90 protein-coding genes and 1 tRNA gene are annotated in these 107,692 nt (G+C 42.1%); 53 read left to right on the top strand and 38 right to left on the bottom strand.

The genetic code is table 11. The features are described 5' to 3' along the window. Positions 1-804: 804 nt before the first annotated feature. From DI53_RS02715 to DI53_RS02705, 3 genes are all read right to left on the bottom strand, one after another. The gene (locus tag DI53_RS02715) at positions 805-1,287 is read right to left on the bottom strand and encodes a hypothetical protein (RefSeq protein ID WP_037495079.1); all 483 of its coding nucleotides are present in this window, start codon (positions 1,285-1,287) and stop codon (positions 805-807) included. A gap of 1 nt (position 1,288) precedes the next feature. Then, the gene (locus DI53_RS02710; RefSeq protein WP_037495077.1) at positions 1,289-2,647 is read right to left on the bottom strand and encodes an ABC transporter permease; all 1,359 of its coding nucleotides are present in this window, start codon (positions 2,645-2,647) and stop codon (positions 1,289-1,291) included. 89 nt (positions 2,648-2,736) lie between these two features. Then, positions 2,737-3,375 (bottom strand): ABC transporter ATP-binding protein, encoded by a 639-nt coding sequence (locus tag DI53_RS02705; protein ID WP_052071985.1) that lies wholly within the window; start codon positions 3,373-3,375, stop codon positions 2,737-2,739. 305 nt (positions 3,376-3,680) lie between these two features. On the opposite strand from DI53_RS02705, the gene DI53_RS02700 reads away from it, so the two are divergent. From DI53_RS02700 to DI53_RS02685, 4 genes are all read left to right on the top strand, one after another. After that, complete coding sequence (locus DI53_RS02700) at positions 3,681-6,401, top strand: TonB-dependent receptor (RefSeq protein ID WP_037495072.1); 2,721 nt, start codon at positions 3,681-3,683, stop codon at positions 6,399-6,401. Positions 6,402-6,471: 70 nt separating this feature from the next. Beyond that, positions 6,472-7,695: a hypothetical protein gene (locus DI53_RS02695; RefSeq protein ID WP_206537978.1), complete on the top strand. Its 1,224-nt coding sequence runs from the start codon at positions 6,472-6,474 to the stop codon at positions 7,693-7,695. A gap of 110 nt (positions 7,696-7,805) precedes the next feature. Next, on the top strand, positions 7,806-8,282 hold the full coding sequence (locus tag DI53_RS02690) for a DUF6438 domain-containing protein (RefSeq protein WP_131555156.1): 477 nt from the start codon (positions 7,806-7,808) through the stop codon (positions 8,280-8,282). A gap of 315 nt (positions 8,283-8,597) precedes the next feature. Next, entirely contained in the window at positions 8,598-9,653 is a 1,056-nt protein-coding gene (locus DI53_RS02685; RefSeq protein ID WP_037495066.1) for a DUF5074 domain-containing protein, read from the top strand. A 259-nt stretch (positions 9,654-9,912) separates the two neighbouring features. Here the strand turns inward: DI53_RS02685 and DI53_RS02680 are convergent, their stop codons facing one another. Beyond that, positions 9,913-10,746, bottom strand: a complete 834-nt coding sequence (locus DI53_RS02680) for an alpha/beta fold hydrolase (protein WP_037495062.1) — start codon at positions 10,744-10,746, stop codon at positions 9,913-9,915. 180 nt (positions 10,747-10,926) lie between these two features. On the opposite strand from DI53_RS02680, the gene DI53_RS02675 reads away from it, so the two are divergent. From DI53_RS02675 to DI53_RS02640, 8 genes are all read left to right on the top strand, one after another. Further along, positions 10,927-12,675 (top strand): IlvD/Edd family dehydratase, encoded by a 1,749-nt coding sequence (locus DI53_RS02675; RefSeq protein WP_241462357.1) that lies wholly within the window; start codon positions 10,927-10,929, stop codon positions 12,673-12,675. A gap of 105 nt (positions 12,676-12,780) precedes the next feature. Beyond that, on the top strand, positions 12,781-13,233 hold the full coding sequence (locus DI53_RS02670) for a ferritin-like domain-containing protein (protein WP_037495059.1): 453 nt from the start codon (positions 12,781-12,783) through the stop codon (positions 13,231-13,233). A gap of 210 nt (positions 13,234-13,443) precedes the next feature. Beyond that, complete coding sequence (locus DI53_RS02665) at positions 13,444-14,337, top strand: SDR family oxidoreductase (protein ID WP_037495056.1); 894 nt, start codon at positions 13,444-13,446, stop codon at positions 14,335-14,337. A gap of 398 nt (positions 14,338-14,735) precedes the next feature. Further along, a complete protein-coding gene (locus DI53_RS02660) occupies positions 14,736-16,553 on the top strand; it encodes a DNA polymerase III subunit gamma/tau (protein ID WP_037495097.1) in 1,818 nt (605 codons plus the stop codon). Positions 16,554-16,670: 117 nt separating this feature from the next. Further along, a complete protein-coding gene (gene rlmB / locus DI53_RS02655; protein ID WP_037495053.1) occupies positions 16,671-17,447 on the top strand; it encodes a 23S rRNA (guanosine(2251)-2'-O)-methyltransferase RlmB in 777 nt (258 codons plus the stop codon). 7 nt (positions 17,448-17,454) lie between these two features. Beyond that, complete coding sequence (locus DI53_RS02650) at positions 17,455-18,066, top strand: HPP family protein (RefSeq protein WP_037495050.1); 612 nt, start codon at positions 17,455-17,457, stop codon at positions 18,064-18,066. A gap of 116 nt (positions 18,067-18,182) precedes the next feature. Continuing rightward, a complete protein-coding gene (locus tag DI53_RS02645) occupies positions 18,183-20,009 on the top strand; it encodes a DEAD/DEAH box helicase (protein ID WP_037495047.1) in 1,827 nt (608 codons plus the stop codon). 180 nt (positions 20,010-20,189) lie between these two features. Beyond that, positions 20,190-21,956: an AMP-dependent synthetase/ligase gene (locus tag DI53_RS02640; RefSeq protein WP_037495044.1), complete on the top strand. Its 1,767-nt coding sequence runs from the start codon at positions 20,190-20,192 to the stop codon at positions 21,954-21,956. A gap of 580 nt (positions 21,957-22,536) precedes the next feature. On the opposite strand, the gene DI53_RS02635 is transcribed toward DI53_RS02640, so the two are convergent. The 3 genes from DI53_RS02635 to DI53_RS02625 form a co-directional block, all read right to left on the bottom strand. After that, positions 22,537-23,883, bottom strand: coding sequence for an OmpA family protein (locus tag DI53_RS02635; RefSeq protein WP_037495042.1), 1,347 nt, complete (start codon positions 23,881-23,883; stop codon positions 22,537-22,539). A 273-nt stretch (positions 23,884-24,156) separates the two neighbouring features. Next, positions 24,157-25,023: a universal stress protein gene (locus tag DI53_RS02630; protein ID WP_052071983.1), complete on the bottom strand. Its 867-nt coding sequence runs from the start codon at positions 25,021-25,023 to the stop codon at positions 24,157-24,159. Positions 25,024-25,032: 9 nt separating this feature from the next. Continuing rightward, complete coding sequence (locus DI53_RS02625) at positions 25,033-25,884, bottom strand: universal stress protein (RefSeq protein WP_037495037.1); 852 nt, start codon at positions 25,882-25,884, stop codon at positions 25,033-25,035. A 167-nt stretch (positions 25,885-26,051) separates the two neighbouring features. Between DI53_RS02625 and alaS the strand changes: the two genes are divergently transcribed. From alaS to DI53_RS02600, 5 genes are all read left to right on the top strand, one after another. Continuing rightward, positions 26,052-28,664 (top strand): alanine--tRNA ligase, encoded by a 2,613-nt coding sequence (gene alaS, locus DI53_RS02620; RefSeq protein ID WP_037495036.1) that lies wholly within the window; start codon positions 26,052-26,054, stop codon positions 28,662-28,664. A gap of 8 nt (positions 28,665-28,672) precedes the next feature. Continuing rightward, complete coding sequence (locus DI53_RS02615; RefSeq protein ID WP_037495034.1) at positions 28,673-29,767, top strand: TlpA family protein disulfide reductase; 1,095 nt, start codon at positions 28,673-28,675, stop codon at positions 29,765-29,767. A 95-nt stretch (positions 29,768-29,862) separates the two neighbouring features. After that, positions 29,863-30,552, top strand: coding sequence for a response regulator transcription factor (locus DI53_RS02610; protein WP_037495031.1), 690 nt, complete (start codon positions 29,863-29,865; stop codon positions 30,550-30,552). A gap of 216 nt (positions 30,553-30,768) precedes the next feature. Further along, positions 30,769-32,940 carry a TonB-dependent siderophore receptor gene (locus tag DI53_RS02605; RefSeq protein WP_052071981.1) on the top strand — a complete coding sequence of 724 codons (2,172 nt, stop codon included), beginning with the start codon at positions 30,769-30,771 and terminating at the stop codon, positions 32,938-32,940. Between the two features lie 11 nt (positions 32,941-32,951). Then, the gene (locus DI53_RS02600) at positions 32,952-33,980 is read left to right on the top strand and encodes an ABC transporter substrate-binding protein (protein WP_052071980.1); all 1,029 of its coding nucleotides are present in this window, start codon (positions 32,952-32,954) and stop codon (positions 33,978-33,980) included. Positions 33,981-34,116: 136 nt separating this feature from the next. On the opposite strand, the gene DI53_RS02595 is transcribed toward DI53_RS02600, so the two are convergent. Continuing rightward, a tRNA-Leu gene (locus DI53_RS02595) sits at positions 34,117-34,198 on the bottom strand. Positions 34,199-34,447: 249 nt separating this feature from the next. Here DI53_RS02595 and DI53_RS02590 point away from each other — a divergent pair. Continuing rightward, positions 34,448-34,924 (top strand): hypothetical protein, encoded by a 477-nt coding sequence (locus DI53_RS02590; protein ID WP_037495029.1) that lies wholly within the window; start codon positions 34,448-34,450, stop codon positions 34,922-34,924. Positions 34,925-34,984: 60 nt separating this feature from the next. Here DI53_RS02590 and DI53_RS02585 read toward each other — a convergent pair whose 3' ends face one another. Beyond that, positions 34,985-35,569, bottom strand: coding sequence for an NUDIX hydrolase (locus tag DI53_RS02585; RefSeq protein ID WP_241462356.1), 585 nt, complete (start codon positions 35,567-35,569; stop codon positions 34,985-34,987). A 22-nt stretch (positions 35,570-35,591) separates the two neighbouring features. On the opposite strand from DI53_RS02585, the gene pyrE reads away from it, so the two are divergent. The 4 genes from pyrE to trxB all read left to right on the top strand — a co-directional run bounded on the left by pyrE (position 35,592) and on the right by trxB (position 38,824). Next, positions 35,592-36,236, top strand: a complete 645-nt coding sequence (gene pyrE, locus DI53_RS02580) for an orotate phosphoribosyltransferase (protein WP_037495025.1) — start codon at positions 35,592-35,594, stop codon at positions 36,234-36,236. Between the two features lie 19 nt (positions 36,237-36,255). Next, complete coding sequence (locus tag DI53_RS02575; protein WP_037495023.1) at positions 36,256-36,654, top strand: SRPBCC family protein; 399 nt, start codon at positions 36,256-36,258, stop codon at positions 36,652-36,654. 248 nt (positions 36,655-36,902) lie between these two features. Continuing rightward, positions 36,903-37,850: a 3'-5' exonuclease gene (locus DI53_RS02570; protein ID WP_037495021.1), complete on the top strand. Its 948-nt coding sequence runs from the start codon at positions 36,903-36,905 to the stop codon at positions 37,848-37,850. Between the two features lie 11 nt (positions 37,851-37,861). Beyond that, on the top strand, positions 37,862-38,824 hold the full coding sequence (gene trxB, locus DI53_RS02565; protein ID WP_037495019.1) for a thioredoxin-disulfide reductase: 963 nt from the start codon (positions 37,862-37,864) through the stop codon (positions 38,822-38,824). A gap of 158 nt (positions 38,825-38,982) precedes the next feature. Here the strand turns inward: trxB and DI53_RS02560 are convergent, their stop codons facing one another. Then, positions 38,983-39,771: a Cof-type HAD-IIB family hydrolase gene (locus DI53_RS02560; protein ID WP_037495017.1), complete on the bottom strand. Its 789-nt coding sequence runs from the start codon at positions 39,769-39,771 to the stop codon at positions 38,983-38,985. Between the two features lie 140 nt (positions 39,772-39,911). Between DI53_RS02560 and DI53_RS02555 the strand changes: the two genes are divergently transcribed. Further along, entirely contained in the window at positions 39,912-41,093 is a 1,182-nt protein-coding gene (locus DI53_RS02555) for a class I SAM-dependent methyltransferase (RefSeq protein ID WP_037495014.1), read from the top strand. A gap of 27 nt (positions 41,094-41,120) precedes the next feature. On the opposite strand, the gene DI53_RS02550 is transcribed toward DI53_RS02555, so the two are convergent. The 4 genes from DI53_RS02550 to DI53_RS02535 all read right to left on the bottom strand — a co-directional run bounded on the left by DI53_RS02550 (position 41,121) and on the right by DI53_RS02535 (position 47,024). After that, positions 41,121-41,480: a DUF4180 domain-containing protein gene (locus DI53_RS02550; RefSeq protein ID WP_037495011.1), complete on the bottom strand. Its 360-nt coding sequence runs from the start codon at positions 41,478-41,480 to the stop codon at positions 41,121-41,123. Between the two features lie 22 nt (positions 41,481-41,502). Then, the gene (locus DI53_RS02545) at positions 41,503-43,581 is read right to left on the bottom strand and encodes a TonB-dependent receptor (protein WP_037495008.1); all 2,079 of its coding nucleotides are present in this window, start codon (positions 43,579-43,581) and stop codon (positions 41,503-41,505) included. A gap of 93 nt (positions 43,582-43,674) precedes the next feature. After that, positions 43,675-45,015: a BamA/TamA family outer membrane protein gene (locus tag DI53_RS02540; protein WP_241462355.1), complete on the bottom strand. Its 1,341-nt coding sequence runs from the start codon at positions 45,013-45,015 to the stop codon at positions 43,675-43,677. 233 nt (positions 45,016-45,248) lie between these two features. Beyond that, positions 45,249-47,024: an ABC transporter ATP-binding protein gene (locus tag DI53_RS02535; protein WP_037495002.1), complete on the bottom strand. Its 1,776-nt coding sequence runs from the start codon at positions 47,022-47,024 to the stop codon at positions 45,249-45,251. 163 nt (positions 47,025-47,187) lie between these two features. Here DI53_RS02535 and DI53_RS02530 point away from each other — a divergent pair, with 163 nt between their 5' ends. The 7 genes from DI53_RS02530 (at position 47,188) to DI53_RS02500 (ending at position 53,073) form a co-directional block, all read left to right on the top strand. Next, entirely contained in the window at positions 47,188-48,258 is a 1,071-nt protein-coding gene (locus tag DI53_RS02530; RefSeq protein WP_037494999.1) for a Leu/Phe/Val dehydrogenase, read from the top strand. An 89-nt stretch (positions 48,259-48,347) separates the two neighbouring features. Continuing rightward, positions 48,348-49,295 carry a transcription antitermination factor NusB gene (gene nusB, locus DI53_RS02525; protein ID WP_037494996.1) on the top strand — a complete coding sequence of 316 codons (948 nt, stop codon included), beginning with the start codon at positions 48,348-48,350 and terminating at the stop codon, positions 49,293-49,295. Between the two features lie 56 nt (positions 49,296-49,351). Continuing rightward, the gene (locus DI53_RS02520; RefSeq protein WP_241462354.1) at positions 49,352-49,786 is read left to right on the top strand and encodes a DUF1573 domain-containing protein; all 435 of its coding nucleotides are present in this window, start codon (positions 49,352-49,354) and stop codon (positions 49,784-49,786) included. A gap of 112 nt (positions 49,787-49,898) precedes the next feature. Further along, positions 49,899-50,219, top strand: coding sequence for a preprotein translocase subunit YajC (gene yajC / locus DI53_RS02515; protein ID WP_037494992.1), 321 nt, complete (start codon positions 49,899-49,901; stop codon positions 50,217-50,219). Between the two features lie 406 nt (positions 50,220-50,625). Beyond that, positions 50,626-51,513 carry a YbbR-like domain-containing protein gene (locus tag DI53_RS02510; protein ID WP_241462353.1) on the top strand — a complete coding sequence of 296 codons (888 nt, stop codon included), beginning with the start codon at positions 50,626-50,628 and terminating at the stop codon, positions 51,511-51,513. Between the two features lie 13 nt (positions 51,514-51,526). After that, on the top strand, positions 51,527-52,129 hold the full coding sequence (coaE, locus tag DI53_RS02505) for a dephospho-CoA kinase (RefSeq protein ID WP_037494988.1): 603 nt from the start codon (positions 51,527-51,529) through the stop codon (positions 52,127-52,129). Continuing rightward, entirely contained in the window at positions 52,126-53,073 is a 948-nt protein-coding gene (locus DI53_RS02500; RefSeq protein ID WP_037494987.1) for an MBL fold metallo-hydrolase RNA specificity domain-containing protein, read from the top strand. The genes coaE and DI53_RS02500 overlap by 4 nt, the downstream gene beginning before the upstream one ends. A gap of 269 nt (positions 53,074-53,342) precedes the next feature. On the opposite strand, the gene purH is transcribed toward DI53_RS02500, so the two are convergent. After that, a complete protein-coding gene (gene purH, locus DI53_RS02495; RefSeq protein WP_037494984.1) occupies positions 53,343-54,869 on the bottom strand; it encodes a bifunctional phosphoribosylaminoimidazolecarboxamide formyltransferase/IMP cyclohydrolase in 1,527 nt (508 codons plus the stop codon). 201 nt (positions 54,870-55,070) lie between these two features. On the opposite strand from purH, the gene DI53_RS02490 reads away from it, so the two are divergent. Next, positions 55,071-56,255: an esterase gene (locus DI53_RS02490; protein WP_081939371.1), complete on the top strand. Its 1,185-nt coding sequence runs from the start codon at positions 55,071-55,073 to the stop codon at positions 56,253-56,255. Between the two features lie 23 nt (positions 56,256-56,278). Here DI53_RS02490 and purN read toward each other — a convergent pair whose 3' ends face one another. Beyond that, positions 56,279-56,854, bottom strand: a complete 576-nt coding sequence (gene purN / locus DI53_RS02485; RefSeq protein WP_037495089.1) for a phosphoribosylglycinamide formyltransferase — start codon at positions 56,852-56,854, stop codon at positions 56,279-56,281. Between the two features lie 116 nt (positions 56,855-56,970). Between purN and DI53_RS02480 the strand changes: the two genes are divergently transcribed. Continuing rightward, positions 56,971-57,456: a peroxiredoxin family protein gene (locus DI53_RS02480; protein WP_037494981.1), complete on the top strand. Its 486-nt coding sequence runs from the start codon at positions 56,971-56,973 to the stop codon at positions 57,454-57,456. A 151-nt stretch (positions 57,457-57,607) separates the two neighbouring features. Then, a complete protein-coding gene (locus tag DI53_RS02475) occupies positions 57,608-58,453 on the top strand; it encodes a hypothetical protein (protein WP_131555154.1) in 846 nt (281 codons plus the stop codon). Between the two features lie 89 nt (positions 58,454-58,542). On the opposite strand, the gene DI53_RS02470 is transcribed toward DI53_RS02475, so the two are convergent. The 4 genes from DI53_RS02470 to DI53_RS02455 all read right to left on the bottom strand — a co-directional run bounded on the left by DI53_RS02470 (position 58,543) and on the right by DI53_RS02455 (position 62,786). Continuing rightward, a complete protein-coding gene (locus tag DI53_RS02470) occupies positions 58,543-59,988 on the bottom strand; it encodes a serine hydrolase domain-containing protein (protein ID WP_037494976.1) in 1,446 nt (481 codons plus the stop codon). Positions 59,989-60,111: 123 nt separating this feature from the next. Continuing rightward, positions 60,112-60,855 carry a LytR/AlgR family response regulator transcription factor gene (locus DI53_RS02465; protein WP_037494973.1) on the bottom strand — a complete coding sequence of 248 codons (744 nt, stop codon included), beginning with the start codon at positions 60,853-60,855 and terminating at the stop codon, positions 60,112-60,114. After that, complete coding sequence (locus DI53_RS02460; RefSeq protein ID WP_037494971.1) at positions 60,848-61,885, bottom strand: sensor histidine kinase; 1,038 nt, start codon at positions 61,883-61,885, stop codon at positions 60,848-60,850. The genes DI53_RS02465 and DI53_RS02460 overlap by 8 nt, the downstream gene beginning before the upstream one ends. 10 nt (positions 61,886-61,895) lie before the next feature. After that, positions 61,896-62,786, bottom strand: a complete 891-nt coding sequence (locus DI53_RS02455) for a LiaF transmembrane domain-containing protein (protein ID WP_052071977.1) — start codon at positions 62,784-62,786, stop codon at positions 61,896-61,898. A gap of 273 nt (positions 62,787-63,059) precedes the next feature. Between DI53_RS02455 and DI53_RS02450 the strand changes: the two genes are divergently transcribed. The 8 genes from DI53_RS02450 to eno all read left to right on the top strand — a co-directional run bounded on the left by DI53_RS02450 (position 63,060) and on the right by eno (position 72,801). Then, the gene (locus DI53_RS02450) at positions 63,060-63,395 is read left to right on the top strand and encodes a DUF3276 family protein (RefSeq protein ID WP_037494969.1); all 336 of its coding nucleotides are present in this window, start codon (positions 63,060-63,062) and stop codon (positions 63,393-63,395) included. 122 nt (positions 63,396-63,517) lie between these two features. Beyond that, on the top strand, positions 63,518-65,638 hold the full coding sequence (locus DI53_RS02445) for a S9 family peptidase (protein WP_037494966.1): 2,121 nt from the start codon (positions 63,518-63,520) through the stop codon (positions 65,636-65,638). Positions 65,639-65,700: 62 nt separating this feature from the next. Beyond that, positions 65,701-66,492, top strand: coding sequence for a hypothetical protein (locus DI53_RS02440; protein ID WP_037494963.1), 792 nt, complete (start codon positions 65,701-65,703; stop codon positions 66,490-66,492). Positions 66,493-66,505: 13 nt separating this feature from the next. Then, entirely contained in the window at positions 66,506-67,675 is a 1,170-nt protein-coding gene (locus tag DI53_RS02435; protein WP_037494961.1) for a 1-deoxy-D-xylulose-5-phosphate reductoisomerase, read from the top strand. Between the two features lie 129 nt (positions 67,676-67,804). Beyond that, the gene (gene rseP, locus DI53_RS02430) at positions 67,805-69,124 is read left to right on the top strand and encodes an RIP metalloprotease RseP (protein WP_037494959.1); all 1,320 of its coding nucleotides are present in this window, start codon (positions 67,805-67,807) and stop codon (positions 69,122-69,124) included. Between the two features lie 72 nt (positions 69,125-69,196). Continuing rightward, positions 69,197-69,400, top strand: a complete 204-nt coding sequence (locus tag DI53_RS02425; RefSeq protein WP_037494957.1) for a YwbE family protein — start codon at positions 69,197-69,199, stop codon at positions 69,398-69,400. Between the two features lie 775 nt (positions 69,401-70,175). Continuing rightward, positions 70,176-71,276, top strand: a complete 1,101-nt coding sequence (carA, locus tag DI53_RS02420) for a glutamine-hydrolyzing carbamoyl-phosphate synthase small subunit (protein ID WP_037494955.1) — start codon at positions 70,176-70,178, stop codon at positions 71,274-71,276. A 226-nt stretch (positions 71,277-71,502) separates the two neighbouring features. Next, entirely contained in the window at positions 71,503-72,801 is a 1,299-nt protein-coding gene (gene eno, locus DI53_RS02415; protein WP_037494953.1) for a phosphopyruvate hydratase, read from the top strand. Between the two features lie 98 nt (positions 72,802-72,899). Here eno and DI53_RS02410 read toward each other — a convergent pair whose 3' ends face one another. Beyond that, entirely contained in the window at positions 72,900-73,262 is a 363-nt protein-coding gene (locus DI53_RS02410) for a hypothetical protein (protein WP_037494951.1), read from the bottom strand. A 260-nt stretch (positions 73,263-73,522) separates the two neighbouring features. On the opposite strand from DI53_RS02410, the gene DI53_RS02405 reads away from it, so the two are divergent. Then, complete coding sequence (locus DI53_RS02405; RefSeq protein ID WP_037494949.1) at positions 73,523-73,825, top strand: FtsB family cell division protein; 303 nt, start codon at positions 73,523-73,525, stop codon at positions 73,823-73,825. Positions 73,826-73,863: 38 nt separating this feature from the next. Here the strand turns inward: DI53_RS02405 and DI53_RS02400 are convergent, their stop codons facing one another. The 6 genes from DI53_RS02400 to DI53_RS02375 form a co-directional block, all read right to left on the bottom strand. After that, positions 73,864-74,565 carry an FkbM family methyltransferase gene (locus DI53_RS02400; protein ID WP_037494947.1) on the bottom strand — a complete coding sequence of 234 codons (702 nt, stop codon included), beginning with the start codon at positions 74,563-74,565 and terminating at the stop codon, positions 73,864-73,866. Between the two features lie 54 nt (positions 74,566-74,619). Beyond that, positions 74,620-75,984, bottom strand: a complete 1,365-nt coding sequence (locus tag DI53_RS02395) for a pyridoxal-phosphate dependent enzyme (protein ID WP_037494945.1) — start codon at positions 75,982-75,984, stop codon at positions 74,620-74,622. A 39-nt stretch (positions 75,985-76,023) separates the two neighbouring features. Beyond that, entirely contained in the window at positions 76,024-76,839 is an 816-nt protein-coding gene (locus DI53_RS02390) for an AMP nucleosidase (protein WP_037494944.1), read from the bottom strand. A 93-nt stretch (positions 76,840-76,932) separates the two neighbouring features. Further along, positions 76,933-78,183, bottom strand: coding sequence for an ATP-dependent Clp protease ATP-binding subunit ClpX (gene clpX, locus DI53_RS02385; protein ID WP_037494942.1), 1,251 nt, complete (start codon positions 78,181-78,183; stop codon positions 76,933-76,935). An 11-nt stretch (positions 78,184-78,194) separates the two neighbouring features. Then, entirely contained in the window at positions 78,195-78,893 is a 699-nt protein-coding gene (gene clpP, locus DI53_RS02380) for an ATP-dependent Clp endopeptidase proteolytic subunit ClpP (RefSeq protein ID WP_037495085.1), read from the bottom strand. A 58-nt stretch (positions 78,894-78,951) separates the two neighbouring features. Further along, complete coding sequence (locus DI53_RS02375) at positions 78,952-79,419, bottom strand: type I restriction enzyme HsdR N-terminal domain-containing protein (protein WP_037494939.1); 468 nt, start codon at positions 79,417-79,419, stop codon at positions 78,952-78,954. Positions 79,420-79,500: 81 nt separating this feature from the next. Between DI53_RS02375 and holA the strand changes: the two genes are divergently transcribed. Further along, the gene (holA, locus tag DI53_RS02370) at positions 79,501-80,511 is read left to right on the top strand and encodes a DNA polymerase III subunit delta (protein WP_037494937.1); all 1,011 of its coding nucleotides are present in this window, start codon (positions 79,501-79,503) and stop codon (positions 80,509-80,511) included. Here holA and DI53_RS02365 read toward each other — a convergent pair. The 3 genes from DI53_RS02365 to DI53_RS02355 are packed head-to-tail and all read right to left on the bottom strand — an operon-like array spanning position 80,508 to position 83,755. Continuing rightward, positions 80,508-81,800, bottom strand: coding sequence for an AI-2E family transporter (locus tag DI53_RS02365; protein ID WP_081939372.1), 1,293 nt, complete (start codon positions 81,798-81,800; stop codon positions 80,508-80,510). The two genes, holA and DI53_RS02365, sit on opposite strands and share 4 nt — an antisense overlap. A gap of 24 nt (positions 81,801-81,824) precedes the next feature. After that, positions 81,825-82,949, bottom strand: a complete 1,125-nt coding sequence (locus DI53_RS02360; RefSeq protein WP_052071976.1) for an MFS transporter — start codon at positions 82,947-82,949, stop codon at positions 81,825-81,827. 50 nt (positions 82,950-82,999) lie between these two features. Then, positions 83,000-83,755 carry a TrmH family RNA methyltransferase gene (locus DI53_RS02355; protein WP_037494931.1) on the bottom strand — a complete coding sequence of 252 codons (756 nt, stop codon included), beginning with the start codon at positions 83,753-83,755 and terminating at the stop codon, positions 83,000-83,002. A 6-nt stretch (positions 83,756-83,761) separates the two neighbouring features. Here DI53_RS02355 and tamL point away from each other — a divergent pair, with 6 nt between their 5' ends. Next, positions 83,762-86,122, top strand: a complete 2,361-nt coding sequence (gene tamL / locus DI53_RS02350; protein WP_037494928.1) for a translocation and assembly module lipoprotein TamL — start codon at positions 83,762-83,764, stop codon at positions 86,120-86,122. On the opposite strand, the gene DI53_RS02345 is transcribed toward tamL, so the two are convergent. Continuing rightward, the gene (locus tag DI53_RS02345; RefSeq protein WP_241462352.1) at positions 86,119-86,610 is read right to left on the bottom strand and encodes a hypothetical protein; all 492 of its coding nucleotides are present in this window, start codon (positions 86,608-86,610) and stop codon (positions 86,119-86,121) included. The genes tamL and DI53_RS02345 overlap by 4 nt on opposite strands. Before the next feature lie 249 nt (positions 86,611-86,859). On the opposite strand from DI53_RS02345, the gene DI53_RS02340 reads away from it, so the two are divergent. Continuing rightward, on the top strand, positions 86,860-87,120 hold the full coding sequence (locus DI53_RS02340) for a hypothetical protein (RefSeq protein WP_037494923.1): 261 nt from the start codon (positions 86,860-86,862) through the stop codon (positions 87,118-87,120). 181 nt (positions 87,121-87,301) lie between these two features. On the opposite strand, the gene DI53_RS02335 is transcribed toward DI53_RS02340, so the two are convergent. From DI53_RS02335 to DI53_RS02325, 3 genes are all read right to left on the bottom strand, one after another. Next, a complete protein-coding gene (locus tag DI53_RS02335; RefSeq protein ID WP_037494920.1) occupies positions 87,302-87,721 on the bottom strand; it encodes a hypothetical protein in 420 nt (139 codons plus the stop codon). Positions 87,722-87,831: 110 nt separating this feature from the next. Further along, on the bottom strand, positions 87,832-89,490 hold the full coding sequence (locus DI53_RS02330; RefSeq protein WP_037494917.1) for a M28 family metallopeptidase: 1,659 nt from the start codon (positions 89,488-89,490) through the stop codon (positions 87,832-87,834). 52 nt (positions 89,491-89,542) lie between these two features. Beyond that, on the bottom strand, positions 89,543-90,268 hold the full coding sequence (locus DI53_RS02325) for a SprT-like domain-containing protein (protein ID WP_338056414.1): 726 nt from the start codon (positions 90,266-90,268) through the stop codon (positions 89,543-89,545). Between the two features lie 222 nt (positions 90,269-90,490). On the opposite strand from DI53_RS02325, the gene recN reads away from it, so the two are divergent. After that, the gene (recN, locus tag DI53_RS02320; protein WP_037494914.1) at positions 90,491-92,149 is read left to right on the top strand and encodes a DNA repair protein RecN; all 1,659 of its coding nucleotides are present in this window, start codon (positions 90,491-90,493) and stop codon (positions 92,147-92,149) included. A 167-nt stretch (positions 92,150-92,316) separates the two neighbouring features. On the opposite strand, the gene DI53_RS02315 is transcribed toward recN, so the two are convergent. From DI53_RS02315 to DI53_RS02305, 3 genes are all read right to left on the bottom strand, one after another. Continuing rightward, positions 92,317-93,933, bottom strand: coding sequence for a hypothetical protein (locus tag DI53_RS02315; protein ID WP_037494911.1), 1,617 nt, complete (start codon positions 93,931-93,933; stop codon positions 92,317-92,319). Between the two features lie 1,130 nt (positions 93,934-95,063). Beyond that, complete coding sequence (locus DI53_RS02310) at positions 95,064-95,471, bottom strand: hypothetical protein (protein ID WP_037494908.1); 408 nt, start codon at positions 95,469-95,471, stop codon at positions 95,064-95,066. A gap of 148 nt (positions 95,472-95,619) precedes the next feature. Continuing rightward, on the bottom strand, positions 95,620-98,190 hold the full coding sequence (locus tag DI53_RS02305) for an ATP-dependent Clp protease ATP-binding subunit (RefSeq protein ID WP_037494906.1): 2,571 nt from the start codon (positions 98,188-98,190) through the stop codon (positions 95,620-95,622). Positions 98,191-98,376: 186 nt separating this feature from the next. Between DI53_RS02305 and ettA the strand changes: the two genes are divergently transcribed. The 7 genes from ettA to ccoS all read left to right on the top strand — a co-directional run bounded on the left by ettA (position 98,377) and on the right by ccoS (position 106,949). Beyond that, the gene (gene ettA / locus DI53_RS02300; protein WP_037494904.1) at positions 98,377-100,059 is read left to right on the top strand and encodes an energy-dependent translational throttle protein EttA; all 1,683 of its coding nucleotides are present in this window, start codon (positions 98,377-98,379) and stop codon (positions 100,057-100,059) included. A 2-nt stretch (positions 100,060-100,061) separates the two neighbouring features. Continuing rightward, positions 100,062-101,249 (top strand): PAS domain-containing sensor histidine kinase, encoded by a 1,188-nt coding sequence (locus tag DI53_RS02295; protein WP_037494903.1) that lies wholly within the window; start codon positions 100,062-100,064, stop codon positions 101,247-101,249. Between the two features lie 10 nt (positions 101,250-101,259). Further along, positions 101,260-102,318, top strand: a complete 1,059-nt coding sequence (locus DI53_RS02290) for a response regulator (protein WP_037494901.1) — start codon at positions 101,260-101,262, stop codon at positions 102,316-102,318. A 185-nt stretch (positions 102,319-102,503) separates the two neighbouring features. Continuing rightward, a complete protein-coding gene (locus tag DI53_RS02285; protein ID WP_037494898.1) occupies positions 102,504-102,950 on the top strand; it encodes a Rossmann-fold NAD(P)-binding domain-containing protein in 447 nt (148 codons plus the stop codon). Continuing rightward, positions 102,931-104,289, top strand: a complete 1,359-nt coding sequence (hemN, locus tag DI53_RS02280) for an oxygen-independent coproporphyrinogen III oxidase (protein WP_037494895.1) — start codon at positions 102,931-102,933, stop codon at positions 104,287-104,289. The genes DI53_RS02285 and hemN overlap by 20 nt, the downstream gene beginning before the upstream one ends. Before the next feature lie 9 nt (positions 104,290-104,298). Then, the gene (locus DI53_RS02275; RefSeq protein WP_338056412.1) at positions 104,299-106,725 is read left to right on the top strand and encodes a heavy metal translocating P-type ATPase; all 2,427 of its coding nucleotides are present in this window, start codon (positions 104,299-104,301) and stop codon (positions 106,723-106,725) included. Between the two features lie 38 nt (positions 106,726-106,763). Further along, positions 106,764-106,949, top strand: coding sequence for a cbb3-type cytochrome oxidase assembly protein CcoS (gene ccoS, locus DI53_RS02270; protein WP_037494891.1), 186 nt, complete (start codon positions 106,764-106,766; stop codon positions 106,947-106,949). Between the two features lie 536 nt (positions 106,950-107,485). Here ccoS and DI53_RS20495 read toward each other — a convergent pair. Next, positions 107,486-107,692 (bottom strand): hypothetical protein (locus tag DI53_RS20495; RefSeq protein WP_037494889.1); only part of this gene is annotated, 207 nt, incomplete at its 5' end.

Here is a 107,692-nt window from a genome sequence, read left to right as displayed (position 1 = left end):
AGTTTAAGTTTCCCATACTTTATTGCTTCTTACCATTATTAAACGAAATGTCGCATTTGATGAAATATTGCGTAATGCGTATTGTGTATTGCGAGAAGTTTAGGTATGCTATATTTTATCGCTTCTTACCATTATTAAACGAAATGTCGCCTCAGTTTTGTTGCGTCTGTAGTCATTTGCCTTTGCACTATCTAATAAGGATGCAACAAAAATAAGCGACGGGGTTTTGAATACTTTTGCCCTTCAAAAGTATTTGCCTTGCCGCGGCATGCGGCGGAAGGGTTTGACCGAGGGACAAACTGTTTTATAAACAGAAGCTTGAACTTGCTGCGGCATGCGGCGGAAGGGGTGTGTGGGGGATTGGTATTGCGTATTGTGTATCGCGTAGTGCGAGAAGTTTAAGTTTCCCATACTTTATTGCTTCTTACCATTATTAAACGAAATGTCGCGTTTTTATAGATGATAGTATGTAGTACTTAGTATATAGAAAAGCTTTGGTAGATAAGTGATTGCAGGGATCATTATTAAACGAAATGTCGCCTCAGTTTTGTTGCGTCTGTAGTCATTTGCCTTCGCACTATCCAACAAGGATGCAACAAAAGTAAGCGACGGGGTTTTGAATACTTTTGCCCTACAAAAGTATTTGCCTTGCCGCGGCATGCGGCGGAAGGGATTAGCGTGGGACAATCTGTTTAAGAATCTCTACTACCTTACAAAAGTAATGCCATGTCCTGGCTAAGGACGGAAGGGATTAGCATAGGACAATCCGTTTAAGAAACCATACTGCTTTGCAACGTATTAACCTTATTTAATTACAACAGCATCAATTATCTGTATTTCAGAATTTCCTTTTAAAGGCTCGGGGTTAAATTTCATTTTCCCTTTAATCTTGATAGGTTCTTCCGTAAACAATACCGATCCGTCCTTTAAAAAGATCTCAACCATAGGTGGAATGCCGTTTGATCCGCAAAACATACACTGCATGACCGGCAATACAGAAAGCATAAATTTTTTGTGTGAGCGCCCGCTCGTAAGTGGTACCAAGTAACCAGGAAGTTCGACCGTTTTATTTTCCAACGCTTTTAACACGGGTGGGTACGTAGGGGTATAGACTTTTTTATTTCCTTCGTAAGTCACTTTGTACATCATTTTATCTATTGCCTCCCAGGTATTGTTCATCATGGGCGTATGATCTGGCACGTTCATTTCTGGGAACTGGCCAACTTGTGCACGAACGAAAGAAAGCGTGCAAAAACTTAAGAATACGAAAAGAACTATTTTTTTCATGTTATTTATCTGCTAAGATGGTTGCAATAGATGTTTTATAGGCACGTATTGCTGGAATAAGGGCAGCTAACATACCGATGATGCAGGCAGCCAAAATTAAGAATAATTCCTGGCTATTCACGCGGAATGCCTCGATGAAATCTGCACTTTCGCTTGCCTGCTGATTGATCAGGTACAAGCCAAAATGACCAAATAGTAAGCCAATGATTCCTCCAATGAACGTGATCACTAAACCTTCGACTAATACCAAAGAGAAAAGTTTAGTTTGTGAGGCACCCATAGAACGCATAATCGCTAAATCATATTTACGCTCTTTGAGAGCGTTGTACAAACTGATGAAGACACTCAGTCCGGCGATAAACATAATGACATACGCTAAAATCGCTAGCGAATCTAAGCCGACACCTAAGAGCGAAAACAAACGCGTGCTTTCGATCGCCGGCGATGCAGCTTGCATATCCGTGGATTGGTTTACAAGGCGTGGGACAATACCCATAGCAGCCGGGGAGGCGTATTTCACCAAAAGGGCGGTCACCTCGTCTCCGCGGTGCGCAAGCATGTCTTCTCCGATACTTTTTACAAATACATCGTTTGGTTTTTCCGATACAATCTCATCCTCGTGTGCGTGCCCCGCATGGTCATGGTCATGCTCATCATGGTTATGCGCTGTCGCGTGATCGTGGTCATCGTGGTTATGCTCGTGCTCGGTCGCATGATCATGCTCGCCGTTATGTTCACCGTGAGCGATGCCATGCACATCCCATACACTTTCCAAGTTACACAGGATCAGATTGTCAACAACAGAATTTGATCTATCTAAAATCCCAACAACATGAAATGGATGCTCATCATGCACATGTCCTTCTGCAGAGAGTCCATGTGCCGTATTAAATGTATCACCTATTTTCAAGCCTCGCTTTCGTGCCACATTACTTCCGATCACGGCTTCGAATGACTTACCCCATATTTTGCCTTCGCCAATTTTTAGGGCGTAGAGCTCGAGATAACTTGGCTCTGTGCCAATTAAGCGGTGGCCTTTAAAATTGTCCCCTAAAGATATAGGGACGGCCAATTCTATAAATGGATTGTTGCCCAGATTGCGTGCGTCCGCCAAAGCGATGTTTCCCGTAGGATTATCCACGTGGTAAAGCGAGCTCAAGATAAGTTGCAGCGGACTGCCTTTTGCACCCACCACAAGGTCTATATTCTTGGTGTTATTGCTGAGCTGCTTTTCGAAAGCATCACCAGTAATATAGATGACACAGAGAATGGCGACACCAAAGGCGGTAAGTAATACGCTTAAAAGGGTAGAACCTATTTGTTGCGTTATATTTTTCCAAACAAGTTGTAAGTTGTTCATGTGTTGTGTTGTTTTGGCAGCTCATGGACCCGCCATTATGCAATGTCTTTATTCTCTATTTATCGCCACAATATACCCTAGCCTGTCGACTAAAGCTGATAGGCGTGTACAAACTTATCTTTAATACGCTTATCATGCGTAGCAATCAGTAATGTAGCACCATGTTTTTCAGCGGTGTCAAACAGTAGCTTCAAAACCAATGCCGTGTTCGTATCATCAAGCGAGGCTGTCGGTTCATCAGCCAAGAGCAGCCCGGGGCGATTGATTAACGCACGAGCAATAGCGACGCGTTGTTTTTGTCCGCGACTCAATTGATGCGGCAGGGCATTTGCTTTGTCTGCTAGCTGAAGCTCACTCAGCATATGCATCACGGCATGCTCGTCCACAGGAACTTTAGCCAGGCTTTGCGCAAGCTTGATATTTTCAGCAACGCTTAAGTTCTTCAGTAAATGTGCCTCCTGAAATATGAATCCTAGGTTTTTTGCACGGTAGGAATCAAGCGAAGAACCGGATAGGCTATATAGATTTTTTCCCATAAGCTGCACCTCGCCTTGGGTCGGCTTGGAAAGTCCACTCAATAGGTGCAACAACGTAGTTTTTCCTTTTCCTGAATCTCCCAACAGCAAGCTGTGCTGGTTTTTCAGAATATGAATATCTGGGAAGTCGAGCTTTGCGCCTTGCGGATATTTATAGCTTAGATTAACAGAAGATAAGACGGTATCTGCCATACGTTTTTGTTTTATGTTGCAAATTACTAACTATTCTATAGAACAGCGAATGAAATAGGGTTGCATTTAGTCTCATTAACGAAAAAAATACAATCATTAATATTAACAGTGGTTTTAGCTGCCTTTTGCGGTTGGTGGTTGGTACATGCATATTGGTGTGTCGGTCAATTTACAGGAGGGTATGAGTAACAGAAATTTACTCTTCTATTAATATTCGCTTAACAAATACGTGATGTTTTGATAACTGCGTGATAACACTTAGCTAATATTTAGGTGATAATATTGCAACATAATTTTAACACGCTATGAACAAGTTCGCCTATCATGCTGCTTTAATCATTTCATTATTAACCATCCATGTTTCCATGGTTAGAGCACAGCAATTCGGGGTCAAAGGCAAGGTTCTTGACTTAGAAACCTACCAACCTATCCCGGGAGTAAGTATCAAGATTGCCAACACCAATCTCGCCACATCAACAGATGAAAGTGGTGAATTTTCTATTACGCTACCAAGTAAAGGAGGAGAATATACATTGGTCAGTACCTTTGTAGGATACAACGCCGATTCTACAAAATTTAATCTTCAAACAAATAGCTGGGAATTTATTCCCGTATCGCTTGTAAATGCAAGTTCTACACTGGATGAAGTTGTTATTACAAGACGTCGCGAGCGCGCAAGTGAGCTTGCCTTGCTTGAGGAAAGACGTAAATCAAGCTTAACTGTGGAGCGTATTGGTTCGCAAGAATTGGCTAGAAAAGGAGTAGGCGATGCTGCCGCAGCAGTCAGCAAGATCTCTGGCGTTTCACGTCAGGAGGGAAATAGTCAAGTGTATGTCCGTGGTTTAGGCGATAGATACATGTCAACAACACTAAACGGTCTTCCGGTTCCTGCTAGCGATGTCAATCTTAAAAATATAGCGTTGGATATATTTTCAACGGATGTCGTTGACTATATCAGTGTAGATAAGGTTAACAACGTTGCCTTAAGTGGGGATTTCGGTGGAGCTAGTGTAGATATCGCTTCGAAAAATTTTACAGGAGATAAATTGTTGGAATTTTCGGTTGGATCTACAGTCAATACAAATGCGCTAAGTGATGCCAGTAATTTCAATCTTCAAGATGGACCGAACTTCTTTGGGTATTCTGATTATAAAACACCATCTAATGTTAGAGAGAGCTACCATTTTCCGAATAGTTGGAATCCATCAAAGAAAAATATGGTACCTATCAACTTTGGATTAACAGGTGGTAAATCTTTTAGATTGGGGGATGAAGGAAGGTTGAAGTTGTTTGCTACAGCAAATTTTTCTAATGGATACACATCTAGAACCGGTATTAACGCAGATGTGAATGCACAAGGAGCACCTTTAAAAAGCTTTATGCAAACGCGTATGAGCTATAACACTCGGACAACAGGTATGTTCAATGCGAATTATCAAATCAATCCGAACCATCAAGTTTCTTATAATTTGTTGTATGTGAATTCCGGCGATCAATTCAGAGATATATTCTCAGGTTTTATTCGTGATGCTGCGGAGGCTAACAATGGTACATTAACGCGTAATACGTTTGCACAAACCCAATTGTTTATTAATCAATTGTTGGGTAAACATAAATTGAATGATAAGTTCGATTTCGATTGGGGTTTGGCTTACAACCATGTAAATGGGGATATGCCGGATCGTATGCAGAGCCAAGTCAGATCAGAAAATGATCAGTTTTATTTTATTCGGGTCAATGAAGCTGATAATCACCGCTATAGCCACTATCTTAAAGAGTATGAAGTCGCTGCAAATGCAAAGGTAGAATATAAGCTCGGCGAAGATAACAGAGGTAAAATATCCTTAGGTTACAACGGAAGAAAGAAGAAACGCACGTTTGATATGATACAAATCAACTTCGATATAGACAGTGAATTTAGGGATAGGACAGCTATTGATCCGAACGATATCGATCGTTATCTTGGTGCCGCCGGATTTGGCTCTATTTATTCATTGAAGGCTTTTGCCGGTGATAGTTTTCAATACTATAATGGAGATCAGGACATACATGCAGGTTTTGCCAGTGTTGATTATAAGCTGACGGATAAGTTCACAGCGGTGGTTGGTGCGCGTTATGAAAATATTAGCCAATTTGTAGACTACTACACAGCAGAGCTGCGTGGAGAAAATACAATCAAGAAAAATGCCTTTTTGCCAAGTTTAAATCTAAAATACGAATTGAATGAAAGGCAAAATTTACGTTTTGGTGCAAGTAAAACTTATACTCTGCCTCAATTTAAAGAACGTGCAAGATTTCCTTACGATGACGTAACCCAAGTTATATATGGTAACCCTTATTTGTATGCGTCTGATAACTACAATGCAGATTTAAAATGGGAATTTTTCCCGTCTGCTTCAGAGTTGATTGCTGTAACTGCTTTCGGAAAATATATTCAAAACCCGATCAACGAGATTTTGATTGTTTCTGCAACGAATGATTTAAGTTACGCCAATACAGGAGAATCCGGTTATGCATACGGTGTCGAACTTGAGTTGAAAAAAGATGTGTTGAAATTTAATGAGGACAGGCTTTCTGTTGGGTTCAACGCAGCTTTAATGAAAACTCATCAGGATTTTGATGGTGAAAAAGTAAACCGAGAGACGAGAGGGATGATCAACTTCGCGCCAACCAACTTAACGAGCAGTTTTGCGGGGGCGTCGGATGTCGTCGTAAACGCAGACTTGTCGTACTTCAAGAAGTTAAACAACAACCAAGATTTGACAGCGACCTTGTTATACAACTACTATTCAGATAAAATATACGCAATCGGAGCTAGCTTTTTAGGCAATAGAGTTGATAGAGGGTTAGGGACATTAGATTTCGTATTAAAGGCGAAATTAACTAAGAAAATCGGCCTTGATCTAACCGCACGTAATATTCTAAATCCTGAATTCCAAAGATGGCAAGAGAATGCGGAGCCCGTGAAGATCATTTCCTACAAAAAAGGGGCGTTCTTCAATTTGGGCCTAAAATATCAACTTTAGGTAGTTAATACAATTTTAATATAGAATTAACCGCTAAGATATACTAAATAAGTTCATTTGCATTGAATTAATGAAACGAATTAAAAGCAAAAAAATAATGAAAAAGTCAATTTCTACTCTATTATTACTGGCGGCGTTATCATCATCTGCTGTCGTGTTTACTACTTCATGTAGTAGTGATGACCCCACTACTGAAATTCCTTCGGTCGATGTGGATCGTAATAATCTTAAAGGCCAAATTAGATCGGGTGAGAATTTAGTGTTAGAGTCTGGTACGTACAAGCTAACAGGTAAGTTAGAAATTGAGTCTGGCGGTAAGCTGACTATTAAACCTGGAGTTATTGTAGAAGCTACAAAATTTGTTGATGGAGAAGAAATTCGTTACATCGCTGTAGCACAAGGTGGCCAAATCTTTGTTGAAGGAACAAAAGAAGCTCCAGTTGTTATGACAGCTGCTGATAAAGTGCAACAAGCATGGGGTGGTGTTGTTATTTGCGGACGGGCGCCAATTAATCCAGGTGCGACCGCCTCAGCTGAGGTTTCAGGTTTAACTTATGGTGGTACAGTTGCTAATGATAACTCTGGTTCTATCAAATACCTGAGAATCGAATATTCAGGATATGCTTATTCTTCTACAAAAGAGTTTAACGGCTTATCTATGTTTGGTGTTGGTAATGGTACTACGATTGAATATGTTCAAGTTCACGAGGGTTCTGACGACGGATTTGAGTGGTTTGGCGGCACTGTCAATACCAAATATTTAGTTGCAACAGCAAACGAAGATGATCAATTCGACTGGACAGAAGGATGGAACGGTACCAATGAATTTTGGTATGCGAAGGAAGCCGCTTCTAAAGGTAACAGAGGTATCGAAGCCGATAACAACTCAAATAATCACTTGGCAAATCCTATTTCGAATCCTACAATCAAAAATATGACCCTTATCGGAAGAGGTAATGTTGGTTCGGAAAGACAAGCTATTAAATTGAGAGTTGGTACAAAGGGAACTTTTGATAACCTAGTATTGAGCAATTGGGGCGTTGGATTTGATGTCGAACATAACGAAGGAATTGGTTATGTTGCTGATGGAACATTAAAAGCAACCAATGTAAAATTCGAAAATGTGTTGCTTAAATCAGTTGGTATTATGTCTGTGCCTGCAGGTTCTCCTCAGGGTACAATTGGTGCTAGTGCTGATGTAAGTAGAATTTTTACTGAAAATGCTAACGCTACCGGCGCAGGTGCTGGAACAGCAACTCCAGAGTGGGCAAAAGGATGGACAGTAGGTTTATAACAACCTTTTAAGCATTTAATAAAATTTTAAAAAGACGGTTCCGATAGGGCCGTCTTTTTTGCGTTGTGTACTTTGGCAATATTTTTGGACATACGGTAGCAAAAGCTTGTATGAAATATATCTATCCTTTGTTGATGATTTTAGCACTTGTTACTTCTTGCAAAAGTGCGAAACAAAATGGGGTTAATAAGCCAGCAAAAATAAATAGTATACTGCTAGAACGAACGCCTTGTTTCGGCTTTTGTCCCATGTATAAGGTACAGTTCACTGCGGATGGCACCGTAACTTTAGATGCCCGTGACCATCTTCCCAATAAGCTTAAAGGAAAATTTTCCGGAAAAGTAGGAAAGGAAAAGTGGAATGAACTGGTAAAGCTACTTCATAAGCTGGACTATCAAAATTTACAAGACATGTATGGAAACCGTAACGTATCTGATCTCCCATCAGTTAATTTGACTATCCGCTTTGGCAAAGAGGAGGAGAAAAAAGTCAATGACTATGGTGGACGGGGGACACCCGAATTAACGAAGTTTTATGAACATGTCGATAGGTTAGTGTATGAGATGAAATGGGATGTTGCAAAATAACTGATTTGTGCCCAGTTAACCTTTTTTTTAATATAAGCTCGTCATCAAAATGCTCCGATGACGAGCTTACTTAAGTCACTAATATATGAGATCATATGGCGTGACATCCAGTTCTGCTATCAGATGACTAGCTGTATTATGATTTTAGCGACAATAACTTGATTCAATATGATTTCTAGGAATAATATCAATAGATTTTCGCGCTATTTATTGTGTTAATAAATCCGGTATAGTGTTTATTTTTACTTTTTGTTCTAAAATATTTCATTTTATATAAGTTTAATTATCTTTGTGTGATAAATAGCAAATAAAGGTATGCAGATTCAAACCAAGTTTCAAGCATGGGCTTTCGTGCTAATGATTGTTATCGGTTCATGCAAGAAAGATCCAGAAATAGCAGAGGATAAACAAACTTTAGGACCGTATGAGCACGGAATATTCGTTATTAATGAAGGTACCTTTTCGGACTTTAGAGGAGGACTGGACTTTATTTCAAGCGATTTGAAAACGATCGACCTTGATATTTATGTGAAGACCAACGGGGAAGAAATGGGAAATGTGTTGCGTGGCGCAGCCATTAAAGATAGCTTACTTTATTGTGTCTTCAATGACTCCCAAAAATTAGTTGTTAGCAATCGGTACACAGCAAAAAAGATTGCGGAAACTTCCGTTGGCTTGGAAAGCCCTACCACTATTGTGTTAAACGACAAGTTCATCTATGTTAGTAATAGCGAAATGTTAAGCCCGGTTAGTGAACTTGCAATTCTAGAAAGGAATTCACTTGCACTGACTAGGAGAATATCGATGCCTGGCTATATCCCTTCAATGGTGATGCTTAATGGAATACTATTCGTGCCTAATGACCGTTCATCCAGTAATCAAATATCTTTGATCGACAGCGAGACCAACACGGTGAGAGGAACTAGCAATTTACCTAAAGGAAGGGTAGTTTCTATGATTGGGGATAACCAAAACGTTTATGCCCTTACCAGGGAATGGGATGAAAATAATGCTTACATATACACATTAGATTCAGGTGGAAAAATAATTCATCAAACCAAATTGAGCGGTATGGCCGACGCTTATGAACTCCAAGTAAATAAAGGTAAGTTATATTTCACGATAGGACTTGACGTATATGTTGTGGATGCGAAGGCTCAACAAGCTCCCGCAAAACCCTTATTCACCTGTTCGGATTTTCCTAAGACGCGTAAATACATCGACGATTTAACGATTATTGATGATCGGATTTTCCTTTCAGCTTATAGCCCTTATGAGGATGACAGTCAGATATTAATTTATGACCTAAACGGGAAGTTACTTCAGTCACATTCCTCGGGAAGAGGAACCGTAGGCTTCTTGAAAAATTAATAAACGATAGCGTGTGCTGATGGAGCAGTGCCCAAAAAATTACCCTACGAGCATGCAACTTTAAATGTATATACTGTAACAAACTCTTGCAGAGGCGTTACATGCTGAAAAATCCTTTGATATATAGGATGTGAGTTGTGCCTGTGACCTCAACGCACGTGCAAAAAAAAGCGTTTCCCATTAATACCATTCCGAAGAATGGTATAACAGAAAACACTTCCTAGATAATGGTGCCAGCGAATGCTGCTCCAAATTCTTCTTATTGGGTGCTTAAAAAGCCAATCAAATCACTGTTGAGGCGCTCGGCATGGGTTACATTTAACCCATGGGCCGCGTCATCATATGTTATTAGTAAGCTATTTTTAATTAATAAGCTTGCCTGCTGGCCGGCGCTTTCAAATGGCACCGTGGCATCTTTTTTACCATGGATGATCAACGTGGGTACGCTGATGTTGGCACACTCCGCCCGAAAATCTGTATTTGCCCAGGCATCTGCTGCTTTTACTGTGGCTTGCGGCGCTGCTTGCGACGCGATAATGAAGTCGTTATCCAGTTGACCCTTCGATACCGCAGATGGATCCTTATCTACGCCGTAGAATTGTTCGTGGAAGCCTTTCAAGAAACCTACGCGGTCATCTTTCAAAGCCTGCGCGATCTCCTCCAATTTTTCCGGAGGCACGCCATCAGGGTTATCCTCTTTTTGTTTTACCAACGGAATAATCGATGAGATTAAAACCACTTTGGCGATATTATCCTCTCCATATTTGCTGATGTAGCGAACCACTTCGCCACCACCCATAGAGAATCCAGCAAGGATCACGTTACTAAGTTGTAACTCGGTGATTACCTTATGTAGATCGCCAGCCAGTGTGTCGTAATCGTAGCCACTCCATGGTTTATCCGACTCCCCAAACCCACGTCTGTCATAAGCGATGACGCGGTAACCTGCATCAACGAGCGTAGGTATTTGCTGTTCCCAAGATTTGTGGCTAAGTGGCCAGCCATGAATTAAAATAACGGGTTGCCCCGATCCGTAATCTGCGACATGCAGTCCTACTTCTTCCGTATCTGTTTTGTTTATGATTGTTGCCATATAACGTACATTTTCTTTAAAAAAGAACTATCAAAAACCATTTATGTTTTAAGAAAGGAAAACTTTGTGACGCTCGTAGAATGAATCTGCCTAGCAAAGCTGCCAAACAAGCGTTCGGACTGAAAAGGCGTGACGAGGGATTAGAAAAAACGTTATGAGGAGCCATTTGTTCAATAAACGATGTCGGACACTACTGGTAAAGAATTACACATGGATGGAAAGAAAAAATTAAGAAGTGCGGAATGGTTTGGTCGCAAAGGCAAAGATGGTTTCATATACCGTGCTTGGATGCGGAACCAGGGGATTCCGGATCACGAGTTTTCGGGCAAACCGATAATTGGCATTTGCAATACATGGTCTGAATTGACACCGTGCAATGCCCACTTACGGGATTTAGCAGAATCTGTAAAACGCGGCGTGCTTGAAGCTGGTGGGTATCCTTTGGAGTTTCCCGTGATGTCTTTGGGCGAGACCTTAATGAAGCCTACCGCCATGTTGTTTCGAAACCTAGCAAGCATGGATGTCGAAGAATCCATTCGTGCCAATCCGCTTGACGGTGTGGTGCTGCTTTGCGGTTGTGACAAAACTACGCCAGCGCTATTGATGGGGGCTTGTAGTGTAGATATCCCGACAATTATGGTATCTGGTGGGCCTATGCTAACAGGCAGGTACTTAAATAAGAGCATTGCGACTTCCGACATTTGGCGATTCAGCGAAGAGAGTCGCGCGGGCTTGATGACCCAAGAGCAGATGTATATGGCCGAAGCGTCCATGTGCCGTAGTCCTGGACATTGTGCGGTTATGGGTACGGCCTCGACTATGGCAACAATGGTGGAGGCTATGGGGTTAACCTTGCCGCATAACGCCGCTATCCCCGCCGTCGATGCTCGAAGGAAGGTCTTAGCTCAACTTTCGGGTGCGCGTATCGTCGATATGGTGCGCGAAGATGTGAAGCTATCGCATCTTTTAACCCGTAAAGCGTTTGAAAATGCAATCATGACCAATGCTGCGGTAGGCGGATCTACAAATTTTATCATTCACCTCTTGGCTATTGCGGGCCGCATGGGCGTACCGCTGTCTATAGAAGATTTTGAAGGTATAGAAAAGAATATTCCGCTTTTGGTTAACCTGCAGCCTTCAGGCGAATTCTTTATGGAAGACTTCTACTACGCAGGCGGATTGCCCGCCGTGATGCGCAATTTGAAAGAACGTTTGCATGGGGATGCGATGACGGTTACCGGAAGAACAATGGGTGAAAATGTGTCGCATGCGGAAACACACAATGACAATATTATTGCGCCAATGGATTCACCAGTTAAGGTGGATTCGGGCATTTGGGTGCTGAAAGGAAATCTATGTGAAAATGGTGCCGTTTTAAAGCCTTCGGCTGCTTCTTCACAGCTAATGCGACATCGAGGGCCAGCTTTCGTTTTTGAAAACATCGAGGATTTTAAGGCGCGTATTGATGATCCTGATCTTGATGTAGATGAGCATACGATCCTCGTACTTAAAAATGTGGGGCCAAAAGGCTACCCGGGTATGCCGGAGGTGGGAAATATGGGTATTCCTAAGAAATTGCTCGATCGGGGGATAACGGATATGATTCGGATTTCTGATGGCCGGATGAGTGGTACAGCCTTTGGTACCGTGGTGTTGCATGTATCACCCGAGGCTGCTACAGGAAGCTTATTTGGGTTACTTGAAACGGGTGATATAATTGTCTTGGATGCGATAAGCAGAACATTGAATGTGGAGCTTTCCGACGAGGTTATTGAAGCGCGTAGGAAAAGGTGGAAACCCAACTATCCGGTGTCCGAGCGCGGATATGCAAAACTTTATCAAGACCACGTGCAGCAGGCGCATTTGGGTGCCGATTTTGACTTTCTGCGCGGCAGTTCTGGAGATGCCGTAACGCGTGATTCCCATTAGCTATTGCCAAGGAGATGTCATTACTACAGAAAGAACATGTAAGAAGTAATAAAATAGGTATAAACGTTCAGTTATAAAATTAGGTACATATTAAACACCGTTATTATGGGAAATTTAGCAGTTTTAAACGAATTAATTGAAATCAATAACGATAGAGTAGCAGGTTTTGAAAAAGCTATTGCGGATATTCAGGACGAAAACCTGGATTTAAAAGCCGTTTTTCAACGCTACAGCGAGCAAAGCCGAGCATTTAGCCAAGAGCTAAGTCTTGTCGTAGCGCGAGAAGGGGGCGATGCCGAAACGGGAACTAGCGTTACAGGGTCGCTGCATCGTGCCTGGATCGATGTCAAATCTTTATTTGGGGGTACGGATCGTTTAAGCATTCTGGAAGAGGCAGAACGTGGAGAAGATGCTATAAAAGCCGCTTATAAAGCTGCATTAGATCACGCAAGTTTGGCAGGAGATGCCTTATCGTTGGTGATGAAACAAGCACTGGGCGTAAAAGAAGGGCATGATGAGATTAAGCGCTTACGCGACGCAACAAAAGCAGCTCACTAAGCAACAAATCATGCTTCGTAAAAATGTCAGTGGCGGCACCATACCAGCAGAATGATAAGTTGATCTGAAAAGTCGAAAGGACGGCAGGCTGACCTATTATTACAGCAATTTTCCCGTGGCTGGGCTGTGCAGCTGATGAGGTCGATGTTGTTTCCTCAAAACCGAATGGACTAAACGCCGTTCGTAGGGAAAGATAAAAACACTTTTGCTATGAAAGACAATAAAATAATACGTGACAACCCTGTAAAGAAATATCCTCGGCCGCCATACCCCGCGCAGTCGCAGCCTTTCCCAGCATTGGCGAAAAAAATGGATCCGGTGCCCGATCATGGCGAATCTTCTTACCGCGGTTCGGGGCGGCTCGCTGGTAGACTAGCCCTTATCACCGGAGGTGACTCTGGAATAGGCCGGGCGGCAGCGATCGCATTTGCTCGGGAAGGAGCTGACGTTGTAATCAATTACCTACCTGCCGAAGAGGAGGATGCTGCAGATGTCCTTGCGCTCATTGAGGAAGCGGGTCAAAAAGGAATAGGCATACCAGGCGACATTCGAGATAAAGGATTCTGTCGTCAGCTTGTGGAGGATGTGGTCAAACAGCTTGGTGGATTAGATATACTAGTAAACAATGCCGCCTATCAGCAAACCTATGATTCCATACTGGATATTCCGGACGAGAGCTTTGACGATACGATGAAAACAAATGTGTATGCACCGTTTTGGATTACAAAAGCCGCACTACCGCATATGCCGGAAGGTTCGGCCATTATTGTGACGGCTTCTGTGCAGGCATACGATCCGGAAGAGAAGCTTTTGGATTATGCGCTTACGAAAGCGACGAATGTTAGCTTTGTGAAGTCATTGGCAAAACAATTGGGGCCGAAAGGTATCCGTGTCAACGGCGTTGCGCCCGGGCCTGTTTGGACGCCATTGCAAACGTGCAGTAAAGATCCGGAGACGCTGGTCGACTTTGGTGCTGATACGCCATTAGGTAGGGCAGGACAGCCCGCCGAACTAGCATCTATATTTGTGCAACTTGCTGATAGTGAAGCAAGCTATGCTAACGGGCAAATCTACGGTGCAGCAGGTGGCGGCGGACATCCTTAATTCTGAAAAAAATCCAAAAAATTTAAACCAAATGGGACGTTTAAATGTCCTCTATACGTTGGAATAATACTTGAAATTAAATTTTGTTAATAGAATCCCCTGTCGCGAGACACGGGATTTTTTTATCTTTTTGCCAAATGGCAATGGTGCTTTTTATCATTCGTTTCATATTTAGTACATGGAGGAGCCTATATTTAAATAAAGTCGATGCGTAGCGCGGTTTGGATAGCATTCGGGTATGTAGCAGTTACAATAGGAGGGATAAGGATTATCATGGTGACCCGAATCGTGAACAGGCTATTAAGCGCTGGAATTTTTTTGCCTTGGAATGGACAGGCTCTACAGGTTTTTATACTTTTACTTTTCAATTTTCAGATTTAACTTTCTATCTTCGTGCAATGGATAATTTTATTGTTTCGGCACGGAAATATCGCCCGGTTACCTTCGACTCTGTCGTGGGTCAAGGGCATATTACGGGCACACTAAAAAATGCCATCCACAACAATCAGCTGGCACAGGCGTTTCTCTTTTGCGGCCCGCGAGGGGTAGGGAAGACGACCAGTGCGCGTATCTTGGCCAAGACGATAAATTGTGAAAACATTACAGAAAACGTTGAAGCCTGTGGTACCTGTGATAGCTGTAAATCATTCCAAAATGGGAATTCTTTCAGCATCCATGAGCTCGATGCGGCCTCAAACAATTCGGTAGATGATATTCGTAGCCTGATTGAGCAGGTGCGCATCCCGCCGCAAGCCGGCAAGTACAAGATATATATTATCGATGAGGTGCACATGCTTTCACAGGCTGCTTTTAACGCGTTTTTAAAAACGCTGGAAGAGCCGCCCTCTTACGCCATATTTATCTTAGCCACAACGGAGAAACATAAGATTCTTCCAACCATTCTTTCGCGTTGCCAGATTTTTGATTTCAATAGAATCAAAGTGGAAGATATGGCTACGCATTTGGCCTCCATCGCCCAACGGGAATCCATTACCTTTGAATCCGATGGTCTTCACATCATTGCGCAGAAGGCGGATGGTGGACTGCGGGACGCCTTGTCTATGTTTGATCAGATTGCTAGCTTTTCAAATAAGAATATCTCCTATCAAGCGGTAATAGATAACCTGAATATTCTGGATTACGATTACTATTTTCAATTGGTAGATCGTATCGCTGGGGAAGACGCCGCACAAACTTTGCTTATTTTTGATCAGGTTTTGAACAGCGGTTTTGATGGCGGTCATTTCATTAGTGGCTTAGCTACGCATATCCGCAATCTGTTGGTGTCTAAAGAACCAGCTACGTTGAAGCTGCTGGATGTAAGTGATAATATCAAACGGAAGTACCTGGAACAATCGCAGGCGTTAAGTTCTGGACTATTGTTGTCTGCGCTTAATATCGCAAACCAATGCGAAATCAATTACAAAAATAGCAAAAACCAACGTTTGCAAGTGGAACTGGCACTATTGAAAATGTGTCATCTATCGGCGGCCATACTGCTGAGTAAGCAAGGAAGTTTTGTGCCCTCAGCATCGACTGAGCTAAAAAAAAAACTCCCTGAGCAACCCGTAGCGACACCGCAGAAAGCTCCTGTTCTGCCGGATAGCAAGCCCATCAATACAGCCATCACTAATGAAGTGACAACGGTTAAGGTCGAACAACAGACCCAAACCGTGGTTAATGCTGCGATTAAACCGGCAGCTAAGCCCGCTGAAGCAAACAGCAGCGCTGCACCTAAAAAAGGGTGGGGCAAGGTTTCTTCTTCTATCGATATTCCCAACCTCAACACCATCTTTGAAGAAAAGCCTGCTGAAGAATCAGAAGAGAATGCGTTAGTAGAAGGAAATGCTTATCATGAAATTACCCTGAACGTATTTTTGACAAAATGGAATGCATTTGCGGAGGGTCTGAAAAAAACAACCCGTGTTACCCTGTACACCATAATGACCGCTAATACACCACGACTCAACGGTACCTTGATTGAAGTGGATGTCGAAAATGCGGTACAAATGGAAGACTTAAAAGTGGGTAAGATTGACATCTTAAATTACCTACGTGTTGAGCTCAGTAATTTCGCGCTAGACTTAAAGGGTGTTCAGGTCGAAATGACCAAAGTACGTAAGCCCTACACCTCGCAAGAAAAATACCAAGCCATGGTTTCTAAAAATCCCGCTCTTGAAACGTTGAGAAAGGCGTTTAATCTCGGTTTGAGTTAATCTGGCGTACTCCCCGAATTGCACTTTCTTTTTTTGTATCTTTGCCCTGAAATTCGCTAACGGGGTAATTAGCCTTCTTAAGCGAGTTTTTTATTCATACTTTTTAATTTATTAATAATGCAACATTTTCAACAGCGCGATAGGGGCGAGAAGAGAGAGTCAAATCAAATGGTATTTGGTATTCGTGCAGTTATAGAAGCTATTGACAGCGGCAAAGAAATAGAATCTATATTTGTTCAGCGCGGATTGAGCGGAAGCTTGTTCTTGGAACTAAAAGCACTGTTGAAAGAACATAATCTTAGTTTTCAGCAAGTTCCTGTAGAAAAGCTAAACCGCATCACGCGGAAAAACCATCAAGGCGTGATCGGGGTTATCTCGCCGATTACTTACCACAATATCGAAGATATTCTTCCAGCTATTTATGAGAAAGGCGAAACACCTTTTCTGTTGATGCTCGATGGCGTGACCGATGTACGGAACATGGGCGCGATCGCTCGTACTGCGGAATGTGCGGGTATACATGCTATCATTGTACCTAAAAAAGGGTCTGCTGAGATCAATCCTGATGCAATAAAGACCTCCGCCGGTGCGCTTTATAAAATCCCGGTATGCCGGCAAGATTCTCTGGGTAAGGTAGGACGATTTTTGATAGAATCTGGCGTGCAGCTGGTGGTGAGTACAGAGAAAACAGAGGATTCTATTTACGATGTTGACTATACCACGCCGACCTGTATCATCATGGGAGCAGAAGATGTAGGCGTTTCGGATGATCTCATTCGCATCTCCGATAAGTTGGCTAAAATCCCGATGTTTGGTGAAATAGGTTCTCTAAATGTTTCAGTTTCCGCTGCTGTCGTAATTTACGAAGCCATCCGTCAGCGTAATATTAAATAGTTTTCGTTTGAAAAAGCACCTATATAGACAGCTTCGCGTTTATCGATACGTTTTTTACAAAGAAACGCTCGTCGACCCGCGTGAACATTTTTGGTCTTTTCTAGGGGCGTTTGTCGGGATCTTTTTGATTGCTTTTTTACAATCACTCAGCCTTCCTGTTTCTGAAAATGTATTTCTGATAGGCTCCTTCGGAGCCTCTTCCGTTTTGGTGTACGGTGCGATCCAAAGCCCTTTGGCACAACCGCGTAACTTGATCGGTGGCCATGTAGTTTCTGCAATTGCTGGCGTAACAGTGGCGCAGGTTTTACCCGACATTATTTGGTTGACCGCTCCGCTGGCTGTCGCGTCGTCTATTGTGGGCATGCAGGTCACGCGTACGCTGCATCCTCCCGGAGGGGCGACAGCACTTATTGCCGTGAGCAGTGGTACGAAAATAGCATCCATGGGTTATTGGTATGTCCTTAGTCCTGTGCTTACAGGCTGCCTGATTTTATTCGTCGTCGCGCTTATATTTAATAACATCACAAGTAAGCGGCATTATCCATCAAAGTTGTCGCGGCTGCGATCATCGCGTCGCAAATCGATAAAAGAGCGGCGAGTTCAGCAGAAAAGCCTTTGAAAGGATGAATGTTCTTGATTTTGTGACATATGTATGATCAAAGTCTTTTTTAACTCAGATATTTTTCCTATCTTTGCACCGCCTTAGGCAATAGAGCCTATTGTATATTTTATTTCATGAACCCATTTTTAGACTTGGGAATCCGTCATGAAGTTGTTAATGCCATCGCTGAGATCGGTTTTGAAAAACCATCTCCCATCCAGGAAAAAGCCATTCCTGTATTACTGACTGGTAACGACGATTTTGTCGGATTAGCCCAAACCGGCACAGGAAAGACCGCGGCATTTGGTCTTCCATTATTAGAGTTAATTGACTTTACTCAAAAACACCCACAGGCACTAGTATTATGTCCTACTCGTGAGTTGTGTTTACAAATCGCAAAAGATCTTGAGAAATTCGCTAAGTACATCGACAATGTAAATGTTGTTGCGGTATATGGTGGAGCAAACATCTCTGATCAGTTGCGTCAAATCCGTCGCGGAGTGCAGATTGTTGTCGCTACTCCCGGCCGTATGTTAGACATCATCGGCAGAAATGCCATCGATTTTTCCGACGTTAAATATGTCGTGTTGGATGAAGCAGATGAAATGTTGAACATGGGATTCCAAGAGGATATCAACAATATTCTTTCGGAAACTCCAGACAGCAAAAAAACCTGGTTATTTTCAGCTACTATGCCTAAAGAGGTTCGTCGTATAGCGCAAAACTATATGAGCAATCCTTTTGAGCTTACTGTAGGTGCGAAAAACACAGGAAATGCAAACATTGAACACCATTATTATTTAATTAGGGCTAAAGATAAATATGCGGCGTTCAAACGTATTGTGGATTTCTATCCCGAAATTTTCGGTATTGTTTTCTGCCGTACAAAGATTGAAACGCAAGAAATTGCAGAAGCTTTAGTGAAAGACGGCTATAATGCCGATTCATTACACGGAGATCTATCTCAACAGCAACGTGATAAAGTAATGAAGCGCTACCGCGAGCGTAGCCTTCAATTATTGATCGCTACGGATGTTGCAGCACGTGGTATTGATGTGAATGATGTAACGCACGTAATCAACTTCTCGCTACCTGATGAGGTTGAAAACTATACGCACCGTTCAGGTCGTACAGCACGTGCGGGTAAAACTGGTATTTCCCTGTCATTGGTGAATATCAAAGAACAAAGCAAGATCCGTCATATTGAAAAGATCATTGGCAAACCGTTCGAAAAGAAAGAAGTTCCACAAGGAGCAGAGGTTTGTGAAAAACAACTTTTCAAAATGATCGATAAAGTACACAATGTTGATATTAACGAAGAGCAGATCGCGCCATTCATTCCTAAAATTATGGAAAGCATGCAGGATCTTTCTAAAGAGGATATCATCAAGCGCTTCGCTTCATTGGAATTCAATCGCTTCTTGGAATACTATCAAAATGCACCTGATTTAAATATCGATGCTCGTGATAGCAGAAGGGATAGTGATAGAGGTGAACGTGGCGAACGTCCAATGCGATCATCTAAAGGGTACACTCGCCTATTCTTGAACTTAGGTTCTGTGGATGAGTTTAGCCGTGGAGATATGCTTGGTTTCATTTGCAACACGACGAAGATTTCTGGAAAATCAATTGGTAAGATTGATCTAAAAGGTGTCTTCACATTTTTCGAAGTTGAAGATGCTGAAGTTAACAGAGTCTTTGACGGATTTAAAGGTGTAGATTTCAACGGTCGTCAAGTGCGCGTCGAAATATCAGGCGAAGCTGGTGGAGGTCGTTCAGAAGGCCGCAGTGGTCGTTCACGTGGTGGCGATAGAAACCGTGGCGGCGATCGTGATCGCTACCGTGGTGGCGAACGCTCATCATCACGCGGCGACAGACGCGGATCAAGAGACAGAGGCGAATCTGGTGGCGGTTTCAGAGATTTCTCTGGTAAAAAATCAACATCGCGTTCGAAGTATTAATCATTCTTTTTTTTATAAAGGCCAGGCATTTTTAAAAGTGTCTGGCCTTTTATATTGTATGGGGTTGACCATACATAACTATAGCGCGTGATGCCCCTTTGAACAAATACGCTACGGCGACGTTTTCTATCTATAGTAAGGGATAATTCTTCTTTTTTATCCTAAAAAATTATTTGTTATATGAATAACCTACATAGAATATTTGATCTGGCCTATCGGCAATTGGAACTTTATCCTGATTTGGATATGTTTTCTCGGAAGGTAGCGGGGCAGTGGCAAAAGATAACAACAGCCATGTTTATTGCCGACATACGCGCCCTCTCGAAGGGCTTGTTGGCACTCGGCGTGCGGCCAGGAGATAAGGTGGGACTCATTGCAGAGAGCCGCTATGAGTGGCATGTGGTCGACTTTGCTATTCAGCAAATTGGCGCGGTAACTGTGGCCATGTATCCCAATATTACGGATGCAGATTATCAATTTATATTTAATGATGCGGAAATACGCGTTTGTATAGTGAGTGATAAAAACCTATACCAGCGCATCTGTAACCTTAAAGACTCCATTTATTCACTCCAGTATATTTTCGCAATCAATGAGTTTGCGGATTCCAGAAATTGGAAAGACCTCATTGAGATCGGCCGTGAACGCACCGACGAAGAAATCGATCAATTAAAGGGCATGGTAGTGACTGACGATTTGGCTACACTGATTTATACATCGGGGACAACAGGAAAGCCAAAAGGCGTGATGCTTACGCATGGAAACATATTGAGCAGTGTGTTTGCGGCGCGCGAAGCGACGCCGCTGGAAGCCTATGCAAGAGCGCTAACCTTTCTTCCTCCTTGCCATGCCTACGAGCGGATGGTGATCTATACCTATTTCTATATAGGTATTACCGTGTATGTTGCAGAAGGGATAGAACGCATCGGCGAACATATGAAAGAGATACGGCCGAATATCATGACAGCTGTGCCACGTATAATGGAGAAGGTGTTTGAAAATATTATGAAAACGGGCTCGACTCTGACCGGGTTGAAAAAAGCGCTGTTTAATTGGGCGATAGCTGTCGCTGCTGATTTTGATCCGACTGGCCAAACAAATGGCTTCGTGTATAAACAAAAGCTCTCACTCGCCAGACGCCTGGTGTTGAATAAGTTTCATGAGGCATTAGGTGGAGAATTGGTTACTGTCGTTTCTGGAAGCGCTTCTTTGCAGTCCCGGATTATACGTGTATTACTTGCTTCGCGTATCCCTATATTCGAGGGCTATGGCCTTACGGAAGCATCGCCTTTGCTGGCTGTAAATTTCTACAACCGCGGCATCCGCGTGGGAACGGTAGGCAATGCTGTTAAGGGTGTCGAAATAAAATTGGCGGAGGATGGCGAGATCCTTGTAAAAGGGCCGAACGTTATGCAGGGCTACTATAAAAACCCTGAGGCAACAAACGAAGTGCTGAAAGATGGTTGGCTTTACACGGGCGATATCGGCAAATGGGTTGATGGTAACTTCTTAAAAATCATTGATCGAAAAAAGGAGATGTTTAAAATATCCGGCGGTAAATATATCGTTCCGCAGCCTATCGAAACAAAATTGGTTGAATCGCCCTACATTGAGCAGGCGATGGTAGTAGGTGATAGTATGAAATATGCAGGTGCATTTATTGTTCCGCATTACGCAAATCTAAAAGACTGGGCGAAAGAAAATGAGCCCGCTTTGGCAACCCTACCAAAGGAACAATTTTTATCCGCAGCAGCGATTTATAAACGGGTTAATCAGGAAGTGAAGTTGGCAAATAAACATTTTGGAAATTGGGAACAGATTAAAAAGATAGCGATACTGCCCGAGGAGTTTAGTATTGAACGCGGCGAGCTTACGCCCACATTGAAAATGAAGCGACGCGAGATTATGAAGCGCTACGTGAAGGAATATGAGGGGATGTTTGATTAAAAAAGTAAAAAGTAAAAATTAAAAAGTAAAAATTAAAAAGTAAAAAGTAAAAATTAAAAAGTAAAAATTAAAAAGTAAAAAATCAAAAGTGATAATTGAAAATATCTTCGATGAGCTCGTTATGCTCGAATAGAAAGTTGAAAGTCAAAAGTCAAAAATCAAAAGTGATAATTGAAAATATCTTCGATGAACTCGCTACGCTCGAATCGAGAGTTGAAAGTCAAAAGTCAAAAATCAAAAGTGATAATTGAAAATATCTTCGATGAGCTCGCTACGCTCGAATAGAAAGTTGAAAGTTAAAAATTTGAAGGTATAAGTCAGCATCTAAGATTTAAAATTCGAAAATTAAAAGTGACAATTTATAAGGCGATGCTCCAGACTTTACGTGCTACACCTGTATAAATACTAAGTGCTAGTTACTATAATCTAATCTCAGTACCCGATACTGGAGATTGTCGCGCTATCGTTCCTATGGCTCACAGGGACGTCAACTTCTATCGCATTACGCACTACTCACTACAATAAAAAACGCACTACAATAAAAAAACTTCTCGCCGCAGCGAGAAGTCTTTTTTAGTTATTAATACAGCGTGAACTCTACGCGTCTATTTGCTTGCCGGCCTTCTGCTGTTGCATTTGTTGCAATAGGCTGGTTTGGTCCGTAGCCGGTGGCTTCGATGCGTGAAGCATTTGCGCCTTTAGAAACCAAATAAGCTTTCACGGCTTCTGCACGTTCTTTTGATAAACGCATATTGATTTGCATCGACCCGGTGTTATCGGTGTGTCCGGCTAGTTTCAAGCTGAAATTCTTTTCGATAAGCAATGATGCAACACGGTTTAACGATGGGAATGAGGACGAACGAATAGTTGATTTGCTCAAGTCAAACTCTAAATTCTTAATGGCTTCATCAACAACTTTTCTGTCTTCTTCAGTAACGACAATTTTCTCGATCACTCGGGTTTCATTTTTCATTTCCGGCAGTGGACATCCCGCTCCGTCAACTTTTACGCCAGCCGGTGTATTCGGACATTTGTCGTATTTGTTGGCTACGCCATCTCCGTCATCATCCTGTAGTTCCTGGTTTAACGTTTCCATTTGCGACTTCAGTGCGTTGTTCGCGGCAACAAGTTCGTCACGTTCTGCCTTTAAATCGTCGTACTTCGCTGTGTAATCATTCACAAGCGTGGCAACGGGGTTAGAGTTGTTAAGTGCAGGTTTTGATCCATTACCAAGAGCGATTTCAATACCCGCATGTGCATACGAGAATAAGTCGTTTTTATATTGACCGGCAGGTCGTCCGTCGAAGTCTTGGTTTGCCCAATTCAATTGGTAGCCTAAATCTAGGTTAATTCCTTTCGCTACCGCGAACTTAAATCCAAAATCTACCGGTACATACAGTTTTGTTTGCTTGTCAGCGGTAAAATCTGTACCATCGATCGTTGTCATGGTTTCGAAGTTCATCGCACCTAATCCGATTGCAGCATAAGGCTTGATAATGCTGTTGAACAAACGCCAGTTGGTGTTTGCCATCGTCCACTCACCCGATAAGGCGGCAGACCATGGTACGGAAGTTTCAAATGCAGAAATCTCTCCAGTGGTTGCGCTCTCGTTAGTTCCACCCACTTTACCGCCTAAGTACTGTGCCTTGATGCCAAACGATGGAGACAGTTGTTTTTTAATGTACGCGCTGTAGCCTACATTATGCTCCAGCTTCGTGAATACATCTTGATTAAAACCAAAAATGTTTCCTTGATTTAATAGACCTGCATTGACGCCGATAGACCAGGTTCTGTATTGCGTTTCCGATCCCAGTGGAGTCGTCCCTTCAATAGTGGTCGTGTTTTGCGCCTGTGCCATGGATAGGCCACCAATCATAAACGATAACCCTAGAAAGGCTACGTTTTTTTTAAAGTTGAAGTTTCCCATATAAGAAATAATGCTAATTGTGTTATAGATGTTTCATCTCATGCAATTGTTTTGCCAAAAAAATATGAGTACCTCGATAAATCAATCGGTCACAAATTTTGTAGTTTCTTTTTGACAGTAACGATGATCGTTGATTTTGATACAGAACAGCCAGATCTGCAGTGATTCAAGCCTTAGCGTGGCTAATGGTTGATCATTCTTTTGAAAGACTATCCGCAACATACTAAGAAATATTGCGGATAGCCCCGACAGAGAATTTAAGAGAGAATTTTGCTACGCTTTTGCGTGCACGCGTGCAAACAGCGTAGGTATTGGCATATTATAGGCCAATTTACGGACAATATTTTCGCCCATAATTTGTCTGAAAAAGCTCTTTCTGCTTTTTGTCACAAGCATAATGTCTATTTGCTCATCGATAAGCGCATTGCTAATGGCATGTGAAATGTTTTCTACGGCGCGGTTGTACAAAGCCTGCGACTTGACAGTGTAGGAAATATTCTCTACACCTGTCATTTGAATAATTTCGTTGATCCAATTTTTAAATTGCTCATCAATCAGTCTAATGTCGCGGTCATCCTTATTCACATGGATAAGGATCAATTCAAAACCCTTTCCAAAAAGGTTGATAGCTTGTTGTAAAGCTTCGATTTCTGATGGCTTAAAGTTGCACAGCAGTCCGATACGCTCCTTTTTAAAAGTGGTTGATCCTTTCGGAACGCCAACAACAGGAGTTCTCGTGTTCAATATCACGTCGTAGGTGTTGCTTCCGAGAAATAAGGCTTCTAAGCCCGATGTCCCTTTTGTGCCCATCATCACAGCATCATACGCGAATTCGGCTGTTACTTTGCTGATTTCTTCGTAGAGGTTTCCGGACCTAAATAGCTCATGATAGTTTACGCTAGGGTATCTGAGGTGTATAACTTCCTTTAATTTTTCCATTTCTACTTTCGCGACCTCCACCTGAGGGTCTTGTAAAGTTGTGCGGAACTCTCTATTTACATATAGATTTGACTGGTTAGTAAATACATGTACCAATTCCAGCTCCTGAACACCGCTTTGTACCAGCGGAAGTTGGCAGGCATAATCTACAGCACATTGGGAATACTCAGAGAAGTCTACGGGAATTAATATTTTTTTCATGATTGAAAATTAAATAGTTTTACCAAAAAATGCAGGCTTTTGTAGTGCCAATGTGATCGCTTTTGAAACGGATGATGTGAAAAGCCGCTCGAAGAAAGTCTTCCTACTTTTTGACACCAAGATAATATCAAGGTTATTTTCTTCGATTAACTGGGCGACTACTTCAGGGATAGTATCAAGGTCTTTATCATCTTTCACAACTGGCGCAATAAGCTTTTCGATATGCTGAACGGCTGAAAACTCCTGGATATTGAATTGCCAAGAATCCAGCCTAGCGTTAACTGATGTTTCAGAATCCGATTCTTTAAAGACGTGGATCAGACTGAGGTCGATGTTGTCTTTAAAAATATGTAAAAACTCATGCAAGGTAAGTAGCTCTTCCTGATTAAAATTCGTTAATAAACCAACTTTGTTCATCTGTGGGCTAATTACTTTATTGGGCACCGCAATAACAGGAATAGGCGATTTTGCCGTTATTAAAGCGGTATTGCTTCCCCAAAAGATATTCTTGTCTGCCGTAACACCGGTGGTTCCCATAACAATTGCGGCATAACCTTCACGAGCGGCTTCTTTCTGCAATCCTTCATCCAAAAGACCACGTTCATTGTGAAAAGATATCAACAGCTCTGGATAACGCGCTTTTAGTCGATCGGCCCATTCTTTTATAGTTATATCGGCCTTCAATAAGTCAGATTCCTCCGTGTCTATAGGTTGTTCAAGATCATCAAATGCGGATGACGTAGCAGTATAAAAATGAATCAGGTGCAGGCTGTATTTCTGTTTCTTGCAGAGCTCAGCTGCATACTGCGCGGCTAAAAATGCGTTGTCTGAAAAATCAGTAGGTACAAGGAGTTTCTTCATAAAAATATGTGGGTTACTGTATAAATGTACGTAAAATATGTTAAAATAAATTCAGGCTAGACCTGCAAACTGTCAGATTAGCACGCAATACATGCTTCCGAAGAATGTGCATTGGAAGACCAATCATTTTTAATTAACTTCGCACAATAAAAAAAGTTTAGTAGTCCATGACCAGTAAAGAGATACGTGAAGCTTATTTAAGTTTTTTCAAAAGTAAATCCCATCAAATTGTTCCTTCGGCACCCGTCGTTGTAAAAAATGATCCGACTTTGATGTTTACCAATGCGGGGATGAACCAGTTTAAGGAGTATTTTTTAGGTGAGGCGCAGGCCAAATATACACGTGTGGCTGACACACAACGCTGTTTGCGCGTGTCTGGCAAGCATAACGATTTAGAGGAGGTAGGTATTGATACCTATCACCATACTTTATTTGAAATGTTAGGCAACTGGTCATTCGGAGATTACTTTAAAAAGGAAGCGATCAGTTGGGCTTGGGAACTACTCACTGATGTTTACCAACTAGACAAAGACCGTCTATATGTGACGATCTTCGAAGGTGACGAAAAGGAGGGCTTAGGGCGTGACGATGAAGCATTCGACTTTTGGAAGGCGTTGATCCCGGAAGATCGTATTCTGTTGGGCAATAAGAAAGATAATTTCTGGGAAATGGGTGAAACAGGCCCCTGTGGACCTTGCTCGGAAATACATTTTGACATGCGCAACGATGCTGAACGCCAGCAGGAGCGCGGTCAGGATTTGGTGAATGCAGACCATCCGCAGGTGATTGAAATCTGGAATTTGGTGTTTATGCAATTCAACCGCCTGAAAAATGGTTCGTTAGAACCCTTACCAGCAAGGCACATCGATACCGGTATGGGATTTGAACGCCTGGTACGTGCCATTCAAGGTAAGACGTCCAACTACGATACAGATGTATTTCAACCTATCATTCAATATATCGCCGAACGTTCCGCTATTCAATATGGTGCCGATGAAAAAACGGATATTGCAATGCGTGTACTCTCGGATCATATCCGTGCAGTAAGCTTTGCGATAGCAGATGGTCAATTACCTTCCAACAATAAAGCAGGTTACGTTATCCGCCGAATCTTGCGTCGGGCAGTGCGCTATGCTTATACATTCTTAGGCTTTAAAGCGCCCTTCCTTAACGAACTTGTTCCTTTGTTAGCAAAACAATTTGAAGGCGTTTTTGATGAATTGATACAACAGCAAGGTTTTGTACAAAAAGTGGTATTGGAGGAGGAGGTGTCTTTCTTGAGAACCCTCACCACGGGCATACAGCGTTTTGAAAACTATGCTGTTGACCATACAGCGGTAGATGGCGATTTTGCTTTTGAGCTTTTCGATACTTTTGGGTTTCCAATAGATTTAACAGATTTACTGGCTCGCGAGAAAGGACTCCATGTTGATATGGATGGCTTTCAAAAGGCGCTTCAGCAACAAAAAGATCGCTCCCGCGCAGCTACCACAATTGATACCGGGGATTGGGTTTCGGTGCAGGAAGACGAAGAAAGTATGTTTGTAGGCTACGATACCTTGGAAGCGACTACCCAAGTGCTGAAATATCGTAAGGTTACAGCGAAAGGCAAAGACCAATACCAACTTGTTTTATCCGTAACGCCGTTCTATCCTGAAGGTGGTGGGCAAGTGGGAGACACCGGGATTTTACTTTCTGAATCGAACGATAAAGTCATCATTCAAGATACGAAAAAGGAAAACGGGCTTATTGTTCATTTGGTGAATGAACTTCCTTCTGTTTTGGAAGGCGATTTCAAAGCCACCGTAGATAAAGACAAGCGTGTTGATACGGAAAGCAATCATTCGGCGACGCACTTGCTCCATGCTGCGTTGAAGGAGGTGTTGGGAGATCATGTCAACCAAAAAGGTTCATTGGTTAACGCTGATCTTTTACGTTTCGACGTTTCGCACTTTGCCAAGATTACAGCCGAAGAGATTAAGCAAGTGGAGGATATTGTGAATGCCAAGATACGTCGGAACATACCTTTGCGAGAAGAGCGGATGGTGCCATTCCAAGAAGCTCTTGATGCCGGCGTAACGGCACTGTTCGGTGAAAAATACGGCGATTATGTAAGGGTGATAACATTTGAAAACGGCTTTTCTAAAGAGCTTTGCGGTGGTACACACGTTCCTGCTACCGGACAAATTGGCTTTTTCAAGATTACATCGGAATCGGCGGTAGCAGCTGGTGTGCGCCGTATTGAAGCCATCACCGGCACCCATGCTTACGCCGTGATTCGCGAACAATTTGAACTGGTTAGTAAGATGCGCGAGTTGCTAAACAACCCAAAGGATTTTGTATCGGCAATGGGCAAAGTGATTGAGGAAAACAGTGGGCTGCGCAAGGAGATAGAAAATAGCATCCGCGAGCGCTCTTTAGCTTTGAAAAAAGAGCTGGAAGCTAAGTTTGAAACTATTGGAACGGTGAACTTTTTAGCTGTTCAGGTAGATTTGCCCAATGCGGATGCGGTGAAAACATTGGCGTACGCGTTGAAGGGACAGATGGAAAACTTGTTCCTCGTGTTAGGTGCCGACTTCGATGGTAAGCCCAACCTGACCGTAGCTATATCGGATGAATTGGCGAAGGAGCGAGGCTGGAACGCAGGTAATATTGTGAAAGATCTAGCGAAAGATATTCAAGGGGGCGGTGGTGGACAGCCGTTTTTTGCGACTGCCGGTGGAAAATTGAGCAGCGGTTTAGCCACAGCAATAGCACGGGCAAAAGACTTTGTAAAATAGAAGAAACGATGAAAGGAATTTTAGGTGCATGGTTAATCGGGATAGCGACACTCTGGGGATGCTCAAATAAAGAAGTTATCCATGTCTCTGGACATATTGATAACCCTGGTAACGTAAAAGTAATTGCCTTTTATGAAGGTGACCGGAAATTAGATTCGGTATTTTTAGCTGATGGTAACAAGTTTGCTTTTGAAAGAGAAGCTACGCAGCCTCGACTACTATCGTTGGCTGTGGGAAACAACAAATACCCTATTATATTAACACCAGGGGAGAAGTTAACTTTTACCGCGGATATGCATCAACCAGAGGACTATCAGGTAGAGGGATCTGAACTCACGGAAGCACTGAAAGATTTTGCGCCATTTAAAAGGCGGAAAGAATTTGTGCAAGACTCTTTGCAGGGGGCGTTCGCAAAAGCTACGCTAAACAAATCCGCTGAGGAAATCGAGAGCCTACGCTTCGACTATTTAACGGAATTCAAATCAAAGCTAGCGTTGTACACGCGACAGGCTGTGGCATTTGCGAATGAACATAAGAATCTGGCGGGCTTTTACGCGATTAGCACCCTTGATCCGGAAGTCGCAGAAGCAGAAATCGTGGCCTATGCTGATGAAATCGAGGATAAATTTTCGGACAATAGATATGTAACGCAATTTAAAGAAGAGACGAAAAAGTTGAAACGTCTGGCTGTTGGTCAACCCGCACCAGAAATTACGTCCTTCACGCCTACAAATAAAGCCGTAAAGCTGTCCGAGTTTAAAGGTCAATATGTGTTGGTAGACTTTTGGGCATCGTGGTGTGCCCCATGCCGCCAAGAGAATCCTAACATTGTAACTCAATACAATACGTTTAAAGATAAGGGTTTCACGGTGCTTGGGGTATCGTTAGATAATAATCCGGGCAGCTGGATGCGAGCGATACAGGAAGATAATTTGGGATGGACGCAAGTTTCTGATTTACAGGCTTGGAAATCACCTTTGGTGACAGATTATCGTATTAAGGCGATTCCAACGTCCTATCTTCTTAATCCGAAAGGGGAGATTATAGCCAAGAATTTACGCGGTAAAGAACTGCAGCATTTCCTGGAGAAAACATTAAATTAAATTTTATGTTTAACTAGTGTTAAGTATTAACAATTTGATAACGTTGCTTTAACTTTATTTTACCATTTAGTACATAATTTAGCAAAAAAACAGCAATGAGCGCCAATCAAAAAATACTAGTGGTAGATGACGAGCATGATATCGTTGATTTAATATCTTATAATCTTACCAAAGAAGGGTATCAAGTTTACCAAGCCCACAACGGCAAAGAAGGTATAGAGATGGCCAAGCAAGTCAATCCTGATTTAATCATCCTTGATGTCATGATGCCAGAAATGGACGGTATCGAAGCCTGCAGATTAATGCGTTCAATGCCCGAATTTAAGCACACCTTTATGGTTTTCTTAACGGCACGTAGTGAAGAGTATTCTGAAATTGCAGGGTTTAACGTAGGCGCGGATGATTACATTGCAAAGCCAATAAAGCCACGAGCTTTAATGAGCCGTATTAACGCGATATTGCGTCGCAATACCACAGAAGCCGAAATTAGCAGTAGCGATAAATTGGAAATTATGGATTTGGTAATCGATCGTGATTCCTTTTTGGTATACCGCGATGCTGATCGTATAACGCTGGCGAAAAAGGAATTCGAACTGCTTTACCTATTGGCTTCCAAGCCAAATAAAGTTTTTACTCGTGAGCAGATATTGAAAGCGATATGGGAAGATTCCGTTGTGGTAACCAATCGTACAATCGACGTACACATCCGAAAATTGCGCGAAAAAATTGGAGAAAACTATGTCTCTACAGTAAAAGGTGTAGGCTATAAGTTTGAGTTGAACTAATTTCATACAGATCTTAATAACGAAAGGTAAGCATGACGCTTGCCTTTTTTGCTATATATAAATCTCATTAGACGGTTTTATCTCACTAACACTCATTTTCCACCTATTTGTGTAATTAGGTAATTTTCTTTAAGACTATTTTAATATTGTTCTTATGAAATTTTAAGACCGAACCTTTAGTTTGCGTGTGGTTTAGTTACTTATCACATCCGGTATATGGTTTCCGTCGAAAAAGTATTGGCAAGTGCTATAATTTGCCTTCCCCTATTATTAAATGCGCAAGAGTCTTCTTTTGAAATAGCTACAGATACGTTAAAATCCTTCAAAATACAAGACGTTGAAGTTTCTTCAAAATATTACAAAAAGTACAATCCCAAGCAGATGTCTGAAGGTTTGCGGTTAGAGACTTCGCTATTGAAACTCCCCCAGAATATCCAAGTATTGGATGGCGAAGTTTTTCGCGATCAAGCAATCAGTAATTTAAATGAGAGCGTTACCCGGAATGTAAGCGGAACATTCCGCGAAGAATTACACAACGGTATTTCTCCTGATATTTACTCGCGGGGCGGCTACATCAGTGCACAGCGAAACGGTGTAGACTTACGCCCCTTAGGAAAGGGACCTATTGGAGATGATGTAGCCATTATTGATCGTGTCGAATTCCAGAAAGGCCCCAGCGGCTTTATGAATGCCATGAGTGATCCATCCGGTTCATTTAACATCGTTACGAAAAAGCCCACAGGTGAAACTCGACGACAAGTGGATTTTCTTACAGGTAGCTTTGGCCTATTGCGAGCTGCTGTGGATTTGGATGGGCAAGTGGACAAGGCTAATAAACTTCAATACCGCTTAAATGTAATGGGTATGAAGAGCAATGGTTTCTTGCAGCATGATCGTAATAATCGCATTCTTTTCGCTCCTTCGCTGAAATACAAACTGAACGATCGATCCTCAATTACAGCGGAATATATTTACCAGCAATTGAATTATTTACTCCTTAGCGAAGCGCAAATGTCACCCTACGGATTCGGAACGCTACCACGAGATTTTACTATCACAGATCCTAGTATACGCCCGTTTGTGGGCAACGACCACAATATATTTCTGACCTATCAAAATCGTTTCAGCGATAGCTGGCAGCTCTCAACGAGGCTTGCCTATATCAATAGCAGATACAATGGTACTTTGTTTTGGGTGAACGGAACAAATCCAGATAACATTGATATCCTGGACCGAAACCTGGTTTTCGATTCGAGCAAATATGGTGTCTTCTCGGCACAAACATATGTTAATGGTCGGTTCAAGACTGGAGCAATTTTGCATAATATGGTCATGGGTGTCGATATTAACAATAAATCTTCTCGCAGTCTTGACAGTTGGGGAACGGCCACCTCCGTTTATCCGCTCTCTATTTCGAATCCTATTTACGCAGGTACGGTTATGAACAATGGCGTGGGAGGAGACTTCACCTCGGAAAACGACCTTTCTACCGAAGGGAACCGCATACATAGAACGATGTTTTACGCCTCTGCCTATGCAATGGACGAAATGTTATTTTTCAACGAAAAATTGCGTGTCTCATTGGGCTTAAGATTGACGGCTTCAAATGGACAATCAAACGATTATGGTGCGGAAACGGAAACTAACGATGTGGTGTTGACACCTCGATTTGGCGTGAATTACATGCTGGATGCGCAGACGGCACTTTACTTTTTGCACGACCAAAGCTATCTTCCACAATCTGGAATTTCTGTAAATGGAGATGCATTGAGACCGTTAAGGGGCATAAATTATGAAGCCGGCTTAAAACGCGACTGGATGGATGGAAGATGGAATACGACACTTGCCGTTTATCATATTCAGCGAAACCGATTGATCACGCCAGACCCCGTTTCTAATTTGATGTTGCAAACAGGAGCGAGCGTATCAAGAGGTGTCGAATTTGATATGAAAGGACAGTTGGCCAAAGGATTGAACGTAGTAGTAAATTACGCATATACCGATTCGAAGATTACGGAAGATGAATTAAATCCGGAAAACATTGGCCTTCCGACGATAAATCGTGTGAACCATATTCAAAACACCTGGCTCAACTACCTATTGCCCTTTAAGAAATTAAATGGTTTTACCGTCTCGGCTGGTTACCAATTACTCTCGGGCAGGAGCGAACGCATCATTTATAGTCATGCTGAGCCTATGAAAGATCTTTTTCGATTGGATGTGGGCGCTGGCTGGAGCAACGAAAAATATCGTATTAATTTGATCGTGAATAATGTGCTCAACGATAAACTGTATTCAACAGCTTGGCGGAATACAGCAGGTGATATGTATTATTGGGTTCAGTTGCCACCAATCCATGCCAGGCTATCATTAGGTGTAAATCTATAAAAGGTTAAAAGATGAAAAAAAGAATGAATGTGGCTGTTGTGCTCTTGATTGCAGCGATAGCAGTTGTAGCAGCGAGCTGTACAGATCCGGCGGCGCAACGAGCAAAAACAAGCGGAATGGTATCTGTCGTAGATGCGTCGGGTGAACAAATTGCCCTAGATAAGCCAGCAGAACGCATCGTATGTCTCTATGAGCCCGCGCTCGACGCGATATATATGTTGCACGCTGAGGACAAAATTGTGGGGGTGTTTAACGATGTATATGTAAGTGAGGAGCTGTTTCCGTATTATGGAAGTATGGATAATCGAATTTTGGAGAAAAGATTGCCCTCCTTTGGAATGGGCAATACGGCGAATTTAGAGCAGATAATCGCTGCGAAGCCAGATTTGGTTGTGGCGTATGCCGCTCACGAAGATTTAATCAATGCGCTTCGACAAGCGGGACTAACGGTCTACGCGGTTAAGGCTGAACTGTATGACGATGTTTTTAAAACGGTGCAGGACATGGCTACCCTCACTGGCACAGGTGAGCGAGGAGCAGAGTTGGTTTCGTTTGTTAAACAGGAAATTGTGAAAATGCAGGAACGTGTAGACTCAAACCAAACAAAAAGACGCGTGTATTTCGCCTGGGCATACGGACGCGTTTTCTCCACAACTGGAACCAACAGTATGATGCACACCTGCCTCACGATGGCCGGCGTTGAAAATGTTTGTCCATTTGACGTGGATCAACCTAATATTAGTGCCGAAACGCTTATTCACTGGAATCCAGATATGATTGTCATGTGGAATGATAGTCCGACCATATTTTACGAAAAGAAGGAGTTCGCAGGAATACGTGCGATTCAGGACCGGCAAATTTTCAACCTCCGTCCCATGTTTCTCTACAATCCGCACACGCTAAAAGCACTGTGTACCGCTGCCGCGATAAACCATTGGGCTTATCCCAATACGGAGATGGATTTACAACCTCTCATAACAAACGTCCTTACCAAGCTCTACGGAAAGGAGAAAGCAGATAGGCTTGCTGAGCAATGGTAAAGTCTGTGAGCATTTTTTTGCTACTTAGCTTCGTTGTCTATATTAACTTTGTGCGTTAGTGAATTTTACACAATCTTCGGTAGGAGACTAAAAGTATAATAAAAAAAGCGAACCTTTTACAGCTCGCTTTTTTTTGTACCCAGCGCCGGAGTCGAACCGGCACATCCGAAGATATTGGTGTTTGAGACCAACGCGTCTACCAATTCCGCCAGCTGGGCTTGCTGTTATCCTTGTTTGACGTTGCAAATATAGAAGTTGTTTTATGTAATCCAAAATATATTATGGATGTTTCTGTAAAGTGGCTGATTTTTAACCTATTTATTTTTGTTCATCCTGCAGAGGAGATAATTGTGTGCGGTTTGAATCCATTAACATAATTTAACGACCGTTAATTTAAACGTTTGTCTATCTCAGCGATCTATCCTTTAAAAGTAACAAGAAATATATTTTATTAAACGAATAAGCATATGAAAAAGATCCTATCATTAGCCATACTGTTTTCAGGAATCAGTTTAGCAACATTTGCACAGGAACAACAAAGCGCAGAGCGTTCAGTTCGGAAAGAGCGGAAACATGTGCGCCATCAGCGGCATGCGGAAAATCGCAATCCGGAAGAAATTGCAAAAATGAAAACCGAGCGGTTAGACAAAGAACTAAAATTCACAAACAAACAGCGCAATGAAGTGTATGCCATTCAACTGGAACAGGCCAAACGACAGTTGGCGCACCGCGACACGATGAAAGAAATGCAACAAAAATGGCGAGAAACATCAAAAGGGATGCATCAAGAGATGGCTAACGTGTTAACTGCCGAACAGCAGGAATTGTTGAAAGAAAAGATGGCCGAAGGAAGAAAGCAAAAAGTGATGCGCAAGCCAGGTGGATTTAAAGGAAAAAGTAAAACAGATGTGATGCCACAAAGCGATAGCAATGTGGCCGGATAGCGGTAAGTGTTAAGTTTTATGTTTAGATGATGGAAGGGGGCAGGACACCCCCTTTCTCTTTTATAAATCTTTAATGATTTGCGCTATCAGCGGATATGTATTTTCCCTCACGATGTCCAGATCATCCTTACTGATCCAACGTGCATCTGTTATATCTTCCTCGAGCTGAGGAATAAGATCAGGAGATTTGTTAACCCCCATGTCATACCATTTCGTTTGCTTAAGCACAAACTTCCCACGCATCACATAGGTGTGGTAAGTCGTATGCAATTTTTTTCCCAGGTAGTTCACACGGATACCACATTCCTCTTCAACCTCCCGGAGGGCGGCATCCCGCATCTTCTCGTTATCCTCTACTTTCCCTTTTGGCAGATCCCACTTTCCTAAACGGTGTATAAACAAGTATTCGCCATCACCATTTTTTACAATACCGCCAGCAGCTTTAATGATATTGCTTTTTTGCAAAAGACTCTTAAAAACCCGCTCTGCATCAGGATGTACGTAGAGGTAAGTGATGCCTTTGGTCGCCTTATTTTTCGAGGCTTGGAAAAGTTTTTCGAGGTCAATATCTTGTAAACCAATTGTTTGGACAATATGTAGTTTTTTAGGTACAAATTCAGCTAAAATTAGCTGAGATTCGTTCATATAAATTTTATAAATTTGTGCCATGAATAATTTAAATGAGGTTGAACAAAAAGTTGCAGAATCCTTATTGCAAATTAAAGCAATAAAATTACAACCTAAAAACCCTTTTACATGGGCGTCAGGTTGGAAGTCTCCAATTTATTGTGATAATCGTATTACCTTATCATACCCCGCTATCCGAACGTATATCCGTCAAAAACTTTCCCAGCTTATCCAAGAAGAATTTGGAACAGTAGAAATGATTTCTGGCGTTGCCACGGCTGGGATTCCGCAGGGTGTGTTAGTCGCACAGGATTTGGGTTTACCGTTTACCTATGTGCGCAGCAGTGCGAAAGGTCATGGTCGTCAAAATTTGATAGAAGGTGAAATCGTGAGTGGCCAGCGTGTCGTTGTGATCGAAGACCTCATTTCTACGGGAAAAAGTAGTTTACAAGCAGTTGAAGCGTTGCGCGAAGCAGGTTGTAATGTGGTGGGGCTTGTGTCTATCTTTACCTATGGATTTGACGCTGCGATCAATAATTTTGCCGATGCAAAATGCCCGTTTTTCAGTTTGTGTAATTATGATGCACTTATAAAAGTGGCTGTAACAAATAGCTATGTGCTTGAATCTGATGTAGCCTTATTGGAGCAATGGAAAAAAGATCCATCTGCTTGGACAGGAGAATAATTCTTAAATCATATCGCGTATGACTATCATCCAAAATACTATTGATATCAATAAGCCCGTTGCAGAGGTTTATGCATTTTTGGCAGACTTGAATAACCATGAGCAGTTGATGCCGGAAAATATTTATAATTGGACATCAACCACTGATGAAGCCAGCTTCACAATCAAGAACATGGCGAAGCTAGCACTAAAGATGAGTCAGCGCATTGAAAACAAAGAATTAGTTTGTGTACCTACGACAGAAACTCCATTTGCTATGACATTGCGTTGGAAACTGGCCGAGAATAGCGATAACCAAACGAATGCCACCTTTGTCATAGAAGCAGAGTTGAATATGATGATGAAAATGATGGCGTCCGGCCCCTTGCAAAAACTTGTCGATCATCAAGTAAATACGTTAAAACAAATTATGGGCTAGCCCAAGAGGTGCAAAATTTACCGGCCGAAGTCTGTTCTAGACTCCGGCTTTTTTGTGCAGCATAACACGAAGTATTCCTTCAGACCTCGGAATAGTAGCTGCTTAACGTAAAATTTTGAAACAATTAAAAGGTATCGTTAAAGACCTTACTTGTACGTGAGAATAGTGTCATTAATTTCAAGCCGATAAGATAACACCAAAAGAGTTTTGTATTTTTGTTGTTCAAGTATTTTAGCAATCTTTAGTAGATGGAATTAAAATTAAAACGGCCGTTGGCCTTTTTCGATTTGGAGACTACGGGTGTCAATATAGCAACTGATCGTATCGTTGAGCTCTGCGTATTAAAAGTATCGCCAGATGGAGGAGAAGAAGTGTTGACAATGCGTATCAATCCAGAGATGCCTATACCCGCAGAATCTTCTATGTTTCACGGTATTTATGACGAAGATGTTAAAGATCTAGGGCCGTTTCGTACACGCGCTGCGGAAGTTCGTGATTTCATTGCTGACGCTGATTTGGCAGGCTACAACTCTAACAAATTCGATGTGCCGATGCTGATGGAAGAATTTTTACGCGCAGGCATTGATTTCTCACTTGAGGGGCGTGCATTCGTGGACGTGCAGAATATATTCCATCAGATGGAGCAACGTACGCTGAAAGCGGCCTACAAATTTTATTGCGACACAAACTTAGACAATGCCCATACAGCGGAAGCGGATGTTCGTGCCACCTTCGAGGTGTTGAAAGCGCAATTATCGAAGTATGAAGGAATAGCTTTTGAAGATAAACACGGCAACGTTTCTACGCCCGTAGTGAATGATGTGGACGCCTTGCATAAGTTTACGAACTTAAGTAATCCGGTTGATTTCGCAGGCCGCCTCGTGTATGACGAAGACGGAGACGCTTGTATAAACTTTGGCAAGCATAAGGGCAAAAAGGTTACGCACGTTTTTGAGGTAGAGCCGAGTTACTATGCTTGGATGCAAAACGGCGATTTTCCCTTGTATACAAAGAAGGTATTGGAACGTCTTTGGAACGACTTCAGAAATAAGAAGAAAGAGGAGAAGGTCTCAACTGTTAATGTTGATGATAAAAAGAAAGAAATAAAAAAAGAGCAAAATCCTAAACCTGAACAAAAAGCAAAGCCGATAACATCGGATATGCTAAAACAGCTTCAGGGTAAATTTGGTAAATAAAAAAATAATACATGACAAATACGGAAGAATTAGAGCATTTAAAATGCCTGATAATTGGTTCTGGACCTGCAGGATATACGGCTGCAATATACGCTGCTCGTGCAGATATGAAACCTGTAGTGTATACAGGTATTGTCCCTGGCGGACAACTTACGCAGACTACAGAAGTAGATAACTTTCCTGGCTATCCACAAGGTATCACAGGACCTGTAATGATGGAAGATTTGAAGGCACAGGCTGAGCGGTTCGGTACAGACGTACGCTTTGGTTACGCAACTAAAGTAGAGTTTTCTGAAGAAGGTGCTGTACACAAGGTACAGATTGATGGCTCCAAGTGGGTCAGCGCAGAAACTATTATCATTGCAACAGGAGCTACTGCAAAGTGGTTGGGTCTTTCTTCTGAGGAAAAGTATAATGGCTTTGGTGTATCTGCGTGCGCCGTGTGTGACGGTTTCTTTTTCAAAGGACAAGACGTTGCGATAGTCGGCGCTGGAGATACCGCCGCTGAGGAAGCAACGTATCTTGCGAAGCTATGTCGCAAGGTCTATATGCTCGTTCGTCGCGATGAATTCCGTGCGTCGAAAGCAATGGTGCATCGCGTCAATAATACCGCTAACATAGAGGTGTTATATAATACCGAGACCGAGGAGATTTTAGGTAATGAACAGGGCGTCAATGGCGTTCGTGTTGTAAACAATGTAAGTGACGAAAAACGTATTTTGGATATTACCGGATTTTTTGTGGCTATTGGTCATAAGCCAAATACGGAGCTCTTTCAAGGTGTATTGGAGATGGATGAGACAGGCTACCTAATTACTCGTGCGGATAGTACTGCTACGAATATATCTGGGGTGTTCGCTTGTGGAGACGTGCAGGATCATGTCTATAGACAAGCAATTACTGCAGCTGGAACCGGATGTATGGCTGCACTAGAAGCTGAACGCTATCTAGCCGCCAAAGAAAGTGGCGAATAATAGCGAATCAAAACAATAAAGCAAAGCGAGCTGTCGTCCGACATCTCGCTTTGTTTTATCTATGAATTGAACCTCCTTTTGGCGGCAGCTTATAATCGTGAATGAAAGCGAACTTACTAGCGCCTCCCTTTCCACCACACCTCCCTTATCTATTAAACCTATATAACCTCAAACTGCTTTAAGGCATTCCAAATACCATCATCGTCGACATCAGTGGTTACATAGTCGGCAATTTCCTTTACTTCTGGATTTGCATTGCCCATGGCTACTCCGAGTGCAACGTGCTTAAGCATAGTGATATCGTTACCTCCATCTCCAAAAGCCATCGTTTCTGAAATAGCAATACCAAAATGTTTGCAGAAAATATCGATGCCCACTTGTTTACTCTGTCCTTTCGGATTTACATCGGCAAACAGCGGTGTCCAGCGTGATGCCACAGAATTAGGCATAATCGCGTCCATAAATCCTTTTTCATCCTCCGGTCCTAAAAAGATATTAGTCTGCAGTACGCTGTTTACGTCTACATTTTCCAGATCGACCAGCGGAGGGACAGGCAAGTTTAAATGCGCGTACATTCCAGCGATCTCCGGTGTCACGTCGTAGATTGTGATCTCCTTTTCAGACATAAATGAAAAGCTTAGCGGCTGCTTTTTCGCATAGTCCAATACGGCTTGTATGTCTATAGGATTTAAGGCTTGCCGGAAAAGTACTTCGCCCGTAGTGGTCAGACAATAACCGCCGTTAAATGTGATAAACCCATCAAAGTCGAGGTGCTTGATATGATCAATGCTATTGATGGAACGCCCGGTGGAAACGATAACTTTTATGCCTTTGGCCTGAAGTAGTTTGATTGCCTCTTTGGTCGATGCTGGTACTTCATGTGTCTTAAAACTGAGAAGTGTACCGTCGATATCAAAAAAAACGGCTTTTATTGTAGGATACTGCATAAAGCAAATCTACTGAAATCGAAAGCATTGATCAACAAAAATACAGCAAACCGTACAAAAATTAGATTACACAAAGCAAATATCGTTCTACCTCCCTATCCGCAAATACGTATCTTTGCAATCCGGAAACGTTTTATTATATGGACAATCATAGCGCATTTATCACCGATCTTTCTGAAGCCATAAAAAATGGCGACTTTGTTAAGTTATCCCTAGGTAACTACAAAGGGGAGCAAATAGCGCTCAAAAATATCTATGTCAAGTTAGTTATTATAAAGCGACTGTTTATGCTATCCTTCACCTACCGTTATCAAACTAAGGACATTACAAGAAACTACGCGGTAGCGGATGGAATTGCAGAGATAGAAAAGCTTTTAGGCAAGGATAATTTCCGTGCTGCAACGCTCTTCACTCCATCTTCCAATGTTGTTTGTCAACTGAGTAATCGCGGAGAATGGCTCACGCGTAAAGAGAAGTCTACTGTAAAAAAAGAAGTTTCACGGAGCCATGATGTGCCCAAAGCAAGAAAGCTCCAAGAAGGAACCAAGCGCTATCTACAGGAGTTACGCCTGACCGACGGCGAAGGTAAGGTTTTCAAAAACATGCAGGATAAGTGGAAACAGATAAATCACTATATCGAAATCTTAAGTAGTATGTTGCAAGACCTTCCTGCAAATGAGAAGCTGCGTGTGGTTGATATGGGCGCGGGCAAAGGTTACCTAACTTTCGCACTTTATGACTATTTAAAAAATGTCCTTCATCGCGATGTAGCAATTACCGGAGTGGAATATCGAGGTGATCTTGTCGAGTTTTGTAACGACGTTGCGCAGCGAGCCGAGTTCGATGGCTTGTCGTTTATAGAGGGAACTATTGATTCGTACGAGCCTCAGCAAGAATTAAATGTATTGATTGCCTTGCATGCTTGCGATACAGCAACAGACGATGCTATTGCTAAAGGTATTAAAAACAATGCAAATCTAATTGTGGTAGCTCCTTGCTGCCATAAGCAGATTCGGCGGGAAATGGAAAAAGCGAAGGCTAAAAATGAATTCGATTTTCTGTTGAAGCATGGCATATTCCTAGAAAGACAGGCAGAAATGCTCACGGATGGATTACGAGCTTTATGGATGGAGTATCATGGTTACCAAACCAAAGTTTTTGAATTTGTATCGGATGCGCATACGCCAAAAAATGTATTAGTGGTCGGTGTAAAGAAAGCTATTAACCCCGCCGTACAAGCGGATATAAAATCTAAGATTGAAGAAAGTAAACGTTATTTCGGAATCGGTTATCACTACTTGGAACGACTGTTGCTCATTTAATAAAAGCGTTATCAAAACAATGATCCATTACAACCGAAAATTTTCTAAAGCATCGTCCGTGCTCGAAGCGAAATAAATAAGTCTGCCTGAATTACTCTCGCGAATGAAGTCTTGTAAACTGTTGGAAGTAATCAACTCCCAGTTCCCTACGATAGCTAGTTTTACCCGATAATTGCTGAACTTTTGTAAGATCTCCCCAGCAAGTTTTGTTTTCAGATCAAAAAATTCCGCGACGAGATGCTCTCTTTTCAAAATGACGCCTTCATAACCTAGGTAATATATTTCCCCTATGAAATCCGTTCCTGACTCTACATCATGTATCACTAGGGAATCACTTGCTATAACTGCAACACGTTTTTGATTGACAAGGTGCTCAATAATATTCATAGCGTTAAAGCTACACAATTCTCTACAAACCTAACTTCACGCCTGCATAATAATTTCGTGGTGGTGCGGGATTAAAGAACCGATTGCCGAAAGCATTGATGTCATTTCCCAAACTGTACCGCTCATTCAACACATTATCAACACCAACAAAGAATTGAAGCGCGGATGTATTCCTTAAGGGAATGTCGATCCCTGCCTTTGCTTGTATGAGATTATATTTCTCGGCATAAAAAGTATTCGCATCGTTCAACGGCATTCGTGACACGTAATGGTGAAAAAGATTTACGAAGACCCCTTGAGGGAAACGCATTTGAATCGTGTTAGCAATTGTCCAATCGGGCACGGCCGTCATGCTATTTCCACTAAAATCATCCTCGCCGTTTACATATTCTCCAAATTCGTAAAAATTGCGCGCTACAGCAGCTTGATAAGTTAAACTCTTTAGAAAACGATTACTCGATGGCTCTATGAGGTAGCCTAAAAATGTCGCCTCTAATCCTTTCTGATCCATCTCGCCTGCATTAACATAGTACTCTGCCCCGTTGTCGCGCAGCTGTCGCACGATACCATTTTTCATTTGGTAGCTGTAGGCCGAGAGGTCTAGGACAAATCGCCTGTTAGTAGCCTCCATTCGAAAACCCAATTCATAGTTTGTGCCTGTCTCGGCATCCAGATCCAGGTTGATGCTGTTATCAGACGAGCGAACTTCCGCCAATGTGGGGGCGGAATATCCTTTTGAAATCGAACCCCGAAAGGCTAGCTGTTCATGCAAGGTGTAAGATGCTGCAACGCGCGGCATCCATATGTTTCCGAAATCAATATTGCCGGTGTTGATGTCTGTAACGGGAAAATGTCGTGTAAAATCTATTTTCGCATTGTTTAGACCAAGAGAACCTTCAACGGTTAGGTTTTGCCAAAACGTAGCGGAAGCCCTGTAAAAAAAACTTGATTGTAGGTTCGTTAGATCATCCCGGTACTGCACATCACTAACTCGGCCGCCGTCATTATCAAAATTATTAATCTTATTCCATCCTTTTTGTCCTTCGAAACCGAGCTGCATCTGCCACATAAAATCTTCGTTATCTTCATCCACAAAAGAGAAGAATGTGCGCAAACCTAAATTTTTCTCTGATCGTATTTCGTAATTGGTGATAAATGGATTCTCGAAATCAGTATTCGATCCGAATACGCTTACCGAGTGAGAAAGCTTTTTATTTATTTTTGCGTGATGAGCAATCCCTCCATAAAAGGTCTTATTGTAAATTCCAGCTTGCTGTTCGCTCGCCCCCGGGTTTGGGCCTGCGGCGGGCCTTGCTTGTCTAGGATTCTCCTGCATTTGCGCTTCCGTTAGTCCTCCCGGTGTGCGGTAGCCAAGGTCTGTATACAGTAAAAACAGTTGGAGACTGTTTGTGGCATTGTAGTTCCACTGATGCGCCGTTTGAAACGTCTTTTTATTAAGTGCGGTATTTTCGCGATAGCCGTCTGATCGGGTAAAAGATTGATCAAAAGAAAAGGAATAGGTGTCGGTGACCTTTTGTTGTAGCGAAAGTTGCTGTTGGAATAGACCGTATGACCCACCAGATAGCAAAAGCTCGCGCCTGTTGTCTGAATGGTCAAAACCTTTCGGCTTAATACGAATAACCCCTCCTGAGTTTGCTCCATATAATGAACCATCAGGCCCTTTCAGCACATTTACCGATGCGATGGCTGCAGGGTCAATCAGGTTAAGGTAAGTGTTTCCGCCAGCGTCGGTTAATGGAAACTCGCCGACGTAGATTTTCGTATTCCGTATGCCAAACGGTGATCTTATTAAGCTGCCGCGCATCGCCAGTCTATAACTGCCGGGAGAACGTTCCTCCATACGGAGTCCTGCTATGGTATTTATGGCAGGTAGCAGAGTTGTTGTCTGTTGGCTTTGTATCTGCTGCGCATCAATCGATTGCCCTGAAGCTGTAAGACCAAGTAATGGTTGTTCCCGAAAATAAGCGTGGATGGTCACTGGTTTCAGGGTAGTGGTGTCATTTTTTACCTGCGCAAACACGGCAAGGGAAGGAGCGGTCAATAAGATCATTACCGGTATAAGAAAGAAGGAAGAGCGCATATAACGAAGTTTGTGTGTATATAAGTAAACGCCAAATGACGTCGATGGTTGTGAAGGTGTTTATTTTAAAGCTTTACGGGCTGTCATATACATTTAGAAGGCTTCGTTAAGACCTAGGAAAAGGCCGCGCTGCCCGAACCTTCCGAAAGCGTAGTCTATACATAAGTTTGTTCGTGTAGCTTTATTGAACAACACGCGAAGTCCCGTGCCGGCAGCCGGTTGCCACCTTTGAAATAATTTGGTGCCTAATCGGTCATCTGCTGTCTGTATATTGGCAAATACTACACCGCTGAGGAATTGATTACGAAGAATAGGGTACCGGTACTCCACTTCCGAATAAAAGAAGGAGTTTCCTTTGAAATATCCGGCCGTATAACCCCGCCCTAAGCGTGAATAGGTGTCGCGCCCGGTTCCCGGCAGATCCAGATAGGCCAGTTGCCCTGAAACATTATAAGAACCCCAGTGCCAAAATGCTAAAACATGGTTTGGTCGCGTACTGGAAAGCGACCAATATTTACGGAAATCTGTTTGCAGCTGGTAAGAAGCCTTGGCGCTACCCATCCATGGTTGACTCATCCGTAATATAACATCGGTATAGGTGCCTTTGTATGCACTGTTTGGGTTGTCTCGCGTCATATATTGCCAACTAAACATGAGCCCGTTATTGTTGTAATTTCTTGGATTATAGCCGGTGAGATCACTGTAAACATCCAGCGGGGTGGTCTCGTATTCTCCTAGAGTTCTGATATTTCGCTTTAACTCCACGAAAACGCCTGCGCCGACATACATGCCCGGAGAAAGGCGCTTGTAAAGACGCTCATTGAAGCTATAAACGGTGTACTGATTGGTGTAGCGGTTTCTGTCTGGATTATTTAACACTTCTTCTTCGGGAATATCGGTAGGTATTGTGTTTCCCATGCCCATCCCGTAATCTAAAATGACCATTTTAGCGATGACTAAACCGCCTTTCAAATTCCATTTGTTTTGTTTCGTGTACGTGTCATGCGAAAAGTATCCCACCATAATGCCCCGAGTGGTATAACTCAGCGCCGTAGCAAAGGTGGACATTGCGGTGGTTTCCCGGTCGCCCAAATAGACACCGCCCACGACTTTAGCACCAATTTGGAAACCAATACTAGGATTGTAATTTATATTCGGAAGGATAGAGATTCCAGACCTCTTCCCCCGTACTCTTTTTGAAGTGTCGCGCCGTACAAAACGACTCACATCCCTAAACCCATCACCGATGTCATACAGATGTTCGAAATAGTGGACTGTATCTTTTGCTTTGTTCGTAATGGTGTCTTTGATGATGATCTTCTGCGCTGCGACCTGTAGGATAGTGGTAAAGAAAAAGAGAACGATTAGATAACTTCGCATGTATATGAATTCCTTTTCAACGTTTAACAATGACGGGATATACTTGTTTGCCAATATAACATTTTTTAACCGTTCCTTTCGTTAGAAATTGTTCTGTATTTCCAGATATTGGAAGACCCGCTTCACGGTCAATGTCTGTAAATATTTTGAGACGACAGGCAGCGGCAGGCTAAATTGTTTTCCATTGAACGACTTGCAAATGTGATCGCGCAGAGGAGACAGCACGTAGTTTGCAGCCTCAATTAAGGACGTTTTGTTGGACGATTTGTTCAAATTTAGCAACCTCTTTATTCAGCTTCTAATAATTGCTTTTCGTGCAGTTCGAAATATTCACCGCCAGATGCCATCAACTCGTTATGCGTGCCCTGTTCAATAATTTTACCCTGATCCAATACTAGAATATGGTCTGCATTCTTGATCGTTGAAATGCGGTGCGCGATGAAGATTGTCGTTTTATCCCTCATGATCCGCCCGAGATTATGCAGTATCTCTTCTTCTGTTTTGGTGTCAACCGCCGAAAGGCAGTCATCAAATATTAATATTTGCGGATCTTTTATCAATGCTCTGGCGATGGATACGCGTTGCTTTTGTCCGCCGGAAAGAGTGATGCCGCGCTCCCCGATGGCCGTCTGGAAGCCTTCGTCAAAATCCATAATATTGTCATAGACGGCCGCATCTTTCGCCGCTTGTTCCGCTTTGCTCAGGTCCAATTTATCTTGACCGAAAGCAATGTTATTCGCGATGGTGTCAGAAAAAAGAAATACCTGTTGCGGAACGAAGCCAATCTGCGAACGCAATTGTTCCGTTTTTAAATCTTGAATCTGCATGTCATCGTAGTAAATATGACCGGCATCTGCATCATACATACGCAAGAGCAGATTTGCCAAGGTAGATTTCCCAGAGCCTGTCTTTCCGATAATAGCCAGCGTCTTGCCTTGCGGTATTTGGAAAGAAAGGTTGTCTATTGCCTTTATACCCGTCTCCGGATAGGTAAAACTCAGGCCTTCCACACGGATATTGCCTTGCAAAACCGTATCGATAGTGCCATCTGGAATTTCCGATGTCGTTTTCAGAAATTCATTGATGCGCTGTTGAGATGCAGCGGCACGCTGAAACAACGAAGTAACCCAAGCCAGTGACATAGCTGGAAAGGTGAGCTGATTCACGTATAAGATAAATTCTGCGATGTTACCTCCGGTGATAGTCCCGTTATTAACTTCTATACCGCCCACATATACCGTTATAATCGTGCTAAATCCTATAAGGAAGATAATCAGCGGAAAAAAGATAGCTTGAACGCGTACCAAATCAAGAGATACACGATTGTAAACATTACTCTCTTCGGCAAATACATCCATCTTTTGTTGCTCGCGTGTATAGGTTTTAATCACACGGATTCCTGAAAAGGTTTCCTGCACAAAAGATGATAGGGTGGAGAGTTGGCGTTGTATCTTCTCGCTGCGGTGGTTGATAACTTTGTTGACATACAGAATGATTACCGAAAGCACCGGAATGGGCAAAAGTGAGTAAGTTGCTAATTTCGGGTTGACATCATACATAGCGTAAATGACCATGATGGATAATACCACCGTGTTGATGGCATACATAATTGCGGGACCTAAGTAGTTCCTTACTTGGTTGACGTCTTCTGTCGCGCGATTCATCATATCGCCCGTATTATTTTTTCGAAAGAAGGAAAAGTCTAATTGCTGGTAATGGTTGTAAATTTCGTTCTTGAGGTCATACTCAATATGGCGGGAAGTTAAAATGATCGTTTGGCGCATGAAAAATAGAAAGATACCGCGTAGCAAAGCAAGTACCAGTACAACGACACCAAAGAAAAGCAAGCTACTTCCAAAAACTTGGTAAACAAGCTCTTGGCGATCGAAACCGTCGTATAAGCGATAGAGGTCGATATTTTCCTTCACGAGATCAAAAGCCTCGCGGATAACCTTTGCAGGTAATATCCCAAAGTAGTTGGAAATAATAACAAACAATACGCCTGGGATCAGCTTCCAACGATATTTATAAAAATATTTATTTAGATAAGCGAGCTCTTTCATCAGCGACAAATGTAAGGGTAAAATTTCAAATAAGGCCGCCAAAAAACATGCGCTAGTGTCAACATATTGCAATTGTATAAATAAAGCAGATTATAGAAATTGGGTGCAAGAAATATTTCCTACTTTTGCAAAAGTTATTGGTAAGCACAGGCATTAATATACTATGGCGGCAAGCAATTCAGTTTTCGAGAAGATGGGCGTTTCCGGCCATCAAAATTTATTCTTTTGTCATGACCAGGCGGTGGGATTGCAGGCTATTATTGCTATCCATGATACTACATTAGGGCCGGCAATAGGCGGTGTACGCATGCTTCCCTATGAGTCGCTTCCCGAAGCGATTGATGACGCCCTGCGGCTTTCCGAAGCCATTACCTACAAAGCTTCGCTAGCTGGTCTTAATTTGGGAGGCGGTAGTGCTATTATCATTGGTAACAATCGCACGGATAAAACGGAGGTGTTGATGCGTCGCTTTGGTCAATTTGTGGAAGGGCTAAATGGAAATTTCATCGCCTCTACGGATATCGGCACTACGCAAAAAGATTTAGAGTATATGCTGTCCGAAACGCAATATGTTGCCGGTTTGCCAGCTTCTTTGAATGGTGGAGGCGACACCACGTTGTTTGCTGCTCGTGGAGTTTTCTACGGTATAAAAGCGGCAATAAAAGAACTGTATGGCGATGACAGCCTTGCCGGACGAAAAGTCGCGGTGCAGGGTGTTGGTAGCGTAGGCGAACAATTGGTGGGCATGTTGCGCGCCGAAAATGCTCGTGTTTATGTTTCGGATATGACGGAAGAGCGCAAGCTTAAGATCGCTGCAAAATACAAAGCAGAACCTATTACCTACTCAACAAGCTTCGAACTGGACGCTGACGTTTACGCCCCCTGCGCGCTAGGTGGAACCGTAAACCCAGAGACGGTGCCACGCATGCGGTGTAAAATTATTGCTGGATCAGCAAACAATCAGTTGAAAGAAGAGGAGCTGACTAACAAATTATTGAAGGAACACAACATCCTGTATAATCCAGATTTTTTAATCAATTCTGGAGCGCTAATAAGTTGTTATTCGGAAATAGAAGGTTACGGCAACGAACGCACAGAAGCATTGGTCAAAAATATATATAATGCCACACGAAATGTCATTCAGCGATCGAAAGAAGAAAACATCACGACCTTTGATGCTGCAAAACAATTGGCAGAAAAGCGTATCTTTGACATCAAAAAGTTAAAAAGATAAATGGAGCTGGCGTTGTAAACGTCGGAAGCTCCGTGTAATAACAAGTATAATACGTTCTTATTTATATACAATCGTTCTTTAATTGAATTATGCTTAACAGAAGGCACCTGCGGGTGAAAGTAATGCAAACGCTTTATGCGTTCAGTTTATCAGAGGATAAACAAGTGAGAGATTTTGAGAAAGCACTGCTTAAAAGTGTAGATGAGGTGAACCAGATGTATATCTGGACATTAAACCTACTGGATGAGGTGGCAGAGTATGTGTTGATCGATGCCGAGGGCCGCGCTAATAAATTTCTACCGACGGAGAAAGATAAGATTTACACAACGAAACTCAATAACAACAGCTTTATAACGTCTCTTCGTCAAAATCGCTCCTATCTGGAAAATGTCAAGAAGTACAATGTGTCTTGGGCTTTCGATCCGGAAATTGTTCGATCAATTTTTGCGCAGCTTAAAGAGTCCGAAGAGTATCTTGCATACCTGAAGCAGGAAGATCAGTCCATTGCTGGTGAAAAAGATATTATCAAATTCATCTTCAAAAAAATTGTATTAAAATCTACTGAAATAGATCAGGTTTTTGATACAAAGTTTATCAACTGGACTGTAGACAAAGAAGTTTTACAGGCGATGATTGCCAAAACTTTCAAAAATTTCAGCAGCGAAAACCCCGTGCAAAACAAATTGGCTGACCTGACACCAAGTTGGGATGAGGATAGCGAATTTATCATCGATTTATTGAAACACACGATCCGCTATGGCAAGGAATACCAGGAACTGATTTCGCAAAAAACGAAAAACTGGGAAGCTGATCGTATCGCCTTGGTTGATACCTTGCTCATGCGAATGGCCATTTGTGAGTTAGTGAATTTTCCGACCATCCCTGTTAAAGTGACGATCAACGAGTATATTGAGCTATCTAAAGCATTTAGTACAAATAAGAGTAATACTTTTATCAATGGTATTTTGGATAAAATTCTTGCAGATTTATCGCAAGATGGACGCATTCAAAAACAGGGGAGAGGACTCAAAGATTAATTTCTTGAAATAGACAAATAGAGCTTCGGTTCACAAAACAATAAATGAATATGAATATGTTGAAAACGTTTTTTTTCTGCGTTGCGGCATCCGTACTTGTTTCTTGTGGTAACGCAGGGACAAAGGAGAATGCGGTTAGCGATAGCGTACCTGCCAACGAAAGCAACGCTTCTGGCACAGGCAAGATAGAATTTGCTGAAGCGGCTTTTGATTTTGGACAAGTCAAAGAGGGTGAAGTTGTAGAACACATTTACACGTTCTTAAATTCAGGCACATCACCTGTTATTCTTTCACAGGTATCTGCATCTTGTGGTTGTACGACGCCATCCTATACGCAAACACCTATTCTTCCGGGAAAATCTGGCGAGATAAAAGTGAGCTTTGATAGCAATGGTCAGGTAGGTAAGCAGCAGAAAATTGTGACTGTGGTTTCAAATGCAGAAAACAACGTGACAACAATTCAGTTGAAAGGTGAAGTGCTAAAGAAATAACGAACGCCATATAATTGGTTTTTGAGTTATTATTTATTACTTCCAATTTTTGACTTTTTAATTTATCACTTTTAACTTTTCACTTTTTAATTTTGACTTTTTAATTTAAAACATGATTACAACATTATTACAAGCAGCACCGGGTGGAAGCAACTTAATGAGCTTTTTGCCAATGATCTTAATTATCGTAGTTTTCTACTTCTTTATGATCAGACCCCAGATGAAGAAACAGAAAGATCATAAAAAATATATTGAGGAGTTAGGCGTTAACTCGAAAGTTGTTACCAACGCAGGTATCCACGGCCGCATTGTTGAAGTGAGTGAAACTACGTTTTTGGTTGATGTAGGATCAGGCGTCCGCATCCGTTTTGACAAGACCGCTATTGCTTTAGATGCTTCGAGAGCAGCGAACAACGAAACCGTAAAAAAGTAACTAAATAAAGTTTTAGAGATAGGGCAACCCAAGGGTTGCCTTTTTTTATAGCTGAAAGCAGCGTTTCACGGTGCGATGATCGCGCTTTGCCGCGAACAATGGTGTGCACAGGCGCATAATAGACGCATAGGTAGCACGGGGTTTTAGAGCACTAGGATACAGGAATAGGGAGCAATCTCCGATCCTGGTATTAAAACGCACATATAAGCAATACTGTCTCTGTACAGGTGAGCGATTAAAGCTATAATAAACCTGGAGCAATCTTATAGTAGCCAAAAGACGATATACGCACGATTAAATAGCCAAAACTTGGAGATATGTACATGAAACATTTACCTTTGTCTTTATGGCTCAACCTCGGATCAGCAAGGCAAAACGGAGGAAAATTGCAATTTTTTTGCGATGCATGGGGATATCCTTTGCCGCTTGGCTTTTGTTTGCCGTATCGACCGTGCAGACGTATACCATTAATGCAGGTATTTCTTACGTAAACATTCCGGAAAAAAAAGCGTTCCATCCCTTGCAGTCTGATACGGTGAATATCAGGATGAAGCTGAGTGGCTGGAAAATATTTTTGAAAAGATTGCATCCAGATACCCCACATATACAGGTGGATTTAAGTGGTTTAAAAACGCGGAATTTTATTGTATTTACCAATCAGTTGGGGTATGTAAACCGGCAATTTCCGAGCGATAACCAAGTGGTAGCCGTAAGTCCGGACACGCTGTATTTCGACTTTTCCAAACAAACACAGCGTAAGGTTCCCGTGCGGCCAGTTTACGATATGCAGTTTAAAAAGCAGTATGGAATCATCGGCGATACGCGTGCCAATCCAGAATATGTGACAGTGACGGGGCCGCTGGAAGATGTCGCAAATATCGAATACTTAGAAACAGACACCATTAAAGGTATAAACGTGGGCGCAGACATTCGCACGGTAGCCTACCTCAATAAACACCAAAAAAATAACATCACAATCTATCCTACGTTCTCAGAAATTAGCATTCCAGTAGGGGAGATCACCGAGAAAGTCGTGGAGCTACCCCTAAAAGTAGAGAACGCGGAAAGTTATACCTCGGTGCGAACGCTGCCGAGTAAAGTAAAGGTGGCCTTCCTGGTTTCTTTGAAAGATTACAATAAATGGTCTTCACGAGACTTTGAAGCTATCGTAGATATGGAAAGTTGGGAAAAGAATAAAGTCCAGAGCTTGCCGGTAATCATCACGAAGATACCAGATTATTGCAAGCTGATCAGCGTGGAACCGCAGAACGTAGACTTTTTTGTAAGACGATAGATAGAGAGCGATAATGGGATTAAAAGTAGGCATCACCGGCGGGATCGGTTCAGGCAAAAGCTATGTAGCGCATATATTTCAGGCGTTAGGAGTGCCGTTCTATAATGCAGATAAGGAAGCTAAAGAGCTGATGAATACAAGTGCGACTATTCGGCAGGAATTGATCGACGCTTTTGGAGATGCAGTGTATGATAAAAATAATTTATTAGATCGTCCTTATCTTTCATCCCGCGTGTTTAAAGATAGCGATCAGCTGGCTCGCTTAAATGCCATTGTGCATCCTGTGGTAATTGAACACGGAAAGCAATGGGCAGAACGACAGACTTTTGCTTATTCACTAAAAGAAGCGGCTCTTCTCTTTGAAAGTGATTCCTATAAATCCTTAGATTTTACCGTGTTGGTAACTGCGCCCGAGCATGTTCGAATAGCACGCGTTATGGCAAGGGATAATGCAACCGAAGAGCAGGTAAAAGACCGTATAAATAAACAGATGTCCGATAAAGACAAGATGGAATTGACAGATTTTGTTATTGTAAATGACGGCGACCAGCCGCTACTGCCGCAAGTATTAAAATTACATACCTTTCTTATCGAGGCATCCTTGACCGTAAAATGATAGTAGACGATTTTCTTGTAAAAACCGAAGAAGGTTATTATTGCCGCTACGGCGGATTTTATATTGATGCCATGTTACCTGTAGCATGTAATCTAATTTCCCATGCACACGGCGACCATGCTACAAATGGCCATCGATTAATGTATGCGACAGAAGCTACATTCGCATTTATGCGAAATAAATTTGGGAAGATAAACGACGAAAGCACACAGGTCATTGCTTTTGGAAACAGCTTCACAATTGGTGATGTGTTGGTAATGTTTTTGCCTGCTGGACACATGCTTGGCTCCGCACAAATCCTGATGAGCTACCAAGGCATACGCTATCTCTACACTGGAGACTATAAATTACAGCTTGACCCCACTTGTGAACCAATAGAGATTGTGCAAGCCGATGTGTTAATCACTGAATCAACTTTTGCAAATCCCTCTATAAAACATCCGGATTTCAAAGAGGAAATTTTAAAACTAAAAAATAAGCCCAGTAATATTATGCTGGGATGCTATACCCTAGGAAAGGCGCAACGATTAACTGCATTAATAAACCAATACTTGCCCGAACGCGAAGTATTGGTTCACCATAAGATTTATCCAATACATAAATTGTACGAAAAGTTGGGCTCTACTCCGCTGAAATATGTATTGTATAATAGAAAAGCGATGAAAGAGGGTGCTCCCAATAAAATTTATTTAGTTCCACCGTTGACATTCAACAGCTATTTCAAAGCGAAAAATGTATTGAAGGCATTTGCTTCTGGTTGGGAAAGGCTACAGCGACAAAATGATATCGAACTTTATATTTCTGATCATATCGATTGGGATGATTTACTTTTCTTTATCGAGAAAGTACAACCTACGCAAGTATGGACTATTCATGGTGATGGCCGACACTTGCGTGAGCATCTCCGTGGTAAATTGCTCGTTCGGGATATTTATAAGCATTAAAGGCGTTTCACGGCATTGTTCTTGCAAGTTGATCAAGTATAAAAATAGATCAACTTAAAGCTACACACTATGAATAGATTTTTTAAGGTATTATTCGCCGGATGGGGAGCACGAAAATTAGGTTTCGGATGTTTTGGTACGGTGATCGCATTTATCATTATTTATTGGCTTTTAGGTTTCCTGTAGGCTTATTGACAATGAAGATAAAAAGAAAGGGCAGTCTATTTTGTGCAGACTGCCCTTTTCGTATATGATAAATAAGTTGTGCCTTAGTGTTTGAAGTGCCTTACACCTGTCACGACCATCGCTACTCCTTTTTCATTCGCCATATCAGTAGAGAGTTGGTCTTTAATCGATCCACCCGGCTGAAGAACAGCTGCTACACCGGCGTTACCCGCGATTTCCACACAATCAGGGAAGGGGAAAAAGGCATCTGAAGCCATTACACTTCCTTTAATGTCGAAGCCAAATGATTGCGCTTTTTCAATTGCTTGTTTAAGCGCGTCAACACGTGATGTCTGCCCAACGCCAGAAGCAATCAAGGTGCTGTCTTTTGCAAAAACGATCGTGTTAGACTTCGTATGTTTCACGATTTTATTAGCGAAATATAGATCTTCCAGTTGCGCTGCGGTTGGCTGTGCGTTTGTCACAGTCGTCATTTCTGAAGGGCCTTCAACCGTGTTATCTTTATCCTGTAAGATAACACCATTCAATAAGGTTTTAAATTGCGCTGTAGGAAGAGCAATGGACTTGCGTCGCAAAATGATACGATTTTTCTTCGCTGTAAGTACCGTTAGTGCGTCCGCCGTGTAGGAAGGCGCAATCAATACTTCGAAAAATAAATTGTTTATTTCCTCTGCAGTCTCTTTATCCACTTCACCATTGGTTATTAATACACCGCCAAAAGCCGATACCGGATCGCAAGCTAACGCATCCAGCCAAGCTTGTTTAACGTTCGCACGCGAAGCAACGCCACAGGCATTTGTATGCTTCAGGATAGCGAATGTAGGTGCCGTAAATTCGTCGATAATTGCGACAGCAGCATCCACGTCAACAAGGTTGTTATAGGATAATTCCTTTCCGTTTAATTTATCAAACATGGCTTCTAAGTCGCCAAAGAAAGTTCCTTTCTGATGCGGGTTTTCTCCATAACGTAAGCTTTGCGCTTGTTGTACGGATTGTTTAAATACCTGCAAAGGATCCTCTTCATTAAAATAGTTAAAGATAGCCGTGTCATAATGAGATGAGGTATTGAAAGCACGTTTTGCGAATTCCTTACGTTGCTCTAGGCTTGTTTCGCCATTCTGCTCGGCAAGGATCGTTTCCAGCTCTTTGTAATCATTTTTGGAAGAGATAATAACGACATCATTATAATTCTTCGCTGCAGCACGGATCAACGAAATACCGCCAATATCAATTTTTTCGATAATGTCCTGCTGAGCTGCGCCAGAGGCTACAGTCTCCTCGAAAGGGTAAAGGTCAACAATAACTAAGTCAATCTCTGGAATTTCGTATTGTGCAAGCTGCTGTTGATCACTTTCCAATGGACGACGAGCCAAAATACCACCGAAGACCTTGGGATGAAGCGTCTTCACACGTCCTCCTAAAATAGATGGATAGCTGGTTAGATCTTCAACTGGTACGACATCAACACCTTGCTCACGGATAAAAGCTTCCGTACCGCCTGTAGAGTAGAAAGTAACTCCGTATTTATTTAATAGTTGAATGAGAGGGGCCAGGTTGTCTTTGTAATAAACTGACACCAAAGCATTTTTAATCTTAACAGGATGATTCATTGTATTATGTTTGGAGCGGCAAAGATACGAATTTTAGAATAACTAAGTCATGTTTTCATCTTATTAAATCGTTTTTAGCAGCTTTATCTACAGCCAAGCGTTTTTGGTCATTTGCTGGGAAATAAGACATCAGCTTCTGCCGGTAACATCTACCTCATCTAATCAACTTTTTGTACATTTAATGCAACAAAATATTAGCTTATGAATGTAAAATTATATGTAGGAATATCGCTTCTGTCGGCAGCCCATGTATTAGGAACTGCTTCCGCACAAGAAAACATCAATCCGGATAAAGAGCAGCGCAAAATATCTCCAGAAGTGTCGGCAGACAATCGCGTTACGTTTCGGGTGTTTGCGCCAAATGCCAAGCAAGTGCAATTGGTTGGGAATTGGATGGAACGCGTAGGCCCTATTGGCGGAAAGCAGCTCATGATCAAAGATGGTAAATACTGGTCTTATACCAGTGATCCGATGGCCTCGGACCTTTTTCTGTATAACATCGATATCGACGGCGCCGTTGTGAATGATCCCCTGAATGTTTATCAGATAAGGGATGTAAGCAATACATTCAATTATTTCCTGACGGGCGGCGAGCAAGCGAGCCTGTATCAAGTGCAGGATGTGCCCCATGGCAGCCTGGCACGACGTTGGTACAATTCTGCTACATTAAACATGAATCGCAGATTAACGATTTATACCCCTCCGGGTTATGAACAAAGTAAGCAACGTTATCCGGTACTTTACCTTCTGCATGGAATGGGCGGTGATGAAGAAGCCTGGCCGTCGTTAGGGCGCGTCTCGCAAATTCTTGACAACCTTATAGCACAAGGGAAGGCAAGGCCTATGATTGTAGTCATGCCGAATGGGCATGTTTCCAATGCGGCGGCGCCAGGAGAATCGGCTAAGGGGCAGTATCCTATTGAATTTGCTACACCGGACGTCGGAACCGGAAAAATGGAAGAGTCTTTCCAAGATGTCATAGCATTTGTAGAAAACAACTACCGGGTAAAAAAAGAAAAATCCTCCCGTGCCATCGCTGGCCTCTCCATGGGCGGTTCCCATACTTTATTTATCTCATCGTATTTGCCAAACACATTTGATTATATCGGACTTTTTTCGGCGGCCTTCCGTATGAATCAGCATGCATCAAGTCCGGTGTTTACAAACTTTGACCAAAATCTCCTCAAACAGCGGGATCAGGGATACAAGCTGTATTGGATAGGTATGGGCAAAGAAGACTTTCTCTATAAAACGGGGGAGGAGTATCGTAAAAAATTAGATGCTATTAATATGAAATATACTTATCGGGAAAGTGAGGGAGGGCATACTTGGGCAAATTGGAGATTATACCTGACGGAGTTTGTGCCGCAATTATTCAATAACTAGAAAAGGGAGCTTTGCTCCCTTTTCTAGTTATATTTTTTCAGTAAGTTTTCAATCACCTTTGGGAAGTATTGATGTTCCAATTGCTGCCCTTTAAACTTGATCGTTTCCAAAGTGTCGTCTGCATCAACTTTAAACTTTGCCTGCTGAATTACTTCGCCTTCGTCAAAATTTTCATTGACAAAGTGAATGGTAATACCATGTTCTTCTTCAGCTGCCTCCAGCACCGCTTTATGAACGCGGTCGCCATACATGCCCTTCCCTCCGAATTTTGGCAATAGGGCCGGATGTATATTAATAATCTTATTCGGAAAAGCTTTTAAAAGGTTCGCAGGAACGAGCCATAGAAAACCCGCGAGAACAACTAAGTCTATCTCAAGCCTCTTCAGTATGTCAACCACTTCGTCCGATTCGTAAAAAGTTTTACGATCAAAAACATGCGATGGAATTTCGAAGTTATCAGCACGCTGTAATACGTAAGCATCTGGGTTGTTACTTAACACCAAGGAAACTTCCGCTAGATTAGAGTATTTAAAATACTCCATTATTTTTTGTGCATTAGAACCCGAACCTGAAGCGAAGATAGCGATGCGTTTTTTCACAATATTGAATTTTCTGTATTTTAAATATTGATTTGTAACCAAATATATGGTATTTTCCCAATAAATCAGCCTTCCCGCGGTAATTTGGAAGGTTCTACACGTTCAAATCGCTAATAATGACAAAAATAAGATTATTGCTAGCCTTAGTTCTATTCGCATCATACTGCGTTGCGCAGAAGCAGCCCGCACAGCTCCCTTCTTTAACAAAGCTTCGGAATCTTTACAATCCGGACGCGACTTTCCAAAAAATGCTTCCCTCAAAGGGAAAAATTGTATTGGTTTTTTATGATCCGGGATGCGGCCATTGCCAGGAGCTTGGCGAAAACATTTCCAAAAATATCGCAAAGTTCCAACAAAGTTCCATTTTTTTTATCACGATGAATGATAAGGAATATGTGGACGGATATATCAATATGTTTGCTAAAGGGTTGAAGACCAGAAAGAACGTTTCGTTTTGGAAAGAAGAAAGCGTGGAGTTTATCGAGAAATTCAATCCGGTAAATTACCCCGCCACTTACATCTATGATGCCGCAACAAAGAAGTTAGTTAAATCTTTCCAAGGTGAGAGTAAGACGGCTGAAATTGCCCGATTTGTGCAATAAATTAAAACGAGTATTCATTTGATTCCTTCGTTATACAATCAGCCATTCATCGATAGTTTCGCTTTTTTTTAATTGCTTGATAAATAATGTTCGTTTCTGTGTCTTTATTTCTCTTGTATAAAGTTTATATTTGATCATGATTGTGAGACTTATGAAAAAATACTTACTATGTTGTCTAACGACTTCTGCTTTGCTTTTATCCTGTTCCAAAGAGGCAGAGCTTACAGAACCAGAATCTGAAGAAAAACCTGTTGAAAGTAGCCTTCTGGACAATGTATCCGTGAAAGCGAGTAAGACCAAGGTCAATATCTTTGAGAACGTTTTTTTTACTATGTATGTCGGTAAAGATGAAAACTCGGCAAGTCCACTATTGCTTTTAGGGGAGACAGAACTATTCGATTCAGCAATATGGTCTGTCCCTGAGATATTGTACGCGAAATCTACACCTTCGTCGGTTAGAGGAAGTATGGCACAAGCTTTCGCTACCCCCGGGGTTTACAAATTCAGCTTGTCCTTCTTTAAAAAAGAGAAGATTATTCAAAGTCGAGAACTCAGCGTAGAGGTGGTTGATCAGCGTGACTTCCTAAATATTGTTTGGGATGAGGGCGACAAGAATGATGAGGGAAATTTTAACCCGGCAGCTAAAGACTATTTTCTTTCTACAAAGTATAATAATGGGGCTATCCCATATGTCGTGCTAAACATCTCATTTTCGCCACAAGGTACCTCTGATTTAAATTTTGAAAAAAGGATTGAAGAAGGAGGTGTTGAACTCGCTGCATTTTTCACCTCATTATATGGAGATGCAACCTTAAATGCAATAAACATACCGGAGCTTGAAGGCTTAAGTGCCTTGTATGACCGTTTATTCCATAACAAAATGAAAGATGCCAAGCCAAAGGCGATTTGGCAAACCAATACGACGAACATTGTAATCATCGAGCGTGAGGATACAAGTGGACTAAAATATTACAGCGCGATAGCCGAACAGAAATAAGATCGTATATATTAATGACATGTTGCTAAACTTGTTGTTGACTTGATACTGCCAATCAACAACAAGTTTAAAAAAAATAAAGACTTACGTTAATTTTGCGACTGCTGTAGCAATTTTTCCATAATAGCAACACTGATCTCTTCCACACTTTCTGCCTGGTTTGAAAGCACCACAACGGATGTTTTTGTATCAGGCGATAGACCAATAAACGAGCTGCTTCCGGCCGTACCGCCGGTATGTCGGAAATAAATGATGCCATCGAGCATACTCATATGCCAAGCGAGGCCGATATCCATATTATTAGGGGTGAAGAATGTAAATTCACGCGTTAACGCCATAGCTTTTTGAAGATCTTCCAGCGGCATTTTAAACTGTTCCACTGCAAAAAGCGTTAGGTCCTTCGCATTGGATTTTAATCCGCCAGCACCTACCATGGCCTTCCAATTCCAAAGTGGTGTTTCATTGCCTTCCGCATCATACACTTTTAGAAACGCTTGCTGCTTTTTTGCATCAACCTTTTCTAAAGTACCTGTCATCTGAAGCGGCGTGAGTACGGTTTCCTGTAGGTACTGTATGTAGGGCTTTTTTGTTATTATCGAAATCAGTTCGCCGAGTAGACCAAAACCCACATTGCTATATTCATACTCTTCTCCTGGATTTTTTCCGCCTTTAAAATTTTTTAAAAAGGAAAAAAGTGCTTTGCGGTCATATGCAGCATAAGGATCACGCTCATTAAAACCAGCAACTTTGTTCCAATTATCGGCAAGACGCGGAAGCGAAGACGTATGGTTTGCTAACTGTTTAAATGTGATACCTTGTATCGCTGGGTTTTGCGCGACAGAGTCTGGAAGAAATTTGCTGATGGTATCATCAAGCTCCAGCATATTTTTAGTCACTAAATCTGCCAATAGCACTGCCGTAAAGACTTTCGTTATAGATCCAATCTCGTAAAGGCTGGTTTCTGTTGGGAGTGTTTGGTTTCCTTTTTCGGTTTCGCCGTAAAAGAAAGTTTTATAATCGTTTTGATGAAAGATTGCAATAGCGAGGGATTGAGCATCGCCTTTTTTTACGTAACTGCTCGCTAACGAATCAATATAAAAATCCAAGGGAGAAACCTTCTCGACATTACTAATCACGTCGGCTTTTTCAACCTTTTTTTGAGTAGGTTTTTCGGCCGGTACAAAAGCAAGCATTTCATAATGCAAGGTGCTATCTAAAGCAAGCTTAGCTTGTAAGGCGTGTTCGCTAAACTGAAGCAAGTATGTTGCAGTGTTTTCTTTAAAGTCTACGACGTCTACCTGCTGTATCGTGCCTAGTTGATAGAGTTTATTTAAAACAAAAGCCAGCTGTTCCGCCGGAATCTGCTTTTTGAAATTGTCAGATGCAAGACTGTAAATAGAGTCTGTCATCTGCGTATTGATAAAAAACTCTATTTTATTGAAAATCGCTCGGTTGATAAGTTCCGTTTTACTTTGTCCGAAAGCACCTGTCAACGTGGTCAGAAGAAATACTATAAAAAATAATTTGCGCCTCATGGACGCAAAATTACAGAAACAAAATTAGATAAATTCAATACTGCCGCCAGATAAATATGTTGCTAAGTGATCGCGCTATAAATATGTTACGTTTTTAAATGGGCAATTGTTAATAATCGACGCTTATAGACCAATAACCTGCTTCAGTCGTGCATAGCCAGATTTACTGATACTGATCTTTTCGCCGGTAAGCAGCGTTGCGATATAACTTTCTTTTTCCATCGGTTCAATCTTTGCGAGCTGATCCACTTTAGCTATAAATGACCGATGTACGCGAACGAATTGCTTCGGATCAAGTTGCTTTTCAAAAGAACTCATCGTCTTATTCTTCAAAAAGACGCCGTCTTTTGTATTAATCTTTACATAGTCATCATACGCCTCCAGATAGGTAACCTGTTGCACAGGAATAATTTTGATCTGCGTTCCATTTTTAACCACGATACGTTCCAGCGACTCCTCTTCTGTGATAGCGGCAACCTTTGTTGAGGTATGTTGCGGCGTTGAACTATTACTATTGAAGGCGTTTCTAAATTTTAGCAATCCCTGTTCAAAACGATCTTTGCTTATAGGTTTTAAAAGATAATCGACGGCATTTTTCTCGAAGGCCTTTATGGCAAATTCATCAAATGCTGTTGTGAAGATAACATTCGGCATATCATCGATGATTTCCAGCATTTCAAATCCCGTTAATTTAGGCATTTGTATGTCCAGAAATACCAAGTCGGGCTGATGCTGTTGGATAGCCTTTGCGCCCTCAAATCCATCACCACATTCGGCGACAATCTGGATATCAGCATGCTGCTTTAGATACTCCATGACTATCATGCGCGCCAGCGGCTCATCATCAATAACAATGGTCTTAATCATATTGTGGAATTTTTAAGGTCGACGTAAATATATGATCTTTAATCGATGTCTCCAATAAATCCGTGCGGCTATACAGTAAGAAAAGACGACGTTTGATACTGGATAGCCCAAAACCTGTCCCTTTTTTTGTTTCAAATTGGTCAGAATCGAAGGGGTTTGTAATGCTGATATGGAGCATGTAATCGACCATGCGGATGTCTATCGTAATTTGAACATCGCCAATAACGTTGTACAATCCAAATTTAATGGCGTTTTCCAATAAAGGTTGGATGATCATAGAGGGCACTTTTGCGCGACTCGAATCCTCTTCCTGATGAAAGGTTGTGGTGAGCCGGTGCCCAAATCGCACCTTTTCAATGTCCAAATACAAACGTAGATGCGCAATCTCGTCGGCTAGTGGGATTAATTGCTTATCATCCTTACGCATCGTACCCCGTAGGAAATCAGATAATTGGAAGGTCATGTTGCGTGCCTCATCGGGCTTGATTCCGATAAGCGCAATAATAGAATTTAAGCTGTTAAAAAGAAAATGCGGTTGTAATTGCTGTCTTAAGTTGTACAGTTCCGCATCGCGTAATATCCGTTCCGACTCCTCTTTTCTTTTTTTATTATCCTCGTACTCCTCTTGAATATTCCAAAAGATGTTAATAATAATCACGCATAACAATAGAAGAAAGTTGATAATAAAGCGATAGGGAAGGACTTCGTAAAAGTGGAATAGCGAGAAATGATCAAAAAATTGATTCAGCAAAAAAATAGAAAGCCCCACACTCATCACGGTCAAGATGACGCAGATGAGCATGATCTTGGTGTATTGATTCTTACGAGGAAGGTAATATTGCAGTGTGCTGTAGATCAGATAGCAACAAATAGTAATAGACAACGCTCCGATAATAGGCTCATAGGGAGTTACGGGCTTCGGCCTGCAATCCCACCACAATAAAAAATACGAAACAAAAAAGTACAAAATGCAAATGGTCCACGTCGTCACGTGGATCAGGCGGTTTTTGGATGTTAATTTAAAGATCATCTACGCCTTCTTAGCTGTTTTTTATGGTGATGTTCCCGAAGATAGAAGTACCTGTAATGTACAGGCACTTGTTCTGATCGGAAATGTTTGTCAGTATTACCCGTCTATCGTCATTCTCGCTTAGAATGGATGACACCGTAGTCGCGATGATCCAATGCGGAGGAACGATAATTTTTGTGCTACCAAAGAGTTGAAATATATCTAGGGCTACAGGTTGCTGTATATCCGATTGTAACAGATTGATTTTCGTGCTGCCAAACACGTTGGTCATCGTTCCGCCCAAGAAATTTTTCGAAAAGATTATTTTCGTCGCATTTCCAAAGACAGAGTCTACCTTGATATAATTTTCACCCTCGTAGCTGTAGCCCTGACTTTGGTTCTGCTCATAAGTCTGCCTCGGGGCAGCTTCAGTTTGCGCTCGGTCGAAAGGCGATTGGAACGTGCTATTAGCTTCACCATCTGCTTCCACGACCCGCTTGTCCCAGTCAAACTCATCCTTCTCGGGCTGAGGGTTAGGTACATGTGGAATTGGGGGGGGCGTATGGCTGCGGTTTCGCATAATTAAATAGATACCTAATATAATCGCTCCTAATGGGATTATCACCCTTCCGAAAGATAGATCCATTAAATCCTTCAGTAGAAATAAACTACCGATACAGATCAAAATGATTGATGATTTCTTCTTGAATTGCGAATTAACCCCAATCACCAAACCGATAATAATCAAGATCATTTCCCATCCGAATATCCAGCGAGGGAACCAAATGCCTAAGCTTAGGTTTTTTAATAACAGGGCCAATCCCAAGAAAACGATAACCGCGCCGACGATGTTCGCGCTTTTGTTGTTCCGTGGCGGTATCGGTGGGGGCGTTGTAAATTTATGATCTCTTTCTCTTTCCATTACTGTGTGTGTTATTTGTATGATTCAAAAGTAGCGCAATACTTAGAAATCAGTAAGCCAAAATAGGTAATACATTACACTTTTTCGGTAAAGCCCGGCATTTTTTCGGTGAAAATTCCCTAGCGTAAGATCGCCGCTAAAACATATGAGCGATGCCTTCTACAAAAAAAATGGGGAAATCTAATTTTTTTTTATAAAAAGTTGGAGCATTGAATTAAATTATTATATATTTATAACTGAAAAAGGATTAAAACTTAAATACTTACAATACTAATGGGAGATTTTGAAAACAAAGAGCGCGAAGAAGTATTTTCAAAAAAGGTGAGAGCTGGAAAACGAACTTATTTTTTTGATGTAAAAGCAACTCGTTCGAACGACTATTACGTGACCATCACAGAAAGCAAAAAACGTTTTGAAGATGGTCAATTTATCAAGCATAAGATTTTCTTGTACAAGGAAGATTTTGAAAAATTTGCTGAAGGTTTGTCTGAAGTTGTCGACTACATTAAAGCCAACCAAGATGTCGTAGAAAAGCGATACGAAGCCAACCCGGATGATTCTGCATACGAAAGCAACGAATACGCCAAAAAAGATAATTTCACTTTCTAAGTATTCTGTAAATGACGATATCATAGCCACTTTAAAGTGGCTTTTTTTTTAAATATGTTACACGGCATCCCCGTCCGGAATTTTTATTATTGTTAATTTCGTAGCTTTATCAATAATCTAAGATGAATAAATTTATAGCAGGGGCTTTCCTGAGTACATTATTTGTTACGCAATTACCTGCGCAGCAAAAAGACTTGACTTTTAAACAGTTGTGGGGGCAGGAAGCCTCTATTACCAAGCCTATCCATCAGTACATGGGTTGGGCCGACAATCAACATTATATAGAGCGGGACGCAAGTGACGGTAAGCTTTACCGCGTCAATGTGGCAAGCGGCGAACGTGCAACCTACACACCTCCCGTGAAGGCAGACATTAATGTTTTTGTGAAAGATAACGATGTATTTATTCGCCGTGGGGAGCAGCCTGCTAAACAACTTACGCAGTCTCCTGACCTGGAAGAGAAAAATCCGACACTATCGCCGGATGGAAAATATGTGGCCTTTACCAGAAAAAACGACCTGTATAGCTTAGAGCTGGCATCTGGAAAGGAAATCCGCTATACCAGCGACGGGACAGATGTTATCTATAATGGCTGGTCATCTTGGGTTTATTACGAAGAAATCCTGGGGCGATCAACAAATTATAAAGCCTTTTGGTGGTCTCCAGATAGTAAAAAGATTGCTTTCATGCGCTTTGATGATAGCAAAGTTCCTATGTTTCCAATCTACGTTTCGACCGGACAGCATGGCTATTTGGAGGAAACACGATACCCGAAGGCTGGAGATCCGAACCCCGAAGTAAAAATTGGTTTTGTAGAGGTGGCCGGGGCGGATGTAACATGGGCGGATTTTGATTCAAAGACCGATCAGTATTTTGGCCAGCCTTATTGGAGTTTTGATAGCCAGTCTATCATGGTGCAATGGATGAACCGCGAACAAAACAACCTGAAATTTTACGCTGTAAATCCTGTCGACGGAACGAAAAAGGAAACATATGATGAAAAGCAACCAAGTTGGATTAATTTAGATCATGATGAACGCATCACCTATCTGGCAGACAACAAGCATTACATCCTAAAGTCCGATCGTACCGGTTGGGCGCATTATTACTTATATACATTGGATGGGAAGATGCTGAATCCCATCACACAAGGCGATTGGCAAGTAAGTTCGATTGAATTTGTCGATGAAAAAAATAAAGTTGTGTATTTCACAGCCCGTAAGGAGAATTCGGCGACTGTGGATTTGTATCGTGTAGATTATAGCGGACGCAATAGTAAAAGACTTACATTCGGCGATTTCACGCATCATGTTGCGGTGTCACCTGATGGCAAATATTTCATAACTACCTATTCCAATGTAAATACCCCGACAAAGGCCGCGTTATTGGATAACAAAGGGAAATTGATTAAAGAATTGGCCGATAGCCGCTCCGCGGAATTTGATCGCTATACTATCGGCAAAACGGAATATTTCACTATCCCTTCCGAAGATGGTAAATTTCAGCTTCCAGTAATCATTACCTATCCCATTGATTTCGATGAGCGTAAGACTTATCCAGTCGTGATGAGCATTTATGGGGGCCCAGATGCGGGGAGTGTACGCAATACGTGGAAAGGGACATCCAATCAATATTGGGCAAAGGAGGGCATCATTCAGATTGCTTGCGATCACCGTGCTTCCGGGCATTTCGGAAAGCAGGGCGTTGCCTTGATGCACCGAAATTTGGGTAAATGGGAAATGATAGACTACATCAGCATCGCAAAATGGCTGAAAGCCAAGCCTTGGGTAGCCAAAAATAAACTGTTGATTACCGGGCATAGTTATGGAGGTTATATGACCTGCTTGGCTCTTACTAAAGGTGCTGACTACTTCGATTTTGGTGTAGCGGGCGCACCTGTAACCAGCTGGGAGCTTTATGATAGCCATTACACGGAAAGATGGATGGATACCCCGCAAGATAATCCCGAAGGATATAAAAATGGATCGGTGCTAAGCTATGTGGATCAATACAAAGGACGATTACGAATTATGCATGGTGATATTGATGACAACGTTCATTTGCAGAATACAACGCAGTTGGTTGATGCACTTACCGATAGAAACGTTCCCTTTGAATTGATGATCTATCCCGGTAGCCGGCATGGATTTGCACGGTCGAAATCCGCGTACGATTTTAAGGAACGTGTACGATTTTACTATCAATTTCTTCTGGAGAAGCCGGTGCCGGCAGATTTCAATTAGTGCCACAGAATATTCGTGTGTCAAAAAAAAATAATCTCATATTTGCATAATCATATTTAAGCATGCTACAGTATTTAAAGGAGAGCACATTCAAGGCCAACGATGTTGTATTAAGGGCGCTAGCGCTATTGAAAAATCATTATTTTTCCATAGCCGGATTATGCTTTTTGTTGTTTGTAACATCAAACCTTTCTTCATACTTGGCAATGACATTGTCTGATACGAACGCATACGCGATTAAGGCCTTGCTGTGTTTTATCTTCTTGACCTTATTCTTTGGAACACAATTGGTATTAATTAAACGGTCGTTATTGTTAGCTCGAGGCATAGAGCATGCTGATTTTAAAGATTATATTCCATCGACAAAGCAGTTTTTCAATTTTTTGTTGGGATTTATTCTTTACTCGTTCCTCGTTGGGTTGGTCTATTTGCTTTCATCCATTATCACTTTTCCGCTCTTGTATTTAGATGTGGATATGGAAACCTTAAGTTTGGAAATAAATCCATTTATTACGGGCATCATTATGCTATTTGTGCTGATTAGAATCACGTTCTTTCCCTATTTCATGGTCGATAAAAAATTCCATCTTTTTCGCTCCTGCAGGCTTAGTGTAGCGCTGACAAAGGGCAACACAATAAGCCTACTGCTCTTGTTCATGGTCATTGGTATGGCTTATATGCTACAGGCATCTTGCGAATATTTGGATTACTTTATCATCGCCAAGGCGTTTAGCTTTATCAACACATTTGTAATTATTCCTTCAGTCAGTTTAGTAATGGCTGTGGCCTATCATGATATGATGAAGGATTACCAAGGCGGCGATGATCCAGAGCTGCTGAAGAACATCATTTAATTTAATCAAAACGTTGAAGAAAAAAAACATCGCCATTCTAGGTTCCACGGGTAGCATCGGTACGCAAGCCCTCGACGTGGTGCGCGCATTTCCCGAAATGTTGGAGGTTACAGTTCTTACGGCTAGCAGCAACGCTGACCTTTTGATAGCACAAGCACTGGAATTTCGACCTGCTGCAGTTTTGATCTTGCACGCGGAAGGATATCAAAAAGTAAAACATGCCTTAGGTCACTTGGATATCGTCGTGCTGTGTGGTGAAGATGCACTACAAGAAGTCGTACAACGTCCAGAAATCGATTTGGTTCTGAATGCTATAGTCGGATCCGCTGGTTTACGACCTACCGTAGCTGCGATAAAGCAGGGCAAAGACATTGCTCTAGCTAATAAGGAGACGCTGGTGGTAGCCGGTCAGCTTATCATGGATCTGGTCAAGCAGCATAATGTAGCTATGTTGCCCGTAGACTCCGAGCACTCCGCAATTTTTCAATGCTTACTTGGCGAAGAGCAACAAGCGATCGAAAAAATTTACCTTACCGCCTCAGGTGGCCCATTTCGAGGAAAAGATCGTGCTTTTCTAACAGGTGTAACCAAGCAGCAGGCATTAAAACATCCTAATTGGGTAATGGGAGCCAAAATTACGATAGATTCTGCTTCGCTGATGAATAAGGGGCTTGAGGTTATTGAGGCGAAATGGCTTTTCGACCTTTCCGTAGAGCAAATCGATGTCATCGTGCATCCGCAGTCTATCATTCATTCCATCGTACAATTTAGAGACGGATCCATGAAAGCGCAAATGGGTCTTCCCGATATGAAATTGCCCATACAAAACGCATTAACATATCCGCAGAGAGAAGCTAACGAATTTGAGCGCTTTAATTTTTTAAATTATCCCACTTTCACTTTCGAACAACCAGATGTGCAAACATTCCGTAATTTGCAGCTGGCTTATGACGCCTTGCGCGATGGGGGGGATAGAGCTTGCGTGCTTAACGCTGCAAATGAAATTGCCGTCGCTGCATTTTTAGAGGATAAAATTTCTTTCATAGGCATGAGTGATCTTATCGAAGCGACATTATGTCAGCAAAAAAAGATTGACGAGCCTTCACTGGAGGATCTGCTGGCAGTCGATCAGCAATCGCGCATTGTGGCACGAGATTTAATAGATAAGATACAGATAAAATAATGTTTTTCGGAGTTAGCTGTTAAAATTTAATGTTACACGATGTCAATTTCAAATTTGACTTCTTGATAGTAACTTTTGACTTTTAACTTTTAACTTTTTAATTTTGACTTTTTACTTTTTAATTTTTCAATGGGAACTTTAATAATGATCGGACAAGTAATTTTAGGCTTGTCAATCTTGATTATATTACACGAATTGGGGCATTTTTTGGCTGCGCGAGCCTTTGGAATCAAAGTTGAAAAATTCTATCTTTTCTTTGATGCGTGGGGTGTAAAGCTGTTTAAATTCACCTACAAAGACTGCGAATATGGGATTGGTTGGTTACCCTTGGGTGGTTATGTAAAGATCTCCGGAATGATTGACGAATCTATGGATACGGAACAGCTTAAGCAAGATCCTCAACCGTGGGAGTTTCGTTCGAAGCCGGCTTGGCAACGTCTTATTGTTATGCTTGGTGGGATCATAGTAAATGTAATCGTCGGCATTGTTGTGTTTTGGATGATGACCTTTAATTATGGTGAAAACGATATTGACAACTCAAAATTACAGTATGGCGTTGTCCCAGGCATCATCGGGAAAGAGATTGGGATTCAAGCGGGGGATAAGATCCTTGCCGTAAATGGCAAACCGGCTGTTAAGTTTTTTGGCGATGTGATGAGCTCGGAAGTGCTTATGGGCGATGCCGTTTTATCCATCGAACGCGGAGGCAAGCAGCAGGAGCTGAAAGTGCCTGCCGATATCCTGAATGCAGTAGCCGAACACAAGAAAAATGAATTTGTTAGCCCGCGGCATACTTTAAATAGCGTGCAAGAAGTTAGTAAGGGGTCTGAAGCAGAGCGCATGCAGGTTATGAAGGGCGATAGCATTATCGCTGTTAATGGTCAGCCAACACGTTTTTACGATGAGTTTACCGCAGCGCTAAAAAATAACGTAGGGAAAGCGATTGATGTCACCTTAATCCGTGGCGGTGAGCAGGTTGTTTTGAAAGGAAATGTGGACTCTACGGCGGCACTCGGTGTGAATCTCGGTGAGATAGATTTCCCTGTCATCGTGCAGAAGTATGGTTTTATCGAGTCTCTTCCAATAGGTGCTAACAAAGCTTTGTCTGTAGTGACAGACAATATAAAAGGTTTTGGAAAAATATTTAAGGGAGATGTCCGTGCAGATAAAGCACTTTCTGGGCCGGTAGGTATAGCCAAGATGTTTGGTACAGAAGTGAACTGGGTCAAGTTCTGGAGTTTAGTAGGTATGCTTTCCATGGCCCTCGCTTTTATGAACTTGCTGCCTATTCCCGCACTGGATGGCGGACATGTCATCTTCTTAATCGTGGAGATGATCCAAGGTAAACCCCTTAGCGATAACTTTCTGGAAAAGGCGCAAATGGTCGGCTTCTTTATACTCATTGCATTGATGATTTTTACATTGGGCAATGATATAATAAAATGGTAATGTAGTGGATAAAACGGCTACTTCTGCTATCGAAAGAGCGATCTCGGAAGTAGCCGTTAATATAAATAAGAGATGGACGGAAAAACAAGAGCAAATATTAAACCCGGAATGCTGGTTAATATTGTATTAAAGAAGGATCAACGTACAGGGACGTTGACCGAAGGAATTGTGAAGGACTTATTGACATCTGCTCCCTTTCATCACCGCGGTATTAAAGTGCGCCTCCAAGATGGGCAGATCGGTAGGGTGCAAGAGATAATAGAAGATGATTTTTAATTTCTATACATTCATTTCTTGCTTTGCAAATTGTAACTCCCTCCGTTTTTAATTTTTTAGCCAAGCGTAGCGAGTTCATCGACATTAATTTGCCTTTTGATTTTATGCTTTTCGCTTTCCCTTTCTGCTTTTTGACTTTTTAATTTTGCCTTTTTAATTTTCATTTCTACATTTCCTTTTTTTGACTTTTTAATTTTGCCTTTTTAATTTCCATTTCTAAATTTCCTTTTTTTGACTTTTTAATTTTGCCTTTTTAATTTCCATTTCTACATTTCCTTTTTTGACTTTTTAATTTTGCCTTTTTAATTTCCATTTCTAAATTTCCTTTTTTTGACTTTTTAATTTTGCCTTTTTAATTTCCATTTCTACATTTCCTTTTTCTGACTTTTTAATTTTGCCTTTTTAATTTCCAATTCTACATTTCCTTTTTTCGACTTTTTAATTTTGCCTTTTTAATTTCCATTTCTACATTTCCTTTTTTTGACTTTTTAATTTTGCCTTTTTAATTTTTCATTTCTACATTTCCTTTTTTTGACTTTTTAATTTTGCCTTTTTAATTTCCATTCCTACATTTCCTTTTTTTGACTTTTTAATTTTGCCTTTTTACTTTATTTACCTAACTTTGTCTCTCGTGAAAAATGGGGTAACATTTCTCGTTGCAGCGTGGCAGAAATTCAATGTTTACATTGATTCACAGGATATTTGATTTAATTTTAGCCCTTTTGGGCTTTTTTTGTATCTATACATTAGGAACCATATACATTAATATAAAAGAATGACCAACTACAGTAAATTACCAGCAATTTTGGTGCTCGAAGACGGAACGGTTTATCATGGCAAGGCTGCCGGAAAAATTGGAACGACAACGGGCGAAATCTGTTACAATACAGGTACAACGGGTTATCAGGAGATCTTTACCGATCCGTCCTATTATGGACAAATCATGGTAACTACAAATGCACATATTGGTAATTATGGTATCGATGAGGATGATACCGAATCTGGAAAGATTCAGATTGCAGGATTGGTATGCAAAAACTACAATATTAATTATAGCCGTCAAATGGCAGATTCCTCAATACAGACGTATTTTGAAGAACAAAACCTAGTCGGTATATCTGACATCGATACACGTTCTTTAGTGCGTCATATTCGTGATAAGGGCGCCATGAACGCTATTATCTCGTCGGAAAACCTTGATGTAGAAGAGCTTAAAAGCATATTGGCGAATGTGCCTTCCATGGAAGGTTTAGAACTTTCATCAGTCGTTTCTACAAAAGAGCCTTACTTCTATGGCGAAGAGAGCGCTCCAACCCGCGTGGCAGTATTGGATTTAGGTATAAAAAAGAACATTCTTCGCAATTTTGATTCCCGTCAGGTATATGCGAAAGTTTTTCCAGCTAAAACCACTTTTAAAGAAATGGAAGACTGGAACCCGGATGGTTATTTTATCTCAAACGGCCCCGGCGATCCGGCAGCTATCGACTATGCTATCGAAACTATAAAGGAGATTGTCGACGCTGAAAAGCCGATGTTTGGTATCTGTTTAGGACACCAAATGCTGGCCTTAGCGAATGGAATCCGTACACAAAAAATGCATAACGGGCATCGTGGCATTAATCATCCCGTGAAAAATATCATTTCCAATCGTTGTGAGATTACCTCGCAGAACCATGGGTTTAGCGTTGTCGCTGAAGACATCGAAAAATCGGATAAAATCGAAGTAACTCATGTGAATTTGAATGATAACTCCGTCGAAGGAATCAGAGTGAAAGGTAAGAAAGCTTTTTCGGTACAATACCACCCAGAGTCGTCACCTGGTCCGCATGACTCCCGCTATTTATTTGATGATTTTATTGCTATGATCAAAGCATAGATAACAAAATAAAGGCTGAACTGAACGTTTGGCCTTTTTTTGTGCTCATGGCTTTGTAGCAAAAGAACCGGGCTAGTTCAAAAACTTTCAAATGAAGATTCAGATTTTTAAAACGGAATGTAGATTAGTAGGTAAATTTTATCTAAGTTTGAATATACTAAGTATAAATGTTATCTTAGTGTTGATTATACACTAAGTTGGGAAATTGAAAAAGACAATATAAAAAATGAGTTTAATTATTGATGTTCATGCGCGTCAGATTCTTGATTCGCGCGGTAATCCTACGATCGAAGTAGATGTAACCACACAAAACGGATTTGTCGGACGTGCAGCTGTTCCTTCAGGTGCTTCAACAGGTATTCACGAAGCGGTTGAGCTTCGCGATGGCGATAAGTCAAAATACTTGGGTAAGGGTGTTTTAAAAGCTGTTGAAAATGTAAATACGAAAATTGCGGAAGCATTAAGAGGTGTAGACGTTTTCGAGCAAAACACGATAGACAAGATTATGATTGATCTTGACGGTTCCGAAAATAAAGGTGTTTTGGGTGCTAATGCTATCCTTGGGGTCTCTTTAGCGGTTGCTAAAGCTGCTGCACAAGAGTCTCATCAGCCTTTATACCGTTACATAGGTGGTGTTAATGCAAACACGTTGCCTATCCCGATGATGAACATCATCAATGGTGGATCGCACTCTGATGCGCCTATTGCTTTCCAAGAATTTATGATTATGCCTGTTGGCGCGCCTTCATTCTCAGAAGCATTGCGTTGGGGAACAGAGGTGTTTCATACCTTGAAGAAAATCTTGCACGATAGAAATCTGTCTACTGCAGTAGGCGACGAAGGTGGATTCGCTCCGACATTCGATGGTACTGAAGATGCATTAGATACTGTATTGAAAGCGATAGAAACAGCTGGTTACAAGCCGGGAGCAGATATTTGTTTGGCTTTAGATTGTGCTTCTTCCGAATTCTACAAAGACGGCAGCTATAACTACGCTAAATTCGAAGGTGATAAAGGCGCTGTACGTTCTAGCGAAGAGCAGGCTTCTTACCTTGCGGAATTGTCAGAGAAATACCCAATCATCTCTATCGAAGATGGTATGGCTGAGGATGACTGGGCAGGTTGGAAAACACTAACCGACAAAATCGGTGCACGTGTGCAGCTTGTTGGAGATGATTTGTTCGTAACAAATACGAAACGCTTACAACAAGGTATTGACGATGCAACAGCAAACTCCATCTTGGTTAAGGTTAACCAAATTGGTTCATTAACCGAGACAATCAATGCAGTAACACTAGCGCAAAACTCTGGCTATACTTCGGTAATGTCTCACCGCTCTGGTGAAACGGAAGATGCAACTATCGCTGACTTGGCTGTAGCATTAAACTGTGGGCAGATCAAAACTGGATCAGCATCACGCTCAGACCGTATGGCTAAATACAATCAGTTGTTACGTATAGAAGAGGAACTTGGTGGAAACGCACGTTTCATCGGTAAAAACTTCAAGTACGCGATCAAAAAATAAGTAATCACATTCTTGTGAAAGCTGAAATGTCCTTAGTAGCTATAGCTTGCTAAGGACATTATTTTTACTATAGCAGTCCCACTACCAAATCAGCGGCTCTATTTTGTTGTAATGAACATAATGCCATTTAATGCATTTGTTCCATATTTTTTTACATCCTCCGGAGTCGCATTTTTTCTTATCATCATTTTCTTAACCCTCTTTTTAAATTCCTTATCTTTTATCTTGCTATGATCGGAGTCAACTTTGTCGTCGATAACAAGAACACCAGTGAATTCATTTCCTTTAGGCATTGTGATGGCTTGAGTGGTGTCTGATAGCAGTATCTTTCCATCAATCGCTGCATGCAGTTCATTAAAAGGCCGGATCTGATGTTTAGCATAACCGAAGAGAGCAAGTGCCATGCTCATGCTAAGTAGAAGCAGGGCTGGCAAGGCGCGTTTTATCGTTTTTTTCATCATCAATTTAAATATGACTCGTCCATTAATAGGATTGGCAGACCGTATCTGGCATTGGGCCAGAATTGTGGTTACTGCAAACTGAGGCTACGTCGTATAGTGATCTAATTTACAATTATCTTTTATCTTTACAAATTTATTTCTTCATTTAACAATTAGTTGTTTATCGATAATGTAACATAATCCTCTACAACTATGTTATGCAAAGATGAAACTCTGCAAAATTCTGCGTAAGTTTAGGCAGATATATTTACCTTTGTTTTATGGAGAGATTTCTGAGCCTTATACGGAATAAGTATCTGATTGCCGGGACGGCATTTGTCGTTTGGATATGTTTCTTTGATCGCTATGATTTAAGTACACAGTTCGCTTATCAGCAAGAAAAAAGCAAACTGGAAAACGAAAAAGAGTTCTATGAAACGGAGATAGAGCGAATGGAAAAATCCATAAAGGATGCGCAGTTCAGTCCGACAGAAATCCAGCGTATCGCGCGCGAACGTTACAAAATGAAAAAGGATAACGAAGACGTATACGTTATCCAAGAAGTAGAACCTAAAGAAGAGTAGTAGACCAAATGATACTCCTTTACAGGAGCTACACTTCATCAATCTTTAATCAGTGAAATCTCCTGATAGGTATCAGAAATAGCAAAGATGCGATAGCCGTGCTGCCGTAATGTGTTGAAGAACTTCGTGCCTCTAGCTTTACCATCGGCAAAGAAGCGTTCATGCGTTTCTAGCAGCAGCTGCTTGATCTCAATGCCTGATTCCAAAATACTATCTATAACCACATACTCCGAACCCTCGATATCCATTTTTAATACATCTATTTTTGTATGTCCGCTGTCCATTAAAATGTCTGCGAAGCTTTTCAGCGGAACGGAAACATAATCCTCTTCACTTACCAAGCCATGGTCGAAAATACTACCGGAAACATGCTCTTTATTTCGTGGAAGATGGAACTTTACTTCTTCTGTACGCACGCCTAGACCGTACGGATAGAAATGGAATTGCGGTGGAAGATGTTGGCTGCGCACCCAATCTATGGATTTTGGCGTTGGGTCAAAGCCAAATACCGAACATTGGTGCTGCTCGATCATTGCCTTGTCAAATGAAATGTCTTGCCCTATTCCAAATGAATATACGACGGAACGAGCATCTAAGGAATCGGGGTTAACGTAAAAGCCGCCGTAATCGCTACCATACCAGCGTTTGTTGATGCGCTTCTCCACGTCAATAAAAGCTATTTTTCCTAATCGGGCTTTCAGCCAATACTCCAATCGCTTAAGTTTACTGTTTCTTTCCATAAAGAACCTTATTAATTAATAAAGAGTATAGATTTGCAATAGGCTTCAGGGATTTTAGATTTCAGAAATGGCGTTTATAATATCGTATTGCGTGATAATGTTTATTTTTCCATGGACATCCTCAACCAGTACCGCTTGATTTTCCTTATCGATTAGTGTAGATATCTTGTCGATAGATGTATTGAGATCAACGAACGGAAATACCTTGCTGGCGATGGTTTCCACGGCTGCAGATTTAAGCGACGGGTTATCCAGCAGTGCGTTCAGAATATCAGACTCCGTTACCTTGCTGACTACCATTCCTTGCTGTGTCACCGGGATCTGCGAGATGTTTAATGCTTTCATCAAATTAAAGGTCTCCAGAATGGATTGTGCTCCATCAGCCATAATCGTATCTTGGTCGCCACGCTTCTGTAAAATGCTTTGCGCGGTCAGCTTCTTATCTTTCAGGAATCCACGTTCACGAAGCCAATCTTCGTTATACATCTTTCCCATATAACGCGATCCATGATCATGAAAGATAACGACCACTAAATCGTCCTCTTTCAAAGATTTTCCTAGTTGAAGCAATCCAGCAATAGCTGATCCAGCCGAATTCCCTGCAAAGATGCCCTCTTGACGTGCCAATTCACGAGTCATTAGCGCCGCATCCTTATCCGTTACCTTTTCAAATAAGTCAATAACTTCGAAGTCAACATTTGCAGGTATAAAGTCCTCACCAATTCCTTCTGTTATATAAGGGTAGATTTCTGCTTTATCCAATACACCCGTTTCCTTATATTTCTTAAAGACCGATCCGTAAGTATCGATTCCCCAGATCTTAATATTTGGGTTTTGCTCGCGTAGATATCTGCCTGCGCCGGATATCGTTCCGCCAGTACCTACACCCACAACAAGGTGCGTGATCTTTCCCTCAGTTTGCGCCCATATTTCGGGGCCAGTTTGTTCATAATGCGCCTGAGCATTTGATAAATTATCATACTGGTTCGCTTTCCACGCATTGGGCACCTCTTTGACAAGTCTACTGGAAACGGAGTAGTAAGATCTTGGATCTTCAGGGTCTACATTTGTTGGGCAAACGATCACCTCAGCGCCAAAAGCGCGGAGCGCATCTATCTTCTCTTTCGATTGTTTGTCGGTCGTGGTAAATATACATTTGTAGCCTTTCACAACTGCCGCCATTGCCAGACCCATCCCCGTATTTCCAGAGGTGCCTTCTATTATGGTGCCACCAGGCTTCAGTAAACCTGCTTCCTCCGCGTCTTCAATCATTTTAATGGCCATACGGTCCTTGATAGAATTTCCCGGATTCGTGGTTTCAATTTTAGCAAGTACAGTCCCTTTGAGGTGTTTGGTTACTTTATTCAGTTTTACTAAGGGCGTGTTGCCAATGGTTTCCAAAATATTGTTATACCACATATTATATTTTCTAGCGCTAGATCAGGATAATAGCTCCTTTTAAAATTTTAGATGTTTAACGGTTAATCCGTTATTTGCAAGCTGTTTCAGTGCGTCAATGCCAATTTTGAGGTGCGTCTCCACATATTTGGCGGTAACCGCCAAGTCGCTTTCTGATGTTTTTACACCCTCTGGAACCATTGGCTGATCTGATACTAGTAATAACGCGCCCGTCGGTATTTTGTTTGAAAAGCCTACGCTGAAAATTGTCGCGGTTTCCATATCAACGGCCATGGCGCGGATTGCTTTCAAATACTTTTTGAAAGCCTTATCGTGCTCCCATACGCGGCGGTTCGTCGTGTACACGGTTCCCGTCCAATAGTCCCGCGAGTAGTCACGAATCGTAGTTGATATCGCTTTTTGGAGTGCAAATGAGGGTAGGGATGGTACTTCCTGCGGGAAGTAGTCGTTAGAAGTCCCTTCACCTCGTATAGCGGCAATGGGAAGTATAAGTTCGCCCACCGGAATTTTTTTCTTGAGACCGCCAGTCTTACCAAGAAACAATACCGCTTTGGGGTTGATAGCGGAAAGCAAATCCATTACCGTGGCTGCCATGGGGCTGCCCATGCCGAAATTGATAATGGTTATCCCCCCAGCAGTACAAGCTTGCATCGCTTTATCCTCGCCATAGATTGCCGCATTGTCATTCATCTCCGAGAACATCTTCACGTATTTAGAGAAATTCGTCAGCAATACATAGGGTTCAAATTCTTCAAGCGGACAACCGGTGTAGCGCGGTAACCAATTGTTCACAATGTCTTTCTTCGATTTTAGACCGGGCGTAATAGGGGTTTCTACCGTCTTCTTTTTTGTCATATCCTGTTCATTAGGTTAAACCATCGGAATCGCGTAGCTAACAATTCCGTTTTATACTATACAAAAAATCCCTCAGCTTGCTGAGGGATTTTTTTAAGCTACCTGAAGCTTCTTAATATCTGACTTCGCAAACTTCTTTTTGGCGTATTCCAAATTTATATGGAATACCTTATCGCCCGTATCCTCCTTCGATGTTGGTATTTCAAACATGGCGTCGAGCATAATGGCTTCACAAATACTGCGTAAACCGCGTGCGCCCAATTTGAACTCCCAAGCTTTCTCGACAATGAAGTCATAAACGTCCTCATCAAAAGTTAGCTCTACACCCTCGTAATTAAACAACTTCATATACTGTTTAATCAGCGCATTTTTAGGTTCCGTCAAAATGTTCAATAGCGTTTCTTTATCAAGCGGATTCAAATATGTTAACACCGGCAAACGACCGATTAACTCGGGGATGAGCCCAAAATTCTTCAAATCCAACGGTGTGATATATTTGTACAAGTTTGTCAAGTCAACCTCCTCATCATCATCCTTCATCTTGTAACCTACCGTCTGCGTACGTAACCTGTTCGCAATTTTCTTTTGAATGCCATCAAATGCACCACCACATATAAAGAGGATGTTGCTCGTGTTTACCGAAATCATTTTCTGATCCGGGTGCTTACGCCCACCTTGCGGTGGAACATTTACATTCGTACCTTCTAATATTTTCAGTAGAGCCTGTTGTACACCTTCACCGGAGACATCTCTGGTGATAGATGGGTTGTCGCTCTTACGTGCAATCTTGTCGATTTCATCGATGTAGATAATACCGCGTTCTGCAGCAGCCACGTCATAATCAGCCGCCTGGAGCAGTCTTGTCAAAATACTCTCGACATCCTCACCGACGTAGCCTGCTTCCGTTAGCACAGTAGCATCCACGATACAAAAAGGAACGTTTAATATCTTGGCTACCGTTTTAGCCAACAAGGTTTTTCCCGTTCCAGTCTCACCGACAATGATCAAATTGGACTTTTCAATCTCTATTTCATCCTTGTCTACTTTCTGATTCAAGCGTTTATAATGATTGTATACGGAAACAGAAATTACTTTCTTCGCGTCATCTTGCCCGATTACATACTGATCCAAATGCTGTTTAATCTCGATAGGACGCACAAGCTTAAGCGTCGTCTGTAATGACTTGCTTTTACGCTGCTTCAATTCCTCCGCCAAAATTTCACCTGCCTGGGTCACGCAACGATCGCATATATGAGCTCCGTCGCCAGCAATAAGCATTTGCGCATCGTTTTTGCTAATGCCGCAAAACGAGCAACGGATATCTCTATTATTAATCTTACTCATCGATTGATTTGTTATTTAACTTCTTTTTTAGGCAATAGTACCTCATCAATCATACCAAATTCTTTTGCTTCGGCCGCCTTCATCCAATAATCGCGATCGGAAGACTTCTCTACCCACTCGTAAGGTTGGCCTGAATGCTCGGAAATAATCGTATATAGTTCTTCTTTAAGCTTCAACATTTCCCGAAGATTGATCTCCATGTCAGATGCCACACCCTGCGCACCACCAGAAGGCTGATGAATCATTACGCGAGCATGTTTTAAAGCTGCGCGCTTACCTTTCGCTCCAGCAACCAATAGAACTGCACCCATAGAAGCAGCCATACCCGTACAGATCGTTGCTACGTCTGGAGAGATATATTGCATCGTATCGTAAATACCTAAACCAGCATACACGCTACCACCTGGTGAGTTAATATAGATCTGAATGTCACGTTGTGCATCGGTAGACTGCAAAAACAAAAGTTGAGCCTGCACGATATTTGCAACCTGATCATTGATACCATCACCTAAGAAGATGATACGATCCATCATCAACCGGGAGAAAACGTCCATCTGCGCCACATTGAGTTGGCGTTCCTCAATAATGTAAGGCGTAAGGTTGGTCGGCATATTTTGCTGTACACGGGAAATATAGCCGTCTACATACTGACTACCTATACGATGATGTTGGATTGCATATTTTCTAAATTCGTTTTTATCTATATTCATTGCTGTTGTGTTTTCTGTTTTATAAAATACCAATATAAAAATAACATTTAAATCTTAACTACAAATAGAGCGCCGAATTATAATTTGGCAGTTCCGGTAAAAAGAAAAATCGACTCTCAGCAAAATCTATTTTGCAATAATGGTGCTCTATGCCGTTACTAACCAAAAGTAAGGGGATTTTATGTATACTGTTGTAGTTGGCAATTTGATGGAATACCTTTTCGGTAATTTTGACAGTCGGCGCTTTAAACTCTGCCAAAAGGATCTTCTCTCCTTCGTTGTTGTAGATCAATAGGTCGCTTCGTTTCTTTAATGTATTCAACCGAAGTCCACCTTCGATCTGCATTAGAGCTTTCGGGTAATGTTTGTAGCGATGCAGGTAATGAATCCAATGCTGCCTGACCCATTCTTCAGGTGTAAGCACTAAGTCCTTTTTTCGCAGCTCATCAAAAATAAATAGCTTATCCAATTTTTGCGTGATCTTAGACGAATACGCCGGTAAATTTAGCGGAATAGGCTCAAACATCCTCAAAAATACGATAATTTAAGCGGACAACAAAATTACCAACCCGCAATAAAACGTTGAAAATTCGTAATTTCGTCAGGTATGAATGTAAATGCAATCCTCGCCGATATCAAGAAAAGAAAGTTCAGCCCTGTATACCTTTTGCATGGCGATGAGTCTTATTACATCGATTTGATCACCGATAGCTTGGAGAACAAGGTACTCACCGATGCGCAAAAGGGTTTTGACCAAACTATACTCTATGGAAAAGATAGTACCATCATAAATATTGTAAACGCTGCAAAACGCTACCCCATGATGAGCGATCACCAGCTTATCATCATCAAAGAGGCGCAAGACTTGAAATGGAAGTCGGAGGAAGAACTTTTATTAAAATATTTGGAGCACCTAACACCCTCAACAATCTTGGTCATAGCCTACAAGTATGGGAAATTTGACAAACGAAAAAAGATCTATAAAGCGTTCGAAAAGGCTGGCGTGGTCATTGAATCTGCGAAACTCTATGATAACAAGATCGGGGAGTGGATCGTCGATCAATTTCGTTCAGCCGACCGCAATATCCATCCGCAAGCCGCGGCCATGATGGCCGATTATTTGGGGACAGATCTCTCTAAAATAGCCAATGAAATCGATAAATTATTGCTAAACGTGCCAAAACACCAAGAAGTGCAAGCCCTCCATATTGAACAAAATATAGGTATCAGTAAGGATTTCAACGTCTTTGAACTTCAGTCTGCTTTGGCAAAACGGAACACTGTTCGAGCTATACAGATTGTGGATTACTTTGTTGCAAATCCTAAATCAAATCCCCTTCCGATGGTAATCGGTAACCTAGGAACGTATTTTACTAAAATCTTGAAATATCACTACCTGCCAGATAAGTCACCGCAGGTTGCCGCGAAGCAGCTGGGCGTGCACACCTTCTTTCTGAAAGAATACGAAGCTGCTGCGCGAAACTTCAACCGTAAAAAAACATTCTCCATCATTCATCACCTCAGTGTTTATGATCTAAAGACGAAAGGTATGGATGTAGGACCCTTTACGGATAGCGGGGACATTCTGCGCGAATTGATTTTCAAGATACTAAACTAGTCGCGTTTAGTATCTTTTCCCTTTTCCGCCCCAAAACCTTTTTCCTTTTCAGGCGATTCCTCGAAAGGATTAATTTCAGATTCGTGAATTTCCTTATAGTGAACCTTGGTGGGCGCGGTCGGATCATCGGTATCTATTTCAACATCTATCTTCACTTTTTTCTCCATTTTAGGCTTGCGCACGACGCCCCATTTGATAAGCAACTCCTGCGTAGCATTTATTTTCAAATGCTCCTTTTCCGGCTCGCCGATAAGAAAGCCAAAAGCTTGCATGGATGGTATAGCGTCAAATAGCACTTTGATCGTGGCCGTGAGGGGTAAAGCCAAGATTAATCCAGATAATCCAAATAACATGCCGCCCAGCAAAATGGCAATAATAGCCATCAACGGGTTAATGCTCACCTTGCTCCCTACTATATTTGGCGTAATAACATTTCCTTCCAAAAATTGCACCACCTGAAACCAGGCAATAACACCTACGGCATACCAAGCGCTGTCCTTAACGGCCAGTGCGAACAAGGCAGGTAAGATGGAGCCAATCGCAATTCCAATGTAAGGCAATAACATCAGTAGCGAAGCTAATGTACCGAAGAACCAAGCATATTCAATGCCCATAACCATCAGACCTACGGTATTAAGAATAGCCACAATTCCCATTACGGTTACCAAGCCCAATAGATAGCTTTGTACAACATAGTAGATTTTATTCAAGGTTTCGTGCACCTTTGACTGCGGTACGCTCTTGAATGCTTTGAAAAAAAATTCCCGAAAGAAATCACGGTAATACAGAAGAAAAAAGGCAAATAAAGGAACCAGTACGGCTCCCGCCAAAATATTTCCGATCGATCCGAAGGTTGCAGAAGCCATTGTACCCGCGTTAGACATCATCTTGTTGCCCTGATCACGCAGTTGATCCATCACAGCGCTGCGCTGAATACCGAACGAGTCCTCTGCCCAGCGTTGTGCGCGGTCGAGCACCGACATCACCTTATCCGTAATCGCCGTGGCATCTTTACCGATTATTATGCTTTGGTGAACGATAAACCAACCGATAACATACAGTACCGCAATGGCCACAATGACAGAAAGTATCGCCGCGGTAGCCTTGCCTAGGCGCATCCGTTCAAACAAACGGGCCATGGGGTACAAAGAAATCGCAATCAAAATCGCGAACAGTAAAGGCACCAGCACGGTCTCCGTTGCATACATAAATCCCAACAGCAACGCCATCGCTAAAAGACTCGCCGCCAAATCCAGAGCGTAGGGAAATTTCTTTGAATTATTTTCCATCAAAAATGTTTTTTCAAACAACAATTAAGTTGTTCTTTTGTTTTTCTGATTCCAAAAAATAACGTAGAAGAAAGCAATTGATATGATGAGGCTATTGACCAGGAAAATAGTGGGTATACGTGTTAAGTTATCGCTGTAAACATAACCCGCTAGGAGTGCGCCGCCGCCTATGCCCACTTCCAGCGCAATGTACATAGTCGCCATCGCTTTACCACGGTGTTGGGGTAAGCTGAGGTCAATCGTCCAGGCGTTCACAGCAGGAGAGAGGATACCAGTGCCGATCCCGTAAATAATCGCCCCCGTGATCAGGCCTTCAATAGAGTCCCCTATCCCGATACATAGTACCGCAATAGCGACAATGAAAAGCCCTACGATCATGACGTGGATTCGTCCATAACGATCCGCTACCTTGCCTGATACAAACCGTATCAGGATCGAGGACAGCGTATAGGCAGTGAAAAAAAGGCCTTTGTTGCCTATTCCAAGATGCTCGCTCCAGTCTGGTATTAGAGTTAATATAACGCCATATCCGGAATAGGACAAAAGCGTCACGATGGCTGCGGGCAGCACCCGCCATTCCAGTATTTCGTTACGCTTGATTTTTAGCATAGAGGTAGAAAACCGTTCTTTATTTTGTAAGGTCTCGCGCATATTGATCACAATGACAATCGAGAGCATAGCAAACAGCGATGAGCTATAAAACATCGGATTAATTCCATAATTCTGGGCGATATAGCTTCCCACCGCTGGACCTATAGCACCGCCGATGCTAAAGCATAATCCATGCATGCCCAATGCTTCCCCCCAGCGATTTTGCGGGATGATATCAGCAACATAGGCTGATGTAGCGGTTGGCTTAAAGCCTGTAGAGAAGCCATGTACTGAGCGAAGCAAGAAAAACAAGGCAACAGAGCTGATCACCGGATAGAGGAAGCCACAGACAAAGCAAACCACAGAGCCTACCGCCATCACAGGCACACGACCCCAACGATCCGTTAGCTTTCCGCTAAACGGTCGTGAAATACCTGCCGTCAAGGTGAAAAGCGCAATAATTAGCCCTTTGTGTTCGCCCCCGCCCATTTTACTGAGATGGTTCGGAAGCTCAGGAATGATCATGTTAAAGCTCGCAGAAAAAAGAAGCGAGCTCATGCATAGCAGGGCAAAAGGTAATGTATATATCGACTTAGATTCGTCCACCGTTATTTTCTAGCTAAAGATTGCCGTGTCAGTTCGGAACAGAAAATCGTCGTTGCGACAGCCACATTTAGTGATTCTGCGTTGCCCACGCGAGGTATTGTGACGGGGTGTTCAACACGTTCCAGCAAAGCATGGCTGATTCCATTGCCTTCATTCCCCATAATAATGAGTCCCGCATTTCCGAAGGCCGTCGTATAAATTGATCGACCATCCAAAACAGCACCGTAAGTGGGTAGCTTTGCGTGCGCAATAAAATCGGGTAAATTGGTATATGCAATTTTGATCCGCGCGAGCGAACCCATCGTTGCTTGCACCACTTTGGGGTTGTACGCATCTACCGTGCCCTGGGAGCAGATAAGCTGCCGTATGCCAAACCATTCCGCCGTTCGGATGATCGTGCCCAAATTTCCTGGATCTTGAATATCGTCTAGCAGTAGACTATGCTCATTACGAATGGTATTCCAATCAAAGGCATCTTCTTCGGGTAAATGAATCAAGGCTAAAATCCCTTGCGGATTGGTCAATGTAGAAATTTTATGAAATTCAGCATTACTGACTTCCACACATTTTATTTTCTGCGGTAAATTAGGCATTTTTGCCAGAGCTTCCGCGGTGCTGAATACGCTATGGATATGATAATTGGATGAAGTAAATTCCAAGACGGACTTTATGCCCTCCACCAGAAAAAGACCGTGTTGTTTGCGGAATTTTTTATGCTGCAATGACGTTACTAAACTGATTTGTGCCTTTGATAACATCGCTTAATGATTAAAAAAGATATTTTTGTTGCCTTTGCAAGTATAACGCTTTTGTTGCTAATTCTAGCATCCTGCCGCTCTGCGAAGTATTTAGACGATGACCAAGCGCTGGTAACCGAGGTAGCAATGGAAGGCGTTTCCCCGCAGCTTAAAGAGGAAGCATCTGCATACATATCAACCGAAGTGAAGCCAAATTCGCGCTTAAACCTAACCATCTATAATTGGTTTAATACGAAAGATGGAAAATACAAACGAGACGGCATACGAAATGTAGGCGAAGCACCGCATGTGCTTGATTCTTCACTGGTGGAACTATCCGCCAACCAAATCAATCGATTCCTCCAAACGCGTGGCTATTTCAATGCTGTAGTAGAACCACATGCAATTGTTAGGAAGAAAAAAGCGACCCTGCAGTTTAATGTGGCTTTAGGGCAACCTTTTCGGTATGGAAATATCACACACCAAGCGACAGATCCTGTGATTGATTCAATTTACAGCAGGTCGGTTTTGCCTTATTCCAAGGCTAAGCCTGGAGCGCAATTCAATAGCGGAGATTTGCTGGATGAACGCGAGCGGTTGTATAACAAATTGAAAGAATATGGTTATTACGAATATCTGCGGCAATACATGCGCGTCGGAATAGATACCAACACGGTGGCAAAGCAAGCAAACCTTCAGGTCGATATTCAAAATCCTTCGGAAAATAGCAAACATGTTATCTATTATATTGACAGCGTGTCTGCAACGGTCCGTCTCCCTTATGGTCAAGCTGGGAACGGAAAGCCAAAAGCTTTATATCATTCCAAATTAAACATTCGGTATAAAGATGAAACCGGACGATTTAAACTCGCTCCGATGGCTCGCTACATGTATATCCGGCCAGGTATGCGCTATAATCTGAAAAAGGAAATTCAAGCCTATGATAGGCTTTATGAAATGAATGGCTTTCGGAACGTAAAAATAAACTACCAAAAGGTAGATTCCAATAGGCTCCATGTTGCTTATGAACTAACGCCGAGGCCGGTCATGGCAAATCAGGTGGAAGGAGAGTTCACATTTAGTTCAGGGATGAGTGGTTTCAACGTCGGGAATACCTTTTCGCATCGAAATGTGTTTGGCGGTGCCGAACAATTGGAAGTTAAATTAAGGTATGGCGTATTGTTTGATCCCCGTTTGGATGGAAATTTAGCAAGCAAAATCTTTAATAATGACTTTCAGATTGGTGTAAACCTGGTCGTTCCACGCCTGATGACGCCTTTTGAAAACTCCAGCACAGGCACCTATGGATTGCCACGCACAACGTTTTCCAGCACGGTGCAACTCTTTCAGCAAGATGGGACGTACTCAAACCGATATTTCACAAACACGTTAAATTATATATGGTATAGTGATGTGCATGCCCAACACAGTTTGACCCCCATTTCAATCGAGTATAGGCAGGGGCGTTTGAACGAGGACTTCGCACGCAGGCTAGAGGAAGAGGGTTACCGCCTGTATATTCGTAGTAACAACCGCGAGTATTTTGGCTTGGGTGCGCAATATGCTTTCACCTATAATGCCAAGCGCCTTCTTCGTTTGGAAGATTTCAATTACTTCCGTGTAGGCTTGGAAAGTAGCGGAAATCTACTCGGAATGGCAGCGAATCTATTTAAATTTAATTCGTCTCCAGAAGGCGAAAAATTGCTGTTTGGTGTACCTTATTTACAGTATGCAAAAGCGGAAGTAGACTACCGTTGGTACAAACACCTTTCCGGAAATAAACAGTTCGTCCTTCGATTTAACGGTGGTATTGCAGTACCTTATGGAAACAATTCACAGTTGTTGATTTTTGAAAAAAGCTTCTACGGCGGTGGGATGAATGGCATTCGTGCTTGGCAGGCGCGCACACTCGGGCCTGGGAATTACGATCGCCGTGGTCTCCAAAATGAACAGCTGCGCTTGAATCTGCGTAACCTAGATCAACTCGGGGAGGTCAAGCTTGAGGCTAACGCTGAATATCGATTTCGCTTGCTCAACAAATTTTTAGGTGCTAAATTAAATGGTGCAACCTTTCTGGACGCTGGAAATATCTGGCTGCTTCGCGACAATGAATTTACCACTTCCGGCGAAGGCACATTTAGAGCCGATAAATTCCTGTCACAAATTGCGCTAGGCACGGGGTTTGGACTACGATTGGATATGGACTATTTTATGATCCGCCTAGATGCAGGTCTTAAACTAAAAGATCCACAGTTTGAAGGAAGTGATCAATGGGTGATTAAAGAGTTTTTTAACGCAACGGAATTTAAGAGGGAATTCTATGAAGCACGGAGGCCAGATCGCTATAATTTTATCCAATACAACTTCAGCGTAGGCCTTCCCTTTTAAAGAAAGCCTTTAATACCTGCAAATATCGTTTCAATAATTTTCCCTAAGTCCAGACCTTTCGAATAATGGAAATAGCCGTATATAATGGCTAAGATAACGAGGACAGTCAGGAAACGTTTAAATAGGTAGCCCGCCAGTAATAGCGCGCCGGGGATAATTAAGAGGAGGAGACCACTAATTTTGAACGGTTTTAGCGCTTGATCAGACTTATGTATATAATACAGTTTACCGACCGAACTTTCCTGATTTTTATGTTTAAAGAAGACAAAGGTGGACGATGCTAAAGGGTGTTTCACCACGGCCACACCATCGTGAAAAGATAAATCCTGTTCAAATCCGTTTAGATTAAAGACGAAAGTACCATTGATATTTTCAAGCGGCTGATCAGCAGTATCCACAGCGATAATAGCCAACTTGCCATTTTGCGTCAGGTTTTCCTTTACGATAAAATTACCTATGCGCTGAGGCTGTGCCTTTGCTAACACCACAGAGCATACGAGGAAAAAAAATATATAGCGTACTCGCGTCACGATTCAATTGTTCTTTTTGCAATATTAGGTAAAATTTGTTTGTTTCATATACTTTACTTCCCAAGTTTGACGAATGCACGACCGATCTACTGTCGTTGCTATCAAGGTTAACCACAGCAGTAGAGCAGACCATTTTTGGGTTTTTATGTTTGACTTTTGACTATTTCTTCCGTACATTTGCCCTGTATAAAAAGATTTTAGACTGATATGGAAAATACAGCGCCTCAAAGACCAGCAAAGAAAACAGATAATAACGCAAACCGCACGGAATATTATGTTACGTTGACTGTCGCGATCGTGATTGGTTTAGTTGGAGTATTCATCAGATTTGTTCCTGATGTTCTTCCTGCTTTAGATCAATTTACGTTTATGTTTTCATTGATCGCTAACTTAGCCATGGTGGTAGCAACCATCATCGCGTTCAAAGTTGTGTTTGGAATATTAGGATTTGGAAAAAACAGATACTAGTCTCTGTTTTAAAAAAAATAGACAAAGCTAATCGTTGATCAATGATTAGCTTTTTTTTGTCACTTACTTTTCAGCGGCATTCCGCAATTATAGTATAAAAATGTAAAGCGACGCCATCGCAATAAAAGAGGAAAGCCCAAATCGTTCAATTTGGGCTTTCCGTATAGTAGTAAGTGTCTTTTTAACCGTTAAAAAGCGACCAGGTGCTCCATGGAATTCTTGAAAGGATCAGAATTAAACCAATGATGTAGAAAATCAAAACTGTTTGGTTTGCTTTCTTCGCATCGGCAATCTTCTTAGATTTAATATAACCTACGCTAATTAATACAATAGCGATAATCATAATCAATGGATGTTCCAAAAAATACAAACGCGACAAACTGTTTTTCATGTTTTCGCCAGAAAAGGACTGTATGCCTAATGGCGATACGAAATAGATAATTAATCCGACAAGTAATTGCAGGTGGGCAGATATAAAACCAATTAGCGCAACTTTGCGGTTATAGGCTTTGTTTCCTAAATAATTTGAAAGGGTAATTACAATAGCAATCACTAAAGCCAGCAATAATACGATGGCTAGGGTCGAATGTAGATGTTTCATTCCGTTTAAATAAATTAAAATAATTGTACAATATCTCTTCTCTAAAATACAGCTTTCGCACATGGATACGCTTGCTGCTGGACAAAATTGAAGTTGCCCTGACAAAGGTACTATTTTGCCAGTCGCTTGTCGCTTATTTCTTTAAATTCTGATTGCTTTTTAAATGTTGGGAACGTTTTCTCCATACTCATCGTATACCCAATGTCGAAAAACAAGCGTATGTCTTCCAGTATGCCCCCGAAGTCCCAATGCTCATCCACCTCATCGCCAACCGTATGGTAACGCCCTTCTAACGCTTTTTTACGGTTTGCATTGGCGGTAGAGTCTGTCGAAATCAGTTCGCTACCGCTACCCATGAAAAGGCCGGGCACGCCGACTTTCACAAAGTTAAAATGATCTGACCGATAAAAGCCGCCGGAAGAAGGATTGGCCTCTCCATGCATTGTACGGCCAAATTTAGCAGCCGAGCGTTGCACATAATCCTCAATTTCTGTTTGACCGAGTCCCACGATAGACACGTCCTTTGTTGCTCCCAATGCGCTAAAGGCATCCATATTTAAATTTGCGACAGTTTTGCGCAGCGGAAAGACAGGATGTTGCGCATAATAATCAGACCCCAACAGACCTTCTTCCTCTGCAGTAACCGCTAAAAAAACAATTGTTCGTTCGGGCTTTGCCGATGCGGCTTTAAAAGCCTTAGCCATTTCAAACAACGCGGACACGCCCGCAGCATTGTCTATTGCGCCGTTATAAATAGAGTCGCCGTTCACCGCTTCGCCAATACCTAAATGATCCCAGTGTGCACTGTATATGATTACCTCATCCGCACGCTTTGTACCCGGCAATTTTGCAAGCACATTGTTGGAGCTGGATTTCCGAATGTTATTTTTTAATTGTACCGAAGTGCTAATGCCCAGCGTTACCGCTTTGAATCCTTTTTTCTTGGCGCGTTCCTGTATGTCTGCAGGCTGGCCTGCCAGGGTAAATAGCCTCTTCGCGGTAGCACTATTTATCCATCCCTCAAATGCCGTCGCCTTCGCTTCGCTCGTGTTTTCAGCTAAACTTAATTGCGGTCCAGACCAGCCGCTTCGCACGACGTTCCAGCCATAGCTGGCAGCATCAGTATCGTGAATAAGAAGAACGCCGGTAGCACCCTGCCGTGCCGCTTCCTCATACTTGTAGGTCCAGCGGCCGTAGTACGTCATCGTATCTGCCTTGAATAGCTGATCATCATACCGCCCCGGATCGCTAACTAACGCCACAACCGTCTTTCCTTTGACGTCGATCCCTTCATAATCATTCCATCCATATTCTGGAGCCACAATACCAAAACCCACAAAAACCAGCTCAGATTCCAAAACGTTGATCTCTGGCTGCTGTCGTCTACTTCCAATGACGTAATCCGAAAGATATTCCGCGGTGACATTGCCTGCCTTTCCTCGAAAGGTTAACGACTTTTGTACCGGCATGGAAGCAGTTTCCACCATAGGCACTTCCTGAAAATACGATCCATTATTGCCCGGTTCTAACCCCAAAGCCTTGAATTGCTCTTCAATATAATTAACCGTCAGCGTATCACCCTTGGTAAATGGCTTCCGCCCTTGAAAGGTATCGGAAGAAAGTGTCTTCACATAGTTACTGTAAGATTCTTCTGTGATTGCTGATAGTGCTACACTATCGAGCTTAGTGGCGTCGTAACTTTTCTCTTGTTGCTGGCAGGCAAAAAGGAAGGGAAGCGCACTGCAGATGAGAAGTGTTTTTTTGTTCATGTTTATTGGTCAAAGGGGTTAAAAGCTGCTATATATAAAGTTCTTCGTTACGTCAATCAATACGCTGTTTAAAAAGCCGTCCGTCTTCTGCTTGAACAGTATCTCCCGGCAAAAGAAATACCTCTGCAATCGGATGGAAGAGATACACTTTATCCGTTGCTAGCTCAATGCATTTATATCGTTTTCGCAATCGTTCTTTTTTTTGAAATATCCGGCCACCCTTTATACTAAAAATACTGCCCTCCAGAATGGCTTCGATGGTTGTCAAGTCGGTATCACTGGTTTCGTCATAGCGCCGGAGTATGCGATACAAGTTGAGGTCTGTGCAACTTGAGGCCGCAGGATTTTCCATGTACCGCACAATCGCTTCCTGAATATCTGCCGGAAATATAGCCAGCCTTAAGAAGGGCTGCATTAATTCCTTATAGTTGAATTTCCATTCAGCGCCATGCGGTTTTACCTTGTTTTTGTACTGTTGCCAAGTTTTTAAGTGCGCAAATTCATGAATTGTCGTGATCAGAAACGCGTACGTATTCAAGTCGTGGTTAATCGAAATTTTGTGTGTGTCGCCTCGGAACGGCGCGGTATAATCACCTAACTTTGTCCGTCGGCTTCGTGATATGCGAAACCGGCATGCGGTATCATTGATCCAAGCAGAAATGATAGGTGCCGCAGCTTCCGGCATATACTTACTAAGTTGTTTCGAAAAATCCGCCATCGCTTGCAAACTTATTATTTTTATTTGATAAACTGTAAAATCCCCGCTTCCCATCCCCATTGAATTAAGTATATTTGATAGCTTAATCCAGTGTGGTGAGGAGGAAAGCTGATGCTCATTTCTGCACTTTGTTGGCGCTCTGATAGCAAGACGATTGATCGCTTATACTTCGGTACATGTCGAATGATTAGGACGGCTGGAAGATATTGACGCTAGTAACAAGCGTGTAGGGAGCATTCAAGATCTACGCTGATAAAAGAGCTGGGGAGAAACTAATAGAATATGTTAAAAAGGCTATTTATTAAGAATTATGCACTTATTGAGAATCTCGATATCCAATTTGATGCAGGTTTAAATATTATTACAGGAGAGACGGGGGCCGGTAAATCCATTATTATGGGCGCGCTGGGGCTGATTCTAGGTAATCGTGCAGAAGGGAAGCACTTTTTTAACGACGACCAAAAATGTGTTATCGAAGGATATTTTGAATTATCAGCATACGATCTTCAAGCATTTTTCGACGATAATGACCTGGATTATGAGGCTGAAACCATTATCCGTCGGGAAATAGCTATCGATGGGAAATCGCGCGCCTTTGTCAATGACTCTCCGGTAACCTTGAATGTTCTTAAATCTTTGGGCGAGCTCCTTATTGATATACATTCCCAACATGCCACCTTGCAACTTAATACGGAACGTTTCCAGCTGATGGTGCTGGATAGCATGGCTAAAAATCAAGAGGTGCTGGCTCATTATCGCACCGCGCTAAGAGACTACAAGGAAAACACCCGTTTGCTAGAGCAACTTCAGGCAGATATTCACAGTACAAATGCGGAGCTTGATTTCAATCAATTTCAATTTGACGAACTACAGGAGGCGCAATTACAGGAGGGCGAGCAAGAACAGTTGGAAGAGGAAATCAACCAGCTTGAAAACGCGGAAGAGATAAAGCGTGGATTGCTGGGCGCTTCTCATCTGCTCGGAGAAAGTGAAACATCCGTTAATCAAGCTTTGAAGGAAGTGTTGCAACATTTGCAAGCTGTCCAACGGTATTTACCGGCAGTCAGCACGCTAACGGAACGCCTACAAAGTGCCCAGATTGAAGTAAAGGATATCGCGGATGAAGTTGATGCGCTAGGGCAGGATGTGCACATGGACGAGAGTAGGCTGGTTACAGTTAATGACCGGCTCAGTGTGCTGTACAACCTCCAGAAGAAACACCGCGTAGAGAGCGTATCCGCTTTATTGCATTTGCAGAATGAGTTAGAGCAGAAGATATTGGACGTAGCCAATAGGGAAGAGCGATTATCCGCTTTACAAGCTGAGGTAGAGAAAAGCCTCTTGATCCTCGAGCGTGAAGGAAGGACCCTTCATGAATCGCGGGATGCAGTGCGCGAACAAGTGGAAGAGTATGTGCAAGCCGTATTAAGCGAAGTGGGTATGGGCAATGCGCAGTTAAAGATAGCGCTGGCAATGCTACCTGTCGACCAGTTTAAGTCCAGTGGTGGTGATGAAGTGCAGTTCCTTTTTTCTGCGAATAAGGGGCAGGCGCTACAGCCGATCCACCGTGTTGCTTCTGGTGGCGAGCTCTCGCGGGTTATGCTTGCAATCAAATCCCTAGTGGCTAACAGCTCTGCCTTACCGACGATCATTTTCGACGAGATCGATACGGGAATCTCGGGCGAAGTAGCTTTGAAAGTAGGTCAAATAATGGAACGTTTAGCTGCGAACATGCAGGTGCTGGCCATATCACACTTGCCGCAAATTGCGTCAAAAGGCAGGACGCACTTCAAAGTATATAAAATCGACGAAGGCGAAAAAACACGAACGAATATCATTCCCCTAACTGCCGAGCAACGTGTCTTGGAGATAGCACAAATGCTGAGTGGCGCAAACCCCGGTGAGTCTGCACTACAACATGCTAGGGAGTTGATAGGGTAAGGAAGCTATTCAGAGTTTAAAATATAAAAAAGCGTCATTGCGAGAAAGTATGACGAAGCAATCTGCTTTTTTGAAATTGTAGATTGCTCCGTTATCATACCTTTTTTTATAACAGCCTTTGTGTCTCAGTTGCTGAACGTTCTGTTTTAATGTCAATATACTATTATCTAATAAGCCCTTGTCGGAATTACTTTCAAACTGAAATATTCGTTTTTATATTCATGCAAAGCCAGTCTACCTCTACTTTCCGTTCCTGATATTACCGGATGTCCAAAATCTACGAATACCGAACCGAGGTCATCATCTCCCGCAGTTCTCCTAATAGTTATTTCCTTCGTGAAGGTTTCTTTGCTTGAACTTCCAAAGTTGAAACCAAGTTTTAAGCCGCTGTCTACTCCTGCATTTACTGAAAAGTTTGCCGCAAACTCATTAGTGACGCTTTCTTTTGTTTCAATAACTTCTTGCGAATCCACTTCATATAATGAAATTTTCCATAGTGGAGCGTTACTCTGTATATCCCAATTTATGATCGGAAGATTAACTATTATTTCGTTACTACCCGTGACGCTGCTCCCGCCCCTAGGGCTAGGTTCGAGTACATAAACAATTGTTAGCTTTTCACGTCCGCTTTCTACTCTTCTATTTGTAGTGCTATATGGAATGTGGAATAGCTTAGTAGGTGATATAGGGTAATAAATGTGGTGTGCATTCCCAACACCCTTTTTGTTATTTATCAAGATGTCAAACCTAAATTCAAATTGTCCATCTGTCCATGCATTTTTTTGAATAATCTCGTTTAATTGAGCTCCGGCAGCTCCAAAAGGTATATCAATAATTTGGGAGGAATTAGGAGTTAAAACGGGATCTCCAGTTTGATCACTTATCTTTGAAAGGGCGGCTCTTGATATTGTAAAAGAAACAATGGTTTCAACCATATTTAAGTTTAAACGTCCCGTTGGGTTTTCTTCGGTTAAATTATAGTAGATATGATCCCGTTGCCATTTCTCATTACTCACGCCAAAAAGGTTAAAGGCGCGCACTATGGATGGATCGATATTTATGCCGCTACTCGTACGGTAACTCGGTTCACTTGCGGTCGTTCCTCTACGGACTTGCTGTTTAACTTGTCCGTCGAATGCGGATGATACAAATTCGAAGGAAGGGCTTCCATTAGCTGCGTTTGTGCTACTTCTTAAATTCTGCCCGTCTTTAACTTTAATGCGCTCATTAGGCTTAACTACCAAAACGGGGAAACCGGGAACTTCATTACTGCTTAACGTCAGCAATTCTTCCCCATTATCGTAGACTGGAATGTTACCGTCACTTTTCATAATGTTTGTCGCAACCATAGGAACCTCATTTGCGCTATCCCAGGTATCAGGGCTGAATTTGCTCATGGTAATGGTGGGAACGAAAATAGTTAACAGCGGAAGGCCTTTTTCAATAATATCCAATTGATTAGGATAGCTTTCATAAGCCCGTAATACATCTTTAAAGGTCTCATTGTTTTGTACTTGTCTATCTTTTATAAAATTGTAGAATACATCATGGTCGTTATCTACTTTTCTTAATGCTTCTTCTTTAATGAACTTGCGAAGTTCAGGGTTGTCAACAACTGCTTTCGAAAGCACGATGGCAAATTCGTTGTACAATTTAACCCGTTCCAAATCACTAATTTGCATGGATAAGTCACTTTCATTCTCCGTACCGATTCGATCTTTTTGGCAACTTGCTAGCGCCAGCGTAATACATGCGATGAGCATGCGTAAGATGTTTTTTTTCATAATTTAATGTTTTGATATATTGATAAAACACAAAGATTGCATGATTGTTTTCTTTGATGTAAATTATATTTAGATTAATGTTGTTTTTCTGTTAGTTTATTTGTTAAAAAATTATTTATTATCATATTTTACTGTTGATATGTTCAGTATTTTAAGCTTTTTGCGGATATTTTATATACGACTAAGTAAAGAATATTGAAATTATAGCTTAGCAAAAGAATTGAGCATGCTATACGGGAAAGGTACTAAGAGTGTACAGGAAAGGTACTAAGAAGGTAGAGCGTTTGGTAGCTCTGGCGTAGGTTTATAGCACAGTGACTGTATGTTTCCATGCAATTACCTACGCTATTTACTTAGCGCGCGAGCGATAAGTTGGAAGATTACTGAAGCTGTACGGTTTATTCAAAAATGGAGGTGCTTAAATCGAAATCATTTAACAACAGTTAACGAAGTTTAAAGAATGTTTTATGCCGTCGCAGAGGCTTAGTTCTTACATTATTGAGTAATATGGTTGTTCGATTAAAATTGTCGATCCCCAAAGATTCAGTGTGATCTCTGTTTTTTTAAGTGGATTGTTCTGGTATTTGTAGATATCATCCAAAATAACGTATCAAAAATTTGAAACTGGCGTTTTTTTAAAGTAGTTAAATGTTTGACTTGTGATAGCTACATATCCGATGGAAAAGTGAATTGCACGTTATATTAACTAAAGCAAACTTGGCTGTTGCATGCATTCGTACTAGGAAATTTAGCAAATAAGGCTTCGTATGAAGTGAAAATTATTAAACGCTTGGGCGTAGCTATGCTGTGAACAAGCCGCGCAACTAAAATGAAAAAAAATGATTAGCATAAGCGAATTATGTCCGTGAAATCACCAAAGTAACTTTTGTAAGAGCTATCTTAAATATCAAGCAGACTAATTATAGAAGTCTTTGCTAGAGCTTCAAAGGTAGTGAGTGGATTGGATGAGCCTTCAGTTAATGCATCGGATCATGCTACATGTTATAGAAGGTATTATCAGAAGGGGTAAATCCCGAGCACCTGTGCAGTACCATACTCGGGATTTATTCTTCATTTTAGTGCTTAAGGACGATATCTTTGATGGAATGCATCGAGCCTGTGGCTACTCGTTAATCTACGAAGTCAGCCGATGTTATCGTAACTTTGACGAATATTCTTGGAGGTACTTCCACGAAAAAATCACCTAAAATAGGATCCTCAGCCTTGATATCTACATATCCTACGCCATATTGAAAGCTGTAAGATTTACCAGATTGTGTACCAATAGATTTATATGTTACTTCATTATCGTCGCTATAGGCAACCGTGACCACGTCTTGTCTTAAGCGCTCGAGCGTAAGTTCAGGGACTAATAATCTTAAGACTGCTTGATTGTCAGTCCCTTCCCACTGGTCAGCAGTTCGTTCATACACCAGTGTAAAACTAGGTAAAACAGTGTCGTAATACTCCTTTGTACAGCTTGTACCTACTGCTAAGGTTGCCGTTCCTAATAGAAAGGCCAATAGAATTTTCTTCATGGTATAGTGTATAAGTTTTTTAAAATAATGTTCTCTATATTTTATAAAGACGTTAAAATGTGTTAATGGTTTAAAATTATATCAAAAAATAAGCCATAAAAAAGCCCCATTGTAAAAATGAGGCCTTTCAATCTATTTCGAAAAAGATTTACTCCTTTTCTGTATCATTCTTATCGTCTGGTTGCGTCACATCAGAAGCGATGGAATTATCCGAAGCGTCTGGATTAATCGCATTGACAACGATTTCTTGACTCTCCTCACTATAGTCGATATTTAACTGGGAGCCGTTTTTCACTTCCCCTTTCAATATCTCTTCAGCAATAGGATCTTCCAAATATTTCTGTATTGCACGTTTTAACGGACGAGCACCAAAGTTGCTATCGTAGCCCTTTTCTGCAATAAAGTTTTTCGCTTTATCTGTTAAGGTAATATGGTAACCCAATCCCTCGATACGATTGAACAACGACTTAAGCTCGATATCAATAATTTTGAAGATATTCTCTTTGCTTAAAGAGTTGAATACAATAACATCGTCAATACGGTTCAGGAACTCAGGTGCGAAAGCTCTCTTCAAGGCTGTCTCGATAACGCCACGCGAATGCGAATCTGCCTGATTAGTCTTAGCTGCGGTCGTGAAACCTACACCTTGACCAAATTCCTTCAATTGACGAGCACCGATGTTAGACGTCATGATGATGATCGTATTTCGGAAATCGACCTTACGGCCTAAGCTGTCTGTTAGCTGACCTTCATCCAATACTTGTAGCAACAAGTTGAATACATCTGGATGGGCTTTTTCAATCTCATCCAATAACACGACAGCATACGGTTTACGACGTACCTTTTCAGTCAACTGTCCACCTTCTTCATAACCGACGTAGCCTGGAGGCGCTCCCACTAAACGGGAAACAGCAAATTTCTCCATATACTCACTCATGTCAATCTGAATCAGCGCGTCTTCAGAATCAAACATAAACCGGGCAAGCTCTTTCGCCAACTCCGTTTTACCTACGCCCGTCGGTCCTAAGAATACAAAGGAACCAATTGGTTTTTTAGGATCTTTTAAACCCGCACGTGTGCGTTGGATAGCTTTCACCAATTTCTGAACAGCGTCATCCTGACCAATGATTCTTCCCTTCACGGCTTCGCCCATATTCAACAGCTTTTGGCTGTCAGATTGGCTAACGCGTTGCACAGGAATACCTGTCATCATGGCTACTACTTCAGCAACATTGTCTTCGGAAACGGTATATCTTTTTGATTTCGTTTCTGCTTCCCAAGCTGCTTTCTCTTTCTCTAATTGATCTAAAAGCTTCTTCTCCGTATCGCGTAACTTAGCGGCCTCTTCATATTTCTGGCTACGGACAACCTTGTTTTTCTCTACTTTTACTTCCTCAATTTTCTCTTCAATATCGATGATTGACTGTGGAACATGGATATTGTTAAGGTGCACACGAGAACCCGCTTCGTCCAAAGCATCTATTGCCTTGTCTGGTAGAAAACGATCAGTCACATAACGTGTTGTTAACGAAACACAAGCCTCAATAGCATCAGGAGTATACGTCACATTATGGTGCTCTTCATATTTGTCCTTGATTCTGTTCAAGATCTCGATAGTTTCATCGTGCGAAGCAGGCTCAACGACCACTTTTTGAAAACGACGGTCTAAGGCGCCATCTTTTTCGATATACTGGCGGTATTCGTCTAGTGTTGTAGCACCTATACACTGTATCTCGCCGCGGGCTAAAGCTGGCTTGAACATATTGGAGGCATCCAGCGAGCCAGATGCTCCGCCGGCGCCAACGATGGTATGAATTTCATCGATAAATAGGATGACATCCGGCGATTTTTCCAATTCATTCATAACGGCCTTCATCCGCTCTTCAAACTGTCCTCTGTATTTCGTTCCAGCTACCAGCGAGGCTAGGTCAAGCGTCACGACGCGTTTGTTGAAAAGCACGCGCGACACTTTGCGTTGCACAATGCGTAAAGCAAGACCTTCGGCAATGGCCGACTTACCCACACCGGGCTCACCAATTAAAATTGGGTTGTTCTTCTTGCGACGTGATAAAATTTGCGATACGCGCTCGATTTCTTTTTGACGCCCCACAATTGGATCTAGTTTGCCTTCTTCAGCAGCTTTGGTCAAATCGCGGCCAAAGTTATCTAAAACAGGTGTCTTGGATTTAATGTCTGATACTTTCTTTGGCGCCGTAAATTGTTGGTCGTCCTCAGCGAAGTCGTCATCGCCTGTAGGCGAGCTCGATGCTTCATCCGTAATCGTCGTTTTGTTTTGCTCTACTTCGCTCTTGAATAAATCGTAAGTAATGCTGTATTGCTGCAGTACCTGCGAGGCAATGTTTTCCTCATCTCGCAAAATAGCTAGTAACAAGTGCTCCGTTCCGATAATGTCGCTTTTAAAGATCTTAGCTTCCAAATAGGTTATTTTAAGAACCTTCTCCGCCTGCTTTGTGAGCGGCATATTTCCGATTGGTGCTCTAGACATCGACGAACCTTTCACAGCATCCTCGATAGACTGCCTTATAACTGCCGTATCAACTCCAATATTTTTTAAAATTTTTATAGCAACTCCATCGCCCTCCCGAATCAACCCGAGCAAAAGATGCTCTGTGCCGATGTAGTCGTGGCGAAGCCTTAGCGCTTCTTCTCGGCTGTAGGAGATGACATCCTTTACGCGTGGTGAAAATTTTGCTTCCATGTATTAAACCTTTCCTTTGTTAAATGATAGGATGATATAAATGTAAAAAATAAATTATAAAACCTATGCCGTTGTCTATAGATTTTATCAACAATTACGCCACAGGCGGCGAACTATCAAAATGGCAGTCTTTCCGAAATAAAAATGACTATATTTGTACAAATAAGTTGCATTTTACAATTACCTATGTCTGACGAAAAGATCATTTTTTCAATGGCTGGCGTAAACAAGATTTACCCACCTCAAAAACAAGTTCTCAAAAATATATACCTGTCCTTTTTCTATGGAGCTAAAATAGGGGTCATTGGTTTAAATGGCTCTGGAAAGTCTTCCGTGCTTAAAATCATCGCTGGCCTCGATAAATCTTATCAAGGGGAAGTGGTCTTCTCTCCAGGCTATTCAGTAGGCTATTTGGCTCAGGAGCCACAGCTTGATCTGGAAAAAACAGTGCGTGAAGTTGTAGAAGAGGGCGTTGCGGAAACAACGGCTATTTTGAAGGAGTATGAGGAGATCAATGAGAAATTTGGTCTTCCAGAAGTCTACGAAAACGCGGATGAAATGGATAAATTGCTTGCCAGACAAGGCGAGTTACAGGATAAAATAGATGCCACAAATGCCTGGGAGCTTGATAGCAAACTAGAGCGTGCAATGGATGCGCTACGTTGTCCTGAGCCGGATGCGGTGATTGCCAATTTGTCAGGAGGGGAGCGCAGAAGGGTGGCACTTTGTCGCTTACTCCTTCAGGAACCGGATGTTTTATTGCTCGATGAACCCACCAACCACTTGGATGCGGAATCTATTGACTGGTTAGAGCAGCATCTACAACAATATAAAGGTACCGTTATCGCGGTTACCCACGATCGTTACTTCCTGGATAACGTTGCCGGTTGGATTCTAGAACTGGATCGAGGTGAAGGTATCCCTTGGAAGGGGAATTATTCTTCTTGGTTAGACCAGAAAGCGAAGCGTTTGGCGCAAGAAGAGAAGCAGGAAACGAAGCGACAGAAGACTTTGGAACGGGAATTAGAATGGGTGCGTATGGCTCCCAAAGCTAGACATGCCAAGTCTAAAGCCCGCCTCCACAACTACGAAAAACTAGCTTCTGAGGAAACGAAAGAACGCGAAGATAAGTTAGAACTTTTCATTCCGCCCGGGCCACGTCTTGGAAATGTGGTTATTGAGGCAAACAACATTTCGAAAGCATACGGCGATAGAATCCTTTTCGAAAATCTGAGTTTCTCCTTACCACCAGCCGGTATAGTGGGTATTATTGGCCCCAATGGAGCTGGAAAAACAACCTTATTCCGGTTGATTACTGGACAAGAAGAGCCAGACGCTGGAACGTTCCGCGTGGGCGAAACCGTTGCCCTAGGGTATGTGGATCAAAATCATGATGATCTGGATCCTGAAAAGTCAGTTTGGGAAAACATTACAGATGGTAACGACAATATTCTATTGGGGAATCGGCCAATAAATTCCAGAGCCTATGTTTCGAAATTTAACTTCAATGGTGCAGACCAGCAGAAAAAAGTAGGCGTACTATCGGGAGGCGAGCGAAACCGCGTGCATTTAGCAATTACCCTTAAGAAGTCATCAAATGTACTGTTGCTGGATGAGCCTACGAATGATATCGATGTGAATACGCTACGCGCATTGGAAGAGGGAATGGATAACTTTGGCGGTTGTGCCGTAGTCATCTCCCACGACCGTTGGTTTCTTGATAGGATCTGTACACACATTCTGGCTTTTGAAGGCGATTCACAGGTTTACTTCTTCGAAGGGAATTACACCGAGTACGAAGAAAACAGAAAGAAACGTTTAGGCGATGTCGCTCCAAAACGAATAAAATATAAAAAGCTTGTAAAATAAGCATGGTTGACTCCGCAAAGCTTTTAGCCGCTATTATTGATAATGCGATCGATGGGATTATCACCATCGATAGTCGGGGCATAGTGGAGTCTATTAATCCGGCAGCTTCTGCGCTCTTCGGGTATGAGCCCGAAGAGGTGATTGGTAATAATATTGCTATGCTTATGCCTGAACCCGACCGAAGCAAGCATGATGACTACATTTCCAGTTATCAGCATACCGGGGTCAAGAAGATTATTGGTATCGGTCGGGAAGTACTAGGTCGAAAGAAGAATGGAGTGACCTTCCCATTTCGATTGGCCGTGAGCGAAGTCTATTATCAAAATAAGAATATCTTCACGGGCTTTATCCATGATCTTACCAAAGAGCGTGCAGCAGAGGATGAACTCCGAGAGCACGCTATCAAGCTCGAGGCGACGGTAAGCGAGCGTACGAAAGATTTGATAAAGTTGGTCTCTGAACTCGAAAAAGCGAAATCAGACGTGAGCCTGTCTTTGGAAAAGGAAAAGGAACTCAACCAAATGAAATCACGATTTGTTTCGATGGCGTCGCACGAGTTTCGTACACCATTAAGCTCGGTGCAATTATCCGCTTCGTTGATCGAAAAATATGTGGAACGGCCAGATTATCAAAATGTCATTAAGCATACACACCGGATTCGCGGTGCGGTTCAGCTATTAAACAATATTCTAAATGATTTTCTTTCCTTAGAGAAATTGGAGGCTGGCAAAGTTGTTGCCAACAAATCCGATATAAATTTGGTGCAATTGGCTGAAGAGATTACGGAAGAAATGCAGATGATTTGCAAGAAAAATCAACACATTGTATATCAACATACCGGTGATGTAGGTGTCTTTTACCTGGATAGCCATTTGGTGAAAAGTAGCATCATAAATTTGATTTCCAACGCAATAAAATATTCGGGAGAGGATACATTTATCGAGTTTTCTACAGAAATCAAAGATGACATCTGCGTAATGTGTATTCGTGATAACGGCATTGGTATTCCTATTGAAGATCAAAAAAGCCTATTTGAACCTTTTTTTCGCGCACAGAATATCGGAAACATTCCAGGGACTGGCCTGGGGCTTAATATTGTAAAGCGCTATGTAGAACTCATGGACGGTATCATGGAGTACAGCTCTGCAGTGAACGAAGGCGCTACATTTAAAATGACTTTCCAGCAATAGTAAGAGAATAATGGCAAAAAAAATACTGATCATTGAAGATAATTTCGAAATCCGAGAGGGGACAGCGGAAGTACTTTCCCTGACGGGCGATTACGAAATATTAACTGCAGCAGATGGAAAAGTAGGTGTTGATCTGGCCATAAAGAACAAGCCCGATCTTATCCTTTGTGATATTATGATGCCCGAGTTAGATGGCTATGGCGTGCTATACATGCTGAGCAAAAACGAAGTGACGGCTGGCATCCCCTTTATCTTTATGACCGCCAAATCTGAACGTGCTGATTTGCGCAAAGCAATGGAAATGGGTGCAGATGACTACCTCACAAAGCCGTTTGATGATATTGAGCTGCTGAATGCCATTGAGAGCAGATTGAAGAAGAGGGAGAAATTGACCGGTAATGCTGCACAAAAAGCTCACCTTCATCTGAGTGACGATGAACAAAACTATTTATTGCGGGATCTAGTGAAGGATGCTCGAGTGAAAGTTTTCAAAAAAAAGCAGTCTATCTATGAAGCTGGCGATTCTCCTGTATTTGTTTACTATCTGTTGAAAGGAAAGGTGCGAAGTTTTCTTTTTTATCAAGATGGAAGAGAGCTTTCCACAGACATTCATATCCCCGACACATTTTTCGGGTATGAAACGGTATTGCTCAACGAAAAATATAGCGACAATGCCTCCACTTTGGAAGATTCGGAAATTGCGCTTATTCCTAGGGAACGCTTTTTCGAGTTGCTATACAACAAACCTTCGATTGCTAGCAAATTTATCAAATTGCTATCGGGCAATATCCGGGAGAAAGAAGAACAAATGTTGGGCTTCGCCTACGATACAGTGCGTAAACGTGTAGCAAATGCGCTCGTTAATGTGGCTGAAAAGACCAAATCCGCTAACAGCGAAGACGAAGTGCTCATCCGTATCTCGCGTGATGATCTGGCTGCGCTAGCTGGAACTGCCAATGAGACGATCAGTCGTATGCTAGCCGATTTCAAAGACGAACGTCTGATAACGAAAGAGGGGAACGCGATTCGCGTCTTTTCTATCGCTAAGTTGAAGCGCGTAAAATTTTAATTCCAGCGGCTATATCCCTGACGGTTTTTCAAAATAGATAAAATAGCCCGTTGCGGTCTTAAGGAATATTTATTCCGAAGGGCCGTTTTTTTGTGTGACCAGTATCATTTTCTTTCTTGATGCAACACATGCAGGCCTACTCCGGCCTGTGGTAATTTTGTACATACAATTTACAGAAGAACCTCATGAAAGCTGTCGCTTATAATATAAAAGATTTTGAGAAAGAGCTGCTTGCACTTGCCAATGGGAAAGTTCATGATTTGACATTGATTTCCAATCCCCTCAATGGTAATACTTTGCACTACGCATCTGGAAAAGAGGTGGTTATTGTGTCTCATGACGATACGTTAAGCGCAGATATCCTAGAGCAATTAAAGGCTGCAGGCATTCAAAAAATTGTCACCCGTTCATTAACTACCGACCATATCGATCTGTATCGCGCGGCAGACTTAAATATACAAGTGGCAAATACCCCTTATGCTGATCGGACACCGAAAGGCGTTGCCGAACAAACAATTCGGAACCTCAATTTATGGGATAGTGGCCGATGCGTAGGCACGGCTTGTTGCTGCGTGAAAGATTGTAAGGTTACACCCCTAAATACCGAAGGTAATGAGAAATATACCGGTTAGTCTAACCGAAAAATATAATGTAGCGGCTCCGCGCTACACCAGCTATCCTACTGTCCCATTTTGGGATCAGGATAATTTCCGGACCGAGGCTTGGGTAGATCGTTTGAAAGCGACCTATGATAGTTCGAAGCATACAGGAATTAGTCTATATGTGCATCTGCCATTTTGCGAAAGCCTCTGCACTTATTGTGGTTGTAATACGCGAATTACGAAAAACCATTCGGTAGAGCTGCCCTACATCGCCCATTTACTGAAAGAATGGAAAATGTATAAAGAAATATTGGGGCAAGATATTCGAATCACTGAAATGCACTTTGGCGGAGGAACGCCTACCTTTTTTCAAGCAGATCATCTAAAGTTATTGGTTTCGGGTTTGTTGGATGGCACCTGTAGCACCGAAGACGCTGTGTTTTCTTTTGAAGCACATCCGGCGAATACATCAAACGAACATCTCCAGACCTTATATGATCTTGGCTTTACGCGGTTAAGCTTGGGGATACAGGATTTCGATCCGGAAGTGCAATATGTCATCAACAGGCACCAAACAATACAAGATGTAGAGGCTGTCGTCAACGTGGCCCGGAAAATTGGCTATAGTTCGATCAACTTCGACCTGATTTATGGATTGCCGCGCCAAACCAAAGCAAAAATACAACATACTATCCAGCAATCGCTGGAACTTAAACCAGATCGCATTTCCTTTTATAGCTATGCGCATGTCCCGTGGTTAAAACCGGGGCAACGTCGATTTACGGAATTCGACCTACCTGTGGGCCAGGATAAGTTAGCACTATACGAACTTGGAAAGGCGATGATCGAACAAGCGGGTTATCGTGACGTGGGAATGGATCATTTTGCGCAAGCAACAGATGAATTGTTCAGGGCAGCAGCTGCCGGACGCTTACACCGGAATTTTATGGGCTATGCCGACCGCTACACACCGCTGCTTCTTGGGATCGGCGTATCGTCTATCAGCGACGCCTGGAATAGTTTCGCCCAAAATGTGAAGACCGTAGAGGAGTACTATCGATTGTTGGACGAGGGGCAGCTACCAATTTTCAAAGGACATCTTTTGAATCAGGAGGATTGCCGTATTCGGCAGTATATATTGGACATGATGTGCCGTTCATCTGTTGAGCTAACGGCGGATAGCGAATTGTCTGACATTATCCTCTCACGTTTACAAGCATTAGCAGAAGATGGATTGCTTGATATTACAGGGGCTTCGGTGCGCGCAACAACTTTAGGCAAATCTTTCTTAAGAAATATTTGTATGGCCTTTGATCAACGGCTTCAACGCGCGCAAAATGAAGAAAAGATCTTCAGTCAGGCAATATAATAGAATCACGTGAAGAATAGTACAGGAATCATAGGGATGGCAACGTATAAACTTGTGGAAAACAAATCAGCATGCTACCATTGTGGCGATGCTATCGGAATAGAGGCAACTTCCTATCAGGTGGATGAGTATCTTTTCTGTTGCTTGGGCTGCCAAACTGTCTATCAAGTGCTCACAGCTAGCGATATGCACAGCTACTACCGCTACAATAGTCATCCCGGCAAATCGCAAAAAGATCCGCAACGGGATCTGTCGTATTTGGATGAGGCAGATATTGTGCGGAAACTGGTAGATTATCAAGATGAGGATCGGACGATTATTACCCTGTACATTCCGGCAATTCATTGCAGCTCTTGTATTTGGCTACTGGAGCATCTTTACAAACTAAACGCAGCCGTCTTAGCTTCTCAAGTTGATTTTATGAAGAAGCAAGCCAGCATAACCTTTACATCGGATAACTTGTCCTTACGCGGTTTGGTGGGACTGTTGACCCAAATTGGCTACCAACCGAAGATCACGCTGCAAGATGTCGTCAAACAGGGGAAAAGCGTAAATAACAACCAGCTACTGGCCAAGATAGCCGTTGCAGGCTTTTGCTTTGGAAACTCCATGATGTTGAGCTTTCCGGAATATTTCGGAATGGATGCCTTTGAGAAAAATTATGCCAACGTCTTTGGTTACATGAATTTGGGATTTGCTATACCTACGCTGCTCTACAGCGCTTCCGATTATTTTCGTTCGGCTTGGCAAAGTATCCGGCAGCGACAGCTTAACCTGGATGTCCCCTTGGCTTTAGGGATATTTGTTATTTTTTTACGCACAGCAGTGGAAGTGCTGAGTAAAACGGGGCCGGGTTTTGCGGATACCTTGTGTAGTCTGGTGTTCTTCATTCTTATTGGGAAGTGGGTGCAACAGCGTACCTATCACCATATCTCTTTTGAACGCGACTACCGTTCATACTTTCCTGTTGCTGTAACTGTGGTGGGTGAGCAGATGGACCGTCCGGTACAGCTGGCCAATCTGCAGGTCGGGGATCGGATCCGCGTACGAAACAATGAGATTATTCCAGCTGATGCTATCCTGTTGCAGGGGCGCGCGGCGGTGGATTTTAGTTTTGTAACTGGCGAATCGAAAGTCATTCCGAAATCCTTGGGCGAGATCGTGTATGCCGGAGGCCGCCAGACAGGGGAGGCCATTGAATTAGAAGTTGTCAAAGCCGTATCACAAAGTTACTTGACGAAGCTCTGGAATAACGAAAGCTTTAAGCATTATGAAAAGAAATTTGATACTTTTATCGGCTTTATAAGTAAGTATTTCACGATTGGGTTGGTGCTGGTAGCCTTCTTAGCGGCGACGGTTTGGTTGATTGGTGGCGATCCATCGCGGGCATGGGGCGCATTTACGGCGGTATTGATTATTGCTTGTCCGTGTGCTTTAGCATTGAGCTCGCCTTTCACATTGTCTGCGGCGTTGTCCATCTTCGATCGCAATAAAATGTATGTTAAAAATACAGCAGCGGTAGAGCAAATGGCCGCAATAGATTGCATCGTATTTGATAAAACCGGAACCATATCCTCGCCAAAATCGTCAACAATGTTTTTTGAAGGTAATCTTAGCGCATTCGATAGGAAGCTGCTTTATTCCGCCTGCCGTCACTCGAGTCATCCACTCAGCCGAGAGATTGTTCAGTGGTTGTCCGAAGATCAACCATTGGAGTTAACAAGTTTCGATGAGCAGATCGGCAAAGGAATTCGTGCCGAGATCGATGGACATGTGATCAGGGTAGGGTCGGCTAATTTCGTTGTTTCGGAATCTAAGCGTGTGGAAGGAACGGCTATTTATGTAGCGGTAGACGATCGGATTTGTGGTTTTTTTAAGATAGAACAGTCTTGGCGCGAAGGGCTTTCAAACGTTGTCCGTACCTTAGAAGGCAACTATACGCTGCACCTGCTCTCAGGCGATAATGAACGACACGCGGATGCGCTTCGGACTGTCTTTCCAAAATCGTCGCAGCTGGTATTCAATCAGCAGCCTGCAGATAAGCTACGCTATGTAGAGAATTGGCAAGAGCAAGGATTGCAAGTCTGTATGCTGGGCGATGGTTTGAATGACGCGGGCGCGTTAAAAAAAGCTGATCTTGGTATTGCCGTGTCTGATGATATTAATAATTTTTCACCGGGATGTGATGCCATTTTGGACGGTGTATCCTTTGATAAATTGCCCCGCTTTTTCGCATTTGCTAAAGATGCAGTAAAAGTTATACATATGAGTTTTGCCATTTCATTGGCGTATAACATGGTGGGTTTGAGTTTTGCGGTACAAGGAACGATGTCGCCGCTGTTTGCGGCTATTTTAATGCCGATCAGCACGGTGACGATCATTTCTTTCACAAGTTTAGCGACACGATGGTTTGCGAAGCGTAATGGATTGACGTAAGCGCGACTTTTCTTTCAGACTATGAAGATGTTATAGCGATGAATATTATATTTTTTTTGATCGGTTGCAGTATATTTATTGCGTTAGTTTTCTTAGGCGCCTTCTTTTGGGCGACTAGATCTGGTCAACATGATGATACGTATACGCCATCGGTACGTATTTTGTTTGATAACGAAGTTTCATCGGAAAATGAGCGTACGGTAGAAGAAGAAGTAGTGGAGTAAAGGTTAGGATACGTCAGAAAAAATAAAATGCCTTATTTATCATAAAGCACCTCTTTTTTCTTCGTCTGTTGAGGGCTAGCCTCTTTTGTTTGTTTTAGACCTGATGTCTATCTTTTCGGAGCTCTGCTCAACGAATCCCCAGTTTGTCATGTAATACATGTACGGGTTTTTCTCTAATTTGGTAGTTTTTAACTTTTCTTTTTTAATCATTAATAACCTTTCTTTATTTGTTTACGAAGGTAATGTAACAAAAAGTATTCCAAAATGCAAATTTAATAGGGACCTTTTGTGATCTATGACCAAACATTCTTCACAAATCAGTTTTTAAGCTAGTGTCGCTAAATCATCTATACTGCATAGTAACGTTGTAGTAGCTTCGGGGTTTAAGGGAGGTTTGTAGGGGGGGAACAGTGCATAAGTAGGAGTAAAACTTTGCAATCTTCTGTTTACTCTTGGCAAAGGTTCCATAAATCCCCTCGCCAGGGGGGAGTTTTTTGGTCGCGGATTCTATTGTGCCTGCAATCACCCCGGAAGAATCAGCGTTCCCGCCAAAGGTCTTTGCCCGCCTGCTTTCCGGCCAAATATTCGGCGCATGCGCCTCCGGTAGGGGCCAGCGTATAAAAATATCCCGCAGATCCACAGGTGCTTGCGTGGTTCGGAGAAGAAATAAGCGGGCTGTACTTGCAAGGTATATGCCAAAGTTCTATCTTTGCACCACTCCGCAAGGGAGGGACGATTGAAAA

The sequence above is a fragment of the Sphingobacterium deserti genome (assembly GCF_000757725.1).
GTDB classification, from domain to species: Bacteria; Bacteroidota; Bacteroidia; order Sphingobacteriales; family Sphingobacteriaceae; genus Sphingobacterium; species Sphingobacterium deserti.
The sequence above is the reverse complement of the archived record's forward strand: the minus strand, read 5'-3'. Positions and strand labels throughout refer to the sequence as shown.

Bases quoted from the DNA above. Each gene is read 5' to 3' on its own strand.
- rlmB (WP_037495053.1), top strand. From the start codon at position 16,671: ATGCAACATTTTCAACAGCGCGATAGGGGCGAGAAGAGAGAGTCAAAT.
- DI53_RS02450 (WP_037494969.1), top strand. From the start codon at position 63,060: ATGGGAGATTTTGAAAACAAAGAGCGCGAAGAAGTATTTTCAAAAAAG.
- DI53_RS02440 (WP_037494963.1), top strand. From the start codon at position 65,701: ATGCTACAGTATTTAAAGGAGAGCACATTCAAGGCCAACGATGTTGTA.
- DI53_RS02460 (WP_037494971.1), bottom strand. From the start codon at position 61,885: ATGATCTTTAAATTAACATCCAAAAACCGCCTGATCCACGTGACGACG.
- DI53_RS02575 (WP_037495023.1), top strand. From the start codon at position 36,256: ATGACTATCATCCAAAATACTATTGATATCAATAAGCCCGTTGCAGAG.
- DI53_RS02425 (WP_037494957.1), top strand. From the start codon at position 69,197: ATGGACGGAAAAACAAGAGCAAATATTAAACCCGGAATGCTGGTTAAT.
- DI53_RS02295 (WP_037494903.1), top strand. From the start codon at position 100,062: ATGGTTGACTCCGCAAAGCTTTTAGCCGCTATTATTGATAATGCGATC.
- DI53_RS02330 (WP_037494917.1), bottom strand. From the start codon at position 89,490: ATGAACAAAAAAACACTTCTCATCTGCAGTGCGCTTCCCTTCCTTTTT.
- DI53_RS02700 (WP_037495072.1), top strand. From the start codon at position 3,681: ATGAACAAGTTCGCCTATCATGCTGCTTTAATCATTTCATTATTAACC.
- DI53_RS02605 (WP_052071981.1), top strand. From the start codon at position 30,769: ATGGTTTCCGTCGAAAAAGTATTGGCAAGTGCTATAATTTGCCTTCCC.
- eno (WP_037494953.1), top strand. From the start codon at position 71,503: ATGAGTTTAATTATTGATGTTCATGCGCGTCAGATTCTTGATTCGCGC.
- DI53_RS02690 (WP_131555156.1), top strand. From the start codon at position 7,806: ATGAAATATATCTATCCTTTGTTGATGATTTTAGCACTTGTTACTTCT.
- DI53_RS02635 (WP_037495042.1), bottom strand. From the start codon at position 23,883: ATGGGAAACTTCAACTTTAAAAAAAACGTAGCCTTTCTAGGGTTATCG.
- clpX (WP_037494942.1), bottom strand. From the start codon at position 78,183: ATGAGTAAGATTAATAATAGAGATATCCGTTGCTCGTTTTGCGGCATT.
- DI53_RS02400 (WP_037494947.1), bottom strand. From the start codon at position 74,565: ATGGAAAGAAACAGTAAACTTAAGCGATTGGAGTATTGGCTGAAAGCC.
- DI53_RS02555 (WP_037495014.1), top strand. From the start codon at position 39,912: ATGGACAATCATAGCGCATTTATCACCGATCTTTCTGAAGCCATAAAA.
- DI53_RS02445 (WP_037494966.1), top strand. From the start codon at position 63,518: ATGAATAAATTTATAGCAGGGGCTTTCCTGAGTACATTATTTGTTACG.
- tamL (WP_037494928.1), top strand. From the start codon at position 83,762: ATGATTAAAAAAGATATTTTTGTTGCCTTTGCAAGTATAACGCTTTTG.
- purH (WP_037494984.1), bottom strand. From the start codon at position 54,869: ATGAATCATCCTGTTAAGATTAAAAATGCTTTGGTGTCAGTTTATTAC.
- DI53_RS02340 (WP_037494923.1), top strand. From the start codon at position 86,860: ATGGAAAATACAGCGCCTCAAAGACCAGCAAAGAAAACAGATAATAAC.
- DI53_RS02285 (WP_037494898.1), top strand. From the start codon at position 102,504: ATGAAAGCTGTCGCTTATAATATAAAAGATTTTGAGAAAGAGCTGCTT.
- DI53_RS02685 (WP_037495066.1), top strand. From the start codon at position 8,598: ATGCAGATTCAAACCAAGTTTCAAGCATGGGCTTTCGTGCTAATGATT.
- hemN (WP_037494895.1), top strand. From the start codon at position 102,931: ATGAGAAATATACCGGTTAGTCTAACCGAAAAATATAATGTAGCGGCT.
- DI53_RS02545 (WP_037495008.1), bottom strand. From the start codon at position 43,581: ATGCGCTCTTCCTTCTTTCTTATACCGGTAATGATCTTATTGACCGCT.
- rseP (WP_037494959.1), top strand. From the start codon at position 67,805: ATGGGAACTTTAATAATGATCGGACAAGTAATTTTAGGCTTGTCAATC.
- clpP (WP_037495085.1), bottom strand. From the start codon at position 78,893: ATGAATATAGATAAAAACGAATTTAGAAAATATGCAATCCAACATCAT.
- DI53_RS02410 (WP_037494951.1), bottom strand. From the start codon at position 73,262: ATGATGAAAAAAACGATAAAACGCGCCTTGCCAGCCCTGCTTCTACTT.
- ccoS (WP_037494891.1), top strand. From the start codon at position 106,764: ATGAATATTATATTTTTTTTGATCGGTTGCAGTATATTTATTGCGTTA.
- DI53_RS02310 (WP_037494908.1), bottom strand. From the start codon at position 95,471: ATGAAGAAAATTCTATTGGCCTTTCTATTAGGAACGGCAACCTTAGCA.
- DI53_RS02500 (WP_037494987.1), top strand. From the start codon at position 52,126: ATGATAGTAGACGATTTTCTTGTAAAAACCGAAGAAGGTTATTATTGC.
- yajC (WP_037494992.1), top strand. From the start codon at position 49,899: ATGATTACAACATTATTACAAGCAGCACCGGGTGGAAGCAACTTAATG.
- DI53_RS02630 (WP_052071983.1), bottom strand. From the start codon at position 25,023: ATGAAAAAAATATTAATTCCCGTAGACTTCTCTGAGTATTCCCAATGT.
- DI53_RS02395 (WP_037494945.1), bottom strand. From the start codon at position 75,984: ATGTGGTATAACAATATTTTGGAAACCATTGGCAACACGCCCTTAGTA.
- DI53_RS02360 (WP_052071976.1), bottom strand. From the start codon at position 82,949: ATGAGCTCGCTTCTTTTTTCTGCGAGCTTTAACATGATCATTCCTGAG.
- DI53_RS02455 (WP_052071977.1), bottom strand. From the start codon at position 62,786: ATGGAAAGAGAAAGAGATCATAAATTTACAACGCCCCCACCGATACCG.
- DI53_RS02590 (WP_037495029.1), top strand. From the start codon at position 34,448: ATGAAAAAGATCCTATCATTAGCCATACTGTTTTCAGGAATCAGTTTA.
- DI53_RS02465 (WP_037494973.1), bottom strand. From the start codon at position 60,855: ATGATTAAGACCATTGTTATTGATGATGAGCCGCTGGCGCGCATGATA.
- DI53_RS02715 (WP_037495079.1), bottom strand. From the start codon at position 1,287: ATGAAAAAAATAGTTCTTTTCGTATTCTTAAGTTTTTGCACGCTTTCT.
- DI53_RS02695 (WP_206537978.1), top strand. From the start codon at position 6,472: ATGAAACGAATTAAAAGCAAAAAAATAATGAAAAAGTCAATTTCTACT.
- nusB (WP_037494996.1), top strand. From the start codon at position 48,348: ATGCTTAACAGAAGGCACCTGCGGGTGAAAGTAATGCAAACGCTTTAT.
- DI53_RS02535 (WP_037495002.1), bottom strand. From the start codon at position 47,024: ATGAAAGAGCTCGCTTATCTAAATAAATATTTTTATAAATATCGTTGG.
- DI53_RS02355 (WP_037494931.1), bottom strand. From the start codon at position 83,755: ATGTTATCAAAGGCACAAATCAGTTTAGTAACGTCATTGCAGCATAAA.
- DI53_RS02570 (WP_037495021.1), top strand. From the start codon at position 36,903: ATGGAATTAAAATTAAAACGGCCGTTGGCCTTTTTCGATTTGGAGACT.
- DI53_RS02490 (WP_081939371.1), top strand. From the start codon at position 55,071: ATGAATGTAAAATTATATGTAGGAATATCGCTTCTGTCGGCAGCCCAT.
- DI53_RS02315 (WP_037494911.1), bottom strand. From the start codon at position 93,933: ATGAAAAAAAACATCTTACGCATGCTCATCGCATGTATTACGCTGGCG.
- DI53_RS02705 (WP_052071985.1), bottom strand. From the start codon at position 3,375: ATGGCAGATACCGTCTTATCTTCTGTTAATCTAAGCTATAAATATCCG.
- DI53_RS02660 (WP_037495097.1), top strand. From the start codon at position 14,736: ATGGATAATTTTATTGTTTCGGCACGGAAATATCGCCCGGTTACCTTC.
- DI53_RS02325 (WP_338056414.1), bottom strand. From the start codon at position 90,268: ATGGGGATGGGAAGCGGGGATTTTACAGTTTATCAAATAAAAATAATA.
- DI53_RS02625 (WP_037495037.1), bottom strand. From the start codon at position 25,884: ATGAAGAAACTCCTTGTACCTACTGATTTTTCAGACAACGCATTTTTA.
- pyrE (WP_037495025.1), top strand. From the start codon at position 35,592: ATGAATAATTTAAATGAGGTTGAACAAAAAGTTGCAGAATCCTTATTG.
- DI53_RS02665 (WP_037495056.1), top strand. From the start codon at position 13,444: ATGAAAGACAATAAAATAATACGTGACAACCCTGTAAAGAAATATCCT.
- DI53_RS02670 (WP_037495059.1), top strand. From the start codon at position 12,781: ATGGGAAATTTAGCAGTTTTAAACGAATTAATTGAAATCAATAACGAT.
- DI53_RS02680 (WP_037495062.1), bottom strand. From the start codon at position 10,746: ATGGCAACAATCATAAACAAAACAGATACGGAAGAAGTAGGACTGCAT.
- DI53_RS02640 (WP_037495044.1), top strand. From the start codon at position 20,190: ATGAATAACCTACATAGAATATTTGATCTGGCCTATCGGCAATTGGAA.
- alaS (WP_037495036.1), top strand. From the start codon at position 26,052: ATGACCAGTAAAGAGATACGTGAAGCTTATTTAAGTTTTTTCAAAAGT.
- DI53_RS02510 (WP_241462353.1), top strand. From the start codon at position 50,626: ATGGGGATATCCTTTGCCGCTTGGCTTTTGTTTGCCGTATCGACCGTG.
- DI53_RS02530 (WP_037494999.1), top strand. From the start codon at position 47,188: ATGGCGGCAAGCAATTCAGTTTTCGAGAAGATGGGCGTTTCCGGCCAT.
- recN (WP_037494914.1), top strand. From the start codon at position 90,491: ATGTTAAAAAGGCTATTTATTAAGAATTATGCACTTATTGAGAATCTC.
- DI53_RS02610 (WP_037495031.1), top strand. From the start codon at position 29,863: ATGAGCGCCAATCAAAAAATACTAGTGGTAGATGACGAGCATGATATC.
- DI53_RS02585 (WP_241462356.1), bottom strand. From the start codon at position 35,569: ATGAACGAATCTCAGCTAATTTTAGCTGAATTTGTACCTAAAAAACTA.
- DI53_RS02405 (WP_037494949.1), top strand. From the start codon at position 73,523: ATGGAGAGATTTCTGAGCCTTATACGGAATAAGTATCTGATTGCCGGG.
- trxB (WP_037495019.1), top strand. From the start codon at position 37,862: ATGACAAATACGGAAGAATTAGAGCATTTAAAATGCCTGATAATTGGT.
- DI53_RS02710 (WP_037495077.1), bottom strand. From the start codon at position 2,647: ATGAACAACTTACAACTTGTTTGGAAAAATATAACGCAACAAATAGGT.
- DI53_RS02600 (WP_052071980.1), top strand. From the start codon at position 32,952: ATGAAAAAAAGAATGAATGTGGCTGTTGTGCTCTTGATTGCAGCGATA.
- DI53_RS02675 (WP_241462357.1), top strand. From the start codon at position 10,927: ATGTCGGACACTACTGGTAAAGAATTACACATGGATGGAAAGAAAAAA.
- DI53_RS02615 (WP_037495034.1), top strand. From the start codon at position 28,673: ATGAAAGGAATTTTAGGTGCATGGTTAATCGGGATAGCGACACTCTGG.
- DI53_RS02550 (WP_037495011.1), bottom strand. From the start codon at position 41,480: ATGAATATTATTGAGCACCTTGTCAATCAAAAACGTGTTGCAGTTATA.
- DI53_RS02390 (WP_037494944.1), bottom strand. From the start codon at position 76,839: ATGACAAAAAAGAAGACGGTAGAAACCCCTATTACGCCCGGTCTAAAA.
- carA (WP_037494955.1), top strand. From the start codon at position 70,176: ATGACCAACTACAGTAAATTACCAGCAATTTTGGTGCTCGAAGACGGA.
- DI53_RS02305 (WP_037494906.1), bottom strand. From the start codon at position 98,190: ATGGAAGCAAAATTTTCACCACGCGTAAAGGATGTCATCTCCTACAGC.
- DI53_RS02290 (WP_037494901.1), top strand. From the start codon at position 101,260: ATGGCAAAAAAAATACTGATCATTGAAGATAATTTCGAAATCCGAGAG.
- DI53_RS02375 (WP_037494939.1), bottom strand. From the start codon at position 79,419: ATGTTTGAGCCTATTCCGCTAAATTTACCGGCGTATTCGTCTAAGATC.
- holA (WP_037494937.1), top strand. From the start codon at position 79,501: ATGAATGTAAATGCAATCCTCGCCGATATCAAGAAAAGAAAGTTCAGC.
- coaE (WP_037494988.1), top strand. From the start codon at position 51,527: ATGGGATTAAAAGTAGGCATCACCGGCGGGATCGGTTCAGGCAAAAGC.
- DI53_RS02475 (WP_131555154.1), top strand. From the start codon at position 57,608: ATGAAAAAATACTTACTATGTTGTCTAACGACTTCTGCTTTGCTTTTA.
- DI53_RS02480 (WP_037494981.1), top strand. From the start codon at position 56,971: ATGACAAAAATAAGATTATTGCTAGCCTTAGTTCTATTCGCATCATAC.
- DI53_RS02365 (WP_081939372.1), bottom strand. From the start codon at position 81,800: ATGGAAAATAATTCAAAGAAATTTCCCTACGCTCTGGATTTGGCGGCG.
- DI53_RS02335 (WP_037494920.1), bottom strand. From the start codon at position 87,721: ATGAAACATCTACATTCGACCCTAGCCATCGTATTATTGCTGGCTTTA.
- DI53_RS02560 (WP_037495017.1), bottom strand. From the start codon at position 39,771: ATGCAGTATCCTACAATAAAAGCCGTTTTTTTTGATATCGACGGTACA.
- ettA (WP_037494904.1), top strand. From the start codon at position 98,377: ATGTCTGACGAAAAGATCATTTTTTCAATGGCTGGCGTAAACAAGATT.
- DI53_RS02645 (WP_037495047.1), top strand. From the start codon at position 18,183: ATGAACCCATTTTTAGACTTGGGAATCCGTCATGAAGTTGTTAATGCC.
- DI53_RS02470 (WP_037494976.1), bottom strand. From the start codon at position 59,988: ATGAGGCGCAAATTATTTTTTATAGTATTTCTTCTGACCACGTTGACA.
- DI53_RS02520 (WP_241462354.1), top strand. From the start codon at position 49,352: ATGTTGAAAACGTTTTTTTTCTGCGTTGCGGCATCCGTACTTGTTTCT.